Source organism: Ensifer adhaerens (assembly GCF_020035535.1).
Classification (GTDB): Bacteria; Pseudomonadota; Alphaproteobacteria; order Rhizobiales; family Rhizobiaceae; genus Ensifer.
On record NZ_CP083349.1, the window covers coordinates 2,932,501 to 3,044,918 of the forward strand.

The following is a 112,418-nucleotide window of genomic DNA, read 5'->3' on the forward strand; positions in this document are numbered from 1 at the left end:
ATGGCGGCGTAGCCTTTGACAGCTCGATGTCGCTCGAAGAGGTCGAGGAAAACGTTCGCACCAACGGCTCGGTCCTGACCGAGGGCAGCACGCAGGTCGCCTCGCTCTATTACGTCGACCCGCAGCGCTTTGCATCCGAGAGTGATGGCCTCGACCTGCTTCAGGGCCTGACCGCCCGCATCGTCGAACAGAACAAGAGTGATGCCGCCTACGAGACCATCGACGAAGAAAGCACCGAATACGCCGACGACATCATACCGGTGCGGCGCCAAACCGACATTGCCACCGTCATGGTCAATGCCGGCTACGCCAAGGCGCAGGCCGAAGACGCAGCCGGCTACATCGGCGACGCGCTCGGTGCGAACGAACTGAGCGAGGGCGATGTTCTGCGCATCGGCATCATTCAGAACGGCGAAGCGCAGAAGGGCGACGAAGCCCGCATCGTGCGCGCCACCATCTATTCGCGCAATCGCCATGTGCTGACGATGGCCGTCGACGACAAGGGCCGCTTCGTTCCAGGTGCCGAACCGCCGAAGCTCGACGCGGTTGCCACCGCGTTCGACGACAACGGCACGCCTGTCATGACCAGCAGCCACGATCTGCCGCGTGTCTATGACGGCATCTACCGCGCCGCCCTTTCCTATGGCATGAGCGCCGACATGGTCGGCCTCGTCGTCAAGCTGCTCGCCAGCAACGTCGATTTCCAGGCACAATTGAAGCCGACGGATTCGCTTGAGGCCTTCTTCTCCGTAACCGACGAACGCGGCATGGCGACGGAAGAATCCGAACTGCTCTATGTGCGCGCCAAGTTCGGCGATGCGGTCACCGCCTTCTACCGGTTCCAGGATCCGGAAGACAATTCGATCGACTACTTCGATACCGAAGGCAAGAGCATCCGCCAGTTCCTGCTGCGCAACCCCGTGCCGAACGGACACTTCCGGTCCGGCTTCGGCATGCGTCGCCATCCGATCCTCGGCTTCTCGCGCATGCATACCGGCGTCGACTGGGCAGCGCCGCGCGGGACGCCGATCATCGCGGCCGGCGGCGGCGTCGTGGAAAAGGCCGGCTGGGATTCCGGTGGCTACGGTAACCAGACGCTGATCCGCCATGCCAATGGCTACGTGTCGTCCTACAACCACCAGAGTGCGATCGCCAAGAACGTCAAGGTGGGTAACAAGGTCGTCCAGGGCCAGGTGATCGGCTGGGTCGGCACGACGGGTCTTTCGACCGGTCCGCATCTGCATTACGAGCTGATCGTCAACGGCAACAAGGTCGATCCGCTGCGCATCCGCCTTCCCGGCGGCAAGTCGCTTTCGGGCGACGCGCTGGCGAAGTTCGAGAAGGAACGCGACCGTATCGACGAGTTGCTGAACAAGGATGGCGCCGGCGCCGAAGTCGCAAGCAACTGAAGCATAGAGCGCAACGCCGCGCAGCTGCTTCCGATCGAGTTTTGGGAAAGCAAAGCTGAAAGCGCGTGACGCGCTTTAGGCCCCTCCCCTACTCCAAAGTCGGCACAAACACAAAGGCCGCCCCGAAGGGCGGCCTCTTTTCTTTGATGCCTTGTCAGGCGGCTTCCTTGTCCGCCGTCGCTCCGCGCTTGAAGTTGAGGCGGTCGGAGCCGGCGAGCACCTTGACGGACGAACCATCCGGGAACTCGCCCTGCAGGATCTTCTCGGCGAGCGGATCCTGCACGTATTTCTGGATCGTGCGCTTCAGCGGACGCGCGCCATAGGCGGGGTCGTAACCCTTGTCGGCGAGGAAGGCGCGGGCGTCGTCCTCAAGCTCCAGCGTGATCTTGCGCTCGGCAAGCAGCGACCGCAGCCTTTCGAGCTGGATATCGACGATCGCGCCCATTTCCGAGCGGCGCAGCCGGTGGAACAGGATGATCTCGTCCACGCGGTTCAAGAACTCCGGCCGGAAGGCAGCCTTCACCACATCCATCACCTGGTCGCGAACCGCATCGCTGTCCTCGTTCTCGCCGAGACCGGTCAGATACTCGGCACCGAGGTTCGAGGTCATGATGATCATCGTGTGCTTGAAGTCGACCGTGCGGCCCTGACCATCGGTCAGGCGGCCGTCATCGAGCACCTGCAGAAGCACGTTGAAGACATCCGGATGCGCCTTCTCGATCTCGTCGAACAGCACGACCTGGTAGGGCCGGCGGCGGACGGACTCGGTCAAAGCGCCACCTTCCTCATAGCCGACATAGCCCGGAGGCGCACCGATCAGCCGGGCCACGGAGTGCTTCTCCATGTATTCCGACATGTCGACGCGCATCAACGCGGTCTCGTCGTCGAACAGGAACCGGGCCAGCGCCTTGGTAAGCTCCGTCTTGCCGACACCGGTCGGGCCGAGGAAGATGAACGAGCCGATCGGCCGGTTCGGATCCTGGAGCCCGGCCCGCGAACGCCGGACGGCACGGGAGACAGCCTGCACGGCGTCACCCTGGCCGACCACCCACTTCGCCAACTCGTCTTCCATCCGCAGCAGCTTGTCGCGTTCGCCTTCCAGCATCTTGTCGACCGGAATACCGGTCCAGCGAGAAACCACATGCGCGATGTTGTCCGGGGTGACGACCTCCTGCACCATCGGGTTGGCATTGGCGTTTTCCTGGCTTTCGGCGTCCGCAAGCTCCTTTTCGAGCTTCGGAATGACACCGTAGGTCAGTTCGCCGGCGCGCTGGAACTCACCCTTGCGCTGGACGATCGCCAGTTCGTTCCGGGCTTCGTCCAACTGCTTCTTGAGATCGGCAGCACGCCCCAGTTTCTGCTTCTCCGCCTGCCAGCGAGCCGTCAGCGCCGACGCCTGCTCTTCGAGCGAGACGAGATCGAGCTCGAGCTTCTCCAGCCGATCCTTCGACGAGACATCGGTTTCCTTCTTCAGGGCCTCGCGCTCGATCTTCAGCTGAATGATGCGACGATCGAGCTCGTCAAGCTCTTCGGGCTTGGAGTCCACCTGCATGCGCAGGCGTGACGCAGCTTCGTCCATCAGGTCGATCGCCTTGTCCGGCAGGAACCGGTCGGTGATGTAGCGGTTCGAAAGCGTCGCGGCAGCAACCAGCGCCGAGTCCGAGATGCGGACCTTGTGGTGCTGTTCATACTTCTCCTTCAGACCGCGCAGGATCGAGATCGTGTCTTCGACCGTCGGCTCCTCGACCATGACCGGCTGGAAGCGGCGGGCAAGGGCTGCGTCCTTTTCGACGTGCTTGCGATATTCGTCCAGCGTGGTGGCACCAACGCAATGCAACTCGCCGCGCGCGAGCGCCGGCTTCAGGAGGTTGGAGGCATCCATCGCCCCTTCCGCCTTACCGGCACCAACAAGCGTGTGCATCTCGTCGATGAACAGAATGATCTCGCCGTTTTCAGCCTGCACTTCGTTGAGAACGGCCTTCAGCCGCTCCTCGAACTCGCCGCGGAACTTTGCACCGGCAATCAGCGCGCCCATGTCGAGCGCCATCAGCCGCTTGTCCTTGAGGCTTTCCGGCACGTCGCCATTGACGATGCGCAGGGCAAGGCCCTCGGCGATGGCGGTCTTGCCGACGCCGGGCTCGCCGATCAGCACAGGGTTGTTCTTGGTGCGGCGCGACAGCACCTGGATGGTGCGACGGATCTCGTCGTCGCGGCCGATGACCGGGTCGAGCTTGCCGTCACGCGCGTCGGCCGTCAGGTCGCGTGCGTATTTCTTCAGGCTGTCGAAGCCCTGCTCGGCATTGGCGCTGTCGGCGGTCCGGCCCTTGCGAATGTCGTTGATCACCTGATTGAGCTTAGTCGGGGTCACGCCCGCCTTGGCGAGAATGCCAGAGGTCGCAGCAGAGCTTTCGATCGCGAGCGCCAACAGAAGCCGTTCGACGGTGACGAAGCTGTCGCCGGCTTTCTTCGCGGCCTCTTCGGCGCTCGAAAACACGCGCGCGAGCGGCTGCGACAGATAGACGGAACCATTGCCGCCGGAAACCTTGGGGAGCTTGGCAAGTGCCGCATCATTGCCGACGCGCGCCTCACGGGCGTCGCCTCCGGCGCGCTCGATCAGCGAAGCGGCCATGCCTTGATCGTCGTCGAGCAGCACTTTGAGCACATGCTCGGGCGTGAATTGCTGGTGTCCTTGCGCCAGCGCATAGGTCTGCGCCGACTGCAGAAAACCGCGCACGCGCTCGGAATATTTTTCAATGTTCATATTCTACCTCCATAGCCCGGCAGGCCCATCTTTCGGCACCCGTCGGTGTTTCAGGATCAGGCTCCCGCATTCGGCAAGCCTGTCAGTGTGGAGCGATCCCCGCCTTGCGCCGGATCAACGCATCCGTAGCGAATATGGGGCACCGATTTTGGAAATTAAAGAGCCGTCCATGGTCTCCAGACCGAAATCTGCAACCGAAAAATGCGGCCGCCGGACGGTTTGCCCCGCGGTCGCGTCTTCCGCTCAGGGAGGCGCGAAGCCCCATTGGTTCACTCAGCCGCCATCAGCGACCGTTCGGCGAATGACGCACCGAACTCCTTCATTCGCCGCACGTAGTAGGCCGGGTCGATCAGAACTTCGGGGAGGTAGAGGCCGGGCGCAGACGCTTCGCCGCCTGCAAGGCCGAGCATGCGTTCCACCGCCAGCGCGACACCAAGGGCGGTCAGCGGCGCCTGGCCCTCCGGGTGCACGATCTCGTGACAGTGATTGAAACGCTGGCCATCCTTGGCCCGCCCTGCGATCTCGATGACGATCTCGGTCGAAAACGTCTCGCCACGACGCCTGCTCGCGGATTCGCTAAAGGCGAGGTCCAGCCGGATGTTGCCGGCATTCGTCCGAGCCCATAGCGCCATGACGTCGAAGGGCGAATAGGCAACCGCATCGAGTTCGACACCGTCGACGCTTCGATAACGCGCCTTCGATTCCTCGCCGCCGGCCCAGTGGAGCTTGCCGTCCTTCACGGTCAATGCCGCCGGCGCGAGGCCGGTGATGCGATTGTAATCGGCGAGTGCCGCCGGGCCGCCCATGTCCTGTTCGTCGAGCAGGACCCCGATGCGGATCGTGTTGACCGCCTCGTAGGCTTTGGCAAATTCGAGGATCGGGAAGATCGCGGCGCCGGCGAGCCAGTGGCTGGCGAGCAGGATCGGCGCCTTGTCCGGCGCGTGGATATATTGCGCCATTTCCGGCCCCACTTCGAAGGTGCCGCTCGAAAGGCTGATATAGGGGATGCCGTGGCGCTGGGCATAACGCATCGAGCTCAGCTTCTCGTCCTTCAGGAAGATGACGACGGCACTGAAGCGCGGCTCATCGCCAAGCCCGAGATCCGGCCGCGCCAGATCGACACTGACGACGATGGCGTTTCCCACCTCACGCGCCGCGGCCTCGGCTTTGCCGACATCGCGGCCGCCGATGGCGATCGGCAGCGTGGGGTGTAGCCGGCGTATGATTTTCGCCGCCTGCGATCCGACGACCCCGGAGCCGCCAACAATCAAAACAGGCTGAAACTTGCTCGACATCTTCCTATCTCCTAAACGAAAGGGGTCCGGCTCATTGCCGAACCTACCAATAGTAAGTTACTATGAGTAAATAAGTTGCCGAACGCCGCTTTCAAGAGCCACGAACCGGCGCGAAAAAGGATTGCGATCGATGGCACCGACGAAAGGCCGAAAGCTCGCCAAACCCGAACGGCGCGCCCAGTTGATCGAGACCGCCAAGGAGATCCTGCGCGAGTGCGGAGCCGATGCCTTGACGCTCGGCCACCTCGCCGAACGTGCGGGCGTCAGCAAGCCGATCGCCTATGAGCATTTCGGTACGCGTGAGGGATTGCTGATCGCGCTCTCCCAGGAAATCGAAGACCGGCACATAAGCAAGCTGCAGCTGGCACTTGCCCGGGCACCGAAAGAGCTCGATGCGGTCGCCGACATCATCAGTTCGGTTTACATCAACTGCGCCGTCGACAGCGGTGAGGAATGGCAAGCCATTTCCGGAGCGCTGCGTGGCAACGCCGATATGATCGCGACACAGCAACAGCAGACCGACGACTATGTTGGGATGATCCAGGCGGCACTCGGGCCGTTTGCGAAAATTCCCGCTGACGATTTGCGCCTGCGCTGCACCGGCATAGCAGGGGCAGCCGAGGCGATCGGCCGCGAACTGATCCGCGGCCGCACCAGCGAGACGGCCGCCAGCACCAATCTCGCGGCACTGATCGTCGACAGCGTCGACGCCTGATCGCAAGTATCAGGCAAAGAAAAACCCGGCCGCGATAGGCCGGGTTTTTGTCGTGCCCAGATCGGGCAACTCGCTGTCAGCTCGCCACTTACTCGGAAGCGGCCAGTGCCGGTGCTTCCGGAGCGGCATCGCCCGAAGGCTGAGCCTCGTCGGCAGCGCCTTCCTGGGCACTACGGCGCGGACGACGCGGACGCGGCGCGCTGCGGCGGCGGGATGCGGCGCGGCCGGAGGCAGCCGGAGCTTCCTCTTCCATCGCGACTTCAGCCGGCGTGCCTTCAATCACCGGCTGCGGACCCGTGCCGTCGATGACAACAGGCTGTGGCTCGGCAGCAGGCGCTGCGGCCACGGCAACCGGAGCCGGCATGTCGTCGGCATAGACCTGATCGAGATCATCCTGGTCCTGATCGGACGCATCATGGCCGCGGAAATCCTGGCGATCTTCACGCTGGAACCGATCCTGCATCTGCGCCTGTGCGGCGGCAATGATACGGTTGTAGTGCTCGGCGTGCTGCAAGTAGTTTTCTGCGATAACCCGGTCGCCCGAGCTCTGAGCATCGCGCGCAAGCGCTGAGTACTTCTCGGCGATGTGCTGGGCAGTACCGCGAATCTTCACGTCCGGGCCGGAACTGTCGTAGGTCCGCGTCAGCGGGTTCGAGCCTTTGCGGTTGTGATTGTTGTTGTTTCCGTTGTTATTGCTGTTGTTGTTATTGTTATTCCGCCCGCGGCCGCGCTTGTTTTGCTGTCCTGGCCTCATAGTACATTCACCCGAATTCTCTTGATAATGATGATCATGTGGTTTCGTCTTCCGGCCGGATTCGTTCACGCCCGACAGAGCACGCACCGCTGCGCTCGCACAATGGCGGCTTCGGCGCCGACTGACGTCAAATTAACAGGTACCTGCACAAGGCACTTGTTGAACCCTAGCAACTCTTTCTTGAGAGCAATCCCCGTGGCCAGGTCATACCGGAACGAATCTTAGGTCCATGACCTTCTGCCCAGTGCGCGGGCAAACTAGCCCGCTTCCTTTGGGATTCCAAGCCCTTTCTTTGCCTGAGCAAGAAAGAAGATGCGTCAGTGCAGCATTTTTTCAACGGTTGAAGTCGCGTTCGAAGATCAGGACGCGGTCATTACCGCCGAGATCCTTCGCCGCTTCACGCAGACGGAATTTTTCGGCGTTAAACAACGCCGTCACCGCCTCTTTCTGGTCGAAACCGATTTCCAAGCCTATCACGCCGTTTGTCTCAAGATGATGACCAGCATGAGAAGCGATGGCGCGATAGGCATCAAGCCCGTCTTCTCCGCCATCTAGCGCTGCGGCCGGGTCGTGAAGTCTCACCTCCGGCTCAAGCTCATGGACGACACTGGACCGGATATACGGCGGATTTGAGACGATCACATCGTAGCGACCGTCCACCTTCTCGTACCAATTGCTGAGAAGCGGCAGGAATCGATCTGCAAGGCCGAGCCCGGCAGCATTCGCCGTCGCCGTTGCCAGTGCGTCCTGCGATATATCGGTGGCCGTACCCCTGGCTTCAAGAACCTGCGACAGGAGCGCGATACAAATCGCCCCGGTACCGGTTCCAAGATCGATAAGCTCGCAGCCACCCTTTCGCGCAACCGCCTCACGCAGATAGGGGATCATCCGATCTACGAGCGTCTCGGTATCCGGGCGAGGCTCCAGCGTTTCCTTCGAAAGCTTTAGCGGCAGGCCAAAAAATTCGCGTTCGCCGAGAATACGGTAGACCGGTTCGCGTGCCAGCCGCCGCGCAACTGCCGCCCGGATGCGCGCGGCATCCTCCTCCGACACGGGTTCCCTGCCCCGTGAAACGACAGCACTCAGCGAGATGTCGAGCAGGCCAGAGATCAGATGCCGGACGTCGAGAGCCGCATGCTCGATGTCGCCTGCCAGCAGGCGATCGCGACTTTCGGCAACAAGGCTCGCCAGCGTTTCGGCCATGGCTCAGCCCCGCTGCTCGCCGAGTTGCGCCAGCTGGCTCGCCTGATAGTCGGCAAGCAATGCGTCAACAACTTCGTCGATTTCACCCATCATCATCCGATCGAGCTTGTAGAGCGTCAGGTTGATGCGGTGGTCGGTCAGGCGTCCCTGCGGGAAGTTGTAAGTACGGATACGCTCGGAGCGGTCGCCCGAGCCCACCTGACTTTTGCGGTCGGCCGAGCGTTCGCTGTCGGCGCGCTGGCGCTCCATGTCGTAGAGGCGCGAGCGCAGAACCTGCATCGCCTTCGCACGGTTCTGGTGCTGCGACTTTTCCGAGCTGGTGACGACGAGCCCGGTCGGAAGGTGGGTGATGCGCACCGCCGAATCCGTCGTGTTGACGTGCTGACCGCCGGCACCCGACGAGCGCATCGTGTCGATGCGGATGTCTTCGGGGCGGATCTCGATGTCGATGTCCTCAGCCTCGGGCAGCACTGCGACGGTTGCGGCTGACGTATGAATGCGCCCGCTCGCTTCGGTCTCCGGCACGCGCTGCACCCGGTGTACCCCGGATTCGAATTTCAACCGCGAGAACACGCCGCGTCCGGAAACCGTCGCGATGATTTCCTTGAACCCGCCAGCTTCCCCGTCGCTTGCTGAAAGCACTTCGACGCGCCAGCCCTTGCCGGCCGCATATCGCTCGTACATGCGGAAAAGATCGCCGGCAAAGAGAGCTGCTTCCGATCCGCCGGTACCGGCGCGAATTTCGAGGATCGCACTCTTCTCGTCGGCCGCATCTTTCGGCAGAAGCAGGATCTGGATTTCCTGTTCCAGTGCCTCGATGGCTGCTTCGACCTCGGGCTTTTCCATTTCGGCGAGGTCGCGCATCTCCCGATCGGTCGATTTGTCGGCCAGCATCGAAGTAATATCGGCGAGTTCGGCGGTCGCCTTCTCGTAGGCACGGATCTTCGTCACGACCGGCTGCAGTTCGGAGTATTCCGAGGCGAGCTTGACATAGACGTCCGCGGCCGGGCCGGCCGACATGCGGGCCTCGATCTCACCGAACCGACGTTCCAGTTCGCGCATCTTTTCAACGGGAAGCTTTGCCAAGTCTCACTCCAAATGCGTCTCCGCTCGCCCGGATCAAGTCCGGACGAGGATCACGACGCGTCAATTCAATCTAAACCGGAATGCCGTTTTCCGCGGCGAAATCCACCAGCATCTGGCGAACGGGTCGCTGGTCGCGTGTGTCGTCCAGCGCCGCGTTGAGCGCGCCACCAAGCTTGCCCGCATCGAGCGCCAGGAGCATCGCCTTGATGGGGCCCACCGCCGTCGGCGACATCGACACCGAACGGAACCCAAGCCCCAGCAGTGCCATCGCAGAAAGCGGCTTGCTTGCCATCTCGCCACAGAGCGTCACCGGCGTATCGTGCCGGTCGCCGGCACGCACGATGTCGCGCAGGATCCTGAGGAACGGCCGGCCGAGCACGTCGAAGCGATCGGAGACACGAGCATTGCCGCGGTCGACAGCCATCGCGAACTGGAACAGGTCGTTCGAGCCGACGGAGACGAAATCCACTTCGGTCATCAGTTCGTCGAGCTGCCAAAGCAGCGCCGGCACTTCGAGCATGGCGCCGAACTGCAGCTTACGCGGCAATTGTTCACCAAGCTTCGACTGCCGCTCGATTTCCTTCTGCAGCAGATCGCGCGCGATCCTGAGCTCGGAGACCTCGGTGACCATCGGCAGCATCAGCTTGAGTTCGGCGCCGGCCGCCGCACGCAGCATCGCGCGAAGCTGAGTGCGCAAGAGACCCGGGCGATCGAGCGAAAGCCGGATTGCGCGCCAGCCAAGCGCCGGGTTTTCCTCTTCCGCCGCACGGAAATAGGGAACCACCTTGTCGCCGCCAATGTCGAGCGTGCGGAAAGTCACGGGCTTGCCGCCGGTCTGCTTCAGCACACTGCGATAGAAGGCTTCCTGTTCTTCCGCCTTCGGCATCGTCGAGGCGATCATGAACTGGAGTTCGGTGCGGAACAGGCCGATGCCTTCGGCACCCGCTTCATTGAGATGTGGCAGATCGACGAGCAGGCCGGCATTCATCTGCAGCGTAATGCGCTTGCCGTCCCTGGTCAGTGGCTCGACGTCCTTCAGCGCCCGGAACTGCGCCTGGCGCCGTGCCCGGAAGCGAACCTTTTCCTCGTAGGCGCGCTGCAGGTCTGCGAGTGGCCGCAAATGGACCTTGGCATCGTCGCCGTCGATGATGATCGCATCGCGGTTTTCCGCAAGCGCGACCGCACCGGTCGCTTGTCCGATCACCGGAATGCCCATCGCGCGCGCGACGATCACCACGTGGCTGGTGACCGCACCCTCTTCGAGCACCAGGCCGCGCACGTTTTCGCGCGGATAATCGAGCAGTTCGGCAGCGCCCATGGCGCGCGCGACAATCACTGCGTCGTTCGGGAAGTCGCTGGCCGAAAGCTTGGCGCCGTAGCCCGAGAGCTGGCGCAGCAGGCGGTTGGCCAGGTCGTCGAAATCATGCATGCGCTCGCGCAGATACGGGTCCGTCAGACGGATCATCCGCGCCTTGGTTTCGCTCTGCACCCGCTCGACCGCGGCTTCCGCCGTCAGGCCGTTTCGGATCGCCTCTTCGAGCTTGCGCACCCAGCCGCGATCATGGGCGAACATGCGGTAGGTTTCGAGCACTGCGCGGTGCTCACCCTCCATCGACACCTCGCGGCGCGACAGCATGTCGTCGATCGAGATGCGCAGTGATCCCAGCGCTTCGGCAAGACGCTGCAATTCCTGGTCGGTATCTTCGTTGAGGAGGTTGGTGACGACGATCCTCGGTTCGTGCAGGACGACATAACCGAGGCCGATGCCTTCGCCGTAGCTGTTGCCTTCGATCGAGACCGGGCGCGAGAGATCGAGTTCGAGACCCGGCTTGGTGATCTTCTTGAGCTCGCCGGTTGCCACCATCTCGGCGAGAACCATGGCAGTCGTCTCAAGCGCCTCGACCTCGTCCTCGCGATAGTTGCGCATCGCCTTGTTCTGGACGACGAGAACGCCAAGCGCGCGGCCGGTGCGCAGGATCGGTACGCCGAGGAAGGAGTGGTAGATCTCTTCGCCGGTTTCCGGCAGGTAGGTAAAGGCCGGGTGTGACTGGGCGTCTGACAGATTGAGCGGGCGCGCCGAGGCGGCGATGGTGCCGACGAGGCCCTGCCCCATCTTCAATTGCGCCAGGTGGACGGCCGCCTTGTTCAGACCTTCCGTCGCGTAGAGTTCGAGCACGCCGTCGGAACGCAGGACGTAGACCGAACACACTTCCGCAACCATGTTCTGCGCGATCTGGCGCACAATACGGTCAAGGCGCTCCTGCGGCTCCAGCGGTTCCGCCATAAGCTCGCGCAACCGCTTGAGGAGAACGCGCGGACCTGCGGAAAGGTCTCTCATCGCGTGGGGTCTCCCGAAATAGAGTAGGCGGCGGCAAACGGATGCGCGGCGGAACCGCCGCGAATCCCAAATCAGTCGCCTGTCGATTAACTCTTATCGAGACCGTAAGCGGAATGCAAAGTGCGAACCGCCAATTCGGCATAGGGACCATCGATCAGGATCGAAATCTTGATCTCGGAGGTGGTGATCGCCTTGATGTTGATGCCCTTGTCGGCGAGCGCACGGAAGGCCGAGGCTGCAACACCGGCGTGGCTGCGCATGCCGATGCCGATGACCGACACCTTGACGAGGCCGGCTTCGGACTGAACGACGTCGTAGCCAATCTTTTCCTTGTTGTCGCCGAGCACCTTCAGCGCCTTGTCGACGTCGCCCGACGGAACCGTGAAGGTCATGTCGGTCTTCGAGCCGTCTTCGGAAATGTTCTGGACGATCATGTCGACGTTGATATGGGCTTCGGCAAGCGGCCCGAAGATCGCGGCGGATACGCCCGGCCGGTCGGCGAGACGGCGCAGCGAAATCTGGGCTTCATCCTTGGCATAGGCAATGCCGGTTACGACTTCCTGTTCCACGATCTCATCCTCATCACAAATCAGCGTACCGGGCGGATTGAGAAGGTCACCCATGCCCGGCGCATCGGGATCTTCGAAAGACGAACGCACGAAGGTGCGGACCTTGTGCACCATGGCGAGCTCGACCGAGCGCACCTGCAGCACCTTGGCGCCGAGCGATGCCATTTCCAGCATTTCCTCGAACGCGATCTTCTTCAGCCGCCGCGCCTTCGGCTCGATGCGCGGGTCGGTCGTATAGACGCCGTCGACGTCGGTGTAGATGTCGCAGCGATCGGCCTTGACGCCGGCGGCAATCGCAACGGCCGAGGTGTCGGAGCCGCCGCGACCGAGGGTGGCGACGCGGTTGTCGGGCCCAAGCCCCTGGAAGCCGGCGATGACGGCGACCTGGCCCTCACCCATGCGGCGGACGAGCTCGGCGCCGTCGATATCGAGGATACGCGCTGCGCCATGGGCGTTGTCGGTGCGGATCGGGATCTGCCAGCCCTGCCAGGAACGGGCATTGATGCCCATCGACTGCAGCGCGATCGCCAGAAGGCCGGAGGTCACCTGCTCGCCGGAAGCGACGATCGCATCATACTCGCGCGCGTCGTAGAAAGGCGAGTTGGCGCCGGTTGCCTTCGGCATGTTCTGTACCCAGCCGACCAACTCATTGGTCTTGCCGGACATGGCGGAAACGACGACGGCAACCTCGTGGCCGGCATCGACTTCGCGTTTCACATGGCGGGCGACATTGTGGATGCGGTCCAAATCAGCGACGGAAGTTCCGCCGAATTTCATCACGATGCGTGCCATTTGCCTCTACCGGTACCCAAATTGCGCGCGTAAGGCGCGCGTGACAGGAAAGCCCCCGCCGGCGCCCGACGGTCAAAAAGCTTGGGAGACTTCTCGGACATCGGCAGTCACCGCTTCGGGGAGCGGAAAGTCGCGGCGTCTCTTAGCGGATCAGGGGGCCGCACGCAATGGCAAGGCGGCAGGAATAAGGCACGAACCCGAGGACTGGAAACGTGCACCGGCTCTGCGCGTGCCACTTGAAATTGCGATTGCGCCAGCTACGCTGCCAATGGGTGATTTGGGGTTCGACATGCTGACAAGACGCTTAGCTGCAACCGGACGCGTCGCTGGCTATCTCGCCGGCATACTCTCGACTATGCTCGTATATTCGACACCGGCGCGCGCCGCCGACTTCGACCAGGCGCGCATGGCCCCGCAGAGCGACTGGGCGGTGATCGTCAGCCCCTATGTCTGGGCGGCCAGCCTTAAAGGCGACGCATCTCTCGCCGGCTTCGATACAGATGTCGACGTGCCCTTCAGAGATACGCTCGACCATCTCGATCTGGCGCTGATGGGCAATATCGAGCTGACCAACGGTCAATGGGGCGTCTATTTCGACGGCCAATACGTCCGCACCAGCCAGGACGAAGCGCTGCTGTCACACCAGATCGGCCTCGACATCAAGATGACGACGCTGGCCTTCGGCGCATTCTACCAGATCTACGAGCAGGAACTCGGCGGCAATACCGCCTTCGGCAAGCCCCGAACCCTGTCGATCGAGCCGACGATCGGCCTGCGCTGGACCAAGCTCGAAGCGGACGTGTCCGTGCTCGGCTTCGACACCAGCAAGAGCGCCGACTGGACCGATCCCTTCGTGGGCTTGCGCGTCAATGCCGATCTCAGCGAACGCTGGAACCTCGTTGCCGAGGCCGATGTCGGCGGTTTTGAAGTCGGCTCGAAACTCAGCGTCAACGCCCAAGCCTATCTCGGATACCGCACCGAAATGTTCGGCCAGCCGACGATTCTGCGTGCCGGCTACCGGATGCTCTATCAGGACTATGAAAGCGACGACTTTACCGGAGTGAACAAGTTCCGCTGGGACGTGAACCAGCATGGCCCCGTCATCGGCTTTTCCATGCTGTTCTAGTGCGCGGCGCGTTCGTCTCGACGCGCAAACCGGATGCTCTGAACACGCTCAACCCGCAAAGGAGAATGGCATGATGTTTATCGGAAAGTCCGCCGCCCGATCGACGACTTCCGCGATTGCCGCCCTTCTCATGCTTGGTCAGACAATGGCCGAAGCCTGCACCCGGCTCGTCTATCTCGGCCCTGATGACAACGTCATCACCGCCCGATCGATGGACTGGAAAAACGATGTCGCCACCAATCTCTGGGTGCTGCCGCGCGGCATCGAACGCAATGGCCAGGCCGGCCCCAACTCGTTCAAGTGGACGGCGAAGTATGGCAGCGTCGTTGCCACTGGCTATGACGTCTCCACCACCGATGGCGTCAACGAGGCCGGGCTGAATGCCAACCTCTTGTGGCTGGTCGAATCCGAGTACCCTGACTTCAATGACAAATCAAAGCCGGGCCTGACGATTGCCGCATGGGCGCAATATGTGCTCGACAGCTTCGCAACGGTCGAAGAGGCGGTCGCAGCGCTCGAGAAAGAGCCTTTCACGATCGTCACCGACAATGTGCCGGGCGAAAACCGGCTGACGACGCTGCATCTTTCACTCTCGGACAAGACCGGCGACAGCGCCATTTTCGAATATATCGGCGGCAAGCAGGTGATCCATCACGGTCGCCAATACCAGGTGATGACCAATTCTCCGACCTTCGATCAGCAGCTGGCCCTGAACGCCTACTGGAAGCAGATCGGCGGCACCGTGATGCTTCCCGGCACCAACCGCGCGTCGGACCGGTTCGCCCGCGCCTCCTTCTACGTCAATGCCATCCCAAAGGACGAGAATGTGGATCGGGCGCTCGCGAGCGTCTTCAGCGTCATTCGCAACGCGTCGGTACCCTACGGCATCAACACGCCGGAGGAGCCGAACATCTCCTCGACCCGCTGGCGTACGGTCGTCGACCACAAGCGCCTGCTGTATTTCTTTGAATCGGCGCTGACGCCGAACACCTTCTGGGTCGATCTGAAGAAGATCGACTTTGCCAAGGCAACCGGCAAGGTGATGAAGCTCGACCTCGGTGACAACCAGGATCACACCTATTCGGGCGATGCCACCGGCGACTTCAAGCCGGCCGAAGCGTTCAAGTTTCTCGGCCTGCAGATGTGAGCACACCGGCTCGAGGTTCGGCGCGAAGGCATTGAAAATTGCGCGCGACGGTGTTATTCACGCTGCCGCAACTCAATTCGAGAAAGGGGGGCTGCGCGTGATTACATTCTTCCGGCACCACCGCCAGCGTGGCCCCGTCCAAGCCCTGCAGATGCGTTTGCAGGGCTGACCGGACATACTTCGCAATCTCGCGAACCTATCCCTGGTCTGCCCAGAGTGATGCAGTGCGGAACCGCCCTGGTTCAAACGCCTGCATCGTCTTCCAATATCGAGCCGACGTGACCCACGCGCAGCAAGCATGCCGTTGTGGGTTCAAGCATCCGAAAACCCCGGCGTCAAATGCGCCGCCCATGGATGTCTCACCGTCGCTCGCGCAGTCCAGAGAACGACCATGGCCTTGATCAATATCCGCAACCTCGGCGTCAGCCTGAGCGCACCGCTTTTTTCCAACCTCAACCTCTCGGTCGCCCCCGGTGACCGGATCGGCATCGTCGCTGCGAACGGGCGCGGCAAGTCGACCCTGCTGAAATCGATCGCCGGTAGCTTCGACCCGACCGCCGGCGAGATTACGCGCTCGCGTGGCCTGACCATCGGCCACGTCGAACAGAACGTGCCCCCCTCCGTTCTGCCTCTCTCCTTCCACGACGCCGTTCTCTCGGCGCTTCCGGCCGACCAGGCGGAAAATGAAAGTTGGCGCGTCGACATCGTTCTCGATTCCCTCGACGTGCCGGAGGTTCTGCGCCGCCGCGCGGTCTCGGAATTGAGCGGCGGCTGGCAACGTCTGGCGCTTCTCGCACGGGTCTGGGTTACTGATCCGGATGCGCTGCTGCTCGATGAACCAACCAACCATCTCGACCTTGCCAAGATCGCCCGGCTCGAGGCCTGGCTCAATGCCCTGCCGCGCGATGTGCCGGTACTGGTCGCCAGCCACGACCGCGCCTTCCTGGATGCGACCACCAACCGCACGCTGTTCCTCAGGCCCGAGCAGTCGCCGATCTTCGCGCTTGCCTACTCACGCTCGCGCGCAGCACTCGATGAGGTGGATGCGTCGGAAGAGCGGCGCTACCAGCGCGACATGAAGGTGGCGCAGCAGCTTCGCCGCCAGGCCGCCAAGCTCAACAATATCGGCATCAATTCCGGCAGCGACCTTTTGACGGTGAAGACCAAGCAGTTGAAGCAACGGGCGGAACGGCTGGAGGACGCGGCAAAACCGGCGCATCAGGAACGTTCGGCCGGCGCGATCCGCCTCGCCAACCGCGGCACGCATGCAAAGATCCTGGTGACACTCGACGACGTCCAGGTGGAAACGCCCGACGGCATACCGCTCTTCCGCACGGGGAAACGCTGGATCTGCCAAGGCGATCGCATCGTCCTGCTCGGCGAAAACGGCGCCGGCAAAACACGGCTCGTCAACCTCATCCGGTCTGCGATCGAAGAACCCTCCCGTGCGCCCGAAGCGCTGAAGGCGACGCCCTCGCTGGTGCTTGGCTACAGCGACCAGACGCTTGCAGGATTGTCGGATGACGAGACGCCGCTTGCCGCGCTGTCGCGTCGGTTTTCGCTCGGCGATCAGCGCGCCCGCACCCTGCTTGTCGGCGCCGGCGTCGGCGTCGACATGCAGGAAAAGCCGATCGGCCGACTGTCCGGCGGCCAGAAGGCACGCCTTGCCATGCTAGTGCTGCGGCTGAAGGAGCCCAATTTCTACCTGCTCGACGAGCCGACCAACCATCTGGACATCGAGGGTCAGGAGGCGCTCGAGGCGGAGTTGCTGAAACATGAAACGAGTTGCCTTCTCGTCTCCCACGATCGCAGCTTCGTGCGCAATGTCGGCAACCGCTTCTGGCTGATCGAAAAGCGCCGTCTCGTCGAAGTCGAGGATCCCGAAGATTTCTTCGCCTCGGCAGCTGCGAGCGAGCTGGGGTAGCAGCCGCTCAGGCGAATTCGTGGCCGACAGCAGTGACGCCCGCGACGAGCGGGCGCCACCTTTCTGAAATTCAGTCAGGAAGGCGGCCGAACGATTACGCAGGCGGCTTCGCCGCCGTCAAAGACGTGCGTCAATCGAGCCTCGACGCTCCATCGGTAGTTGTGCAAGCCGCTTCTGATGCGAAAAATAAACCACTTGTAAATCGATATCAGTTTTGCCACTCTCTTCCGTGACAGGATATTCCGCAACGGGAGTGAGACAATGCGCAAGGTCATCATGTGGGACATGGTCAGCGTCGACGGCTTTTTCGAAGCGCCAGGACACAACATCGACTGGTTCGTCTTCGAAGACGAACTCGCCGCCTATATCGGAGAATCGCAACTTGAAGCGGACACTTTGCTTTTCGGCCGCGTGACCTATGAAATGATGGCCGCTTACTGGCCGTCAGCCGAGGGCGACATCGCTACCTTCATGAACGGCGTCGAGAAATTCGTCTTTTCGCGAACTCTGACATCCGCCAACTGGCACAGGACGACGCTCGTAAACGGCGACGCCACCAAGGAAGTCGAGCGCTTGAAGCACCTCGATGGCGGCACGATCTTCGTTTTCGGCAGCGCGGATTTCGCAGCAGGGCTGATCGAGAAGGGCCTCGTCGACGAGTATCGCCTGGGCATCAATCCGGTGCTTCTCGGCAACGGCGTACCCCTGTTCAAGCCGGGGACGAGGCAGACGAAACTCAGACTGACCCATACCCGCCCGCTGAAATCGGGCGTCGTCATTCTGCACTACCAGCCGGAGACGGACGCAAGCTAGGAGAAGCAGAGCATCGCTCCCGACAGTCCTGCGCCCATCTGGCTCATCGCCGGCTCTTGACTTCCCTGCCTGATCGTCCGACTTCACTACTGCATAGCTAGCTCCTTAAGTCGGGATCGATTTAAGGTTAAAATTATGCAGCAGCTTTAAAGCGTTACAGCGTCCTTTGCGCGCGCGGCGCTGTAGGGAAGATGCAAGGAGACGGCGACATGAGCGAGACCGCACGCACGACGATCGACCAGAGCGAGGTGGACCGCTTTTCCGCCATGGCTGCGGAGTGGTGGGATCCGACCGGCAAGTTCCGGCCGCTGCATAAGTTCAATCCCGTTCGCCTCGCCTATATCCGTGACAAGGTGGCCGAGCATTTCGGGCGCGATCCGAGGAGCCCGCAACCGCTCAAAGGTCTGCGCGTGCTCGATATCGGCTGCGGCGGAGGTCTCCTGTCCGAACCGATGGCGCGCATGGGCGCCGACGTGCTCGGAGCCGATGCATCGGAAAAGAATATCGGCATCGCCAAGACCCATGCTGCCGGAAGCGGTGTGACGGTGGACTACCGTGCCGTAACCGCGGAAGCCCTCACCGAAGCCGGCGAAAGCTTCGATATCGTGCTCAACATGGAAGTGGTCGAACATGTCGCCGATGTCGATTTCTTCATGGCCACCTGCGCCCACATGGTTCGTCCTGGCGGCCTGATGTTCGTCGCCACCATCAACCGCACCATGAAGGCGGCGGCGCTGGCTATCTTCGCCGCCGAGAATGTCTTGCGCTGGCTGCCGCGCGGCACGCACCAGTATGAAAAGCTGGTGCGCCCGGAAGAGCTGGAAAAGCCGCTTGTGGCCAACGGTCTCGAAGTCACCGAGCGGACCGGCGTGTTCTTCAATCCGCTTTCCAATCAGTGGAACCTGTCCAGGGATATGGACGTCAACTACATGATCGTCGCCAAGCGCCCGCTATAAAGGCTGTCGGCGGGCTCAACCGGCCTGCCGTCGCTCCTGCCACTCGCGCTTCAACAGCGCATAGACGTATTCGTCGCCCCAGACATCGTTGAACCGGTCGTTCTCGATCAGATGCGCTTCGCGGCGCATGCCGAGACGCTCTACGACGCCGACCGACCCTGTGTTGAGGGCGTCGAGCCGGGCAAAGATCCGGTGGAACTTGAGCGTCGAAAAGCCGAAATCGAGAACGGCGCCCATCGCCTCGGTCGCATAGCCCTTGCCGGCAAAAGCGGGATTGAAAATATAGCCGGTTTCCGCCTGCTCAGCCGCCCGGCTTGTGAGCTTCAGCAACGCCTCGCCGATCAGCGCACCATCCTCCTGCCGCTCGACCGCAAACACCGCGACATCCCCATCCTCGTCGAGCCGCGGCGCTGAAGCCTTGGCGAACTTCGCCCGCGCCGCCGTTTCGTCCAGCGGGTCCTGATAAAGATAGCGGTAAACCTCCGGCAGCCGGTGGTAGGCGAAGAAGGCCGGAAAATCGCCGGACACGAAGCGCCTGATGACGAGACGATCGGTGGAAATGCGAAGCTCGGACAATGTCATTGGCTAAAAAACTCCCATGCAAAGCTGCGAGATGGGAAGCAAGACATTGTTTTTAAAGAGTTGCCGGCAAAGTTTGCGGCATCTCGCAGGCGCTAACCTGCTTAGTTGACCTCGTCTGGCAAGATCGGCAGCGGTGCGACTGCAATTCCTTCCTCAAGCAGGGCCACGGCCTCTTCCGCTGTCGCCTTGCCGATCAGACCGCGCTCTTCCGCTTCGCCATAGTGGATCTTGCGCGCCTCCTCGGGGAAGCGTTCGCCGACATCCTCGGCGTTCTCGCGCACAGTTTTCACCAATTCGCGGATCTTGGCGACCGTTTCCTTCTGCGCCTGATCCATGATCACAGCGCGGGTCGCCTCCTTCTTGCGCGCGGTCGCAACCGACGGCGCCATCAGTTGCTTGGCAACGGCGGTCGAATTGCAGGTGGGGCAGGACACCAGCTTGCGGTCGACCTGGCGGTCGAAATCGTCACTCGACGAGAACCAGCCCTCGAAAGCGTGGCCGTTGTCGCAGGAAAGCGTATAGCGGATCAAGCGGCGACGCCTCCCTTCCCGGTTAGCGCCACTTCATCGAGCACGAAACTGCGGGCGTTCTTCAAGTTCGGTATCTTGGCGCGCGCCGCATGCACCGCGGCAACGTCGATGTCTGCAAGCACGATTGCCTCGCCGGTCGGACCGGCCGATGCAAGCACCCGCCCCCAGGGATCGACGATCATCGAGTGGCCAAAGGTCTCGCGTCCGTCCTCATGCGTGCCGCCTTGCGCTGCGGCGATGACGAAGAGACCGTTCTCGATGGCGCGGGCACGAAGCAGGATTTCCCAATGCGCCTCGCCGGTTTGGCGCGTGAAGGCAGCGGGCACCGACATGATCTCCGCGCCGGCGACCGCCTGCTGGCGGAACAGTTCCGGGAAGCGCACGTCGTAGCAGATGGTGAAACCGAGCTTGCCGAAGCCGAGATCGGCAACGTGCGCCGTGCCGCCGGGCTGATAGGCAGCGCTTTCCCGCCAGCTTTCGCCGTTATCCAGGTCGACGTCGAACATGTGGATCTTGTCGTAGTGGCAGATCTTGCGGCCATCCGGAGCGAACAAGAGGCCGCGATTGGCGATCTTGCCGTCGGGAAGCGCGATCGGCGTCGAGCCGACATGGAGGTAGACGCCGAGTTCGCCGGCAAGCTTTGCCGCCTCACCTGCAATGATGTCGTTCGCCTCGTCTTTCAGGATCGCACGCAGGGCCGCGCGGTCCCGCTGGAGCGCGCCAGTCATTTCCGGCGTCTGGATGTAGGTCGCGCCTCGTGCCGCGGCGTCCCGTGCCAGCCGAACCATCGTCTCCGCATTCCTGTACGGATCGACGCCGGAACACATCTGAATGGCTGCGGCCTTGAAGATCATCCTGGTTCAACTCCTGATGCACGCCACTGAGAAACGAAAACCCTCTCCCTCACCAGCGGCTCGCAAAATATCGCGTCTTCGGTCGCCGCTTCAGGCGGCAAGCATGCCGTCGAGCTTGCCGGCGCGTTCCAGCGCGTGCAGGTCGTCACAGCCGCCGACATGGATGTCGTTGATGAAGATTTGCGGGAACGTCGTGCCGCCATGCGACTTCTCGATCATCACCTGCCGAACCTTCGGATCATAGGTTGCATCATGCTCGAGGAAGGGCACGCCCTTGGTTTCCAGTAGTTTCTTGGCGGCCGAACAATAGCCGCAGAACTGACGCGTATAAATGACCACTGAAGCCATGATCCTGAATCGCTCCTTCACCGGCCACCGTGCCGGACAACTGATTGTCATATAAGACCGGATATGGCTCTTGCAAAGGTCAAAACCGTGACCGGCCCCGCTCCCGCCCGCTTCAGCGCGCGGGTCGCTGCGGAAACGGTTGCACCGGTCGTATATACATCGTCGACGAGCACCACGCTTTTCCCACGGAGACCCGCCTTGCCGCTTTCCGAGACCGCGAAGGCGCCGCGAACATTGTCTTCACGCGCCTGCTTCGCAAGGCCCACCTGCCGGCTCGTGCGTCGGATACGCTTCAGCACATCGGGTTGATAGGGTCTGCCGGAGAGCCGCGCGATGGCCCGCGCCAGTTCCGCCGATTGGTTGAACCTGCGCCTCCACAGCCGAAAGGCATGCAACGGCACCGGGATGATCGCATCGGCCGAGGCCACCGCACCATCGCTCGCCCGGATCATCCACTCCGCCATCATCGGCGCGAGATCGGTACGGTCGCGGTATTTCAGCCCGTGCACCAGGTCGCGAGCGATGCCTTCATGGATAGCCACCGACCTCAGACGGTCGAAAGCCGGCGGATGCGCGATGGCTTCGGGCGAAACCGAGCCGGTCCCGTGGTCGACCGAAAATGGCGTCCCGAGAAATTCGCAAAAGGGGCGTTCGATCAGCGGCAGCGTCGACCAGCAAAGCGCGCAAACCGCGCGATGACTGCCGACCAGCCGGCCACAGCCACAGCAGACCGGCGGATAGACGAGATCGACCGCCCCGGAGACGAGCCTCCCCAGCGCGCGTCCCCACCCCTCCTCCGGAAACAGCGGTCTCTCCCATGCCATGCTGTTGACTTTGAACCTCCGAAGGTCTTTTTGCTGGCCAGCGTGCGGAGACAGTATCGTGGAAAAAATCTTTGACCAGAGCCTCGTCGAGGCACACCGGGCAAGGGCGCTCAGAAACGCCGATCCGAAAGCCGGTTTCCTTCTCGATATCGTTGCGCAGGAACTTGCCGAGCGCGTCAGCGTCGTCGAACGGCACTTCGATCGCGCTCTGGAGCTGCACGGTTACACCGGGCAGACGGCCCGGGACCTCATGGCGACCGGCAAGATCGGCACCGTGGAGCGCGCGGAAACGGATGCGCGCTTCGGGTCTGGGCAAGCACCAGTCACGATCGCCTCGCTCGAAGAGGTTCCAGGCGAGCCGGAGAGCTTCAACCTGGTGGTCTCGCCGCTATCGCTGCACCTGACCAATGATACGCCCGGGGCCTTCATCCAGGTTCGCCGCGCGCTGAAGCCCGACGGGCTTTTCCTCGCCGCCATTCCCGGCAGCGGTACGCTCCAGGAACTGCGCGAGGCGCTTCTGGCCGCAGAGGCCGAGTTGACGGGTGGCGCAAGTCCGCGGGTCATCCCGTTCGCCGATGTGCGCGATGTCGGCGCTCTCCTCCAGCGCGCCGGCTTCGCGCTGCCGGTTACCGACACCGAGACCTACACGGTGCGCTATGATTCGCTGTTTGCCCTGATGCGGGATCTGCGCGCCATGGGCATGACGAGCCCACTCTCGGCGCGAAGCCGCGCGCCCGTTTCCCGGCGCTTCTTCCTGCGGGCAGCCGAAATCTATGCCGAACGCTTTTCCGACCCGGACGGCCGCATTCGTGCGACGTTCTCGGTCATCTACCTGTCCGGCTGGGCGCCGCACGAAAGCCAGCAAAAACCATTGAAACCGGGGTCAGCAAAGCAACGGCTGTCGGCAGCGCTCGGCACAAAGGAGCAGCCGCTCTAACCGGCGACGATCGCGCTCGAACCGAACTCAAGCCCCCTCGAAGGCTGTCGCGACGGAATTGTAGACCGCTGAGAGGGCGCTACCGATCTGCTCGGCCCCAAGGATCAGGCTGAGGGAGACGATGGCGGCAATGAGTGCATACTCGATGGCGATGCCAGCATGCGTATCGCGAAAGAAGCGTCTCAGCCTTTCCATGCGTCCCCACCCTGGTTCGTATTCAATCCGAAACACAAGGCGGCATCGGAAGACCCGATGGCGCTGGCTTCAGCATCCGCTCTTGCGGCCGTCGGCATCGATGATGCAAACCGCGCCCGGCATTTCCTGAAGGACACTGCGCCGAACCGTGTAGCGCTTGGAGGTCCCGCTCGAAGGGATGGAGCCGGTGGAAATGTTGTCGTAGTCGACGGGCGTATTCGCCATGATGCGCCTGTCGTTCTTCGAAGACAGCATCGGCGTCAGGATCAATGTCAGCGCGATCACTGCCGTTCCAAACAGCAGCGACAGATTGAGCACACCCGTCCGGCGGGACTGATTAGTCACCAGATCCTTTTCCTGAACCGTGCTCCAGAAATCGTCGTCCACCATCCCAGCCTCACAAACGCACAAAGCACAGCGAACGCAAGCGCCCTTCCCAAGCTTGGTTCCACCGTACTGCCTGAAATCAGTACGCCGTTCACCAACAATGCGTACCGAAAATGAATTGAGCTATCTTTGCGCGAGGGAGATAAACGATCGATTAATAATCAATCAGATTTCGGGTAGGTTCAGAGCAAATCCATAAGAAAGGGTATCAACGGCTCGTCGGCCGGCGGCATCGGATAGTCGCGCAGGGCCTTTGGCCGCACCCACTTGATCGCCTGCCCTTCCCGTCCCGTCGCCACGCCCTCGTAGCGCCGGCAGACATAGAGCGGCATCAGCAGGTGGAAGTCCTCATAGGTGTGGCTGGCGAAGGTCAGCGGCGCGAGGCACGCGACCTTGGTGCGAATGCCGAGTTCTTCTTCCAGTTCACGGATCAGGGTTTCCTCAGGCGTCTCACCGGCTTCGACCTTGCCCCCCGGAAATTCCCAGAGACCGGCAAGCGACTTTCCTTCCGGCCGCTGCGCAAGCAAGATCCGGCCGTCGGAATCGACCAGAGCACAGGCCGCAACGAGGACGATCTTCTTTCGGTTGGCGTCCATGGTCTCAAGCCCCAGGCGTTCTGTAGATATAGCTGTAAACTTCGGAGAAGCCGGCACCGCGGTACAGCGCCAGAGCTGCACGGTTCTCCGCCTCGACCTGCAGCCAGGCCTTCTTGGCGCCGCGCAGGCGCGCCCACCGCAAGCAAACATCAAGCATCGCCTTGCCGACACCGCGTCCGCGGGCCCGCTCGTCGACGGCAAACTGCATGATACCGGCGAGGTCGTTGTCCTGCACGACGAGCGCCACGGCGATCGGACCAGTCTCGGCATCTTCAAACAGAAACAGGCCGCTTTCCGGCTTGATCGCATTGATGATCTCGGCGAGTGCGGCCTTCCTCTTGGTATCGCCCTTGGCGATGCCGATGCAGGCATCGACGAAGCGTCCAACGTCCTTGATCGGCAGGTGATCGATGCCGTCGCCGAATTCGCGCTCGGCAAGATCGGTCGTCATCACCAGGCTGCGGCTGAAGGCCGTCCAGCCTTCCGCATCCATATGGGCAACGAGTTGCGGCGGCGTCAACGGCGTCTGGCGCACGGTCAGCGGTCGGCCGTAATCCGCAAAGCGCCTGGCGGCCTTTTCCAGGCGAACCGGAATATCGCGATAGTCGGACGGATCGAGCGGATTGACGGAGTTGAGACGCTTGGAATCGTGACCTGCATTGAGCCGGATAAGCCAGCTGCCGTCATATTGCACCGACGCTGCCGGCCAGGCGCGGAAGCCCACGGCCTCGAGACGGCGCACGCTCGGGAGATCCACCATTATCACTTCCCCACCTTCGGCCGCGGCCTTGCCCGCCGGCCGAGTATCAATCGATGTCATCTTGCTACCTCCGGCCGGCCTGGGATGCCAGACTGCTTGCGATTGCCCGACCGGAGCCTCAGCTGCGGTAGTCGCCGTTGATTTCGACATATTCCTTCGTCAGGTCGCAGGTATAGACCGTGGCGCGACCGGAACCGAGGCCGATTTCGACGCGGATCGTGATGTCCTCGGCCTTCATGACGGCAGTGGCTGCCGCTTCCGAATAGGTCGCGTCACGCTCGCCGTCGACGGCTACGCGCACGTCACCGAACCAGATCGCCAGTCGGTCGCGTTCGGCCATCTCGCCGGACTTGCCGACGGCCATGACGACACGGCCCCAGTTGGCGTCTTCGCCGGCAACCGCTGTCTTGACCAGCGGCGAATTGGCAATCGAGAGTGCGATGCGCTTGGCTGCCGCGTCGTTTTCGGCGCCTTCGACGGTGACTTCAACCATCTTGCGCGCACCTTCGCCATCGCGCACCACCTGGAGAGCCAGATCGCGCAGCAGATCGTTGAGGGCCAGGCGGAAGCCATCGAGGCGCGTATCGGCCGCATCGGAAATCGTCGCCTGTCCGTCGGCTGCCGCTGCACCCGTTGCAAAGAGCATCAGCGTGTCGGAGGTCGAGGTGTCGCTATCGACCGTGACCGAGTTGAACGTCGGCCCGACACCGGCCGAAAGCAGCGCCTGAAGTGCCGCCGGGGCGATGTCGGCGTCGGTCACCACGAAGGAGAGCATCGTCGCCATGTCGGGCGCGATCATGCCGGCGCCCTTAGCGATACCGTTGATCGTGACCTTGACGCCACCGATCTCGGCGGTGCGGGTGGCGACCTTCGGATAGGTATCCGTCGTCATGATCGCCTTGGCGGCTTCGAACCAGAAATCTTCCTTGCCGGCTGCGGCCAGATCGTCGAGCACGCCGGCAAACTTGGTCGCGTCGAGCGGCTCGCCGATGACGCCGGTCGAAGCGAGGAACACTTCGCCCTCGGCACAACCGGCCGCCTTTGCCGCCGACTTCGCCGTCAAAGCGGTCGCTTCGCGTCCCTTCTTGCCGGTGAAGGCATTGGCGTTGCCGGAGTTGACGACAACGGCGCGCGCGACACCGCCGGCGAGGTTTTGCCGGCAGAAATCAACCGGAGCCGAAGGGCACTTGGAGCGGGTGAAAACACCGGCAACGGCCGCTGGCTTGTCGAACACCATCATCAACACGTCGGTGCGGTTCTTATACTTGATGCCTGCGGCAGCGGTTGCCATGCGGACACCGCGTACGGAAGGCATTTCGGCGAAGGTTTTCGGAGCAAGCGGAGAAACGGAGCCGGACATGGGAAACCTGCTGTGACGGGTTGGAGCCAGAGCATTTCCAGGAAAAGTGCGTAGCGGTTTTCCGTCGGGAAATGCGTAACAACAAAGATCTGAGGCGGTTTACAACCGAAACTGCTCCAGATTCATCTTGCGACAAATGCCCGAACGGTTTTCACCGCCGGGCATCGACAAAAAGCGGTGACGGCAGGTACGGCCAGCGGCGGCACCTGCCAATCGAAATTACTTGGCCTGCTGAGCTTCCTGCGCCTTGTTGGCCTCGTCATAGGCCTTCTTCAGAGCGGGATCGGAAATCTCGACACCTGCGTCCTTCTTGGCGGCGGCAAGCAACTCGACGTACTTGTCACGCATGAGAAGCTGGCGAACCTGCGGCTCGACCTGCTCGAGCGGCGGCGGAGCCTGCGGGCGCTTGTCTTCGACCAGGATCACGTGGAAGCCGAACTGCGTCTTGACCGGGGTCTTGGTGTAGGTGCCTTTTTCGAGAGCGAAGGCAGCCGTCTCGAATTCCGGCACCATGCGGCCCTTGGTGAAGTAGCCGAGATCGCCGCCGTCGTCCTTGTTCGGATCGGAAGACTTCGCCTTGGCCAGCTCGACGAAGCTCTTGCCGGCGTCGAGTTCCTTGATGATCTCCTTGGCTTCGTCTTCGGTCTTCACCAGAATATGGCGAGCCTTCACTTCTTCCTGCGCCGGGATCGCTGCGATCTCCTTGTCGTAGCGCGCCTTCACCTCTTCCTTGGTGATTGCGTCGACCACGTGCTTCTTGAAGTAGGCGTTGTGCAGTTCGCGCTCGGTGAGGTAGGCGACACGCTGCTTGAAGGTCGCATCATCCTGCAGGCCTTCCTTTTCGGCCGTCTTCGACAGGAGCTTGACGTCGATAATCGCCGAGAGAGCCGCAGCGCGCTTCTGTTCGTCCGGCATCTGCTGCAGCTGCGGATCGAGACCACCCAGCGCCAACGTGAGTTCGGACTGGCGCACTTCCTCGCCGCCAACCTTGGCGATCACCGGATCGGCGTCTTCCGCCCGCGCGGCACCATGAACGGCCATGGCCGCAACCAGTGCCGCGGCGGCCAGGGTTTTCAACTTGGACATGCTCACTAACCTTTCACATTAGCCTTCGGCGCAATTGCCTGCAGCTTGTAGCGGCTGCACACCACCAGAATGTGGCGGTTCTGTAGCCGTCCGGCAGTGCAATTGCGTTGACATAATTCGACCCCCCTCTTATCTGTCACGCAACCTCGCGTCCAGAACAGTTTCCGGGCGTTTCACGGCATTGCGCGGTTTTCGCGGCGCGGCCATGAGACCTAGGGCAACAAAAAAGAAAGGACCATTCGTATGGTCAGTCTCGGCGGCCTAGCCCGCAAGTTGTTTGGTTCCGCCAACGATCGTCGCGTCCGCGGCTACAAGGCTCGGGTGGACGCCATCAACGCTCTTGAAGCCGAAATGAAGGCTTTGTCGGATGAGGCGCTCACTGCCAAGACGGTGGAATTCCGTAAGCAGTTGGACGAGGGCCAGACGCTCGACGACCTCCTGGTACCGGCCTTTGCCGTTGCCCGCGAGGCCGCGCGCCGTGTCCTCGGGCTGCGTCCGTTCGACGTTCAGCTCATCGGCGGCATGATCCTGCACGAGCGCGCGATCGCCGAAATGAAGACCGGTGAAGGTAAGACCCTCGTCGCAACGCTTCCGGTTTATCTGAACGCCCTTGCCAGCAAGGGCGTGCATGTCGTTACCGTCAACGATTACCTCGCCCAGCGCGACGCCGCCACCATGGGCCGCGTCTACAGCTTCCTTGGCATGAGAACCGGCGTCATCGTCCACGGACTGACCGACGAGCAGCGCCGCGACGCATACGCCTGCGACATCACCTATGCGACCAACAACGAGCTCGGCTTCGACTATCTGCGCGACAACATGAAGTACGAGCGCGGCCAGATGGTCCAGCGCGGTCACTTCTTCGCCATCGTCGACGAAGTGGACTCGATCCTCGTCGACGAAGCACGCACGCCGCTGATCATCTCCGGTCCGCTCGACGACCGTTCCGACCTCTACAACACGATCAACGAGTTCATCCCGCTGCTTTCGCCCGAGGACTACGAAATCGACGAGAAGCAGCGCTCGGCCAACTTCTCGGAAGAAGGCACGGAGAAGCTCGAAAACCTTCTGCGCCAGGCGGGCCTGTTGAAGGGTGAATCGCTCTACGACATCGAGAACGTCGCGATCGTCCACCACGTCAACAACGCGCTCAAGGCCCACAAGCTATTCACCCGCGACAAGGACTACATCGTCCGCAACGACGAAATCGTCATCATCGACGAGTTCACCGGCCGCATGATGCCGGGACGGCGTTACTCCGAAGGCCAGCACCAGGCGCTCGAAGCCAAGGAAAAGGTGCAGATCCAGCCCGAGAACCAGACGCTCGCTTCGATCACCTTCCAGAACTATTTCCGCATGTATTCCAAGCTTGGCGGCATGACCGGCACGGCGGCGACCGAAGCGGAAGAATTCGGCAACATCTACGGCCTTGAAGTGATCGAAGTGCCGACCAACCTGCCGATCAAGCGTATCGACGAGGACGACGAGGTCTACCGTACCCAGGGCGAAAAGCTCCAGGCCATCATCGACGAGATCAAGTCGGCGCACGAACGCGGTCAGCCGATGCTGGTCGGCACGACGTCGATCGAAAAGTCCGAACAGCTTGCTGATCTCCTGAAGAAGTCGGGCTTTGCCAACTTCCAGGTTCTGAACGCCCGCTACCACGAGCAGGAAGCCTTCATCGTCGCCCAGGCCGGCGTACCGGGCGCAGTGACGATCGCCACCAACATGGCCGGCCGCGGTACCGACATCCAGCTCGGCGGCAACATCGACATGCGCATCCAGCAGGAGCTTGCCGAAGTCGAGCCCGGCCCGGAGCGCGAACAGCGCATCGAGGCGATCCGCACCGAAGTGCAGAAACTGAAAGAGCAGGCACTTGCCGCCGGCGGCCTCTACGTTCTCGCGACCGAGCGTCACGAAAGCCGCCGCATCGACAACCAGCTTCGCGGCCGCTCCGGCCGTCAGGGCGACCCGGGCCGCTCCAAGTTCTACCTGTCGCTTCAGGATGACCTGATGCGCATCTTCGGCTCCGACCGCATGGACAGCATGCTGCAGAAGCTGGGTCTGAAGGAAGGCGAAGCGATCGTCCATCCCTGGATCAACAAGGCGCTTGAGCGCGCGCAGAAGAAGGTCGAAGCGCGCAACTTCGACATCCGCAAGAACCTCCTGAAGTATGACGACGTTCTCAACGATCAGCGCAAGGTGATCTTCGAGCAGCGCATCGAACTGATGGATGCCGAAAGCGTCACCGAGACCGTGACCGACATGCGCACCGAGGTCATCGAGGACATGGTCGGCAAGCGCATTCCCGAGCGCGCCTACGCCGAGCAGTGGGACGTCGAGGGTCTGAAGGCCGACGTGCAGCAGTACCTCAATCTCGACCTGCCGATCGTCGAATGGGCGGCCGAAGAAGGCATCGACGAGGCTGATATTCTCGAGCGCGTGACCGCCGCTGCCGAAAAGGAGGCCGCAGATCGCGCCGAGCGTTTCGGCCCCGAGATCATGCAATATGTCGAACGCTCGGTCGTGCTGCAGACGCTCGACCATCTCTGGCGCGAGCATATCGTCAACCTCGACCACCTGCGCTCGGTCATCGGCTTCCGCGGCTACGCGCAGCGTGACCCGCTGCAGGAATACAAGTCCGAGGCCTTCGAGCTCTTCCAGGCCCTGCTCGGCAACCTGCGCCAGGCTGTGACTGCACAACTCATGCGCGTCGAGCTGGTCCGCGAAGCGGCCGAAGCACCGCAGCCGGCACCGCCGGTCATGCACGGGCATCATATCGATCCGTTGACGGGCGAAGACGATTTCGGCGACAGCGCCGGAACGCTTCTGGCAGCCGCCCCCGTGCAGCGCGACGCGAACGATCCGGCAAGCTGGGGCAAGGTCTCGCGCAACGAACTCTGCCCGTGCGGTTCCGGCAAGAAGTATAAGCACTGCCACGGCATCTACGAAGCATAAGCCAGGCAAGGTAAAGCGGGTGCTTTTGGCGCCCGCGGCCCAGCTCCTCAGGAAATGCCGCCTTCGGGCGGCATTTTCGTTTCCCGCTTTTTGCTTCCTAGCAATCGAACGACTTGGCGTAGGCGATCAGATTTTCGAGCGCGTGAATGCCTGTGCGATTGATGTGGCGACGACCGAGGGTGGCGTTGATGCGAGAGGCGAGGTCTTCTGCCTCGGCCGTTTTCAGTTCATCCAGTCGCTCGATGCCGATCTCTTCGAGATAGCCGATCATGCGCGGGCCGATCGATTTTGCCCGCATCATTCGTTGCCGTTCGCTGTCCTCAATCGGCATGGCTGGCCCCATCAAATACAACCGCGCTGAACCGTTTGTTAACGCTGTTCTGGCAGTACTGAAACCCTGTATTGCGTAATCTCAGGGTGTTCTCGTGTTCATGGCGGTATGTCAAACGGCCGGACGAATGCTGCCGTTGGCGCTGAGACACCGCCTGTCCGCGGTGCTCGGCGCAATGGTCGCGATCCTGACCGGCGCCGACATGAAGAACACGGCGCGCCGGATGGCGCTCGTTGCCTTCACCGTTCGCATTTTCAGCGCAGCCATCGCCTTCGTCTCGCAGATTATCCTGGCGCGAATGATGGGCGAATTCGAATACGGCATCTTCGTCTTCGTCTGGGTGCTGGTGATCCTGTTTGGAAGCCTCTCCTGCGTCGGCTTCCATTCTGTCGTCATCCGCTTCCTGCCGGAGTATCAGGCAACGGCAGCACTCGACGAGATCCGCGGCGTAACGACGACGGCGCGCGTCTTTGCCCTCACCTCCGCCACCACGGTCGCCGTCGTGGGCCTGCTCGGCCTCTGGCTCTTCGGCGCCTATGTCGAAACCTACTACCTCTTCCCGCTCTATCTCGGCCTCTTCACCCTGCCGATGATCTCGCTTGGCGATGTCATGGACGGGACGTCGCGCGCCCATGGCTGGGCGCTTTCCGCAATGAGCCCCACCTTCATCATCCGCCCGCTGCTGGTGCTCGTCTTCATGGTGCTCGCGGTTTCGGCAGGTGCGGCGCATACGGCGCAAACCGCCATGGTTTCTGCCATGGCCGCTGCCTATGTCACCACCGTCTCGCAGTTCCTGGTGCTCACCTATCGCCTCCGCTCGCGCTACGTGGAAGGTCCCCGGCGCATCGAGCTTGGCCGCTGGCTCAAGGTCTCGATCCCCATCTTCCTGGTCGATGGTTTCGGCTTCCTGCTCACCAATTCCGACGTAGTGATCGTCGGCCTCTATCTCGATCCCGATGACGTCGCGATCTATTTCGCGGCCGCCAAGACCATGGCGCTCGTGCACTTCGTCATGTTCGCCGTCAAGGCAGCGGCCGGCCCGCGCGTCTCGAACGCCATGGCCCGGGATCGCCGCCAGCTCGCGGCGATCGCGATCGAAAGCGCCCGTTGGGCCTTCTGGCCGTCGCTTCTGGTTGGTGCGCTGGTCCTGCTTGCGGGTCCGTTCCTGCTCTCCCTCTTCGGCCCTGCCTTCGTCACCGGCATGCCCTTGATGATGATCCTCTTTGGCGGCATTCTCGCCAAGGCCTTCGTCGGCCCGGCGGAAACGCTGCTGACGATGGCAGGCCAGCAGACGCTCTGTGTGATCCTCTACGCCGGCGCGCTGGTGGCCAATATCGCACTCAACCTGAGCCTCATCCCTCTCCTCGGACTGACCGGCGCTGCGCTTGCAACCGCAGGTGCAATGTTTGTCGAGGCGATGTTGCTGCATATCGCCGTCCGGCGTACCTTCGGCTTCGCGCTCTTCGCCTTTGCGCGCGTGCGGGCTGGCAATGAAAACAACGGGGCTGTCCATCCATGATCGGCAATACCAATCTTCCGAGCGACGCTAACAGTCGCGCCGCCCGGGTCCTTGGCGGGCTCGCACAACCGGGTGATGCGGGCCCGACCGCGGAACATCTGATTGAGGTCGGCCGCCCTGGACGCCATCTCGCCATCTACCCGGCCAAAGCCGGCTACGAATTGCAGCGCGAGCTCGACTTCCTGTCGAACCGGGCATTGGAACCGAACGTCTTCTTCACCGGCCGCTTCCTTGCCCCGGCGATGCCGCGCCTCGAAGAACGGGTGATCCGGCTCGCGATCATGCGCGACAATGACGAGCGCCGCAGCCGACTGCGCTTCCTGATGCCGTTCTCGATCGAAAAGCCTGGGTTCTCGATCGGCGCGCCGATCATTCGCGCATGGTCGAACCCCTTCGGCCCGCTCGGCGTACCGCTGGTCGATGCCGAGGATGCCGCCGAGACCATCGACAATTTGTTTGAAGCCTTCACCGCGCCCTCGACCGGCCTGCCGTCCGTGCTCGTTCTTCCCGACATGCGCCTCAATGGCAAGGTGGCCCGCCTGACGCGTGCCGTCGCCATCGGCCGCAACCTGCCGCTGACAGTCACCGACACTTTCAGCCGCCCGATGCTCGAAAGCTTGCTCGACGGGCCGACCTATCTGCGCAACGCCATCAGCCCGTCGCATTTCCGCGAACTGCGGCGGCAGTGGAACAATCTCGAAAAGCACGGCGTGCTGAACTATTCGGTCGCCCGCCAACCGGGCGAAATCCGCCTGCGCATGGAGGAGTTCCTGGCGCTCGAAGCATCAGGCTGGAAGGGCAAGAGCCGCAGCGCCATGGTGCTCGACCGCTTCCGTGCGGCCTTTGCCCGCGAGGCGATCACCAACCTTGCCGACGGCGACAGCGTGCGCATCCACACACTCGACCTCGATGGCCGCGCGATCGCGTCCATGGTCGTGTTCCTGATGTCGGGCGAGGCCTACACCTGGAAGACCGCCTATGACGAGCGCTATGCCAAGTTCTCTCCGGGCAAGCTGCTGCTGGCTGAACTGACGGAATGGCATCTCGACGATGCCAACATCGCCCGCTCCGATTCCTGTGCCGTGCCGGATCATCCGATCATGAGCCGGTTCTGGCAGGAGCGTGAGGAAATGGGCACGCTGGTGATCGGCCTGCAGCAGACCCGTGACCGCGAAGTGCGCCAGGTTGCAGCCCAGCTGCACCTCTACCGCAACACCCGCAACATGGCGCGGATCCTGCGCGACAAGATCAAGGCGCTCGCCGGACGCTAGAGCGGGACAAGGAAAACTGTGCGCGGTTTTCCGCACGCATCCCGCTCTAGGTTGGAATCTGCCTCGCGGCGACCACGGTCCTACGACGCTTCGGAAACCTCGATCGCCCCGCGCGCCTCCGCTGCGGCGCGATCACGCAGGAACCGCCTGATAACCTTGCCGGAGGTTGTCAGAGGCAGGCTGTCGACGAAGGCGATCTCGCGCGGATATTCGTGCATCGAAAGTCGGGTCTTCACCCACTCGCGAATGGACGTCGCGACACGCTCGTCACCATCCACACCGGGTCTCAACACGACATAGGCCTTGACGATCTCGGTGCGAACCGGATCCGGCTTGCCGACGGCGGCGGCCAGTTGCACATCCGGGTGGCCGGCAAGGCAATCCTCGATCTCGCCTGGGCCGATGCGGTAGCCTGACGAGGTGATGACGTCGTCGTCGCGACCAAAGAAGGTGAAGTACCCCTCCTCGTCGATCACGCCCTGATCTCCGGTCGTCATCCAGTCGCCGATGAATTTTTTCTCTGTCGCCGCCTCGTTGCCCCAGTATCCCAGGAACATTACCGGATCCGGGCTCTTGACCGCGACCTGGCCGACGCTGCCCGCCGGAAGCTCACGGCCTTCTGCGTCGATGATCGCCACCCGGTGACCGGGGGCTGCCTTGCCCATCGACCCCGGCTTGACGACGCCAAGATCGGCGGCTGACGAGATGACGATGTTGCACTCGGTCTGGCCGTAGAATTCGCTGACCTTAAGACCGAGCGCTGCCTTTGCCCATTCATAGGTTTCGCGCCCCAGGGACTCACCGGCCGAACCGATTGTCCGAAGATTGAGGCGGTAGCGCTCGCGCGGCTTCTCGACCGCCTTCATCAGCCTAAGTGCTGTCGGCGGAATGAAGGCATTGCGCACATCCATCTCTTCCAGGATGCGAAACGCCGTATGCGGATCGAACTTCTGCGCCGGCGAAGACACGACAGGCACGCCATGCAACAGCGACGGCAGGAGCGCGTTGAGCAACCCTCCCGCCCAGGCCCAGTCCGCCGGCGTCCACATGCGATCGCCCGGTTGCGGCAGGAAGTGATGATGGAACTCGAAACCCGGCAGATGGCCGAGCAGCACCCGATGCCCGTGCAGCGCGCCCTTCGGCGGCCCGGTCGTGCCGGAAGTGTAGATCATCAATGCCGGATCGTCCGGGCCCGTATCCGCCGGCACGAAGCCTTCAGGATCCCCGGAAGCGAGCGACGAGAAGGCGATCGTCCCCGGCTGCGGCTGATCGTCCGCCAGCACGACGAGGCGCAGTTCCGGCAACCGGTCACGGATCGCGGCAATACGTTCGAAACCGAAACCATTGGTGACAATGGCCGAAACACCGGCGTCACGCAGCCGGTATTCGAGCGCCTCGACGCCGAAGAGCAACGCAAGCGGCAAGGCGATGGCGCCAAGCTTGTAGATCCCCGCATGGGCGATCGCCGCCGCAAAGCCCTGCGGCAAGAGGATTGCGACGCGCTCGCCGGGCGCAATGCCCTGCCTCGCAATCCCTTGCGCGAAGGCGGAGGACTGCCGGGCAAATTCGCCATAGGTCAACGCCAGATGCGCACCGTCCGGATTGAAATGCTGAAGGCAGACGCGCTCCGGCTCCCGCACAGCCCAGGCGTCGCTGACAGCGACGCCGATGTTGAACCGCTCCGGGATCTGCCAGCGGAAGGCACGGTAGAGGTCGTCGTAAGTCTCGATTCTCGGTAACATGACGCTGCCATGACAGTTTTCTGCTGCAGCGCACCTAACACTTTCGAGCGAGCCAATTCAATGACCGTCGCGGCAAGCGCTGGCCAAGTCGCGGCCAAGACGGAAACATCTGTCGGTATGGAGAATTCGGGTGATGTGGTGGCGCCCCAAGCCGGAACGCAGAAATCACAATCAATCAATCATTTAGCCTGCCTCTGGACGCAGATCTTTTGTGCGCAACCATTAGGCTTTTCGGAAAAGTGTCCAGCGCTACAGACCGATAGCGTTGACCCAATATCCCAGCTGATAGCGGGCGAAGTCGGCTTCTTCTTGTACGCCGCTCCAAGCAACGCGTGTGTACTCGCCCTCGGTTGCGATCCAATCCACAGCCAACAGGCACTGAGCAACAATAATGAAGAACAGCAAGCCACGCATACCCGCAGTTTATCAGTGTCGTATCTGGAAAGCTGTAATCATTTCAATAGCCTAATTGGGTGGCGTCACCCCGAAGGTCTCACCCTTTGATTTCCGATTTGATTAAATTTCAATCACGCCTATATTGGAGGCACACGATCCCTCTCGCCTGCTGACCACGGATGTACTGGCAGCGGCGGGAGGAGATCACGGAAGGGGGTCGGGTTCATCCCGGCCTTTTTTGTTGCCTGCGGCTCGCCATCCATTCGTGATGGAAGATCTCGAAGCTGCTCGACGGCGCTATCCGGATCGCCCGATCAACAGGGTCGGTGATACGCAGGAACCGTATATCTATTTGGTGCTGATGAGCGGCGCCTGGATGGATGGGAAGCTTCTAACGGCACAGGAGATCGCCATGATCGAGGCGTTCACGCCAGGCTGCTTCTCTTGATCCCGCACCACCGGTTAGTGTCGCGTTGGCGCTCCTCGACCGTTCGGCGCATGGCGTCCTCACGACCACATTCGTATTTTTCCATGTAGTAGCGGATCAGCGACTGTCGGCGGCCGTCGTCCATGATGGCGTCGACATTCCTGAATTGTCGCTCCATCGATGATGTGGCTTTCGCGGGCCGACGTCGCGATCGCTCGGACATTAAATGGAAAAAATACAGCAACAACAATGCTGCACGAAGCCAGTGGTGCCCCATGCCGGGGTCGAACCAGCACTCCTTTCGGAACTCGATTTTGAGTCGAGCGCGTCTACCAATTCCGCCAATGGGGCTCAGGGAAGTGCGATATCAGCGGCTCGGATTTACACGAAGGTTTTCGCCGCGGTCAACCATCATTTTCACGATGCCCCGATGACAATCACGAAAGCGTGCGGAGCTGTCGCGGTTGCCACGATTTACAGGGCGCGCGATCCTGCCTAAGAAGCGCCATCCAGTTTGCACTGCGGCAGGTGTCGGTTCCGATCTGCCGCCCGCGAGGTATAGATGATCGACGCCGCCACCCAATCCCGCCAGCATCTGCTGATTGCCATTGTCGTCACACTCGGCATGGCAGCGACCGTCGGCGGGGCGCTCGGTTTCGAGCACATCGGCGGTTACATCCCCTGCGCGCTCTGCCTGCTGCAGCGCGATCCCTACTACTATGGCATTCCGCTCGGCATTCTGGCTGTCATCACCAGCGCGCTGAAACTGCCGGCGTGGACAACGCGCATCCTGCTCCTGGCCGTCGGCATCCTCATGCTCGTCGGTGCGGGCATGGGCGTCTATCACTCGGGTGCGGAATGGCACTTCTGGGAAGGCCCCTCCACCTGTGCCACCACGGCGCAGGGTGTCTCCTCCAATGTCGGCGACCTGCTCGGCGATCTCGATTCCAAGCACGGTCCGTCCTGCACGGAAGCCGCCTTGCGGGTGCTCGGCCTGTCCTTTGCCGGATGGAACGTGATCGCCAGCCTCATCCTGGCAGCAATCGCCCTGCGTGGCGCTGCAAAGGCGCAGTGATACCGCGCCGGCCCAAACGGCCGGCGTCTCCAACAGAAAGACCACGGCATGCGGGCTGAGGCACGCACGCACCTGTCCTGATCCCGCTCTGGGGCTTGATCCGGCAGGAAGGCACGAACACAGGCTCAGGGCTGCAGTTCGACGTCCCAGTAGAGATAGTCCATCCAGCTTTCATGCAGATGGTTCGGCGGGAAGAGCCGGCCGTTGTTGTGCAAGTCCTGAACCGTCGGCTGGTAGGGCCGCTGGTGCGGGAACATGCCGGCTTGCTTCGGCAGTTTGCTGCCCTTGCGCAGATTGCAGGGGGAGCAGGCTGCGACGACATTGTCCCAGGTCGTCTGGCCGCCGTGAGCGCGGGGCACCACGTGATCGAAGGTGAGATCGTCGGGTGAACCGCAATACTGGCATTCGAATTTATCGCGCAGGAACACGTTGAACCGGGTGAAGGCCGGATGGCGCGAGGGCTGCACGTAGCTCTTGAGGCAAACAACGCTCGGCAGTCGCATCGAGAAACTCGGAGACGACACCGAATGTTCGTACTCGGCAAGGATGTTTACGCGGTCAAGGAAGACGGCCTTGATCGCGTCCTGCCAGGACCAAAGCGACAAGGGGTAGTAACTGAGCGGCCGATAGTCAGCGTTCAAGACGAGCGCTGGTAAGGCCTGAGGTGAGACTGCAATCGTCAAGCGTATTCTCCTGATCGATTCGGCATCTGCACCTTCTATATTAGGCCCGTTGCAACAGGATTGTGAAGCCGGAAACAAAAATGCATGCGCTGGATTCGCTTTTTCCTTCAAGGTGTCACAGGAACAGCATCTCGGCGCATTTCCTGCGCATAGTAGGCCCAGAACAGGCGCGCGGCGACGCTACGCCAGGGCGACCAGGAGGCGGCAAGCGAATCAATTTCGCGTGCGGTCGGGCGCAGTTCGAGGCCCAACCCGTGGCCGATTGCGTTCTGTAGCGCCACGTCGCCTGAGGGGAAGACATCCGGGTGGCCGGCGCAGAACAGCAGATAGACCTCGGCCGTCCAGCGCCCCACCCCCTTGATCGCCGTCAGATCCCGGATCGCTTCGGTCGCTTCGGCATCGCAGATCGCATCGAGATCGATCTCGCCGCCCACAACCACGTCGGCGACACGACGCAACGCATCCGCCTTGGCGCGCGAAAGGCCGATTGCCCGGCAGTCCTCGTCAGTGAGCGAAATCACGCCTGATGCCGTGACCTCGCCAAGCCTCTCCTCCATCCGCCGCCAGATTGCGGCAGCGCTTGCCTTCGAGACCATTTGCGAGACAATGATGCTGGCAAGGCCGCGATAGCCCGGATCGGTTCGGCGCAGCGGCACCGGCCCTGCCTTTGCGACAACATGCTCCAGGCGCGCATCCAGCATCACCAGTCCGGAAAGCCCGGCTTCTATATCCTCATGTGTCCGGATGATCCGCATGACGCCTCCACAAAGCGGATGATTTTTATACCCCTTCCATGGCAAAGGGAAAGGATGCCAGAAACGCCACCCGTTTTCCGTTTTGCCCCCAGCCCGAATGGTCTGCTTCACCTTGGCCACGCGCTCTCCGCGGTGCTCAACCACGACATGGCGAAGTCCGAAAGCGGCCGCTTCCTGCTGCGCATCGAGGATATCGACCAGACCCGCTGCCGCCCCGAATTCGAGGCTGCGATCTACGAGGATCTCGCCTGGCTGGGTCTTGACTGGGAGCGCCCCGTGCGCCGCCAGTCGGCACACCTCGACGCCTACGCCTCAGCGCTTGAACGACTGCACCGGCTCGGCGTGGTCTACCCTTCGGTCATGACTCGCGGCGAGATCAAGGCGGCCGTCGCGCAAGCCGAAGCCGACGGCCGAACCTGGCCGCGCGATCCGGATGGCAGCCCGCTCTATCCCGGCCGCGAGCGCGCCTATTCGATCAACGAGCGAACGGCCTTGCTCGAAGGCGGCAAAGCCTATGCCTGGCGGCTCGACATGCAGAAGGCGATTAGCCTTTACGGCGGCGCCGCTCTCACCTGGAACGAGAGCGGCGCCGGGCCAATGGGCGAAACCGGCACTATCGTGGCCGACCCGGCCGCCTGGGGCGACGTCATCCTTTCGCGCTCCGATGCGCCGTCGAGCTACCATCTGTCCGTTGTCGTCGATGATGCGCTGCAAGGCGTTACTCATGTCGTGCGCGGCCGCGATCTCTACCACGCAACTTCCGCCCACCGGCTGCTCCAGCGGCTTCTCGACCTGCCGGAGCCGCTCTACTATCACCACCGGCTGATCCTTGGGCCGGATGGCCGCAAGCTCTCCAAGAGCAACCAGGACACCGGCATTGCGGCATTCCGCGCCGCCGGTCGCACACCGCAAGAAGTCCGGGCTCTAATCGTCTAGATCCTGCTCGTCGCGAACAGCCTCGCTTCCGTTGCGAAACTGAAAGCTTCGCCGCACCATGCGCTTGACCCGGTATTTCAGGATCGCGGCGTTGATTTCGGCGCCGATGATGAAGATCGCTGCGATCATGTAGAGAAACACGAGCACAATCATGATCGACGCCAGGCCCGCATAGGTCGAGACATAGGTGGCGAAGGTCGCGAGGTAGGAGGCGAAAGCGTAGGCGCCGATCGTCCAGCAGACCAGCGTCAGCACGATCCCGGGCAGAACGTCGATTACCTTGCGGTGGCCATCGGGCAGCCAGAGATGAGACACCAGCAATCCGCTGGTCAGGACGACCAGGGCGAGCGGCAGGCTCCAGTTGTCGACGGTCGCAAGCACCCCGCCAAGCCAGGGAAGCCACTGTCCGGCATAGCGCACGGCCAGCGGTACCGCGACCAGCAGGATGCTGAGCGCCGCCAGGATCAGCACGCCGGCGAGCACGAAGCCAAGGCTCGCGAGCCGGGTCACATACCAGTAGCGGCTCTCGCTGACGCGGTAGGCGCGATTGAGCGAGACGCGCAGCGCCTCCACGCCGTTGGAGGCGAAATAGGCAGCCGCAAGCACCGAAACGGTCAAAAGCCCACCGCGCGGGATCGTCAGCACCCGCACGATCTCGTCGGCGACGGGCTTGGCAATCGATTCGGGCCAAGCGTCGAAAATCAGGTGTACCGCCGTTTCGGCGAACTGGTCTGCCCCGAGGAAGCTGCCGAGCGCCGTGCCGAAGATCAGGAAGGGAAAGACCGCGAGCAGCGACGACAGGGCCACATGGCTTGCCATCGCCCAACCGTCGTCGAGGCTGAAATGCCAGAGCGCATCGAAAATGACTTTCCAGGTGATGCGTATGAACGCTGGCATTCCATTCCAATCCTACAGGGCCCAAAGACCGCGCATTCCCGCGCCGCCGGTGCCGTTTCCTTGGCTACGCACGATCCCAACGGCGACAACGCTGGCGGGTTCCGGCTTGCGCAATTCAATTGTATCCCGCCGATGAATATGGGAAACGGAGGCAGGATTTCTACAGGAATCGATCGGATGACTGATCGCCCCACAATCATTGTCACAGGATGTTCGTCTGGAATCGGCGCCTATTGCGCGCGCGCACTCCATGCCGACGGCTGGCGGGTCTTTGCCACCGTGCGCCGGGAAGAGGACCGTCAACCCCTTGCGGCTGAAGGCATCGAGACCTTCCTGATGGACTATACCAAGCCGGAAACCATCGCCGCCCTGGCCGATACGGTGCTGGCGCTTTCCGGCGGACGCATCGACGCGCTGTTCAACAACGGCGCCTACGGTCAGGCGGGTGCGGTCGAAGACCTGCCAACCGAGGCGCTCAGGCTTCAGCTAGAGACCAACGTCATCGGCTGGCACGATCTGACGCGGCGGGTGATCCCGTCCATGCGGGCGCGCGGCAGCGGCCGCATCGTGCAGTGTTCCTCCATCCTCGGCATCGTTCCCTATCGCTGGCGCGGCGCCTACAACGCCTCCAAGTTTGCGATCGAGGGGCTGTCGCTCACCCTCAAGATGGAACTTGCCGGCAGTGGCATCGAGGTGAGCCTCATCGAACCGGGACCGATCGCCTCCAAGTTCACGACCAATGCAGTCGCCTATATCGAGCGCTTCATCGATCTCAAGAATTCGGTGCACCGCGTCGAATACGAGCGACAGATGCGGCGCCTCAAAGGCGAAAGCAAACCCGCCCCCGGCAAACTCGGCCCGGATGCGGTTTATGCGGTTTTGAAGCACGCGCTGACAGCAAAGAAACCGAAACCGCACTATATTGTAACAAGGCCCGCCAGGCAGGGCGCACTTCTGAAGAAGCTCCTGCCGGCTGCATTGTTTTATCGCATCATCGGCCGACTTGGCTGAAGTAGAATTGCAAGGAAGAGTACGATGTCCAGCTTCTTTACCGGCCTGACCCTGTTCGTCATGGGCTTGGTCGTGATCGTCCTGATCCGCGGCCTCGTGAATATGGCGAAGGGCGGCAGCGGCAATACCTCCAACAAGCTGATGCAGGCGCGCGTGCTGCTGCAGGCGATCGCGATCGTCCTCATCATGGTGACGCTGTGGCTCACCGGCGGCGGTCGCCCGACCTAGTTGGCGCAATTCCGGACGGAAAGCCGTTCTACACCTTTCCTGGAATTGCTCCAGAGGACCGTGACGACAGATGGTGAAGCTCAACAAGATCTACACCCGGACGGGTGACAACGGCACCACCGGGCTTGTTGCCGGTCCGCGCCGCCTCAAGAGCGACCTCCGGGTCGATGCCTATGGCGCGGTGGACGAAACCAACGCCTTCGTCGGCCTGGCACGGCAGCATACGGCCGACATCCCGGGACTCGACGACGCGCTGATGCGGATCCAGAACGATCTCTTCGATCTCGGCGCGGATCTCGCGACACCTGACACGGGCGAACCGCCGCAATACGAACCGCTTCGCATCGTGGCGGCGCAGGTGACCTGGCTCGAAAACGAAATCGACCGGCTGAACGCCGAGCTTGAACCCTTGCGTTCCTTCGTGCTGCCGGCCGGCAGCGCCGCTTCTGCCGCGTTGCATGTTGCGCGCACCGTGGCGCGGCGGGCCGAGCGGCAGATGGTGGCGCTCGCCAATGTCGAAGGCGAGATCGTCAGCACCGAAGCGATCGCCTACATCAACCGCCTCTCCGATCTCCTGTTTGTCGCGGCGCGCTGGGCAAATGACAAAGGTCAAGCCGACGTCCTTTGGATTCCCGGAAAAAACAGATAACGTCGGCTTCAGCGTCGTTGCCCGATCCAGATTCGGGGGGAAGAACGTGCCGCAATTTGCGCTTCGGGAGACCGCATGTTCATACCGCTTCACGATACGAACACCCTGAAGCACATAAAGGTTCAGTATGTCACGATCAGCCTGATCGCCATCAATATCGTCGTCTGGCTGATCACCGGACCGATCGCCTCGGAAGAATTCGCCAACGCCACGATCCTCGGCTTCGGCTACATCCCGGCACTCATCTTCGACTATGCCCAGCTTGATCCGTCTTTGATCATCGTCCCCGACGGCTTCACCTTCGTCACCTATTCTTTCCTGCATGGCGACTTCATGCATCTGGCGATGAACATGCTGTTTCTGTGGGTGTTCGGCGACAACGTCGAAGACGCGCTCGGGCATTTCCGCTACCTCGTCTTCTATCTGCTTTGCGCCGCCGCAGGAGCGCTTGCGCACGGGCTTCTCGACCCGGCCTCCGAAGCGCCGCTGATCGGCGCTTCCGGGGCGATCTCCGGCGTCGTTGCAGCCTACTTCCTCCTGCATCCGAAGGTACGCGTCTGGGTTCTGGTGTTCTTCCGCATCCCCTTGCCCCTGCCCGCTGCCATTCCACTGGCCTTCTGGATCGGCCAGCAATTCTTCATGCTGGTCGTCGATCCCGGCAGCGGCGTTTCCTGGAGCGCCCATGTCGGCGGCATCGTGGCCGGTCTCGTGCTGGTGGTCATTTTGCGACGCCGCGACGTGCCGCTTTTCGACCGGACCATCGTCTCGCCGCGCGCCGTCCGGCACAAGGCGGAACCGGTCACGGCGGGCCATCAACCGCTTGCGGATGCGACAAAACCGCCGATGCCCTGGGGCCGCCAGACCTGAGCGAGCCCCTCAATTTCGCGCGACATCGACGCGGATCAAGCTATTTTTCAAGGACTTGCCTGTCACCAGCTGGGCCTTGACGAACTGAAGCAGAATGACCTCTCGCGCTGCTTGTCATTCCCTAATCTTACGTGTACGTAAACGTAATTCCAATTCTCGGGATTATATCGATTTAGCGCCATGTACAGCGATTGTAATTGGAGAAAAAACGCGTATCGATGTCGCCAACCGACAATCAGGCGGCTCCGTTAAGGCGCATTTTCCTGCGAAAGCTCTTGGAGGAAAGAATCCATGAAAATACTTGTGACGGTGAAGCGGGTCGTTGACTACAACGTCAAGATCCGCGTGAAGGCAGACGGTTCGGGCGTCGAGCTTGCCAACGTGAAGATGTCGATGAACCCGTTCGACGAGATCTCGGTCGAAGAGGCGCTGCGGCTGAAGGAAGCCGGCAAGGCCGAGGAAGTCGTCGTCGTTTCCGTCGGCCCGGCCAAGGCCGAAGAGACGCTGAGAACTGCGCTTGCCATGGGTGCCGACCGCGCCATCCTGGTCGAGACCGAAGACCAGGTCGAGCCGCTCGCCGTTGCCAAGATCGTCAAGGGTGTGGCCGAGGCCGAACAGCCGGGCCTGATCATCGTCGGCAAGCAGGCGATCGACGACGATTCGAACCAGACCGGCCAGATGCTGTCGGCGCTGCTCGGCTGGGCGCAGGGCACCTTTGCCTCCAAGGTCGAGATCGGCGATGGCAAGGCGACCGTGACCCGCGAAGTCGACGGCGGTCTGCAGACGATCGACATCAAGCTGCCGGCAGTCGTCACCACCGACCTGCGCCTGAACGAGCCGCGCTACGCGTCGCTGCCGAACATCATGAAGGCGAAGAAGAAGCCGCTCGACAAGAAGTCGCCGGCCGACTTCGGCGTCGACACGTCAGCCCGCCTCAAGGTGCTGAAGACCGAGGAACCGTCGGGCCGCAAGGCCGGCATCAAGGTCAAGTCGGTCGCCGAGCTCGTCGAAAAGCTCAAGACCGAAGCCGGCGTGCTCTAAGTTCAGCAAAGGGAGATATCATCATGGCCATTCTTCTTCTGGCTGACCACGACAGCAACCACCTTTCCGACCAGACCGCCAAGGCGCTGACCGCTGCCTCCAAGATTGCCAGTGGGACTGGAGCCGACGTGCACATCCTCGTTGCCGGTGCCGGCGCCAAGCAGGCGGCCGAACAGGCCTCCAAGCTTGCGGGCGTCGCCAAGGTTCTCGTTGCCGACGACGCCTCGCTTGCCAACAATCTCGCCGAGCCGCTGGCAGCCCTCATCGTCTCGCTCGCCGGCAACTACGACACGATCGTCGCTGCCGCGACCTCGGTCGGCAAGAACGTGCTGCCGCGCGTCGCAGCCCTGCTCGACGTTGCCCAGGTCTCGGAAATCATCGAGGTCGTCTCTTCCGACACATTCAAACGTCCGATCTATGCCGGCAATGCCATCCAGACGGTGCAGACGACGGAAGCCAAGCGCGTCATCACCGTGCGCACCGCCTCCTTCGCCTCTGCCGCCGAAGGCGGTTCGGCGGCAATCGAAAGCGTTTCGGCCGCGGCCAACCCGGGTGTTTCCTCCTTCGTTGCCGATGCCCTGTCGTCGTCCGATCGTCCGGAACTGACCTCGGCCAAGATCATCATCTCCGGTGGCCGTGCGCTCGGCTCGTCGGAAAAGTTCCAGGAAGTGATCCTGCCGGTGGCCGACAAGCTCGGTGCGGCCGTCGGTGCCTCGCGCGCTGCAGTCGATGCCGGCTACGCCCCGAACGACTGGCAGGTTGGCCAGACCGGCAAGGTGGTCGCCCCCGATCTCTACATCGCCTGCGGCATCTCCGGTGCCATCCAGCACCTGGCTGGCATGAAGGACTCGAAGGTCATCGTCGCGATCAACAAGGACGAAGAGGCACCGATCTTCCAGGTCGCCGACTACGGCCTCGTTGCCGATCTCTTCGAAGCGCTGCCCGAGTTGCAGAAGGCCCTGTAAGCCTTCGCCAATGGCCCTACGCCATGCCCCTGAAAAGGGCTGGCAAAAGGGCGGACTTGGCATTAACAATCTACCGGGCCGGCCAAACCGGCCCGGTTTGCATGTCTGACGGCGGCCTCACCGCCAACCCTTGAAGATGGATGTTCGCTGCGATGATCAAGACTGTCGGAATTATTGGTGCCGGGCAAATGGGCTGTGGCATCGCGCATGTTTCGGCAATCGCCGGATACAAGGTGCAGATCTACGATCTTGCCGCTGACCGGATCGAAGCAGGGCTTGCCACCGTCAACGGCAACCTCGCCCGCCAGGTATCGTCCGGCAAGATGACCGACGAGGCCCGCAAGGCGGCGCTCGCGCTGATCAAGGGCTCATCCGACATCAACGACCTGTCGCAGGCCGACCTGGTGATCGAAGCCGTCACCGAAGACGAGACGATCAAGCGTAAGATCTACGGCCAGGTTTGTCCGATCCTGAAGCCGGAAGCGATCCTCGCAACCAACACCTCTTCCCTGTCGATCACGCGCCTCGCCTCGGCCACTGATCGTCCCGAGCATTTCATGGGCATCCACTTCATGAACCCGGTTCCGGTCATGAAGCTCGTCGAGCTCGTGCGCGGCATCGCCACGGACGAGTCAACCTTCAAGACCGCCAAGGAATTCGTCGCGACGCTCGACAAGACCGTAACGGTCGCAGAAGATTTCCCGGCCTTCATCGTCAACCGCATCCTGCTGCCAATGATCAACGAGGCGATCTATACCCTTTACGAGGGTGTTGGCAGCGTCGAGGCGATCGACACGGCCATGAAGCTGGGCGCCAACCATCCGATGGGCCCGCTGCAGCTTGCCGACTTCATCGGCCTCGACACCTGCCTGTCGATCATGCAGGTGCTCTATGATGGCTTGGCGGACTCCAAGTACCGCCCCTGCCCGCTTCTGGTGAAGTATGTCGAGGCAGGCTGGCTCGGCCGCAAGTCCGGCCGCGGCTTCTACGACTACCGCGGCGAAGTACCAGTTCCGACCCGATAAGTTTGTCCCCGAAAGGCAATTCTATCGCGACGAACTCGTCTCTGAATACACATTCGGACGAAAATGCGCGCGACGATGGTAGTATAATTTAAAGACGATGCCGCTAGGCTCTCCCAACCAGGTGGGGAGAGAGAATGGGTTCGCAAGCCATAGCCGCAAGAGCAGCGCGGTCGATCCCTTCATTGCTGAATGCGAGGGCGTGGCGCTTTGCTCTGATCCTCGGTGTGGCGCCCAATCTGGCGATGCTTCTGGTCTTGCCGTTCTACGTGGCAGCACGACCGCTTTCGCCATTGCTCTACGTGTTTGCGGGTGCACTCGCGCTACGCACGCGGCCTGCGCTGGCTTATTTTCTGTTCCCGCTCGTTGCCGTCGTTGATCTGAGCTTCGTGGCTATGGCGGTATTCCATCTGCCGTTCGGTACTGCGATCCAGTCGATGCGCTACATGGCGTCCCTCGATCTCACCTCATCGGCTTTTTACGTGGTGGTGCTCGGCTTCTTTGTCGCTAACGGCCTTGCAATCGCCGCCGTTGTGAACCGCAATCGGCAGGCTTTGCAAGGTGCAATGGTGCTGCCAGCGATCCTGGTTGCAATCGGCGTGGCGTCATTTGAGCGCCAAATCAATCGCCCTTTCCTCAAGCAGCCTGCTCAATCATTCGAAAGCGCCCTTACAATCAACGGCGTCACCTCCGCAGCCGTTGCGGACGGGGGGCGAAACATGCTGTTCGTCATGGTGGAGGGTCTTGGTGCACTGTCCGACCCTGCGCATGCCGCAATTCTCTCACAGCGCCTCCAACCGGCCCTCGATACCGGGCGCTACGCGCTTTCAAGCGGCCTCAGCAATTTCGAGGGCTCGACGACCGGGGCGGAATCTCGCGAACTCTGCGGGAAATGGGGCGACCACAGGGATTATCTGGACCAGGTCGCCTACGACTGCTTCCCCGCGGCGATGGCCGATCGTGGCTACCGCACCATTTCCTATCACGGCTTTTCGCAACAGATGTTCGAGCGGGAGACGTGGTATCCACGAATTGGCTTTCAGGAAACGCACTTCCTCGAAAGTCTGGTAGCCGCCGATGATCGGTTTCGCCGGCGCTGCGGTAGCGTTTTTGCCGGTCTGTGCGACAAAGACGTCGCCGACGCCGTCCACGACCGGCTGTTGAAACAACCGACCGAACGGAAATTTCTGTACTGGCTGACACTGAATTCCCACATCCCCTACGTGCGCAAGCAGGGAGGCGATCTGAAGTGTGGCAGTGACGCAGCGACGATAAAGAACACGCAAGTGTGCGAGTTGACCGAGTTGTGGGCCGACGTCTTTGACAGCGTTGCGACGATTGCCAAAGACCCGACCTTGCCGCCGACTGACATTTTCATCGTCGGCGACCATACGACACCGCTATGGAGCCGCGCCGCGGCAGGGCATTTCACGCCCCACAAGGTTCAGTGGTATCTGTTGCGCGACAATCGCGACGTACCCGTCAGAGGGTGAACCCTACCCTCTGACGGCAGCCGTGATCAGCGCCTTGGCATCGTCGCTGTCCCAGGCGGCCGGGCCGTTCATCGAGCCGATGAGGCAGCCCTTGTCGTCGAGCAGCAGCGTTGCCGGCAGGCCGAAGGCAAGGCCTTCCTTCTTCATGTTGTTGAACACGCCCATGGAGGCGTCACGGTAGTAGCCAAGGTCGTGAACGGCGGTCTCGTCGAGAAACGCCTTCGGCTTCTCATCGTCGCCGACATCGATATTGATTGCTACGACCTCGAACTTGTCGCTGCCGAGCGACTTCTGCAGCGCGTTCAGCGCCGGCATTTCCTCGCGGCAGGGCACGCACCAGGTGGCCCAGAGATTGACGAGCAGGGTCTTGCCGGCAAAGGCGGAGACATTGGTCGGCTTGCCGTCGGGACCGTTGAAGTCGAGCGCGATCGGCCGCGGCGTTGACGCCGGCGACATTGCGGCGACATGTCCCTTCATGAACGGCGTCAGGGACGCGACCTTGGCCGATGTCAGCGGGCAGCTGGCATTCGCCGTTTCGGTTCCCTCGCCATTGCCAGACCCGGTCTCCTTCACGTATACCGCTGCCGCACCGACGATCACGCCAAACAGGGCGGCGAGCGCGAACAGTTTCACGGCCGGGGGGGATTTCTTCTGGTCGGGCATTTCATTCTCCAAGGCGGGCATTCTTCATGGCTGACGGCAATTCCGAGACGAAATCCTCCAACCAAATGTGGGGCGGTCGCTTTGCCTCGGGTCCGGACGCGATCATGGAGGAGATAAATGCCTCGATCGGCTTCGACAAGAAGCTCTATGCCCAGGACATCCGCGGCTCAATAGCGCATGCGACCATGCTGGCGCATCAAGGCATCATTTCTTCTGAAGACAAAGACAAGATCGTTCACGGCCTCAACACGATCCTGTCAGAGATCGAAAGCGGCCAGTTCGAATTCTCGCGCCGCCTCGAAGACATCCACATGAACATCGAGGCGCGGCTTGCAACGCTGATCGGCCCCGCCGCCGGACGCCTGCATACCGCCCGCTCGCGCAACGACCAGGTGGCGCTCGATTTCCGCCTCTGGGTCAAGGAAGAGCTGCAGCGGACCGAGAAGGCGCTGACGGCGCTCATCGCCGCCTTCCTCGACCGCGCCGAGGAGCATGCCGATACCGTCATGCCGGGCTTTACGCACCTGCAGACGGCACAGCCCGTCACCTTCGGCCATCACTGCATGGCCTATGTCGAGATGTTTGGCCGCGACCGCTCGCGCGTACGCCACGCCATCGAGCACATGGACGAAAGCCCGATCGGTGCTGCGGCACTTGCCGGCACCGGTTTCCCCATCGACCGGCACATGACGGCCAAGGCGCTCGGCTTTGCCGGCCCGACCCGCAACTCGATCGACACCGTGTCGGACCGCGATTTCGCGCTTGAATTCCTGTCGATGGCATCGATCACGGCCACGCACCTGTCGCGCCTCGCGGAAGAGATCGTCATCTGGTCGACGCCGCAATTCGGCTTCATCCGATTGTCGGATGCGTTCTCGACCGGCTCCTCGATCATGCCGCAGAAGAAGAACCCCGATGCCGCCGAACTGGTGCGCGCCAAGACCGGCCGCATCAACGGTTCGTTGATCGCGCTGCTCACGGTCATGAAGGGCCTGCCGCTCGCCTATTCCAAGGACATGCAGGAAGACAAGGAACAGGTCTTCGACGCTGCGGAGAGCCTTGAGCTGGCGATTGCCGCCATGACCGGCATGGTGCGGGACATGACTGTTCGCACCGACCGCATGAAGGCGGCTGCCGGCTCCGGCTATTCGACTGCGACCGATCTTGCCGACTGGCTGGTGCGTGAGGCAGGCCTGCCGTTCCGCGACGCCCACCACGTCACCGGCCGCGCCGTCGCGCTTGCCGAACAGAAGACCTGCGACCTCGCGGATCTCTCGCTTGCCGATCTGCAGTCGATCCATGCCGACATCACCGACAAGGTCTTCGACGTCCTGACGGTCGAGGCATCGGTTGCCAGCCGCACCTCCTTCGGCGGCACGGCCCCCAACGAGGTCCGCAAGCAGATCGCCTGGTGGCGCGCCCGCAACTAAGGGACGGGTGAAGGTGTGGGCGGCCTCCGCCCGCAAATTCAGGGTGCACAAGCGCCTGAAAAATCGATAAGACATCGCACCAGCATCAGTCCCGCGAAGGAAAATAACGATGACATTCACGAAGGCGGCCCGGCTTGCGCTCCTGCTGGCGATCCCCGGGCTGGTTCTTGTCGGTTGCGGACGCAAGGGCGATCTCGACCGTCCCGGTTCGACGGCGCCGATCAACACCAAGGCGCCCGCCGGAACCGTGGAGCAAAAGGAAAAACCGGACGACCGTCCCTTCCTGCTCGATCCCCTCCTTTAGATCCCTTCATCGTTTCCCGCGAAGCACTGACTTGATCTAACTCTTTGAAAATTTGCAGTTCCGAACGGAAAATTGCTATAAACTTTCCTGGAATTGCGCAAAGCCGAGCTGCAGCCCGTGAACCATTTCCAGTACCGCGACGGAATCCTCTACGCTGAAGACGTGCCGGTCACCGACATCGCGCGCGCCGTCGGCACACCTTTCTATTGCTACTCGACCGCCACGCTCGAGCGCCATTACACGGTCTTTTCCAAGGCCTTCGCCGATGTCGACGCGATGGTTTGCTATGCGATGAAGGCCAATTCCAACCAGGCGGTGCTGAAGACGCTCGGCCGCCTCGGCGCGGGCGTCGACGTCGTCTCGGGCGGCGAACTCCGCCGTGCGCTTGCAGCCGGCATTCCCGCAAGCCGGATCATGTTTTCCGGCGTCGGCAAGACACCGCACGAAATGGACCTGGCGCTGGACGCCGGCATCTATTGCTTCAACGTCGAATCCGAGCCGGAACTCGAGGTGCTGAACCAGCGGGCCGTGCGCGCCGGCAAGCGCGCCCATGTGTCCTTCCGCATCAACCCTGACGTCGATGCGAAGACCCATTCCAAGATCTCGACGGGCAAGAAGGAAAACAAGTTCGGCATTTCCTGGGAGCGCGCTCGCGCCGTCTATGCTCATGCGGCCAGCCTGCCGGGTATCCAGGTGACCGGTATCGACATGCATATCGGCAGCCAGATCACCGAACTGCAGCCCTTCGACGACGCCTTCAAGCTGCTGCGCGAACTGGTCGACACGCTGCGCTCCGACGGCCACTCGATCGACCATGTCGATATCGGCGGGGGCCTGGGAATTCCCTACAAGGACGACAACAACCCGCCGCCCCTGCCGGATGCCTACGCGGAAATCGTCAAGAGCCAGCTGCAGTCGCTTGGCTGCAAGATCGTCACCGAGCCGGGCCGGCTGATCGTCGGCAATGCCGGCATCCTCGTGACCGAAGTGCTCTACGTGAAGGATGGCGGCGACAAGACCTTCGTCATCGTCGACGGTGCGATGAACGACCTGATCCGTCCGACGCTGTACGAGGCCTATCACGAGATCCGCCCCGTTCGCATCTCCGCCGCCAACGCTCCGCGCATCCGCGCCGACGTCGTCGGCCCGGTCTGCGAAACCGGCGACTACCTCGCGCTCGACCGCGAGATGGCCATGCCGAAGCCGGGCGATCTCTTCGCCGTCAGCTCGGCCGGCGCCTACGGCGCCGTACAGGCCAGCACCTACAATTCCCGCCTGCTGATCCCCGAAGTTCTGGTCAAGGGCGACCGCTTCCACGTGATCCGCCCGCGCCAGGACCATGACGCGCTGATCGGCCTCGATTCGGTGCCGGACTGGCTCGCCTGAGCCAGCCGGCATGAACGACGACAATCTGTGGATCGGCCATCCGGGCGATCACGATTCTGTTTGCGCCCTCGTCTTCGCCACAAACGATGGTATCCTGAAAGCTCAAGCAGCGACCTATGCGCGTCCGACAAGATGCGCAGCGCTGGAGGTGACAAGAGAAAGTGTGCGCCGCTTTCGGGGGACATCTCGCTTTACTATATTGAGGTCAGCCACGTGCGTGATGGGCGACCGAAAGGAAACTTGGGCGGATGACGCAATTCCGGCAGGATGAAACGCCACAACCGAAGCCGTTTTCGAGAACCCTGGCACTGAAGAGATGGCTGGCGCGCTCGGTGCTGGTCGCCGAGCAGCTTCTGCCACGCATCCTGCTTCCCGGCTCCATCGTCCTCCTGTTTCTGGCCTTCGCTTGGCTCGGCTTCTTCCGTGTGGCGCCGTTCTGGCTGCATGCTGCGGCCCTCTTTGCCTTCGCCATCGGCTTCCTCGCATCCCTCGTGCCGCTCGCGCAGATTCGTTTGCCCGGCACCGTGGACGCAGACCGCATGCTGGAGGAGCGCAACGCCCTGCCCCACCAGGCGATCCGCGTCCAGGACGATCGTCCGGCCACAGACAGCCCCTTGAGCGAAGCGCTGTGGCGCGAACACCAGACCCGCATGGCGCGGATGATCGGCGCCCTCGATACCGGGCTTCCGCGTCCCGATATCGCCCGGCACGATCCTTATGCCCTGCGCGCCGTGCCTGTGCTTCTCGCCTGTGTCGCCTTCGCCTATTCCTATTCCAACCGTGCCGGCCTCCTCAGCGACGCGTTACGCCTGCCACAGGCTTCTGTCGAAACGGCTGACATACGCATCGATGCCTGGGTGACGCCGCCGGCCTATACCGGCCGCGCGCCGATCTTCCTCACCGGCAAGCCCGAGACGGCATCGGCGACAGAAGACACCGGAGCCATCACCATCCCGCAATTCAGCGACCTGACGGTCCGGGTCACCGGCGCTGGGCCGGACCAGATCGTTCGCTTCGCGGAAAACGGCGCGGCCGAGGCAGTCGCCATTCCAGCGACCGGCCAGAAGCCTGAGGAAACGCAGACCAGGCCGAAGGTGGGCGACGCCGGTCCGAAGGTTGCCGAAATGGTTGCAACGGAGCCGGCGCACAATCCGAATGCCGTGCGCAACCACGTCTACAAGATCGTCAAGGACGGCGAACTCGTCGTCGGCGATCGGCGCTGGGCGTTCAAGATCATTCCGGACGGCGTGCCGCAGATCTCCTTCGACGGCATTCCTCGTCCCACCGTCAACGCGGCGCTGGAGATCACCTTCGCCGCGACAGACGATTATGGCATCGCCCAGGCCTGGGCCGAGATCAAACCGATCGAGGAAGCCCCTGAGGGCGCTCGTCCACTTTATCCGCTGCCGGAATATCGGCTCGACCTGCCGCGACGCAACGCGCGCGAGGCCAAGGGCACGACCAGCCGGAACCTCAGCGAGCATCCGCTATCCGGCAAGCGCGTGCAGATTACCCTGGTTGCCCGCGACGCCGCGGGCCAGGAGGGCCGCAGCCCGCCGCACGAGATGATCCTGCCTGCCCGGCAGTTCATACAGCCGCTCGCCGGTGCGGTGGCGGAACAGCGCCAGGTCTTCGCGCTCAATGCCAACGACCTGCGGCGCGCCATCGACCTCAACGATGCCGTGACCTCCCTTGCCGAGGACTGGATCCCAAACCTTACGCATTTCCTGCTGTTGAAGTCGGCGCGTACGCGCATGGCGCTTGCCTACAACGACGACATGCTGCGTGACGCCGCCGGATACCTCTGGGAGATCGCACTCGGTATCGAGGATGGCGACCTCTCACTCGCCGAACGGCGCCTGCGCGACGCGCAGCAAGCGCTCTCGGACGCCCTGGAGCGCAACGCATCCGATCAGGAAATCGCCAAGCTGATGCAGGAACTGCGCCAGGCAATGCAGGAATACATGCAGGCTCTCGCCCAGCAGGCGGCAAAAGACCCGCGCATGGCCGGAAAGATGAACCCGAACAACATGCTGCGCCAGCAGGACCTCGAGAGGATGATGAACCAGATCGAGAACCTGGCGCGTTCCGGCGCGCGCGATCAGGCGCGCCAGATGCTTTCGGAACTGCAGCGCATGATGAACAATCTGCAGGCCGGTCGCGGCCAACAGCAGATGGGCCAGCAGAACGATGCCGCGAGCCAGCAGATCGAAAAGCTCGGAAAATTGCTGCAGGATCAACAGAAGCTCATGGACGAGACCTTCAAGCTCGACCAGGCGCAGCGCGACCGAATGCAGCGCGGCGACCCGCTGCAGGGCGAGGACAACGAGCTCTTCGGTCAGGAGATGCCGCAGGATCCGGGGCAGCAAGGCGATCCGAATGGCCAGCCCAACCCGCTCGACGACATGACCGCCGAACAGCTCAAGGATGCGCTCAAGCAGCTGAAGCAGCAGCAGGACGCACTTGGCAAGCAGCTCGGTGAACTCAACAAGAGCCTGGAAAACATGGGCATCAAGCCGGGCAAGGGCTTCGGCGAGGCCCAGCGCGAAATGGATGGCGCCTCCGGCGCGCTTGGCAAGGGCCAGGGCGAACAGGCGGTCGGCAACCAGGGCCGCGCGCTACAGGCGCTGCGCCAGGGCGCCCAGGACATGATGAACCAGATGCAGAGCCAGGGTCAGGGCCCCGGCATGGGCGTCCCGCAATTCGGCCAGAACGACCGCGACCCGCTCGGCCGGCCCCAGAACAACCGCGGTCCGGAATTTGGCGATCACGTCAAGGTGCCTGAGGAGTTCGACACGCAACGCGCCCGTCAGATCCTCGAAGAAATCCGCCGCCGGCTCGGAGACAATCTGTCGCCTGAGGTTGAGCGCCAATATCTCGAGCGCCTGCTCGACATGCAATGAGCCCCGACGCAGCTTCGCGCCAGTCGATCTGATACGTCAGTGCCAAAGGGCCACGGCGTCGCGGCGTGTGGCCTGACGCACGCGACCTTGGCAACAATCAGTCTTCGGATTGGGGGGCGTCAGGCGGCGAGCGCCAGCGCAACGGCCTTGCGGATATCGGGAAGGGAAAAGGGCTTGGAGATGACGTCGACGATCTTGTCGGCCAGATCGTCGGCGCGTTCGCGCTGTTCGGCATAGCCGGTCATCAGCAGAATCTTCATTGCCGGAAAAGCGGCCGACGCCTGGTGCGTCAGTTCGATCCCGTCCATCACCGGCATGCGAATATCGGAAAGCAGAAGATCGAAAGCCTCGCTCTGCAGGCAGGCAAGGCCGTCGGCACCGTCGCCCGCCTCGACCGTCTCATGGCCGTCGAGCTTCAGTGCCCGCGCGACGAAGGAACGCAACGCGTCCTCGTCCTCGGTAATCAGGATCTTCGCCATCATGGCCTCCGCGTTTCCGAGGCGCGGCTTTACGCCGGCGCCCGCACCTGATCCAAAAGGTTACAGCGGGCGTCGGTCATCGACCGGACACGACGGCGCTGCAGCACCACGAATCCGATAGGGAATCACCACGCGGTGCATCCCCAACCAACCAGTTTTTCGTTTGTGTTCGGTAAACGCGGAGCGACCGGATTTCAGGGTCGACGTCCCGTTTTGGCACACTTACTCGGCGTCACCCGTGACGACACCCACGAAAGGCAGCTCGCGGAAGGCGTAGGCCACGTCCATGCCGTAGCCGACGACGAAATGATCGGGGCACTCAAAACCGACATAATCGGCCTCGAGTTCGACCCGGCGCTTGACCCGCTTGTCGAGCAGCACGGCGATCGTCACGTTACGGGCGCCACGCTCGTACATCAACTCCTTGGCGAAACGCAGCGTCCGGCCGGATTCGAGAATGTCGTCGATCAGAAGCACGTCGCGTCCATGCACGTCGCTGTCAATATCCTTGGTGATCTTGACGCCCTGCGAGACGGTGCCGGTGCCGTAGCTCGACAGAGTGATGAACTCGACTTCCGGCGCAAGGCCGGCCGAATGCATGGCGCGGATCAGGTCGGCGGCGAAGATGAACGACCCCTTGAGCACCGCGATTACCAGCAGATCCTTGTGCGGACCGTTGACGATCATCCCGGCCAGCTCGCTGTTGCGCGCGGCAATCGTTTCGGCCGTGTAGAGAGGTTCGATATTCTTACCGCGAACGACGGGCATCAAGGCTTCTCCAGCGTTTCATCCGGAAGACCGAAGCCTTCCCATCCGCGCCGCTTAGCACAATCAGCGTGCCGAAACACCGTTTTCAGCGAAGGAAACCGTCACATCGGGCATTTTTCCACCTGCATAGGGCAGTCGCGTCATGAAATGGCGGCTCTCGCCGGGGGCAATCGCCGCACCTTCCGGCATCACGCGCGTGGTCGTCACCTGCCGCCCGTTGGCCGCCACCCCCACCAGGACAAGAGGCAAACGCTGTTCGACGTCCGAGCGGTTGTCGATCGAGCCATACACCGAAAGCACCCGCATGCCGCCGGAATAATCGAGAGTGGTCGTCACCCCAGTGATCAAAAGCGGCTGCACATCTGCCTGCCCGTCACCGGCAAAACCGACAATCCCCAGGAAGGATGCGAGCGCAAAACCCGCGACCAGGCCGGCGAAGCGGCGCGCCGGCATGTCGCGCAGCCGCCCTTCGGCAAGGCTCAGCGCCCGGGCGGCAAGCGACGTCTTTTCGGCCACGACCGTCAAGGTCGGCCGTTTCCGATTTCGGCTCTTCGCATTGTCGTTGAACACCGCATAGGGCGCACGGCGCGACGGGCCGGCAATCACCTCGAACTCGGCATCGACGTAGTCGACACGTCTCGGCATCGCGGCTGCCTCCCGCCCACCCCTTTCGGGCGGCAAGAAGTCCGCGGAGGCGCCTGCGGCTTTGGTCCGGAATGCGTGCATGACCAGTTCCTCCTGTCTCACGCGGAGACGGGCGGCCGTTCGACCTGCCACCTCGGCTGCGAAACCATCGGGCAATGCGCGAACCCTTGGGTGTGCAAGAATCTAGGCATTGCATCAAATCTTTCCGACACGTAAACCGGAATGGTTAATGTTTCGGAAAGACGTCGCGAAAGCGGCACCTTTTCATGAAAAATTAACCGCTGCTTAACCATGATTCCGCTGGCGGTTTTGCCTTTCGAGGCTGGTCGTCCTATGCGCGGAGGACCGGAACCGGCCGTCGGTTGCAGGGCCGTGAGAGAGACTGGGCTGCCGCTTGATTCATTTTGAGAACGTCGGACTGCGATATGGCATGGGACCGGAAATCCTCCGGGACCTGACCTTCGATATTCCGCGCCGCTCGTTCCAGTTCCTGACCGGCCCGTCGGGCGCCGGCAAGACCACCCTTTTGCGACTGCTGTTCCTGTCGCTGCAGCCGACGCGCGGCCTGATCCGGATGTTCGACCGCAACATCTCGTCGATCCCGCGCGAAGAGTTCCCGATGCTGCGCCGGCGCGTCGGCATCGTCTTTCAGGATTTCCGCCTGCTCGACCACCTGACCACCTATGAGAACGTCGCCCTGCCGCTGCGTGTCCGCGGCAAGGAAGAATCGAGCTATCGCGCCGACGTTCTGGAGCTGCTGAAGTGGGTGGGCCTCGGCGAGCGTATCAACGTCCTGCCGCCGGTCCTTTCAGGCGGCGAGAAGCAGCGCGCAGCGATTGCCCGGGCGCTGATCGACCGGCCCGAGATCCTGCTTGCCGACGAGCCGACCGGCAACGTCGATCCGCCGATGGCCCGGCGCCTGCTCAATCTCTTCCTCGAGCTGAACCGGCTCGGCACGGCGGTTGTGATCGCCACGCACGATCTTTCGCTGATGGACCAGGTTGAAGCCCGGCGCATGATCCTTTCCCAGGGGCGGCTCGACATCTATGAGTGACAGCCGCACGAAAAGCCAGAACAAGGGCCTAGCCGAGCAGGCCCCGGAACAGCAGCCGCGCCGAACGGAGATGCGCGTGCGGCCGACCGGCCCGATCGTGCCTTCGACCAATGTCTCCGGCCATGCGCTGATGTGCGTCATCGCCATCATGTCGTTCCTTGCCTGCCTGACACTTGGCGGCGTCAGCATGGTTCGTGCAACGGCCCAGAGCTGGCAGTCGCAGATTTCGCGCGAGATCACCATCCAGATCAAGCCGGACGACAGCCTCGATATGGAAAAGGCGCTTGCCGACGCGCGCGATCTGGCGCTGACCTTCAGCGGTACGACGGATGGCAAGATCGTCGATCGCGCCGCTACCGCACGCCTGCTGGAACCCTGGCTCGGCGAAGGCCTCGATCTTGACGAACTGCCGGTACCACGGCTGATCATCATCACCATCGACGAGAGCAATCCACCCGACTTCGCCGCCATGCGCAAGGCGCTGACCGAAACGATCCCGCAGGCCTTTCTTGACGATCACCGCACCTGGGTCGACCGGCTCGTCGCCATGGCCAACACTACCGCCATGATCGGCACCGGCGTGCTGGCGCTGGTCTTCTCGGCCATGGTGCTGACGGTGATCTTCGCCACCCGCGGCGCCCTTTCCGGAAACCGTCACATCGTCGAGGTGCTGCATTTCGTCGGCGCAGAAGCCGGCTTCGTCGCCTCCGAATTCCAGAAGCATTTCTTGAGGATCAGCCTCAAGGGTGCCGGTACCGGCGGTCTGCTCGCTGCCCTGTCCTTCGCGCTTGCCGGCTTCTGGCAGTCTCGGACACTGGCGACACCGCAGACCGATCAGGCAACTGCGCTCTTCGGCACCTTCACGATCGGTTATGGCGGCTATCTAGGTATCGCCGCCATCATCGTCGTCATCGCCATCCTGACAACCGTGACGGCGCGCCTCACCGTCATGCGCACGATCTACGAGATCGATCTTATCCGTTCGGACCCTGGCCGTACGGACCTCTATCAGAGCTGACCCCCCAATGTTTCGCCGTGCCTCGATCCATTCCTTGCCGTAATCTGCGATTATGTGAAGAGATTCATGATGGCGCGAGAATTACGCGGGAACGGGATGGCCGAAGGAGGCAAATGGCAGGGGAGAGCCGACGATCGCCGGCGGCCCCGCAGCCTCTTGCGCAAAATTCTCCGACGGACGTTCTTCGTCCTGCTGTTGCCGCTCGCGCTCCTGATCGCTGCTTTCCTCAATTTCGCTGACACCGTCGCGTCGCTGCAGCCGCCGGTGCATCCCAAGGCGGACGCCATAGTCGTTCTGACCGGCGGCTTCCAGCGCATCGACCAGGCAGTCGACCTCCTGAAGGGTGGCGCCGGCAAGCGCCTGCTCATCTCCGGCGTCCACCCGACCACGACAGGCAGCCAGATCCGCCGCAATACTCAAAGCTCGGCCGATCTCTTCAAATGCTGCGTCGATATTGGCCATGAGGCGATCGATACGATCGGCAACGCCACGGAGACCGCGCAATGGATCCGTGATCGCGGCTATGCGAGCGTCCTCGTCGTCACCAACAATTACCACATGCCGCGCAGCCTGCTGGAGCTTCGGCGCACCCGTCCGGAAACCGAGTTCATCCCCTACCCGGTGGTCAACTCTGATCTGAAGACGACCAACTGGCTACGCAACCCGATGGTGCTGAAATCGATCCTCCTGGAATTCGGGAAGTACACGATCGCATCGGTTCGCGATTTCGCCGGCGCCCGTCCGACGAGCGGCCTGCGCACCGATCCCTCACGCGCCACGCCTGCGGAAGAGTAGGGCGAGCTAATACTTCGCTGCTGCAAAGTGAATGAGGACAGTTTTCCTTCGGCACGGTTTCGTGTAGGCAGCGATCAACCGGCCCGACGCCGGTCCCCGAGAACTCGCCTACGAGAGCGTGCCTGATGATCGTCTTGCGTTCGATCCTTTTCAACATGGTGTTCTACGCCAATCTGATCGTGCAGATGATCGTGCTGACGCCGATCTATTTCCTGCTGCCGCGCAAGAAGGCCTGGTTCGTTCCCAAGAACTGGGTGCGCAGCAACCACTGGCTGCTCGAAAAAATGGTCGGAACGACCTTCGAGATCGAGGGCCTGGAGAACATCCCTGATGTCCCCTACATCTTCGCCCCCAAGCACCAGTCCTTCTGGGACGCCTACGCGCTTTTGCCCTGGCTCAGCGATCCCTTTTATATCCTGAAGCGCGAACTCACCTGGATTCCGCTCTTCGGCTGGTATGTGCTCAAGCAACGCATGGTTCCGGTAAATCGCGCGGCGCGCGGCAAGGCCATGACCGGCGTCATGGATCGCACCAAGCAGGAAATGGCGACTGGCCGCGAGCTCATCATCTATCCGGAAGGCACGCGCCGGCCGCCAGGCGCGCCGGCCCAATACAAGTACGGCATCGCACGCCTCTACCGTGACCTCAACGTGCCGGTGGTGCCGGTAGCCATGCATCCCGGGCTCTTCTGGCCGCGCCGCAAGTTCCTGCGCTTTCCCGGCCACTTCAAGGTCCGCATTCTGCCGCCGATCGAGGCCGGCATGGACCCGGACGCCTTCCTTGCCAGACTGGTGGAAGTCACGGAGAAAGCCAGCGACGAGTTGCTCGTCGAAACGGTGAAGAACAATCCGCACCTGCCGCTGCCGCCGACCGCCGAGCAACGGCTGAAGGAATTGAAGGCCGCTGGGCGCGCCTGAGAAGTCAGGCCCGCGCGCGCTGGCGCGTCTGCTCGAGCAGGCCTACCACCTCTTCCAGCCAATGATCGCGAATGCCCATTTCCTTGAGATGGGCAAGCGTGTTGAACACATACTCGCTGTTCGGCCCGGACTTCCCGGTCGATACCGCGACGATGTCGGCTGCCTCGCCGGTGCTTAGCGTTCCGGCATATTGGACATGGGCGCGGTCGATGACATAGCCGAGCGCCGGAACCCGCCGCCCGTCGGCAAGCAGCACCGGCATCGTGCGCTCCTTGTAGACATGGGTCACCAGTTCCCGCTCGCGCAGATAGTCGACGACATCAGTCGCCTGCCTGCGCTCGACGCGAAATGCCGTGCCGATGCAGGAGCCGCCACGGTCGAGCCCAAGCACCAGTCCCGGCCGCTGTTCGGTGCCGCGGTGAACCCAGGAGTGCACGCATAGCGACCGGCGATAGCCGAATGCGCGTGCCGTCAGCTTCTCCTCGAAGGCAAAGCCCGGGTTCCACATCAGCGACCCGTAGCCAAAGACCCAAAATTCGTCCATATCCACTGTCATTCAACCCGTGCTGTCTGCTCTCGCCGCCGAATCATCATCGGCCTTCAGGAATGGTCAGCCATGTCGGTTTCTACGGCACAGCATCTCGGCACGAAAGAGACAAGCTCGCCCTCGTGCACCCGAAGACAAGAATAGTTTTGCGGATCGACGGCGCCACCCGAAAGGCAGCCGTGACCTAGTTTAGAGTGAGGACCCGCGCCCATGTCGGCAACCGCAGTTTCCAACCCCTCACCGGTCAGCCGGAAATTCCGCTGGCTGACGGCAGGCATCGTGCTCGTCGCCGGCATCTATTCGGCCGGCTGGTTCCTCGCCGCCGATCAGATCGAGAAGCGTCTTGCGGCCCGTCTTGCCGATGGACAGGCAACCGGCCTCGGCGGCGAGTGCACGAACATGGACGTGCGCGGCTTTCCGTTCCGCATCGGCCTCTTCTGCGACAAGGTCCATCTCGACGACACGCGCCACGGCACATCCGCCTCCTTCGGCGCGCTGCGGACGGCCGCCCAGGTCTACCAGCCCGGCCATGCCGTGATAGAGCTCGACGGCCCGGCCGAAATCCGGGCTTCGCCCGGCCTCAACGTCTTTGCCGATTGGACGCTGCTGCACGCGAGCGTGCGTGCGACCTTGTCCGGTGTCGACCGCACCTCGCTTACCTATGACAATCTCAACGGCCGGCTGCGCCTGCCGCTCTCGGGCGACGGTCTCGGCTTCGGCGCCAGCCATGGCGAGCTGCACCTGCGCCAGAACGGCGCGGATCTTGATGCCGCCTTGAGCGTCGACAAGCTCGATCTCCGCCCGGAGGAAGGCCCAAGCTACGCGCCGCCGGCCACCGTGGCTGCGGACGTGACCTTCACCGAGAAGGCCGGATGGATGGCGACCACGCCGACACCGGAGATGTTTCGCGGCAGCAAGGGCGAACTCAGGCAACTCACCCTCGATCTCGGCTCCGGGATGAACGCCAAGCTTTCGGGCCCCTTCTCGGTCAACGACCAGGGGCTGATCTCCGGCGAATTCTCGCTGACCTTGACGAATATCGAGGCGTGGCGGGCCAATCTGGTCAAGCTGATCCCCGACGACGCCAACCTGGTCGACAACACCGCCAACATGCTGAAGGCGCTCGCCAACGGCAAGGATGAGGCCAGCGTGAAGCTCAACGTGCGCGACGGCACGGCGTTTCTCGCCTTCATCCCGATCGGCGTGTTGCCGACCCTCTAAAGCGCGTCGCGATCTTTCGAAAAGGAAGACCGGCCCACGGTCTTCCTCGACCTGCTCTGGCTATTTCTGGTCCATGGCATGCCGGCCGAAGTCCGGCATTGCCGTATCCTGGCCTGCCTGAATGATCGAGCGGCGGATGGCGCGGGTGCGGGTGAAGAGGTCGAAGAGCTTGTCGCCGTCGCCCCAGCGGATCGCCCGCTGCAGATAGGCGAGATCTTCGGAAAACCGCGCCAGCATCTCCAGGATCGCGTCCTTGTTGTGCAGGCAGACGTCGCGCCACATCGTCGGATCAGATGCGGCCAGACGGGTGAAATCGCGGAAGCCCGAAGCGGAATATTTGATGACTTCGGATTCGGTGACCGTCTCCAAATCATCGGCCGTGCCGACGATATTGTAGGCGATGATGTGCGGCAGGTGCGAAACGATCGCCAACACCTTGTCGTGGTGCTCGGCGTCCATTTCCTCGACCATCGAGCCGAGCGTTTCCCAGAAACGCCGCAGCCGCGCGACCGCTTCGCCGTCAGCCCCTTCCGGCGGCGTGAGGATGCACCAGCGGCCGCGGAAGAGGCCGACGAAGCCTGCATCCGGACCGGAATGTTCGGTACCGGCGATCGGATGCCCCGGCACGAAATGAACGGTCTCCGGCAGATGCGGCGCCATTTGCGCGATCACCGAACCCTTGGTCGAGCCGACGTCGGTGACGATGGCGCCGGGCTTCAGATGCGCGGCAATCTCGGCGGCGACGGCGCCGGACGCGCCGACCGGGACCGAGACGATGACGAGGTCTGCATCGCGAACGGCCTCGGCGGCCGAAAGCGTATAGCGATCGCCGAGCCCGAGTTCCTGCGTGCGCGTCAACGTCGCCTCGCTGCGCGTGGAAACGACAAGAGTACCGGCAAGCTGCTTCTCGCGGATTTCGCGCGCGAGCGACGAGCCGATGAGACCAATCCCGATGAGGGCGATCGTTTCAAATTGCTGAGCCATTATTTCCGTCCCATGAATTCGGTCAGCGCCGCGATGACGCCTTCGTTGGCCTCTTCGCAGCCGATGGTCATGCGCAACGCATTGGGGAAGCCGTAGCTGCGGACCGCCCTGAGGATATAGCCGCGGCTGGTCAGGAAATCATCGGCTTCCTCGGCCCGCTTGCCGGCTTCTTCCGGAAAGTGGATCAGCACGAAATTCGTGACCGAGGGCGTGATGCGGAGCCCGATCGCCTCGAGCGCTTCGGTGACGCGCGCAAGCCAGGTGAGGTTATGATCGACGGCCGTTGCCACGAAGGCCTGGTCACGGATCGCGGCAGCACCCGCCGCAATGGAAGGCGCACTGAGGTTGAAGGGGCCGCGGACACGATCGACCGCGTCGATCACCTCCGGGGGCGCATACATCCAGCCGATGCGCAGGCCCGCAAGGCCATAGATCTTCGAGAAGGTGCGGGTCATCACCACGTTGCGGCTGGCCGAGACGAGCTCAAGACCGGCGGCATAGTCGTTGCGGCGCACATATTCGGCATAGGCCGCATCGAGCACCAGCAGCACGCCTTCGGGCAACCCCGCATGCAACCGGCGAACTTCGTCGACCGGGATGTAGGTGCCGGTCGGGTTGGCGGGATTGGCGAGGAACACGACCTTCGTCCGCTCGGTCACGGCCGAGAGGATCGCATCGACATCGACGCGCGCATCCTTTTCCTTGACGGTAACGGGCACCGCGCCCGCCGCCAGGATCTGGATCTTGTAGACGAGGAAACCGTGCTCGGTGATGATGCCTTCGTCGCCGGGGCCGAGATAAGTGTGGCAAAGCAGCCCGAGAAGTTCATCCGAGCCGTTGCCGCACATGATGTTTGCCGGGTTGAGCCCGTGCACGGCACCGATCGCCTCGCGAAGCGCCCGCGCCTGGCCATCCGGGTAGCGTTCCAGCCCGAAGGCCATCGACTGGAATGCCTCGATCGCCTTCGGGCTGGCGCCGAGCGGCGTCTCGTTCGACGAGAGTTTATGCACCTTGGCGACACCCGGCGCGTGCTCCTTGCCCGGCACATAAGCGGCAATGTCCAGGATGCCGGAACGCGGCTCAGGGCTCTTCGAAGCAAGGCTCATCGGGTCAGCTTTCTATGGCCATCAAAGCGCCACAGCGACCGATGCGTGCCTTGGGAGGTGCGCGGCGCTGCAGGCAGGAAAAGAGGTCAAGCCATTAGCGGCGCAAGCGGCTTTTGTCGAGGGTCCGCCGCGGTTCCCGTGCAGCTTAGCGTGTGGGATGTGGCCGCTCGCGTGTGCTCGGCACACCATGCGGCGCCAGCACCGGCACGAAGACGCGGCGGGACGCGCGCGCGGCAACGGGCAGCCCCTGGTAAAGCCGCTTCTGCGCCTCGACGACGATGACACCGGAAAAGACCGGCCAGAGCCAGCGGCCAAGCCGCTCGAAGCCGCGACGCAGCCGCAGGATCGCCCTGAGCTTCGACGGCGGGAAGAACAGCGCATCCGCCGTGGCGCCGGGGGTAAAGTTGGTCTCGCGCAAGAGCGCCGTCAGCTGCCCGCGCGAATAGGGCCGGCCGGAGCCGAAGGGCGTGTGCTCCATGCGCGCCCAGACGCCGCGGCGATTGGGCACGACGATGATTAGGCGCCCCCCCGGCGCCAGCACCCGCCAGATCTCCTTCATGGTTTCTCGCGGGCTTTCGGCGAACTCCAGCGAATGCACCATCAGCACGCGGTCGATCGAGGCGTCAGGTAGCGGCAATTCCTCGTCGAACACCAGCGCCGTCGAGGACAGCTCGGCGACTGGCCAGTTCACGGCCCCCTGCCCCGCCGGCATGAAGGCGAAGGTGCGCTCCGTGTCCTTGCGGAACCGTTCGAGATAGGGAACGGCATAGCCGAGCCCGACCAACCGCTCGTCCGGCAGGCGCGCCCAGACGGACGAAAGCGCCATGGTGACGGATTGCTCCGCCATCCGGCCGAGCTCGGAGTGATAGAATTCGCGAAGGTCGACAATATCGGTATGCATTCGCAACATGTTAGCTTCGAAGCGGTAGACTTCAAGGTAAGGCTCGCTACATTCGGCAGCATTCCCTCTCTCCTGACCGGAGGACGTGCCATGGCCGCGCTCGAACTCGACCTTTTCCTCTGCCGCACCGACAATTTCGGCGTGCTGATCCACGACCCCGAAACCGGCCTGACCGCCTCGATCGACGCGCCGGAAGAGGCGCCTATCCTGGAAGCGCTGGAGCGGCGCGGCTGGAAGCTCACCCATATCCTGACAACCCATCACCATGGCGACCACGTCGCGGCCAATGACGCCCTGAAGGAACGCTTCGGCGTCACGATCGTCGGTCCCTTCGGCGAAGCCTCGAAAATCCCTGGCCTCGACAAGACCGTGCGCCATGGCGAGCGCTTCGATTTTGCCGGCCGCTCCGTCGAGGTAGTCGAGACCCCGGGCCACACGGCCGGTCATATCTGTTTCCACTTCCCGCAGGATAAGCTGCTCTTTGCCGCCGATACCCTGTTCGCGCTCGGATGTGGCCGCCTGTTCGAGGGGACACCGGCGACCATGTGGCAGTCTCTCAGCCGGCTGATGGCGTTGCCGGACGACACGGTGGTCTACTTCGGCCACGAATACACGCTCTCCAATGCCCGCTTCGCCGTCACGGTCGACCCTGAGAATGCCGAACTCAAGGCGCGCGCTGCTGAAATCGAGGAGACGCGTTGCGATGGCGGTTTCACTGCGCCAACGACGATCGGCCTCGAAAAGCGCACGAACCCGTTCCTGCGCGCCGACGACCCCGGCATCCGCGCCCATCTCGGCATGCAGAACGCCGACGATGCCGCGGTCTTTGCCGAAATCCGCAAGCGCAAGGATAACTTCTAGTGGCTGAAGTGCACACGGCGGCAGAGATCATCGCAGCGCTCGGCCTGGCGCGCCACCCGGAGGGCGGGTGGTACATCGAGACCTTCCGCGATACGGCTGGTGCCCCACGCGGACATTCGACTGCGATCTACTACCTGCTGGAGCGCGGCGAGCGCTCGCACTGGCACCGAGTCCGCGACGCCGTGGAGATCTGGCATTACCACGCCGGCGCGCCGCTGGAACTCAGCATCGCTGAAGATGGAAAGCCGGCTGAGACGCTGCGGCTCGGGTCCGACATTCTGAATGGAGAACGACCGCAGGGCGTGGTCCCCGCCGATTGGTGGCAGTCCGCCACCTCGCGCGGTGATTGGACCCTGGTCGGCTGCACGGTCGCCCCGGCATTCGATTTTTCCGCCTTCGAAATGGCGGCCCCCGACTGGAACCCGCCATCCCGTTAGTAATTTTCGGAACTATTCCGCCGGCTGTGCGACCGCCCGATTCTTGCGAAGGATCAGATCCTTCGCCGCGAGTGCCGCACCTCCGGTGACGAACAGGCAGGCAAGCGCGATGCGCCACGACGGCTCGGCAAAGCCGAAGAGGAGCAGGTTTAGTGTCGACAATACGGGCGCGGCATAGCTCGAAACGCCGAGAAGCTGGATGTTGCCGTTCTTCACGCCGTAATCCCAGGCATAGAAGGCCGCGCCTACCGGCAACAGGCCGAGGCCGGCGACCGCCAGCCACTGAAAATGCGTCTGGGGCCAGACGGTCGTCTCCAATGCCAGGTGGCAGACAAAAGACAGGAGAGATGTGGCAAGGCAGAAGCCGGTGACGACATCAGTCGAGACCGCCTCGAAACGTCGGGTGATGAGTGAGTAGCCGGACCAGGTGAAGGCACAGAGGAAGGCGGCGCCATAGCCGACGAGATAGGCATCGTCAAAAGTGACGCCGTTTCGCGACACGATCAGGATCATGCCGACGAGACCCGACAGGGCGCCGGCGATGTGGTACCAGCGCAGGCGCTCGCCCGGCAGCAACGCCGAGCCGACGACGATCAGCAGCGGCCAAAGATAGGCGATCAACCCCGCCTCCACCGGCGGCGCGTTGCGAAGCGCTGTAAAATAGAGAAAGTGGTAGCCAAACAGGCCGGCAATGCCGGTGATCCAGACTTTGGCGGGCTGCTTCAGCAGCGCCAGCCGTTCCGGCCTCATAGCCAGGACCGCCAGCCCCGGCAGGCTGCCGATCAGGAAACAGATCGCGGTCAGCTGGAACGGTGGCATCTTGCCGGAGGCGGCCGTGAACAGGGCCAGCAGCGACCACATCAGGATAGCGGAAAAACCGATCAGAGTTGCCTTCAAATTCATAGTCGTCCCCTGGCGCGATTTCTCTGAACGGAAACCTGCGCCGATAAAAATCACCGTGCTTCGCGGTATTTAACCTTTTAGTTGAGCGCGGCCGCGCGTCAACCACCAAATCGTGTCGCCGAGACCGTGACCGGCCCAAGCTTGGTGGGGATGCGGACATAGACGGGGGCATAGACGTTTACGGCTGGCGCCTTGGCAAACCAGATCTCCATCGTCTGCAGACGGCGCAGATACTCGACATCCTCGCGGCCCTTCTTGTAGCCGGCCTTCGGAACGAAGCGGATGCCGCAGACAATCACCTCCCCCTCAAAGCCCTTCGTCTTGAAAGGCTTGGTCCCCTTCGGCGAAAGCTTGATATCGAGCCGCGACTCGCCGTCGAAGATTGGCAACGTGTTGGGGCAGACCCGCGCATCGGCGGGGATGATGAGACCGGAGAGCGGATCGAGCACATTGCGCATGTCGCGCGAGGTGACGGGCACCCAGTTCTTCGGCAAGGGCGTACGCTTTGGCGTCATGCTTGCATGCACAACGTTGCCGTTGCGATAGGTGACGCTGATCGTCCGCCCCTTGGAGCCGCTGCGATAGGACATCGAATACTGCGACGCCCGAAGGTGATCCTTGTCGACAATGCCGGAAACCTGAGTCTGGCCCGAGGTGCGGCTGAGGATATCGAGCAGCCCTGCGGACTTCAGCGTTCCCGAGATCGTGTAGCGATTCTTCTGAAGCTCGGTATGGAAGGAGGCGCGCGCAACCGGCAGACCGGCGAGCGAGATACTGTAATCCGTCTGATGTTCTACATCCGCGGCCGACGATGCTGTGGAAAACGAGACCGCGGACAGCAGGGCCGCCACGCGAAAGCCATTTCGCAACTTCATGCCTTCAAAAATCCATCGCTTGAATTTCGCCGCAATACCCTGAAATGCAGGCTCTTTGCGGCTTTTCTACGCCCAGTTCGCTGCAGCCGGTCGCCGGCTGGCGTCTCCACCGCCGCACGTCCTCGCGCAAGAAATAGCGCATAGCAAAAGCGCTTGGAATGGGCCTCGCGAGGCATTATTCTTGCGCCAACTCCGCCTCACATCTGAAGAACGGCCGGGAAAAACCGCGGTTTTCCGAGAATGCAAGAGGTTTGGCTTGACGGGCGGGCCGTCTCTGACTATAGAACCGCGACTTTCCAATAATGGCCTAGGAACGCGGCCTGGGCTCTGGGCCCGCTACCGCATTGTCCGGCGGCGATAAAGAGAATAGGTGTACCATGTCCCGTAGTTGCGAATTGACCGGCAAGGGCGTCCAGTCGGGCAACAATGTAAGCCACGCCAACAACAAGACCAAGCGCCGGTTCCTGCCGAACCTGTGCAACGTCACGCTGATTTCCGATGCTCTCGGCCAGCGCTACCGCCTGCGCGTTTCCGCAGCTGCTCTCCGTTCGGTTGAACACCGTGGCGGCCTCGACGCCTTCCTTCTGAAGTCGGACGAGAACGAGCTCAGCATGCGCGCTCGCCTGCTGCGTCGCCAGATCGTCAAGAAGGTTGCTGAAGCCGCCTGATCGGCGCCAGCGCACCGTCTTTGACACGCGTTTAAAAGGCTTGCGGGTTCATCCGGCAAGCCTTTTTCTCGTTCGCGCATTTCTTAACCGACACGCGTTTTTGCCCTCATCGGCCGGGTGTACTACCCTGCTTTCATCCCTCTAGCTGGTGGCATACCCCAGGATAAAAAAATGCTGATCAACCGTACGTTCTTCGTCTATGTCGCGCTGATGACCCTTGTGGTCGTCGCCTCGAATATCCTCGTTCAGTTTCCGCTGCCGGGCTCGCTTGCTGGCATGCAACTTGGCGATCTTCTCACCTGGGGCGCCTTCAGCTATCCCTTCGCTTTCCTGGTGACCGACCTCACCAACCGCCAGTTCGGACCGCGCATCGCGCGCCGTGTGGTGGTCGCAGGCTTCATCGTCGCCATCCTGCTCTCCTTCGTCGCCGCCACGCCGCGCATCGCGATTGCCTCGGGCTCCGCCTTCCTGTTCGGCCAGCTTCTGGACATCTCCGTGTTCAACCGCCTGCGCCGTCAGAGCTGGTGGCATGCGCCGCTGGCCGGCTCACTGATCGGATCGGCGCTCGATACCGCGATGTTCTTCTCTTTCGCCTTCGCGCCGTTCTTCGTGTTCTTCGGGCCGAACGACAGCTTCGCGCTGGAAACCGCACCGCTCCTCGGCGTACTCTCGGCCGAAGCGCCGCGCTGGATTTCCTGGGCGATTGGTGACTTGAGCGTCAAGATCCTCTGCGGCCTCGTCATGCTCCTACCCTATGGCGCGCTGATGAGCGTGGTCAAGCCGATGCCGGCAGCAGAGGCCAAGGCACCCGCCTAAGCAAGGCCTGAAAAGATCGAGCCGATGATCGCGGTCGAACGACAGCGATCATCGGCTCTTTTCGTTTCACGGGTTTGGGTCGCTCGCCCTTAGGCGAAACAGGGATTGCTTACTGCGTCAGCGCGGTCGTGAGCCGGAACTCGAGGATCAGGTTGCGCTCCAGGATCGAATGGTTGTCGTCCGAAACGACGATGATCCGGACTTCGCCGTCCGGCTGCACGACGACGTCGAGCCCTTCCATATTGTCGATCTGATGGCGCATGTCGGCCTCGACGATGACTTCGCCATCGACCACGGCGCCGGGCTTGATCGTGTCGCCGGCGATGCGCCGGATCTGCATGCCGAGACCAGAACCGAACGAGAAGCGCCGCTCCAGGAGCAGCAGGTCGCCGTTCGGCAGGAAGGCACCGTCGGTCACCGCATAGGGGTCCCTGCGCACGACGGCAAAGGCGCCACGCTGCGGCCCGTCGAGAATGCCCGCCAGCAGATTGTCAGCCTTGTCGACGCTGCGTTCCGCGACCGCAATCGTAGCGCCGGCCAAGGGGCTGTCCTTTGGTGCGACCGCGATGGTTTCGATGCCGCCGTTGTTGCGCAATTCCTTGATCGGGAACGGCAACGGCAGGCTCCCGATCGGCGTCGACGCCGCAAAGCCCGGGTCCGGGTAAATATCGATGCGGTGGGCCTGCTCGTAGCTGACGACCACCTGGCCTGCCCGCAGCGCCAGTCCTTCCGAATCCACCTTCCACTTCGCCAGACCGACGTCGCCGCTGCGGTCCGCCATCGGCGTGGCAACAAGATCCGTCAGACCGGAAAGCCGGCCGTTCGCATCGCGGATCACGGCGCCCTCAAGCCAATGGCCGGTGTCCATGATCGCGATGAACGATGCTCCATCCGGTCGAAAACGGATCGCCGACATGGCGCCGAACAGCGCATTTGGCGAGGTCATTTCCAGTCCGCCGACAAACTCCAGCGCGCCGAACCGGGTGGCGCTCGATCCGACTGCGAAACTGCTGATCTGGCGGCTGCGGATCGGCAGGGTCTCACTGTTCGAGGCGGCCCATGCCGAGCCGGTCGACGCCAGAAGCAGGAGGGCTAGAAGTCCGCGGCCAAGCATAGGGAGAGGTACCTTCAGGGAAAAGCATGGGAATGAAACGAAACACGAGCACGAAAGGCACCCGCCACGGCGCACCGAGATCATCGCTGCAGCTTGGTAGACTGTAAAACTTTGTCCGTAAATTGACTTCGGCCCAAGGCAGGAATGTGCTGACGCCGACTGGCGTTCGGAAGCGGCAAATGCCACCTCCGAACGAAATGGATTATCCAGCGCGACGCAGACGCGAGGAACCGCGGCGCTGGCTTTCATCTTCGAAGAGTGCGGCCAGCTGTTCGGTCATGGCGCCGGCAAGTTCGTCGGCATCGACGATGGTCACGGCACGGCGATAGTAGCGCGTCACGTCGTGGCCGATACCGATCGCCAGGAGCTCCACCGGCGAGCGGGTTTCGATCTGTTCGATCACTGCGCGCAGATGCCGCTCCAGATAGTTTCCGGGGTTGACCGAAAGCGTCGAGTCGTCGACCGGCGCACCGTCTGAGATCATCATCAGGATGCGGCGCTGCTCGCGGCGGGCCATCAGCCGCTCATGCGCCCACATCAGCGCCTCGCCGTCGATGTTTTCCTTGAGCAGGCCCTCGCGCATCATCAGGCCGAGGTTCCGGCGCGCCCGGCGCCACGGCGCGTCGGCGGACTTGTAGATGATATGACGCAGATCGTTCAGCCGGCCCGGCGCCTGCGGCTTGCCGCCGGCGAGCCATTTCTCGCGCGACTGTCCGCCCTTCCACGCCTTGGTGGTGAAGCCGAGAATCTCGACCTTGACGCCGCAACGCTCGAGCGTGCGCGCCAGGATGTCGGCACAGGTGGCGGCAACCGTGATCGGACGACCGCGCATCGAGCCGGAATTGTCGATCAGCAGCGTTACCACCGTGTCGCGGAAGTTGGTGTCCTTCTCGCGCTTGAAGGAAAGCGGCTGCATCGGGTCAATGATGATGCGCTGCAGGCGCGCCGTATCGAGATAGCCCTCTTCGAGATCGAACTCCCACGAACGGTTCTGCTGCGCCATCAGCCGGCGCTGCAAGCGGTTGGCGAGGCGCCCGACCGCGCCCTGGAGATGGGCAAGCTGCTTGTCGAGGAAGGCGCGCAGCCGATCGAGCTCGGCCTCGTCGCAAAGCTCTTCCGAAGCGGTGGTCTCATCGAACTCACGGGTGAAGACGGCGTAGTCGACCTTCTCGTTGAAGTCGGCAAAAGGCTGGTTCGGGCGCTTGACCTCACCCGGAGTCTCGCTGTCCTCGTCGCCTTCGTCCTGGAGATCGTCATCGGAGATCTCCGCGCCGTCCATCTCGCCTTCTTCCATCTGCTCTTCGGCAGCCTGGTTTTCATCGGCGGGGGCGGCATCGTCGCCGGCTTCCTCGTCGCTGGCGTTCTCGTCCTGTTCCTGGCTGCGCGGCTGGTCTTCGTCAGTCTCGCTTTCCTGCTCGTCCGGCTCGATGTCGTCGTCGCCATATTTCTCGGCGACATCCATCGACGTCAGCATGTCGCGCACGACACGGGCAAAGGCCTGTTGGTCGTTGATCGTCGACGACAGGTTCTTGATGTCGCCGGCGGCCTTGTCCTCGATGAACTCGCGCCAGAGGTCGAGCACCTTGCCGGCAGAAGCGGGCGGCTTCTCGCCGGTGAGCTTCTCACGCACCAGAAGCGCCACGGCTTCGCCGAGCGGTGCGTCCGCCTGTCGTTCGATCGTTGCGAAATTCGCCTTGGCGTATTTCTCCTCGAGCATGACGTTCAGGTTCTTGGCGACACCCGCCATGCGCAGCGAACCGATCGCTTCGACACGCGCCTGTTCCACCGCGTCGAAGATCGCGCGGGCATCCGCCCCTTGCGGCGACATGGTCGCGTGGATGCGCGCGTCGTGGCAGGCCTTGCGCAGCGCCATGCTGTCGCCGAGGCCGCGCGTGACGGCAAGTTCCTGCAGCGTCGGCCGCTTCGAAATCTCCGGCAGGCGGATGCGCTCGCCGGTCATGCCCGGCCGCTCATTGGCGAAGGCGACTTCCACTTCGGCATCGCCCGCGATCGATCGGATGCAGCCGGAAAGCGCCCGCTTGAACGGTTCCGCAGCATTCTCGCGCGTGGTTGGCTTTGCCTTCGAGTTCGAGCTCACGACAGTTCCTTCTTCAGCCAGAGGCGATGACGCCCAGGCAGAGCGTCATCGAGTTTGCCACAGCGTCATGGCCCGCCCTCCCCTTAAGAGGAAGACGGACAATGGGATCAGGCGGTAGCTTCGAGCACGATGTTGGCAGCGCTTTCCTTCAGCTCGATGCCGAAGGCGCGCTGGTAATGCTCGGCGACCAGCGCCCGTTCCAGCTCGTCGCACTTGTTGAGGAAGGTCACGCGGAAGGCGAAGGCGATATCGCCGAAGATATGGGCGTTCTCGGCCCAGGTGATGACCGTACGCGGGCTCATGACGGTCGACAGATCGCCATTGATGAAGGCGGCGCGCGTGAGATCGGCGACACGCACCATCTTGGAAACCGTTTCGCGGCCCTTGTCGGCGGTGAAGCCCTTGACCTTGGCGGCGACGATGTCGACTTCCTTGTCATGCGGCAGGTAGTTGAGCGTCGTGACGATCGACCAGCGGTCCATCTGTGCCTGGTTGATCTGCTGCGTGCCGTGATAGAGGCCGGTCGTGTCACCGAGGCCGACGGTGTTGGCGGTCGCAAACAGGCGGAAGGCCGGGTGCGGACGGATGACGCGGCTCTGGTCGAGCAGCGTCAGGCGGCCGGAGGACTCCAGAACGCGCTGAATGACGAACATCACGTCCGGACGACCGGCGTCGTATTCGTCGAAGACGAGCGCGACATTGTGCTGGTAGGCCCAAGGCAGGATGCCGTCCTTGAATTCGGTGATCTGCAGGCCGTCCTTGACGACGATCGCGTCCTTGCCGACGAGGTCGATACGGCTGACGTGGCTATCGAGGTTGACGCGCACGCACGGCCAGTTGAGGCGGGCTGCGACCTGCTCGATATGGGTGGATTTGCCGGTGCCGTGATAGCCCGACACCATCACGCGTCGGTTGTGGGCAAAGCCTGCGAGAATGGCGAGCGTCGTTTCGCGGTCGAAGAGGTAGTCCGGATCGAGGTCCGGCACATAGGCGTCGCCCTTCGAATAGGCAGGAACGCGCAAATCCGTATCAATGCCGAAAACCTCCCGGACCGAAACAGTCGTATCGGGGAGGTTGGAAATGTCGAGGTCAATCTTGCTCATCATGTCTCCAGAGCGGCCGCCGGACGGCACCCGCGCATTCGCCTGCAAAAGTGCTTCTGTAATAATCCGCGTTGTTAGCAGAAGCCAGCCTGTTTTAACAATTGGTAGGCTTGAATAACGGCGCGAAAACGCTCTTCCGATCCTCTGTCTCCGCCATTGGCATCCGGGTGATGCTTTTTGACGAGATCCTTGTAGGCGGCCTTGATATCCGCAGCCGTCGCCGAAGCGCCGAGGCCGAGGGTTTCGAAGGCTTTCGCCTCGAGCGTCTTCAACTTGCGCTGGCGTGGCTCCGGTCGGCCGGCGCGCGAGCGCGCTTCGCTGACAAAGCCAAAGGGATCACGCATACGCGCCTGGGCTCCCGCAGTACCGGATCGGGTCTGCGATTGGGTCGGGCCGTTCTTGGCGTTCTTGTTGACGCCGACGGTCCAGGTCGGCCGGTGCCCGGTCACCGCTTCCTTCTGGTAGCGGGCGACCTCGCTGTCGGACAGTCCGGAGAAATAATTGTAGCCCTTGTTGTATTCCTTCACGTGCTCGAAGCAGAACATGAAGTACTGCCCTTCGGCGTTGCGGCCGACGGGCGCCCGATGCACGCCCTTCTGATCGCAACCGTCCCATTGACAGACGGGTGCGGCAGGCTCCACCCGGGGCTCCACCTTGCGCCGGGTGCGAATGCGATCGAAGTATTTTGAATCGAGTCTCATGGCGCTCATTATGGGGTTTGGCCGAGGCCACAACAAGAATTGACAAAGCGGAATGTTGCTGGCTTTGTGCGGGCATTTTGCGCCGCCAGACCAGCGATTGCCGGGTACTGCGATCTGCGAGGGGGCGTCAAGCAAACAGCAAATTGGGACGGAAGAATGTCGCTCACGGAAACGATCGAAAAGAAGCTGATCGAAGCCTTTCATCCGGAGAGACTGGCGGTCATCAACGAGAGCCACATGCATGCCGGTCACCAGCCGGGTTTCGATGGCGGCGGCGAAACGCACATGCGGGTCCGCATTGTTTCGAGTGCCTTCACCGGCATGAGCCGCGTCGCCCGTCACCGCGCCATCAACGACCTCCTGAAGCCGGAACTCGATGCCGGCCTGCACGCCCTTGCCGTCGAGCCGGCCGCCCCTGGCGAAGCGACCCGCTGGTAGCGGTAAGACCGCCGATCAGCCGGAAGGAGCGGCACCGTCTTCCGCCGGGCGGATGCGCAGCTTGGTGATCCGGTTCTTCACCCGCTTCATCACGATGAAGCGCTTGCCGTGGAAGGTGAAGGCCTGGCGCTCCTCCGGAATGCTCTTCGACTCATGGATCACCAGCCCGGCGACCGTCGTTGCCTCCTCATCCGGCAATGACCAGTCGAGCGCTCGGTTGAGGTCGCGGATCGGCACCGAGCCGTCGACGACGATCGAACCGTCGGCCTCCTGCCGCACGCCCTGGATATCGAGGTCGTGCTCGTCGGCGATATCGCCGACGATCTCCTCCAGAATGTCCTCCAGCGTCACCAAACCCTGAACCTGACCATACTCGTCGACGACGATCGCCAGATGCAGCTTGCGGCGCAGGAACGCGTTGAGCTGATCCTTGAGATTGGTCGTGTCGGGCACGAACCACGGCTTCTGGGCGATCTTGACGATATCAAGGTTCTCAGGCTCGACGTTCGGTTCCGCAAGCGCTCGCAGCAAATCCTTGGAATGCACGACGCCGATGATGTTGTCGGTCGAGCCACGCCAGAGCGGCAGTCGCGTAAACGGGCTTTCGAGAATGTCGCGAACGCAGATTTCTGGCGGCTCATCGGCGTTGATCGCCCGCATGCTGGTGCGATGGATCATGATGTCGGAAATCTCGAGCTCGCCGAGATCGAGCACGCCACCCAACCGGTCGCGGTCGGCCTTGATCACCGAACCCTCGCGGTGCAGCAGGTCGACTGCGCCACGCAGTTCCTCCTGCGCCGAGAGCATCGACATATTGGCCGCGTGGTTGATGCCGAAAATGTTGAGCAGGCGCCGAACGAACCCGTTGACGAGGCTTGAAACCGGCCCAACGATCACGACGAAAAGACGAACGAGCGGCGCCACCGCAATCGCGAAGCGGTCAGGCGAGGCGATCGCCCAGCTCTTCGGCAGCACTTCCGAGAAGATGACGAGCAGCACGGTCATGACGAGCGTCGCGATCGCCACGCCGGAGTTGCCGAAAAGGCCGATCAACAGGCTGGTCGTCAGCGACGAGGCGAGGATGTTGACGAGATTGTTGCCGATCAACAGCGCGCCGATGAGCCGGTCGCGCCGTTCGATCAGCCGGTTGACGATGCCGGCGCGCGCCTCGCCGTTATTCTCCAGCGTGTGCATCCGCGAGCGCGACGCGGCCGTAAGCGCCGTTTCCGACCCGGAGAAGAAGGCAGAAAGCAGAAGCAGGCAGAAGACCGAAAGGATCGACAGCCAGTGCTCAGCCAGAAAGGCAATGAAGGCTTCGCCGGTCATTGCGGATGTTTTTCCCTCAGGAAGCTCAGAACCTCGGACGCCGGAACGTCATCGGCAACGAAGGACTGTCCGATGCCCTTGGTCAGGATGAAGGTGAGCTTGCCGCCCTTGACCTTCTTGTCCTGGGCGATCGCATCCATCAGCCTTTCGGCCGGCGGCAATGCGCCCGGGATTTCCGACATGCGCGTTGGCAGACCCACGGTCTTGAGATGCGCCTCGACACGCGCAGCGTCGTCGGGGCTTGCAAGGTTCATGCGCGCCGAGAACTGATGCGCCAGCACCATGCCGATCGAAACGCCCTCGCCATGCACCAGGCGAGCGCTGTCGTATTCGGTCGCCGCCTCCAGCGCGTGGCCGAAGGTGTGGCCGAGATTGAGCAGCGCGCGCAAACCGTTCTCGCGCTCGTCCGCCGCCACCACGTCTGCCTTTGCCTGGCAGCTGATCGCGATCGCCTCGATGCGGGCAGCACCGCCGGCAAAGACCGCCTGCCAGTTCTTTTCGAGCCAGGAGAAGAAGTCCGGCTTATCGATCAGACCGTATTTCGCGACTTCCGCATAGCCAGCGCGGAACTCGCGCGGACTCAGCGTGTCGAGCACGTCCGTATCGGCAAGGACGAGATCCGGCTGGTGGAAGACACCGATCAGGTTCTTGCCGTGCGGGGAATTGATACCGGTCTTGCCACCGACGGAGGAATCGACCTGCGCCAGCAACGATGTCGGGATCTGGATGAAGCGCGAGCCGCGCCGCACGATGCCGGCGGCAAAGCCGGTGAGATCGCCGATGACACCGCCGCCAAGAGCGATCACCGCATCGTTGCGCTCGATCCGGGCGCCGAGCACGGTCTCGCAGACCGGGATCAGGTGCTCGAAGCTCTTGGTCTTCTCGCCGGCCGGCAGCACGAGCGAAACGGCATCGATGTCACGCTCCTTCAGGCTCGCCATCAGCGGCTCGAGGTAGCGTGGCGCCACGTTCTCGTCGGTGATCACCGCCATCTTGCGCCCCTTGAGGCGGGCGGCGATCTCCTGGCCGGCGGCGGCAATCAGCCCGGGGCCGATCAGGATGTCATAGGAACGATCGCCGAGATCGACGCGGACCTTGCGTTCGGCAGCGGGCAGCGCATGGCTATTCATGGTTCTTCTTGTCCTGGTATTCGATGACGGCGGCGAGAACTTCTTCCACCATCGTCTCTTTCTTCACATCACGCGACAGCACGGTCAGATCCGCTTCCGAATAGATCGGGTAGCGCGCATTCATCAGGTTTTCGAGCGTCTGCTTGGGATTTTCCGTCTTCAGGAGCGGCCGGGTATCGCGCTTGTTGACCCGCTCCCAAAGCACGTCGAGCTCGGCGTTGAGCCAGACCGTCAGACCGCCCTTCTTGATCTGTCGGCGCGAACGCTCGTTGATATAGGCACCGCCGCCGGTCGAGACCACGCGCGGCCCGCTGCGCAGCAGGCGCTTCAAGACCCGTGTTTCGAGTGCCCGGAACTCCTCCTCGCCGTAGCGGGCGAAGAGATCCGTGATCGTCATGCGCGAGACGCGCTCGATCTCATGGTCGGAATCGACGAAGGGAATGCCGAGCGCCTGGGCCGTCAATCTTCCGATCGCCGACTTTCCGGCACCCATGAGGCCGATGAACACGAGATTGCGTTTACCGAGTACAAGCTTCGCCCGCTCGGCAAGCGTTGCGGAAACCGGTTCGATCACGTCGTTCATTGGACTTCTTATTCCCCATTCCCTTTCGGTATCGACAAATCGGGGTGTAGCGTCAAGTCGTCGCGCGCGTCCGCTCACGGTTCTTGAACTCGGCCGAAGTGGCGTTCATATAGGTCTGGCACCCGCCGTGCGCTGCGCGTTCACTCGAACCCGTGAAACGCACTGGCCGTTTGAACACCTGCATGCGTATCTTGCGTCCGCGTCGCACGAAGGGCACATGCAGAGGAGATTGAGATGCCGACCCTATTCCGGTTCCTGTTCTTCTGCGCCGTTATCGCCGGAATAGTGTATGGCACGATGGTCTCTCTCGTCACCTTCGTCGATCCGGTAGAGCGCGACGTGACCGTGAAGATCCCGTCCGAGCGGGTGAACAAGACCCAATGAGCGATCTTTCCGTAGCCCATGTCGAGGCCTTTCTCGAAATGATGAGTGCCGAACGCGGCGCTGCGGTCAACACGTTGCAATCCTATGAGCGCGACCTGGAGGATGCTTCTTCGCACCTGCGCACGCTCGGAGCCGGTCTGACGGGGGCGACGCCAGACGATCTTCGCAGCTACCTCGCTCATCTCGCCAGCCAGGGCTTCAAGCCTTCGTCGCAGGCGCGACGGCTGTCGGCGCTCCGGCAATTCTACAAGTTCCTCTACGCCGAAGGTATGCGCAGCGACGATCCTACTGGCATTCTCGACGCGCCCAAAAAAGGACGCAGCCTGCCGAAGACGTTAAGCGTCGACGATGTCTCGCGGCTGATCGGCCAAGCGGAAACCGAAGCTTCAGCCGGAGGGCCTGACCGGCTCGCCAGGCTGCGCATGCATGCGCTGATCGAACTGCTCTATGCAACCGGCATGCGCGTCAGCGAACTCGTGTCCCTGCCGGCAAGTGTGCTGGCGCAGAACGGCCGCTTCCTGGTCATTCGCGGCAAAGGCAACAAGGAGCGGCTCGTTCCACTCTCCCACGCCGCGATCCGCGCGATGCGGGCCTATGGCGAAACGCTCGCCGAGGAAGTGGCCAAGGAGGACGTGGGCAACCGCGAAAGCCCGTGGCTCTTCCCCTCCTCCGGCAAGCACGGCTTCCTGCCGCGCCAGGTCTTTGCGCGGGATCTGAAATCACTCGCCGCTCGGGCCGGCGTAAGGGTCGCCACGATCTCTCCACACGTGCTGCGGCATGCCTTCGCCAGCCACCTGCTCGCCAATGGCGCAGACCTTCGCGCGGTGCAGGAACTGCTGGGACATTCGGACATTTCAACGACACAAATCTATACGCATGTGCTGGAAGAACGGCTGCACAACCTCGTGCAAAACCATCACCCTCTTGCCAAACAGGCGAAAAAACAGGATTAGGACCGCCGGGCAGGCTGGTTTCGGCCCGCAGACCCTTGTCGCAAAATGATCGGAAACGCATCTCATGCACAACTATCTCGATTTCGAAAAGCCCATCTCCGACCTCGAAGGCAAGATTCTCGAATTGAAGAAGCTCGCCGGCGAAGACGAGAGCGTGAACACTTCGGATGAGATCGAACGCCTGGAGACGCGCGTCCGCGACGCGATGGTCGAGATCTACGCCAAGCTGACGCCCTGGCAGAAGACCCAGGTCGCCCGTCACCCCCAGCGCCCGCACTTCCTGGATTATGCCGCCGAGCTCTTCACCGAGTTCACGCCGCTTGCCGGCGATCGCAACTTCGCCAACGACGACGCCATTCAGGCCGGCCTTGCGCGGTTCCGCGGCATGCCGGTCGCCGTTCTTGGCCAGGAGAAGGGCAACGACACGAAGTCGCGCATCAAGCACAATTTCGGCAGCCCTCGCCCCGAAGGCTACCGCAAGGCAATCCGCGTCATGGAAATGGCCGATCGCTTCGGCCTGCCGCTGATCACGCTGGTTGATACTGCAGGCGCCTATCCGGGTGTTAACGCCGAGGAACGCGGCCAGGCGGAAGCCATCGCCCGCTCGACCGAGATGTGCCTGAACGTCCGCGTGCCGATCGTCACCGTCGTCATCGGCGAAGGCGGCTCCGGCGGCGCGATTGCGATTGCCACCGGCAACCGCGTCTACATGCTGGAACATGCGATCTACAGCGTCATCTCGCCGGAAGGTGCAGCCTCGATCCTCTGGCGCGATTCGACCCGCGCCAAGGAGGCCGCCAGCAACATGAAGATCACGTCGGAAGACCTGAAGGCGCTCGGCGTCATCGACGGCATCATTCAGGAGCCGGTCGGCGGCGCGCACCGCGACCCGGAAGCAGTCATCGGCCGTACCGGAACCGTGATCGCCGACGCGCTGAAGGAACTTTCCGGACGCAATGGCGACCAGTTGCGCACGGATCGCCGACAAAAGTACCTCAATATCGGCCGCAACCTCTAAGTCGGAGCGGGATGCGGGCGGAAATCCCGCGCCCTCTATCTCTATCCGCCCGGATCGGGCGCGATTGCGGGAGCAAATTTCGCAACTGCAAAGCGGAGTGTGGCCAAATCTTGGCCATATTCATGAGGTCATGAACAGCGCGTCGGCAGGCGTCCCCTGCAGGGTTAAGAATTCGTGAAGTATAATCGCTTAGTGATTCTCTGAAGAGCCCACCCCTCGCGGACTTGGGCTTTCCTAGTCGAGTTGGGTTTGAACGGGCCTCTGCTGATGCGTTTCAGGAACCTTGTAGCCTCCGCCGCCATTGTCGCCGCACTTGCCGGTTGCACCAATGAAACGCTGGATACGACGACGTCAGTCGACATCAAGTCCGTCAAGAACAAGACCGACTACCAGCTTTCTGCCCCGATGATCAGAAAGATGAGCGAACTCGGGATGCAGAAGCAGGCCCCGATCGCGCTGCGCATCTTCAAGGAGGAAGGCACGCTCGAAGTCTGGAAGGCCAACACCGCCAACCGCTTCCAACTCCTGAAGACCTATAAGATCTGCGCCTGGTCCGGCAAGCTCGGGCCGAAGGTGAAAGAAGGCGACCGCCAGGCGCCGGAAGGCTTCTACCCGCTCTTCCCGCACCAGATGAACCCCAATTCGAACTATTACCTGGCGATCAACACCGGCTACCCCAACGCCTTCGACAAGGCGAACGGCCGACAGGGTACGCACCTGATGATCCACGGCGCCTGCTCGTCGTCGGGTTGCTACTCGATGACCGACGAGCAGATGATCGAGATTTTCGCGCTTGCGAGGGATAGCTTCAAGGGTGGCCAGGAAAGCGTTCAGCTCCAGGCCTTCCCCTTCCGCATGACCGCGGAAAACATGGCACGCCATCGCAACAATCCGAATATCGATTTCTGGAAGATGCTGAAGGTCGGCTACGACCAGTTCGAGGTCACCAAGCGCCCGCCTGAAGTCAACGTCTGCGAGAAGAAATACGTCTTCAATCAGCAGGCCTCCGGCGCGTTCAATCCGAGCGGCCAGTGCCCAGCCATGTCGACCCCGCCGGCGCTGCAGGTCGCCATGTCGACCTTCGAAAAGAGCTACCAGACCGACTACGACAAGGCGATGAAGAAGTATGATGGCATGGTCTGGTACGAGCCGAGCGAAGCCGAGCGCAAGGCGATCGTCGCCAAGCAGCGCGTCGGCCGCGAACTCGCCTATGCGCCGACCGGCAACTCGCTTGACGCCGGCAAGATGATGAAGGCCAGCGATCTCGAGAAGAAGCTCGCCGATCAAAAGGAAGCGGAAGAAACGAAGCTGGCCGTCGAGATCCAGAAGAAGGAACTCGAAAAGGCAACCGACGGCGGCAAGCACGTGCCCGTCCCGGCTGCCAATCCCGTTCCGCAGCCAGTGATGCAGGCAGCCATCGAGCAGCCCAAGAAGTCCTTCTGGAGCCTGTTCTCCAAGAGCGAGCCTGAGCTTCAGATGCCTGCTCCGGTCGTCATCACACCGGATCAGGCAACAAATGCACAGCAGGCCGCCGTGCCGCCACAGGCTCAGGAGCCAGCAAAGGCCGAGAAGCAGGCGCGAGCCGCAGCGACCGCCGCTCCGCAGCAGACCGCGGCCGTTGCAACGGCACCCGCGCCCGATGCGGCTGCGGAAACGCCTTTGCTCACCGAAGAGCCGCCGAAGAAGCGCCCGTTCTGGAAGATCTGGGGCAATTGATGCCGGACGAACAAAAGATCGTCTACGACCTGAGGGGGCTTAAATGCCCCCTTCCCGTTTTGAAGACGCGCAAGCGCATGAGCACGCTGGCGCCTGGCGCACTGCTGGAGATCGAAACGACAGATCCTTTGGCGGTGATCGATATTCCACACTTCTGCAACGAGGACGGCCACAAGCTCGTGGAAGCGGCTCCCGCCGACGGCGGCCATCGGTTTCTCATCCGCAAGGGTGCCTGAGACGTACCAAGCCCGCAACGCGGCTTGGCTTGTGTTATGTGAGCGCGACTCCGGGCGGAAAACGCTTCGCACTTTTCCTGGAGCTTGCTTCAAACCTAAATCGCAACTCCGGACGGAAAACCGCTTCGCGCTTTTCCTGGAGCTTGCTTGAAACCTAAATCGCAACTCCGGACAGAAAACCGCTTCGCGCTTTTCCTGGAGCTTGCTTGAAACCTAAATCGCAACTCCGGTCGGAAAACCGCTTCGCGCTTTTCCTGGAGCTTGCTTGAAACCTAAATCGCAACTCCGGTCGGAAAACCGCTTCGCGCTTTTCCTGGAGCTTGCTTTAAAACCGCATGCCGGGCACGGCGAGTGGGTTGTCCGAAAGCGCCTGGGCGTCCGGCCGGTCGATGCGTGGCTTGCCGGTGAAGGCGTCGAAGAGGTCGCGGACGAAGGCCTCTTCCAACCCTTTGGTGATCAGCACCATGCGCGTGCGCCGATCATTCGGGTCCGGCCAGGCGGCGAGCCGCTCCGGCGTATGGAAGACGTTCTGCACCCCATGCAGCACCAGCGGCCGGTCCGGCCTGTCGGCAACCGCGACGATCGCCTTCATCCGAAGCAGCTTCTCGCCATGCGCCGAGCGCAGGAGATCGATGAACATGTCGAGCGCCATCGGCTCGATCGGACGGTCGTGCACGATGCTGAAGGAACGGATGTCGCCGCCATGTCGCGTCACATCATGGTGGAGATGATGATCGTGACCATGGTGATGTTCGTGGCCGTGGTGATGGTCCCCGTGATCGTGGTCACCGTGGTCGTGATGATGATGGTGGTCGTGGTGCGCCTCGTCCTGCAGCCAGCGCCCCACATCGGCGATCTTTGACGACGGGTCGTAGAGTCCGCAATCGAAAAGCTCGGCGCGTCCCGCCTCGGCGCTGTCGCCATCGATCAGTGGCGCACGCGGATTGAGCGCGCGAATCCGCGCCGTCAACTCGTCGCGTTGGGCAGCATCGGCGAGGCCGGTCTTGCTGATGACGATGCGGTCGGCGACGGCAACCTGCTTCAAAGCTTCTTCGTGGTTTGCAATCGTCTGCAGGCCGTTGACGGCATCGACGACGGTGACGACGCCATCGAGGCGAAAATTCTGCGCGATGATGGGATTGCCGATCACCGACTGCAGCACCGGCGCCGGATCGGCAAGCCCCGTTGTCTCGATGACGACGCGCTTCAGCGGCTTGATCTTGCCGGTCTGCATGCGATCCATGAGGTCGGCGAGCGTATCGACCAACTCGCCACGCACGGTGCAGCAGAGGCAACCGTCGGAAAGCTCGATGACGCCATCGCTGGAGGCTTCCACCAGCAGATGGTCGATCGAGACATCGCCGAACTCGTTGATGATGACGGCCGTGTCCGAGAGATCGGGGTCCTTCAGCAGCCGGTTGAGCAATGTCGTCTTGCCCGCACCGAGAAAGCCGGTGAGGATCGAGACCGGCACCGCCGGCAAGGGGCTAACCATCATGAACTCCGATCAGAATGTCGGCCGCGGCACGGGGATCGGCACATTGACGGCGTCACCTTGCGCGGTCTCTTCGGCGACGACCTTCGGCGCCTTCTCCCCGCTGCCGGCAATGAGGCCGGCAAAGGCGAGCTTCAGCGGCCGGTTGATTTCGTGGATATAGGGCGACAGCAGTTTCTGCCGTCCAGCCTCGTCGCGGCCTTCGCTGCGCACCTTGGCGGCCGCCTTCGAGCAGATCTGCTTGCTGACATCGGCCACCATGTCGCGCGTTTCGCCATAGGCCGGAATCTGTACCAGCGATGGCTTGCCGTTGCCGCTCGTCGTCAGCGCCATCTGCAACAGACGCGCGGATTCGTCGGTACGCGCGCCGAGGCTATCTTCGCCGAGCACGACCGATACGACGCTGCGGCCGTCACGGGTGGCTGACGATACCTGGTTGAAGCCAGAGGCGCAGATGAAGCCGGTCTTCATGCCGTCAGCGCCTTCGAAGCGGCCGATCAGCTTGTTGTAGTTCGGATAGTCCTTCTTGCCGGTAGTAATGCCCTCCAGCGAGAAATAGGAGGCGTATTGTGGGAATTCACGTTTCAGCGTGATTGCCAGCACCGCGAGATCGCGGGCCGTCGTGTACTGGCCGGCACCGGGCAATCCGTTGGGATTGATGAAGTTGGACGAGGTCATGCCGATGCGGCGCGCCTCGGCGTTCATGCGCTCGATGAAGGCGGGCTCGGAACCACCGACCGTCTCGGCAATCGCGACGGCGACGTCGTTTGCCGATTTGACCAGCATCATCTTCAACGCACTGTCGAGGGTCATTGCCTGGCCGGGCTTGTAGAACATCTTGCTCGGCGGCTCGGCCGCCGCATTCTTGGTCATGATGACGGGGCTCTCGAGCGTCAGCTGCCCGGACTTGATGGCGCGGAACGTCGTATAGGCCGTCATCAGCTTGGTCAGCGATGCCGGATACCATTTCTGGAAGATATCCTGGTGCTCGTAGACCTTCAGCGAATTGACGTCGACGACCAGCCTCGGATTGGCCGCGGCCGGCAGCGCCGCAAGAAGCGTTGCGCAGGCAAGCGCCGTCACTCCCAGTGCCTTCATCTTGCCACGCGTGAAAAATCCTGCTGTCACCACGATAGAACCTCGAAAATCCGCTGTTGCCTCGTCTCGTCCGGCTATTTAGCCTATATGGCGAGGAGATGGCAAAGCCCATTCACAGGGCCCACTGCCAATCCACCGCAGAGACGCAGATACAATTAGTAATCGAACAGACCGACAGGACGAACCGATGCCGATACTCAACCGTGCCGCCGAGCTACAGAACGAAGTCACCGAATGGCGGCGCCACCTGCACAAGAACCCCGAGCTCTTGTTCGCGGTGGAGAATACGGCAGCCTTCGTCGAAAAGAAACTGAAGGAATTCGGCGTTGACGAAGTCGTGACGGGCCTCGGCCGCACCGGCGTCGTCGGCCTGATCCGCGGCAATCTCGGCGCGGGCCGCACCATCGGCCTGCGCGCCGACATGGATGCGCTGCCGATCACCGAGACAAGCGGCAAGCCCTGGGCGTCGCAAACGTCTGGCAAGATGCATGCCTGCGGCCATGACGGCCACACGGCCATGCTCCTTGGAGCAGCGAAGTATCTCGCCGAGACCCGCAATTTCGCCGGCAGCGTCGCGGTCATCTTCCAGCCCGCCGAAGAAGGCGGTGGCGGCGGCAACGAGATGGTCAAGGACGGCATGATGGAGCGCTTCGCCATCGAAGAAGTCTACGGCATGCACAACATGCCGGGCATGGCCATCGGCCAGTTCGGCAGCCGCGTCGGTCCGATCATGGCCTCGACCGACGAATTCACCATCACCATCAAGGGCCGCGGCGGCCATGCGGCGCAGCCGCACAGGACGATCGACCCGATCATCGTCGGCACCCAGATCGTGACAGCCTTGCAGACGATCGCGTCCCGCACCGTCGATCCGCTCGCCTCGGTCGTCGTCTCCGTCACCAAGTTCAACGCCGGCTTCGCCCATAACGTCATTCCGGAAGACGCTGTTCTCGGCGGCACCGTGCGCACCCTCGTGCCCGAGGTGCGCGACATCGGCGAGAGCCGCATCCGCACGATCGCCGAGGGCGTTGCCCAGATCTACGGCGCGACCGTTACCGTCCAATACAACCGCAACTATCCGGTGACCGTGAACCATGCCGAAGAAACCGGCTATGCGCTCAAGGCCGCAGCCGAGATTGCCGGGACAAGCAACGTCAAGCCGTCGCTCGATCCGATGATGGGCGGCGAGGACTTCTCCTACATGCTGCTCGCGCGTCCCGGCGCCTTCGTCTTCATGGGCAACGGCGATACCGCCGGGCTGCACCACCCCGCCTACGACTTCAATGACGAGGCGATCCCGCACGGCATCTCCTACTGGGTGAAGCTCGCGGAAACGCGACTTGCCGCCTGAGGCATCGGTGGGAGGAACCATGCATCAGATCGACAAGATTGACCGTAGAATTCTCAACATCCTCCAGGCGGATGGACGTATCACCAACCTGGAGCTCGCCGATCGCATCGGTCTATCGCCGACGGCGACCAGCGAGCGGCTGCGCCGACTGTTGAAGGAGGGATACGTCTCGGGTTTCGGCGCGCGGCTCGATCCGCAGAAGCTCGGCTTCGGCCTGCTCGTATTCATCGAGGTCATGCTCGACAAGACGACGCCCGACGTCTTCGACCAGTTTGCCGCCGCCGTCAAACAGGCGCCGGCCGTGCTCGAATGTCACATGGTGGCAGGCGGCTTCGACTATCTGGTCAAGACCCGCTTCGAGGACATGGCGGCCTACCGCAATTTCCTCGGCCAGGTGCTCTGGACGCTTCCGGGCGTCAAGGAGACCCGCACCTATGCGGTGATGGAGGAGATCAAGAACGACGGACCGCTGCCACTGGTGTGAGCTTCCGTCGCAGGAAGATGGGAAACGGCCCGGGGATCTGCTCAGACCCCGGGCCGTCTGCTTTCAGCTTAGGCGGCGTCGTGCAGCGACGCCATGTCGATCACGAAGCGGTAGCGCACATCGCTCTTCACGACGCGTTCATAGGCTTCGTTGATCTCCTGGATGCGGATCGTTTCGATTTCCGAGACGATGTCGTGCTCGCCGCAGAAGTCGAGCATCTCCTGGGTTTCCTTGATCGAGCCGATCATGGAGCCGGAAATGCTGCGGCGGGCCGGCACCAGCGAAAACGCATGCACCGGCACGGCGTTTTCCGGAATGCCGACGAGCACGAAGTCGCCATCGACCTTCAGAAGGTTGAGGTAGGCATTCCAGTCGATCTCGGCGGCAACCGTGCAGATGATGAGATCGAACGTGCCTGCCAGCGCCTTGAAGGTCTCGGGATCGTTGGTGGCATAGTAGTGGTCGGCACCGAGCTTCAGCCCGTCTTCCTTCTTGGAAAGCGTCTGGCTGAGAACGGTGACATCCGCGCCCATGGCATGCGCCAGCTTGACGCCCATGTGGCCGAGGCCACCCATGCCGACGATCGCGACCTTCTTGCCGGGACCGGCCTTCCAGTGGCGCAGCGGCGAATAGAGCGTGATGCCGGCGCACAGCAGCGGCGCGGCAGCGTCGAGCGGCAGGTTTTCCGGGATCGACAGAACGTAGCCTTCCTTGACGACGATGCTGTCGGAATAGCCACCCTGGGTCGGCGTCTTGCCGTCGGCTTCGACGCCGTTATAGGTCGCGATCAGCCCGGGCATGTAGTGTTCCAGGTCCAGGTCGCGGGTGGCGCAGGTGGTACAGGAATCGACGAAGCAGCCGACGCCGGCACGATCGCCGACCTTGAACGTGGTGACCTTAGGGCCGACCGCCGTCACGATGCCGACGATCTCGTGGCCGGGGACCATCGGGAAGGCCGAATTGCCCCATTCATTGCGGGCCTGGTGAATATCCGAATGGCAGACGCCGCAATACTTGATCTCGATCACCACATCGTCGTCGCGCGGTTCGCGACGCTCGAAGGTGAAAGGCGTAAGCGGCTTGGATGCATCGGTCGCCGCATATCCTCTTGCAATGGCCATCAGTCTGTCCTCATTTTGGGAAAGGGTGCAGGTCCGGAGGGAGCCCGGCCTGACGCAGCCGGACTATGGCGGTACGGACGCCGCAAGCGTTAGAGCGATCCTGCAAAGTTTTTGCACGATCCTGCGAGAATGAGATAAGGCCACTGGAGATAGGACACGAAAGGCTTATCTGGTCATCACGTCAGACAATGCTAAGCCGCTGGAAAGACCGTAGATTATGACAATCACGCGACAAACCGCCCGCCACGAGATGATCGATATCATTGCCCGGTTCGCCGAAAAGGACGGCGATCGCATGACCGGTATTTCCGGCCTGAGCGTCCATCGCCATGGCGGCGAGGCGCCGGTCAATTGCTCTGCCTACCGGCCGAGCCTGGCGATTATCGTGCAGGGTGCGAAGCGCGTGGTTCTCGGCGAGGAGACATTGATCTACGGCGCGTCCGACTATCTCCTGACCTCGATCGACCTGCCGGTTCTCTCGCAGGTTTGCCAATCCTCGGCGGAGGAGCCCTATCTCAGCATGGCCTTCACGCTCGATCCCGGCAAGATCCAGGCGCTGCTGGCCTCGCTCAGCCAGTGGCCGGCACCCACGGCCTCACCCCGCGGCATGACGGTCAGCAAGATCACCACCGAACTCGAAGATGTGGCCCTTCGGCTCCTGCGCCTGCTTGAGCGGCCGGATGACGTCCCGGCGCTGCTGCCGCTGATCGAGCAGGAAATCCTCTACCGCCTGCTGACCGGACCGCACGGCCACCGCCTCGGGCAGATGGCGACCACCGACAGCCAGCCGCATCAGGTGGGGCGCGCCGTCGCCTGGCTGAAGGAACACTACTCTCGGCCGCTCCGGATCGACGACCTCGCCAACCGCGTGTCAATGAGCGTCTCGTCGCTGCACCATCACTTCAAGGCGATCACCGCCATGAGCCCGCTGCAATACCAGAAGCAGCTTCGGTTGCAGGAGGCGCGCCGGCTGATGCTGGAGGAGAGCCTCGACGCCGGCGACGCCGGCCATCAGGTCGGCTACGAAAGCCAGTCGCAGTTCAGCCGCGAATATTCCAGGCATTTTGGAGAGCCGCCGATGCGCGACATCGGCCGCGTGCGCCGCTCGCTGCTCGATCGCTTCGCTGGTGAAACGGAAATGCTCAGCGAAGGCTGAAGCGATTCCGTTCAATATCGCCTTGGTATCGGGCAACCAGTATCCCGAGGCTATCAACTCCGCTCGATATCCCGTCGGAGCACGATCGAGGTCGTCAGGTCCTCGACATTCTCCATCGTCGCCACTTCGTTGCGAAGCTCGTTGAGTGCATTGATCGATCCGACTTCGACCTCGACGACAAGATCCAGTTGGCCACTGACGGACGACACCTTGCGGACGGCGGAGACGCCGGCGAGCCGGTCGAGCACACCGATCGATGGCGTGCGCTTCAGGGTCACCAGCAGGAAAGCGTGGATGGTGCCTTCGTCCAGCTGACCGATATCGGCGCGATAGCCCCTGATGATACCGGCCTTCTCCAGCCTGCTCACCCGCTCCGTCGTTGCGCTTCGGGAAAGTCCGATCCTGCCCGCCAGCGACTTCATCGGGATGCGCGCCTCGCGCGTCAGGATGCTGAGGATGGTGCGGTCAATCGCGTCTATGTCGTTCAAGTTTCGTCCTCCGGCCGCACCGACAAGATGACGGTTATTATAAACAAAGTGCCGGTGCAACCGGCATATTGCCGGATGCATCGTGGCGCAGCCCGTGTAAATCTCCTGGTCGAGATGAGGATCCCCATGAACGATATGCTGACGACCACGCCTGACTTTTCGACCGAAGCGGCGGCCGCGCTGCTGAAGGAGCACTACGGCCTCTCGGGCGCGCTCGCGCTTCTTGCCAGCGAACGCGACCAGAACTTCAAGGTCGAGGCTGAAGACGGCAGCACCTCTATCCTGAAGATCATCAATGCCGCCGAACCTGAAGTCGAAAGCGATTTCCAGACGGCGTTGCTGAAGCATGTCGGCACCCATGCCGCCGATCTGCCTGTGCCACATATTCGTCCGACATTGACCGGAGCGAGCCTCGCTTCGACGACAAGCGTGCGTGGCGTCAGCCATCGTCTGCGGCTTGTGAGCTGGGTCGAGGGCCTGCCGCTTGCCGAAACCGGGCGTAGCGACGCAGCGCTACGGTCGCTTGGGCAGATGCTCGGCCGCTTCGATGCCTCGCTCAAGGGTTTCATGCATCCGGGCGCGCTGCGCGACCTCGACTGGGATATCCGCCATGCCGGCCGCTCGGCCGATCGGCTGCACCATGTCGCTTCCGCCGACGATCGCGCTCTGCTGGAACGCTTCCTTGCCCGCTTCGAAATGACCGTGGCGCCGCGACTTGCCACGCTTCGCGCCGCCGTCATCCACAACGATGCCAACGACTGGAACGTGCTGGTTGCCAAGGCCGATCATGACCACATCTCCGGCCTGATCGATTTCGGCGACGCGCTGCATGCGCCCGTGATTGCCGAGGTGGCGATTGCGGCTGCCTATGCCGGCCTCGACCATCCCGATCCAATCGGCGCCGCCGCCGCGATCGCCCGTGGTTTCCACGCGGAGTATCCGCTGACCGAGGATGAGGTCGACCTCCTCTTCGATCTCATCGCCATGCGCCTCGTCACGTCCGTGACCATTTCGGCGTCCCGCCGCGCCCATACTGACGACAATCCCTATCTCGCAATCAGCGAACGGCCGGCCTGGACGCTGTTGCGCAAGCTCGACCGGATGAACCCGCGTTTTGCCACCGCCATCCTGCGCAAGGCCTGCGGCTTCGAGGCAACCCCGGGCGCACACGCGATTGCCGCCTGGATCCGCGAGAACCGCAAGTCGCTGAAGCCGCTCCTTAAGCGTCCGGCGGCCACCTACCCGGCAGCGCTCGTTCCCTATGGCGACCCGCAGCATCCGATGACGGTGAAATCCGCAGGCGAACGGCCGGATGAGGCCCAGGCGATCTGGGAAGACTATTGCCGCGAGCATGGCGTCGAGCTCGGCATCGGCCCCTTTGGCGAAGAACGTACCGTCTATGCCGGCGAAATGTTCGTCTCGCGCTTCATCGACCACACCCGCCGCACCCGCCATCTCGGGCTCGACCTGTTCATGGCCGCCGGCACCAAGCTCTACACCCCGCTTGCCGCGACCGTCGTCAGCGTCGAGATCGAGAAAGACCCGCTCGGCTATGGCTGCCTGATAGCACTTCGCCACGAGCCCGAGGGCTGCCCGCCCTTCGTCACGCTCTGGGGTCATATGGCGCACGAAGCCATGGGACGCATCAAGGCCGGTGACAGGCTTGTGGCTGGCGCGCTCGTCGGCGAAATGGGGGCTCCAAAGGAGAACGGCGGCTGGGCGCCGCATCTGCATCTGCAGCTTTCCGCCGATACCAGCCTGACGGCGACCGAAATCCTCGGCGTCGGCGAGCCGCAGTTTCTCGACGTCTGGGCCGAACTCTTCCCCGATGCCCACACCTTTGCCGGCATTGCCGAGGAGTTCTACGAGAAGAAGGGTCGCTCGCACGAGGAGATCGTCAGAAGGCGCAAGGAACTGCTCTTGCCGAACCTTTCGATCTCCTACGACAAGCCGATCAAGTTCGTGCGCGGCGAAGGCGTCTGGCTGATCGACGACAGCGGCCGCGCCTATCTCGATTGCTTCAACAATGTCTGCCACATCGGCCACGCCCATCCGGCGGTGGTCGAGGCAATGGCCAAGCAGGCGGCGATCCTCAACACCAACACCCGCTACCTTCACGACAACATCGTCGCCTATGCCGAGCGGCTGACGGCGACGCTGCCGAAAGAGTTGACGGTTGCCGGTTTCGTCAACAGCGGCTCGGAGGCCAATAGCCTGGCGCTCCGGCTGATGCGCGCCCATACCGGCCGCGAGAACGCGATCACGCTCGACTGGTCCTATCACGGCACGACACAGGAGCTGATCGATATCAGCCCCTACAAGTTCCGTCGCAAGGGCGGCAAGGGTCCGAAGCCGCATGTCCATGTGGCGACCATTCCCGACAGCTATCATGCGCCGGCGGACTGGCCGGCCGAGGAACACGGCAAGCGCTTCGCCGAAACCGTCGCCGAACTGATCGCAGCGATGAAGGCCAAGGGCGAAGGTCCGGGCTTCTTCATTGCGGAATCGATCCCGAGCGTCGCGGGCCAAGTGTTCCTGCCGGAGGGCTACCTGAAGGAAGTCTATCGCCTCGTGCGCGAAGCCGGCGGCGTCTGCATCGCCGACGAAGTGCAGGTCGGTTTCGGCCGCGTCGGCAGCCATTGGTGGGCCTTCGAGACACAAGGCGTCGTGCCTGACATCGTCACCATGGGCAAGCCGATCGGCGACGGCCATCCGCTCGCCGCCGTCGTCACGACCCGCGAAGTCACCGACAGCTTCAACAACGGCATGGAATACTTCAACACCTTCGGCGGCAACCCGGTCTCCTGCGCCGTCGGCCTCGCCGTGCTCGATGTGATCGAGGGACAGGATCTGCGCGGCAACGCGCTTTCGGTCGGCAACTATCTGATGGATGCCTTCCGCGCCATGCAGGCCCGCTACGAGGTGATCGGCGACGTGCGCGGCATGGGTCTGTTCCTCGGCATCGAGCTTGTCACCGACCGCAAGACCAAGGCGCCCGCGACCGAATTCGCCCGCGCCGTCTCGAACGGTGCCCGCCGTCGCGGCGTGCTGATGGGCACCGAAGGTCCGCATGACAACATCTTGAAAATGCGTCCGCCGATGATCTTCTCGAAACGCGATGCGGACCATCTCATCGCCGTCCTCGAAGAGACCTTCGCCGACGTGGCAAGCAGACTCGGCTAACGCCGGAGCGAATACAGCAAAACGACAGTCGATTGGCCGGGATGTGGACACATCCCGGCGGCGAAGACGCATGCCCTAAAAACATCAATGAGGAGAACAGGACAATGAAACTTGGAGTTCTAGCACTGGCGAGCGCAGCGTTCCTCGCCGGCACCGCCGCCAACGCCGGCATGCTCGACGTGATCAAGGAACGCGGCGAACTTCGCTGCGGCGTCAGCCAGGGCGTGCTCGGCTTTTCCGCGCCCAACGACAAGGGCGAATGGAGCGGCTTCGACATCGATTTCTGCCGCGCAGTGGCCGCTGCAGCGCTCGGCAATCCCGACAAGGTGAAGTACATACCGCTCTCCACCAAGGAGCGCTTCACTGCGTTGCAGTCCGGCGAGGCCGACCTGCTTTCGCGCCAGACCACCTGGACGCTGTCGCGCGACACCGATCTCGGCATGAGCTTCGTCGGCGTCAACTATTATGACGGCCAGGCCTTCATGGTGCGCAACGACCTTGGCGTGAAGAGCGTCAAGGAACTTTCGGGCGCCTCCGTTTGCACCGAGACCGGCACGACGACCGAGCAGAACATGGCCGACTATTTCGGCGCCAACAACATCCAGTACCAGGTGGTGGCTTTCGACAAAGCCGACCAGACGATCCAGGCCTTCAACACGGCACGCTGCGACGTCTATTCGACCGACGCTTCGGCGCTCTACGCCCAGCGCCTGACGCTGAACGATCCCGATCGTTTCGTCGTGCTGCCTGAAGTGATCTCCAAGGAGCCGCTCGGTCCGGCCGTCCGCCAGGGCGACGACCAGTGGTTCAAGGTCGTGCGCTGGACGCTGTTTGCGCTGACCGAAGCGGAAGAGCTCGGCATCACCAAGGACAACGCCGCCAAGCTTCTCGAGAACGGGACGACCGCCCAGAAGCGTTTCCTCGGCATCGAAAACGAAGCGGGTAAGTCGCTCGGTCTCGATCCGAAATGGGCCTACCAGGCGGTTTCCGCCGTCGGCAACTATGGCGAGATCTTCGAGCGCCACCTCGGCAAGGATAGCCCGCTCAAAATCGAGCGCGGCCTCAACAAACTCTGGAGCCAGGGCGGCCTGATGTACGCCCCACCGGCACGCTGATCCCGAGCAATTTCCGTCAGGAATTGCGCGAGAGATAAGCGCCAACGAGACGCCGCGGCCCTCCCCGCGACGTCTTTTCGTTTTTGGTCACCTTGGGAGCAGGCAGGTGCATCGCGCGATTTTTGGTGACTGAAATACTCACACGATCGGCTCCTCTATCCGCGTCACAATGACAAACGCCGCGACGGGCTTCCATCGCGGCGTTTCTGTCGGCATGAAGGCGGCCGATCTCCCGGCCGCTGTGTGCTTAGAGCTTGACGATCGTCTTGCGGGCAAGCAGGCCCTGGGGTGCAAAGAGCAACACGCCGATGACAAGCAGGATGGTGAAGGCATCGCGGTAGCTGAGCAGCCCTTCCGGCAGGTAGGCCTGCAGGAACACCTCGATAAAGCCAAGCAGAAATCCGCCGGCAACGGCACCCGACAGGCTGCCGAGTCCCCCGATGATCGCGGCGATGAAGGCTTTGAGCACCGGCAGGAAGCCCATCAGCGGATCGACGCTGCCGCGCTGCGCCACCCAGAGGATGCCGGCAACACCAGCGAGCAGGCCGGAGATCGCAAAGGCGGTGGCGACCACCGCATTGGCGCGGATGCCCATCAGCCGCACGATGGCGAAATCTTCCGAAGCGGCGCGCATGGCGCGACCGAGCACGGTCGTGCGCAGGAAGAGGTTGAGGCCGACGAGCATGATGATCGTGACGAGGATCGACGTGCCCTGGATGAGGCCGAGATGCAGGCCGCCGATCTCGATCGTGCCGGAAAAACTCTCGGGCATCGGCACTGGCTTCGGCCGAGCGGAGATGAAGTTCTGGAAGAGAACGCGCAGGATGGCGCTGACGGCGAAGCTCGTCAGGAGCAGCGTCGTGCCGCTGGCACCGCGCACCGGCCGAAAAGCGATCCGCTCCATCAGCATGGCAAGCATGATTGCAATCATCAGCGCGGCGCAGACCGCAAGCGGAAATGGTAGCCCCAACAACAGCGCGAAGCAGAGGCCGTAGCCGGCAGCCGTCATCAACTCGCCGTGAGCGAAGTTGATGAGCCCCATGATCGAGAAGACGACCGCAAGACCGAGCGCCAGAAGCGCATAGGTGCCACCGAGGCTGAGCGCATTGACGAGCTGCTGCAGGAACATGTCCATGAATTGACCCTCCACGCACTCGGCTCAGGCGCCGAGATAGGCGCCCTGGATTTCGGTTGAATTGCGAAGCTCGGCAGCCGTGCCCGAAAGCACGATCCGGCCGTTGGCCATGACGTAGCCGGTATCTGCGATCTCGAGCGAGAGCGACACGTTCTGCTCGACGAGCAGGATCGTCAGGCCCTTCTGCCGGAGACCGGCGATCAGGTCGAAGATCAGGTCCACCACCTGCGGCGCAAGGCCGAGCGAGGGTTCGTCGAGCAGCAGGAGGTCCGGAGACGACATCATCGAACGCGCGATCGCCAGCATCTGCTGTTCGCCGCCAGAGAGCGATCCGGCCTTCTGGGTGAGCCGCTCCTTCAGGATCGGAAAGCGCGACAGCATGTCTTCGCGCACCTCAGCGATCGCCCCGCGCGCCTTGTGCATGGCGCCACCGAGGAGCAGGTGTTCGTCGACCGTCAGGCTCGGAAAGATGCGCCGCCCCTCGGGCGTCAGCGTCATGCCGAGCCGGACGATCTGTTCCGGCGCAAGGCCCGAAATATCCTGGCCGTTGAACGACACGCGTCCCGCCTTCTTGCCCGCCAGGCCGACGAGCGAATTCAGCGTCGAACTCTTGCCGGCGCCGTTGGCGCCGAGCAGCGTGACGATCTGCCCCTTGCCGACGGTGAGGTCGACACCCTTCAGTGCCTCGACCGCGCCATAGGCGACCTTGAGACCGCTGACTTCCAGCAGCGGCTTCGAAACGGGAATTTCACTCATCATCATCGGGGCAAAGTCCTTGCCATGGATTGCGAAGCGCCTGTGGCGGCGACAGCAGAGGCAATCCCCGGCAAGACCGGGGATTGCCCTCTCCGTTCGATCACGGTGCCGGAATGTCGGCGGCAGCCGGAACGCCCTGGCTGATCAGTTCGCGGTTGCCGCCTTCGATGCGTACCAGTGACACGGAGCGAAGCGGCATCCCTTGCGTGCCGGCATAGGTGATTGGGCCGGTCACGCCCTGGACGTTTTCGAGCGAAGCGATGGCATTGCGGATCGCGACCGGATCGATGCTGTTGGCTTCCGTCACCGCCGCGTCGATTACCTTGCCGAGGTCATAGCCATTGGCGATGTAGACCGTGTCCGGCACCTGGCCGAATTTCTCCTTGTACTTCACGTTGAAGTCGGCGAGCGGGCTGCCTTCGCTGGCAAAGCCGGCGGTGGTGAAGACGACGCCGTCGACGGTCGCGCCGAGGCCGAACGTCGTCGGCGAGTCGATGCCGTCGCTGCCCAGAATCGGGATCGTCACGCCGGCGCCGCGCAACTGGCGGATGAAGGCCGGGAAGTCCGGCTCGTAGGCCGCCGTCATGATGACGTCCGGCGCCGGGTTCATCGCCTTGATCTTGGTGACCTCGGCGCCGAAGTCCTGCTGGCCCATGCTGAATGTGCCCTCGCCGAGCAACTCGCCGCCCTTGGCGGTGAAGGCTGCAGCGAAATACTCAGGCAGCTTCAGCGTGTAGGCGCTGTCGGGCGACTTCAGGATGTAGGCTTTCTTGTAGCCCTTCTCGGTGGCGTAGGTTGCAAGCACCGAGGCCTGGACGTTGTCGGCCGGATAGTTGCCGAACATGTAATCGCCGACGGCGAGCGGCATGGTGGGCGTTGTCGCGCAGAAGGAGAAGGCCGGGATCTGGGCGGCTTGGGTCACCTGGCCGGCGGCGATCGACGGATCGGCGTCGCAGGGTGTGATCATGATCTTGACGCCCTGGTCGACCAGCTCCTGCGCCACCAGCGCTGTCTGCGCCGCATCCGAGCGCGTATCCTTGGCAACGAGCTTGATCGGGAACTTGCCGGCAGCACCGCCGGCCGCGTTGATTTCCTCGACAGCCATTTCCAGGCCCTTCAGCGACGGCTGGTCATAGGGGGCAAGGCCACCGGTCTGCGCGGTCGCAAGACCGATCACCAGGTCTTCCGCAAACGCCGGCAGAGCCGACAGCGTGAGGCCACCGAGCATGGTGGTGAGGCACAGGGCCGTTACGTTGTTCTTCATCTGAAAAGTTCCCTCTCTTGATTATGCAGGATTGTGCAGGCCCGGCGCGCCGGACGGCAGACCGGGAACTTCCTCCTCGCCGCTTCGCGCCTGTGCCGATGAGCGGCGGCGGCCGATATAGGCCTCGATGACGGCCTGGTTGGCCTGGATTTCCGCCGGCGTGCCGATGGCTATCTGCTGACCCTTGTTGAGCACGACGACGACGTCGCAGAGCCGCATGATCAGCTTCAGGTCGTGCTCGACGACGAGCAGGCCGAGGCGATACTTCGTGCGGATGCGATCGAGGACATGCATCAGCTCCTCGGTCTCGGCTGGGTTCATGCCGGCGGCCGGCTCGTCGAGCAGCAGATAACGCGGCTTCAGTGCCAGCGCGCGGGCGATCTCCAGCCGTCGCTGCGCCCCATAGGAAAGCGTGCCGGCCAGCCTGTCGGCAAATTCCCCGAGGCCCACTTCCGCGAGCACCGTCAGGGCGCGGGCGGCCGGGTCTTCGCCATCGGCCTTCAAGGCGCTTGCCGCAACCGTGACGTTTTCAAGGACGGTCAGGTTCTTGAAAAGACGAATGTTCTGGAAGGTGCGAGCGAGACCCGCGACGGGAACGGCATGAACCGCAAGCGACGCAACATCCTGACCGTCGATCAACACGCGACCGCTCGACGGAGGAACAACGCCGGAAACGCTGTTGATCAGCGTCGACTTGCCGGCGCCGTTCGGACCGATCAGACCGGTGACGAGACCAGGCTTGATCTCGAAGTTGGCGTTCTCGAGCGCGACGAGACCCGCAAACCGCTTGCCGAGATTTTCGACTCGGAGCGTGCCTTGACCGGTTGCTGCACTGGCATCTGCCGGTACTGGGGTTCCGGCTTCGCCTTTCGAAGCGGCGCGCTTGAACCAGCCGAAGCGCTCGTCGAGTTCGCGCACGCCGAAAAGGCCGTCCTGCAGGCGGTACATGACGACGAGGATCGCGACGCCGATGCCGATATCGGTGAGGCCGAAGACGGTCGGCAGTTTCAGGAAGCCGAGATCGACGCCGCCTTCGAGCTTCCGCAGGAGTTCGACGATCAGCATGATCACGGCGGCGCCGCCGACGGCACCCGAGACCGTGGTGATGCCGCCGAGGATCAACATCGCCAGCAGCATGAAGGTCAGATTGAAGTAGAAGTCCTTGGGCGAAAAGGCGCCGAGGAAATGCGCCAGCAAGGCGCCGGCGGCACCAGCGAGTATTGCGCCCAGAACCCAGGCGAAGAAGCGGTGCAGCTTGACGTTGACGCCAACGGCGGTCGAGGCGATCTCGTCTTCACGCGACGCCCGAAGCTTCAGGCCGGCGCTCGAATCCCGATAGAGGCGCGCGACCGCGATGGCCGCAATGGCAAAGGGCAGCGCCACCCAGAGATTGACCGCGCGCGGGATCCCGAAAAACGTCTGGCTGCCGCGGGTGAAATCCGTCGAGGCGACAAGCACGACATGCACGATGACGAGGAAGCCGAGCGTCGCGATCGAGGCTGACGAGCCGCCAAGGCGCGCAACCGGAATGCCGATCAGCACCGCGACCAGAGCAACGACGACGAGGGCGATGGCAAGCGCCGGCAGGAAAGGCATGCCGATGCCCGCCAGCCATTCAGGCAGATGCGGCAGCGCCGTCTTCTGGATGATCGGGTTGAGTGTCAACAGGCCAGACGCATAGGCGCCGATCGCCATGAAGCCGACGTGACCGAAGGAAACGATGCCGGAATTGCCGGCGTAGATGCCGATGCCGAGCACGGCGATGACGTTGATCATGAACAGCGTCACCAGGCGCTCGCCGCTGCCCGGAAAGAACAGCGAGGCGATGACGGCGGCGGCCAAGAGCGGCAGCGACGTTACAAGGATACCAAAGACGGTTTCTCGCCTGACGCGCACCATCCGCACTCCCCCAAATTTTCGGCCCGCCTCGTGTTTTTGGCTCGGGCCCGTTCCCGAAATGAACGTTATCGCAGATCGATCAAATGTCAATCTTGTTTCAAAAAACATTCTCTGCTAGCAATTCTGTAACAAAAAGTAGAAATTGGGGTTCACGCCATCATTTTTGGGAGGCAGAAATCGTGGCAATCCGGGACCGACTGACAGACGGCGCGATCACCTTCACGCGCTCGGAACTGAAGATCGTGCGGCAGCTGTTGTCGAACTATCCGGCAGCCGGGCTGAACACGGTCGCGCATCTCGCCGCCGCCGCCGGCGTCAGCAATCCAACCGTCGTGCGCTTCGCCAACACGCTGGGCTTCGAGGGCTATCCGGAGTTCCAGAAGGCGCTTCTCAGCGAAGTGCAGGAGCGCATGAGTTCACCGCTCTCCATGCTCGACGAGCGGCGCCCGTCGCTGGAGCAGGAGAATTTTTACCAGTACTTCCTGCGCGCCAGCATCCATGCGCTGGAATCCTCGATGCAGATGCTGCCTTCGGAAGATTTCGAGGCCGCGGTCGACGCCGCCGCCGACATGAGCGCCCGCATCCACTGCCTCGGCGGCCGCTTCAGCGGCTTTCTTGCCGGCCTGCTCTGGTCGCACATGAAGCAACTGCGCGGCGATACGCGCTGGATCAACGGCAGCCAGGCCGACCAGGTCGACCAGCTCGTCGATCTCGGCAAGCGCGACGTGCTCTTCGTCTACGACTACCGTCGCTACCAGAACGACACGATCCGCTTTGCCCGCCAGGCAGCGACGCAGGGCGCGCGCATCGTGCTTTTCACCGACCGCTGGCTCTCGCCGATCGCCGATTTCGCCACCGTGACGCTGACGGCACCGGTCGACACGGTCTCGCCCTACGACACGATGGTGCCGGCGATTGCCCAGACGGAGGCGGTGATTGCGGCACTGACTGCCCGCCTTGCCACGCAATCGCGTGGTCGCATCGAGCGCATGGAGGAACTGCGCCGCGGCTATGCCATCACCGAGGACGCCTTCAATCCAGCCGTTGAAAACGACCGCTGACCCTTTCCGCCGCCGCCCTGGCGAACCAGACAACCCGAGGAGAATTCGAATGAGTGCAGTCACTGTAAAGGTTGGGGACGATCTCTTGAGGCGCGACAGCGCCTATGAGGCAGGCCGCACCTCATTGTTGTTCGTCGACATGCAGCGCATCTGGTGCGAGCCGAACCTCGACCCGACCCACCCGCAGGACGCCGACAGCTATTACCACAGGCGTCTGCGCCAGACCGTCATCCCCAACCAGGTGCGCATTCTGGAAGCGGCGCGAAAGGCCGGTTGCGAGGTGCTGCACACGATCATCGAAAGCCTGACGCTCGACGGCCGCGACCGCTCGCTCGACCACAAGCTCTCCGACATGCACGTGCCGAAGGGCTCGCCCGAGGGCCAGGTCATCCAGGAACTTGCCCCCATCGACAACGAGATCGTGCTGCCGAAGACGTCGTCGGGCGTCTTCAACTCGACCAACATCGACTACATCCTGCGCAATCTCAACACGCGCTATCTGATCATCGCCGGCGTCATCACCGACCAGTGCGTCGACATGGCCGTGCGTGACGCCGCCGACCGTGGCTACCTCGTCACCGTCGTCAACGACGCCTGCGCCACCTACAGCGAGCAGCGCCATGACGCGGCCCTTCGTGCCTACTCGGGCTACTGCTGGACGACCGACACGGACACCGTGGTCAGCCGCCTGAACGGCCTGCGCCAGGCCTAGACCGCCGCAAAGAACAAGTTGGAGGGGAATCCATGACCGAAACGAACAACGGCAAGGCGGCCGCCGAACTGACGGAACTCGCCACCTTCGTCACGACAGACATCGCCGGCATCACCCGCGGCCGCAGCTTCGCCGCGACCGAAATCGACAGCTACCTGCGCAAGGGCGTCGGCTGGGTGCCGGCCAACCTGGCGCTGACGCCCTTCGACCAGATTGCCGAAAACAATCCCTGGGGCTCGGCCGGCGACCTGCGACTGATGGCGGATCCAAGCAGCAAGGCGCGCGTCACCTGCCTGCCCGACGAGACGCCGCTGCATTTCTACCACTCCGACATCACCGACCTTCAGGGCAATGCCTGGGATTGCTGCGTGCGCAGCTTCCTGAAACAGACACTGAAGGAATATGAAGAGATCGGTCTCAAGGTCATATCGGCCGTCGAGCAGGAGTTCCAGCTTCTCGGCGTCGACTGGCCGGACGCCCCCTCCTTCGGCCTGCGCGCCCAGCGCCGCGCCGAACCCTTCGGCTCGCTGCTGATGACCGCCTTGCAGGAAGCTGGTGCCGAGCCGGAAATGTTCCTGCCGGAATACGGCAAGGACCAGTTCGAAATCACCTGCCGCCCTGCTGACGCGCTGACCGCCGCCGACCGCGGCGCCACCATCCGCGCGATCACCAAGGAAGTCGCCGCCCTCTTCGGCTGGAATGCGAGCTTCGCCCCGAAGACGGCGTCGAATGGCGTCGGCAACGGCGTGCATCTGCATGTGAGCTTCACCGATCTCGACGGCAATCCGGTGACATTCGACGCCTCGCGTCCCGGCAGGCTTTCCAAGGTCGCCGGCTCCTTTGCCGCCGGCGTCATCAAGCATCTGCCAGCGCTGACCGCGTTTACCGCTCCGTCGGTGCTTTCCTACATGCGGCTCGTGCCACACCATTGGAGCGCCGCCTACACCTGCCTCGGTGAAAAGAACCGCGAAGCGACGCTGCGCATTTGCCCGACGCTGGACCTGCCCGGCAGCAATCCGGCCAAACAGTTCAACATGGAGTATCGCGCCGCAGACGCCTGCGCCAGCCCGCACCTGTCTCTGGCCGTGCTTCTGAAGGCCGGCCTCGAAGGCATCAGGGCCGGGCTCGAACAGCCGCCCCTCATCAATTCCGACCCGTCCGATTTCTCGGCGGCAGAGCAGGAGAAGCTCGGCATCCGTCGCCTGCCCGCAAGCCTGCCGGAAGCGCTGGACACGCTTGCCGCCGATCCGGTCGTCACCGGCTGGTTCTCACGAGATTTTCTTGCCTGCTACGAGGCGATGAAGCGCAAGGAGATCGAGATCGTCGATGGGCTCTCGCCAGACGAACTCTGCGCCCGCTATGCAGCGGTCTACTGATTGACGGATGGGCAGCCCATGACCTCGACAACGGCCATCAAGAGCCTAGAGCCCGGCGCGCGACACGACCCGAGCGCACCGCTGCTGGCGATCGACGAACTGCCGCCCTATGCGGTCTTCAACCCGGACGGCACCTCGCCGATCCTGCTTCTGTGCGAACACGCATCGAACCGGATGCCACGCGCGCTCGGCGATATGGGGCTGCCGCTGCACGAGCGCCAGCGCCACATCGCCTGGGATATCGGCGCCATGGCGCTGGCTCAGCGCTTAAGCCTCAGCCTCGATGCACCATTGTTCTTCACCAACTACTCAAGGCTGGTGATCGACTGCAACCGGCCGCTTTCCGCCCCTTCGATGATCCCCGAGATCAGCGAGACGACGGAGATCCCCGCCAACCGAAGCCTGAGCGACGAGGAGCGGCAGCAGCGGATCGATACGCTGTTCACGCCGTTTGCTGAAGCGGTCAGCCGCCGTCTCGACCGGCTCGAGGGCGAAGGCAAGCGGCCCTTCGTCGTCGGCATCCACAGCTTCACGCCGGTCTATTTCGGCAAGCCGCGCCCCTGGCAGGCCGGCATCCTCTATCGTGACGCGGTCGATTTTGCCGGTTCACTGATCGGCGAGTTGGCCAGCGAAAGCCAGCTGACGATCGGCGACAACGAGCCCTACAACATCCATCCCGACGAGGATTATACCGTGCCGGTTCATGCCGACGCGCGCGGGTTGCCCGGCGTTTTGGTGGAAGTACGCCACGATCTGATCGATACGGATGCGGGCGTCGCCGCCTGGGGCGAGCGTCTCACCCGATGTCTGAAAGCCAGCATAGGGGGAGCCCGGTGACCGCACTCTACGAGAGAGACCAAGCGGCAATCGCCAACCTGCAGAAGCTGCGCTTCTTCCCGCTTGCCGTGACCGGCGGCCGAGGCGCGAAGCTCATGGAGGAAAACGGGCATGAACTGATCGACCTCTCCGGCGCTTGGGGTGCGGCCAGCCTCGGCTATGGCCACCCGGCGCTGGTCGAGGCGATCTCCCGTGCGGCTACAAATCCCGCCGGCGCCAGCGTTCTTTCTGCCGCCAACGGTCCGGCAACGGCGCTCGCCGAAAAACTGCTCGCGGCCTTTCCCGGGCCGGGCGGCGACAAGGTCTGGTTCGGTCATTCCGGATCTGACGCCAACGAGGCCATCTTCCGCGCTGTCACCAAGGCGACGGGCCGCAGCGGTGTCATCGCATTCGTCGGCGCCTATCACGGTTGCACCACCGGTTCGATGGCCTTTTCCGGCCATAGTGTCCAGGCAGGTGCTGCGAAGGCCGACGGTCTGCTCTTGCTCCCCTACCCCGATCCGTACCGGCCCTACCGTGAGGACCCGACGGGTGGCGCGATCCTCTCCGAACTGCGCCAACACCTGGAAGCGGCGCCCGAACAGTTCGCGGCCGCCTTCATCGAGCCGATCCAGTCCGACGGCGGCCTGATCGTACCGCCAGCCGGCTTCTTCAGGGCCTTTGCCGAAATCTGCCGTGAATACGGCGTGCTCGTCGTCTGCGACGAAGTGAAGGTCGGGCTTGGCCGCAGCGGCCGGCTGCATTGCTTCGAGCATGAGGATTTCGTTCCCGACATCCTGACCGTTGGCAAGGGGCTCGGCGGCGGCCTGCCGCTCTCCGCCGCCATCGGTCCGGCCAAGGTGCTCGATTGCGCCACCGCCTTTGCCATGCAGACGCTGCACGGCAACCCGATCTCGGCTGCCGCCGGCCTCGCGGTTCTCGAAACCATCGAGCGCGAGGGACTTGCGCAGGAAGCGGAGCGGAAGGGGCAACGGCTACGTCAGGGCCTGCGGCGTCTTGCCGAGCACCACGCTGTGATCGGCGACGTTCGCGGACGCGGGCTTGCCTGCGGGGTAGAGTTGATCACCGATCGGCAGAGCCGGACACCGGCTTCGCGGGAGACGGCCAAGCTCGTCTACCGGGCCTATGAACTCGGCCTCGTCGTCTACTACGTTGGCATGAACTCCAACGTCTTGGAGATGACGCCGCCGCTGACGATCACCGATCAGGACATCGACGCGGCGCTGGAGATCCTGGAGCAAGCCTTCGACGACGTCACCGCCGGTCGTGTTTCGGACACGGTGCTTGTGGACTTCGCCGGCTGGTAAGCCCTCGTCGGTTGCAGCAATGCCGCCGACGATGCCTTTTACCAGCCCTCCTCCAGCACCCGCGCCAGCATGTCGGCGAAGAAGTCGGCGCTCTCCAGGCTGAGGCAGAGCGGCGGCTTGATCTTCAACACATTCAGGTGGTCACCGGTCGGCTGCATGATGACGCCGAGATCGAGCAGGCGATCGCAGATTGCCGCCGTCTCCTCCGCCGCCGGCAACAGCGTTTCCCGGTCGCGCACGAATTCGACGCCGAGATAAAGCCCCATGCCGTGTACGGCGCCAATCAGCGGGAAGCGCTGCCCCAGCGCTTCGAGCCGGGCCTTGAGGTGACCGCCGACGACACGGGCATTCTCCGGAAGCCGCTCCTCCGTCAGGATATCGAGCACGGCCTGGCCGACGACGGAGCTGACGGGACTGCCGCCCGAGGACGAGAAGAAGTACCCCTCCTTCTCCAGCGCGTCGGCGATCTCGCGGCGGGTGATGACGGCGCCGAGCGGATGGCCGTTGCCCATGCCCTTGGCGACCGTGATGATATCGGGCACGACGCCCTGCTCTTCGAAGCCCCAGAAATAATCGCCGAGACGGCCGTAGCCGACCTGCACCTCGTCGGCGATGCAAACGCCGCCACGTGCCCGCACCATGGCATAGACCGCGTCGAGATACCCTTTCGGCAGGGGGATGCCGCCGGCATTGCCGTAAACCGGTTCGCAGATGAAGCCGGCGAGCTTCTCATCCGAAGCGTCCAGTTCGGTCAGCTTGGTGACGACGGAGCGGACATAGCTGTGCGTCGTATCGGCACCGCGGAACTCGCCGCGATAGGTGTTGGGTGCGGTCACCGGATGCACCCAGGCCGGACGCGTCTCCAACGCCTGCGGATTGTCGGCGATCGAGGTCGACACCGCATCGCTGGCAACCGTCCAGCCGTGATAGGCCTCGAGCAGGCTCACGACATTGCGGGCGCCGGAATAGGCCCAGGCAAGCCGGAGTGCCAGGTCGTTTGCCTCCGAGCCGCTGTTGACCAGGAACACGGTATCGAGCCCCTCGGGCGCGAGCGCCGCGAGCCGCGTCGAGAACTCGGCGACGGACGCGTAATGGAAGCGCGAATTGGTGTTGAGCAGCGACCACTGCCGACCCACGGCAGAGGTCAGGCGCGGATGTCCATGGCCGAGGATCGTCACGTTGTTGACCATGTCGAGATAGCTGCGGCCCTCGACGTCGAAGAGATATTCCTTCCAGCCGCGTTCGATCTGCGGTGGTTTCAGGTAGTAGTTCTTCTGCGGCTTGGCGAAGTGCTGCTGCCGACGGGTCAGCAGCGCTTCGCTGTGCAGTTCCGGCGCTTCGCATTCGAAGCCGAGGATGCCGGCCGGCGACGGGCACAGGGCCTTCCAGGCCTCCGCCTGGTGCGGCATCGCAAAAAGCGGCGGGACGAGACCATGCTCGCGGCAGAGCTGGACACGGATCAGGCCGTAGGTCTGCTGCTCGCCCGATACGACGCCGAGCACTGCACCAGCTGCGGCGGTGTCCTCGACATCGCCGCTGGCTTCGACGCCTTCGAGGAACAGGCTCGCCTCGGCCCCTTCCAGAACCAGCAGTCCGTCCTGCCGGATGACGCGTCCCGCAAACGGGGCAACGATCTCGCGGCCCGCCTCCAGGCAGATGTCGACATGCAGCGCCAGCGTCGCGTCGGGCTTCGGCGACCGCAGTTGCGTTTCGGTCATCCGATATTCGCCGTAGCGGGTGGTCGCGACACCGATCGCATGGGCGGCGTGCTGCAGCAGCGAGATCGGCAGTCCCTGATGCTGCCAGCGTTCCTCCGGCAACAGCGGGCTGAGGATCGACAGGTCGATCTGGCGCACATCGGTCGGCCCAAGCCCCTGGATCAGGCTCTCTCCCGTGACAGGCGCCGATGCCGGAGCGAGCCCCGCCGTGGCCAGGATGGCGTGCTCCATCAGTGCCGACGGAACCGAAGTCGCAACGTCGAAGATCTCCCGCTCATGCGCGGCGTTACCCTCGACGTAAGCGTTGTCAGGCTCGCGGGAGAGCAGATGTTCGGAGCTCGCGACCAATACGGCGGCGCGGGCGACGATCAGCGGCCAGAGCGCCCTCAGCTCCACCTCGGTCAGCGGGCACGCGGCATGAAACGCCTTGACCGCCGGCAGGATGAACCACGGGTCACCGTCAGCGTGATGCAGCAGCGAGGCGCAGGTCACGGCAAGTTCGGCAACCAGCCACCCCTTGAGGATATCACCGAAATCGATCACCCCGTCCGGGATCGGCCGGCCGGATGCGTCGGGCTGGCTCACCACATTGTCGTCGGTCACATCGTGATGGATCGCCTGTATGCGCAGTTCCGCGGTGAGCGGCTGCAGACGCCGCATCGCGCCGACCATGATTTCGGCGATGCGCTTCTTGCGCTGCTGGTCCGGCATGTCGGCCAGGAGGTGAAGGACGACGGGACCGGCTCGGCGCAGGTCCCATTGCAGTTCGCGGTCAAGCCCGGGATGCTCGAAGTCCCGCAGCGCGGCGGCCAGCCGCCCGGCGAGCGCACCGAGCGCGGAAACGGCCTCACGTGAGAGATGCTTGCGCCGAGTCAGCGGTTCACCATCGAGAAAACTCAGCAAGCGGATCCGGTAGTCCTGGTCGCGGACGGTCACGCTCTCGATCGCCTCGCCCTTGAGCGAAGACACGACTTCCGCAACGCGCGCCGACGTCAGGCGATCGGAAAGATGCTGCAAGGCCGCATTCTGCGCCTCCAGTTCGAGCGGTCCGTATTCCGCGCGGCAGATTTTCAGCACATAGCGCCGCTCGCCGGTATCGATGCGATAGTTGCGGTCCTGCTGGCTGCCGAGCTCGCTGATCGTGCCTGACAGACCGTAGTGCTCGGCCAGCAACGCCCGCGCCTCTTCGGCACTGACATCGGGCCTGGGCAGCTCGGTGCGAAGCTTCAGCGCGTCCTCTACCATGATCTCGTCATCCTCCCATTCGGCGGTCGATCCCCCGAATCGACCGGAATAATGTCGAGATTAGAGCGGGATGAGGAAAAGATGTGCGGTTTTTCTGCCGAAGCCCGATCCCGATCTACTGCGACATGCCCTCAAGGCGATAGCGGGTGCCGGGATAGAGCAGACGCGCCGTCGTCACATTGGCCGCCTCCGACCAGGTGCGGCGCCGGATCATCAGACAGGGTTCATTGCGGTCGATGCCGAGCAGCTTGCATTCCCACAGCTGCGGCGACACCGCCTCGACGATCTGTTCGGTGCGCGTGATCGGCGCGACCGCGGTGAGATAGGCGTTCGGCGTCATCGTTCGGAAATCCTGCTCCAGATAGCGCGGGCAGGCCGCCGGATTGACGAAACGATCCTCGATCTGGATCGGCAGGCCGTTCTCCGAATGCACCATGATCGAATGGAAGACGCGCGCGCCGGTGGCAAGGCCAAGCGCATAACCGATCTCCGGCGTCACCACCTCTTCCTGAAGAAGCGTCATCAGCGACGTGTGGGTATGGCCGCGCTCATGAATTTCGTCGGCGATGTTGCGGACTTCCAGAAGCGCGGTGCTGCCCTTGTGGGCCGCGACGAAGGAACCAACGCCCTGCACCCGCGTGATCGCGCCCTCGGTTGCAAGCTCCCTGAGCGCCCGATTGGCGGTCATGCGGCTGACGCCGAGGTCGGCGACGATCTCGTTTTCCGAGGGGATGCGGTGATGGGCGGGCCACTCGCCGCTCTCGATACGGCTGCGGATGAACTGTTTGACCGCCTCGTAGCGCGGCACCGGACCATCCTCGAAGGCGGCCATATCGTTCCGTTTTCCCAGTGCCGCCATCGGTTCAAGCCCCGCCTTTCCAGAATGCCGAACAAATCATGCGCATTCGCCCAAGAATCTTTTCGTTCATTTCACGCTTGCGCGCCAGCGTAAAATATCTATAGTTCCATATACAACTACGTACAGGAAAATGCACATGGCTAGTTTTCCCGTCAACCGGATCTTTGCAGAACGGGCGCTCCTGCCCGGCGGCTGGGCCCAAAACGTCGCGATCTCGCTCGACCCATCGGGCCGGATTGCGATCGTCGAGACCGGCAGCACCGCCGCCGATGGCGACGAGCATGCGGCCGGGCCGCTGATCCCGGCAATCGCCAACCTTCATTCCCACGCCTTCCAGCGCGCGATGGCCGGCCTTGCCGAAGTGGCGGGCAGCGGCGACGACAGCTTCTGGACCTGGCGTGAGGAAATGTACCGCACCGTCGGGCTGGTAAACCCTGATGATGTCGAGGCGATCGCCGCCAAGCTCTACATGGAGATGCTGAAGGGCGGTTACGGCCACGTTGCCGAATTCCACTACCTGCACCACCAGGCCGACGGCACCCCCTATGCCGACCCGGCCGAGATGTCGCTGCGCATTCTCGCTGCTGCCAGCACGACCGGCATCGGCCTCACCCATCTGCCTGTTTTCTACGCCCACGCCAATTTCGGCGGCGTGGCGCCGAACGCGGGCCAGCGGCCGTTCCTGCATGATCCCGATCGCTTCCTGGCGCTGCTTGAGCGCCTCGAGCCGCTCTGCCGCGAAGCCGGCAACACGCTCGGCTACGCCATCCATTCGCTGCGCGCGGCGACGCCAGAGGAAATGCGCATCATCCTCGATGCCGCACCCGTTGCCGGCCCGATCCATATCCATGTGGCCGAACAGACCAAGGAAGTCGACGACAGCCTCGCCTGGAGCGGCCGCCGCCCGGTCGAGTGGCTGCTTGATGAAATGCCCGTCGACGAACGCTGGTGCGCGATCCACGCAACGCATCTGACGGAAACCGAACGGCAGCGCCTGGCCCGTTCCGGCGCGGTTGCCGGCCTCTGCCCCGCAACCGAAGCCAATCTCGGTGACGGCATTTTCCCGGCGGTCGATTTCATGGCCGAAGGCGGGGTTATCGGCGTCGGCACCGACAGCCATGTGGCGACCAGCGTTGCCGAGGAGTTGCGCCTGCTCGAATACGGCCAGCGCCTGCGCGACCGCCGCCGCAATCGGCTTGCCGCCGGGCCGGGCGCCTCGATCGGCCGAACCGTGTTCGACGCGGCGCTCAAGGGCGGCGCCCAGGCGGCCGGTCAGAAGGCTGCCGGCATCACCGTCGGCGCGCGCGCCGATTTCGTCGTGCTTGACGGCAGCAATCCCTACATCGCCGCCGCCACCGACAACCAGATCCTCGACCGCTGGCTCTTTGCGCTCGGCGGCGAGACTGTCCGCGACGTCATGGTCGCGGGCACGTGGAAGATCCGGAACGGACGCCACGACCGGGAGGACGATATCGACCGCGCCTTTGCGCGGGTGCTGATGAAACTGAAGTAATCGTCAAAGCCAAAAATCAAATCAGGGAACAGCTTAATGTCGATCAACAAACTGAAACTCACGCTAGCCGCAACCGGCCTCGTGCTCGCGGCCTCCACCGGCAACGCCAGCGCGTCCTATTGCGGCGACGGCAAAACCGTTATGTTCGCCGGCATCGACTGGGAAAGCGGTGCATTCATCACCGAAGTGATGAAGACCATTCTTTCCAAGGGCTACGATTGCCAGGTGGATTCGATCCCCGGCAACTCGGTGACGCTGGAACAGGCAACCGCCAACAACGACGTGCAGATCTTCGCCGAAGAATGGCTTGGCCGCTCGGACGTCTGGAACAAGGCGGTGGAAGAAAAGAAGGTCGTCGCGGTCGGCAAGACCTTCGTCGGCGCCAGCGAAGGCTGGTTCGTGCCGGAATACGTCATCAAGGGAGACGCCGCCCGCAATATCGAGGCCAAGGCGCCGGACCTGAAGAACGTCTCGCAGCTTTCCGATCCGAAGATCGTCGAGCTCTTCGCCGATCCGGAAGAGCCGAGCAAGGGCCGCTTCCTCAACTGCCCGTCGGGCTGGACCTGCGAGGGCGTCAGCTCCGCCAAGCTCGAAGCCTACAAACTCGGCGAAACCTATGTGAACTTCCGTCCGGGCACCGGCACGGCGCTCGATTCCGCCATCACGTCGGCCTACCTCCAGGGCGAGCCGATCCTCTTCTATTACTGGTCGCCGACCGCGATCATGGGCAAGTTCAAGCTCGTGCAGCTCGAGGAGCCGGCCTATAGCGAGGAATGCTGGAAGGAGCTTTCGAGCGCCAACGGCAAGCGCGAACAGGGCTGCGCCTTCCCGTCGGTCGACGTTTCCTACGGCGTCAACAGCACCTTCGCGCAGGAAGCCCCTGAAATCATCGCCATCCTCGAAAAGGCGACCTTCCCGCTCGAAGCCGTCAACGGCAGCCTCGCCTACATGGCCGACAACAAGGTCGATGCGACGGCAGCCGCCGCCGAATTCCTGAAGACCAAGGCCGACGTCTGGGGCAAGTGGGTTTCGGACGAAGCCCGCGGCAAGATCGAAGCCAGCCTGAAGTAATCGCGACATATCCCCGGCTCAGGCCTCGTCATCGCGTCCAACGCGACGCGTGAGCCTGAGCTGGCGAATGGCCACAATACCCGAGGCAAGCGCCGTCGGCGGCTCACCATGTCTGCTGGCAGCCCGAGCAAGGAACGCGTCCGATGTTTCCGGATTCTCTCAATCTCTCCATTCGCGGGCCGGTGAACGATTTCATCCAGGCGCTGGTCAGCGGTTATGGCTGGGTCTTCAAGGCGATCAGCGCCGTCATTCTGAAAGCCGTTCTGTTCATCGAATGGATCCTGCGCGGCCTGCCCTGGTGGGTCGTCATCCTCATCTTCATGGCACTTGCCTGGCAGAGCTCCAAGCGCTGGGGCCTGACGGTTGCCGTCGGCGTGCTTCTGTTCTTCGTCGGCGTGCTCGGCCTCTGGGATCTGACGATGCAGACGCTGGCCCTGATGCTGATGGCAACGATCGTCTCGGTCGTCATCGGCGTGCCGATGGGCATCTTCGTCGCCAAGAGCCGGACCGTGCGCAGCATCACCCTGCCGGTGCTCGACGTCATGCAGACGATGCCGAGCTTCGTCTACCTGATCCCGGCGCTGATGCTCTTTGGCCTCGGCAAGGTGCCGGCGATCCTCGCCACCATCATCTACGCCGTGCCACCGCTCATCCGCCTCACCGATCTCGGCATCCGCCAGGTCGATCATGAGGTTGTGGAAGCGGCGACCGCCTTTGGCGGCAGCCCCAACCAGATCCTCTTCGGCGTCGAGCTGCCACTCGCCACGCCGACAATCATGGCCGGCCTCAACCAGACGATCATGATGGCACTCTCGATGGTGGTCGTCGCGTCGATGATCGGCGCCCGCGGCCTCGGCGAGCAGGTGCTGAACGGCATCCAGACGCTCGACGTCGGCAAGGGGCTGGAAGCCGGCATCGGCATCGTCATTCTCGCGATCGTACTCGACCGCATCACGCAAGGCTTCGGCAAGAGCCGGACGGAGGATCCCCGCAATGGCTGATATCGAGATCCGCAACGTCTACAAGATCTTCGGGCAGGACGCGAAAGCCGCACTCGCCATGGCAAAAGAAGGGCTGAACAAGTCCGAGATTCTCGCCCGCTCCGGCTGCAGCATTGGCCTCAACAATGTCAGTCTCACCATCGGCGCCGGCAAGATCTTCGTGATCATGGGCCTTTCCGGCTCCGGCAAGTCGACCCTGGTGCGCCACATCAACCGGCTGATCGAGCCGACCAGCGGCGAGGTCATGTTCGACGGCAGCAACATCCTGACGCTGGATGCCAAGGCACTGCGCACTTTCCGCATGCACCGCGTCAGCATGGTGTTCCAGAGCTTCGCGCTGATGCCGCATCGCACCGTGCTGCAGAACGTCGTCTACGGCCAGCGCGTACGCGGCCTGCCCAAGACTGAGGCTCGCGACATCGGCATGAAATGGATCGAGACCGTGGGGCTCGCCGGCTACGACGCCAAATTTCCGCACCAGCTATCGGGCGGCATGAAGCAGCGCGTCGGCCTTGCCCGGGCGCTTGCAGCCGACACCGACGTGATCCTGATGGACGAGGCTTTCTCTGCGCTCGACCCGCTTATCCGCGCCGACATGCAGGACCAGTTGCTGCAACTGCAGCAGAACCTTTCAAAGACCATCGTCTTCATCACCCACGATCTCGACGAGGCGCTGCGCATCGGTTCGGAAATAGCCATCCTCAAGGACGGCCAGGTGGTGCAGGTCGGCACGCCGGACGATATTCTGGAACGGCCGGCCAACGATTATGTTGCCCGCTTCGTGCAACGCCGACAGGGACGACCGGAAGCCCATGAATGATAATGTAACCCTCGATGCGCCGCTGACCTGGAGGCAAATCGCGGCGGTGGCCAATGGCGCACCGCTCGCACTTTCCGACGCCGCACGGCAGCGCATCGTCCATGCCCGCAAGGTCGTCGATGCGCTCGTCGAGCGCGGTATCCGCGGTTACGGCATCAATACAGGCGTCGGCGCACTCTGCGACGTCGTCATCGACCGCGAAAACCAGCAGGCGCTGTCGCGCAACATCATCTTGAGCCACGCCTGCGGCGTCGGCTCG

The 112,418-nt window shown here is 62.8% G+C and carries 107 protein-coding genes and 1 tRNA gene (2 of these 108 only partly in view); 57 read left to right on the forward strand and 51 right to left on the reverse strand.

Going from position 1 to position 112,418, the window contains the following annotated elements; all coding sequences use genetic code 11:
* On the forward strand, nt 1–1,409 hold the 3' portion of the coding sequence (locus LAC81_RS14415) for a M23 family metallopeptidase (protein WP_223725349.1). 559 nt of this gene lie to the left of the window's left edge; only the last 1,409 of its 1,968 coding nucleotides appear in the window; its start codon lies off the left edge, out of view; its stop codon occupies nt 1,407–1,409.
* A 154-nt stretch (nt 1,410–1,563) separates the two neighbouring features.
* On the opposite strand, the gene clpB is transcribed toward LAC81_RS14415, so the two are convergent.
* Both clpB and LAC81_RS14425 read right to left on the reverse strand, forming a co-directional pair.
* Complete coding sequence (gene clpB, locus LAC81_RS14420; RefSeq protein WP_223725350.1) at nt 1,564–4,170, reverse strand: ATP-dependent chaperone ClpB; 2,607 nt, start codon at nt 4,168–4,170, stop codon at nt 1,564–1,566.
* A 269-nt stretch (nt 4,171–4,439) separates the two neighbouring features.
* Nucleotides 4,440–5,465 (reverse strand): NAD(P)-dependent oxidoreductase, encoded by a 1,026-nt coding sequence (locus tag LAC81_RS14425; protein ID WP_223725351.1) that lies wholly within the window; start codon nt 5,463–5,465, stop codon nt 4,440–4,442.
* Between the two features lie 130 nt (nt 5,466–5,595).
* Between LAC81_RS14425 and LAC81_RS14430 the strand changes: the two genes are divergently transcribed.
* Complete coding sequence (locus LAC81_RS14430) at nt 5,596–6,180, forward strand: TetR/AcrR family transcriptional regulator (RefSeq protein ID WP_223725352.1); 585 nt, start codon at nt 5,596–5,598, stop codon at nt 6,178–6,180.
* A gap of 88 nt (nt 6,181–6,268) precedes the next feature.
* Here the strand turns inward: LAC81_RS14430 and LAC81_RS14435 are convergent, their stop codons facing one another.
* The 5 genes from LAC81_RS14435 to LAC81_RS14455 form a co-directional block, all read right to left on the reverse strand.
* A complete protein-coding gene (locus LAC81_RS14435) occupies nt 6,269–6,934 on the reverse strand; it encodes a DUF4167 domain-containing protein (RefSeq protein ID WP_223727828.1) in 666 nt (221 codons plus the stop codon).
* 333 nt (nt 6,935–7,267) lie between these two features.
* Nucleotides 7,268–8,137, reverse strand: coding sequence for a peptide chain release factor N(5)-glutamine methyltransferase (prmC, locus tag LAC81_RS14440; RefSeq protein WP_223725353.1), 870 nt, complete (start codon nt 8,135–8,137; stop codon nt 7,268–7,270).
* A 3-nt stretch (nt 8,138–8,140) separates the two neighbouring features.
* Complete coding sequence (gene prfA / locus LAC81_RS14445; RefSeq protein ID WP_223725354.1) at nt 8,141–9,223, reverse strand: peptide chain release factor 1; 1,083 nt, start codon at nt 9,221–9,223, stop codon at nt 8,141–8,143.
* 70 nt (nt 9,224–9,293) lie between these two features.
* Nucleotides 9,294–11,561 (reverse strand): phosphoenolpyruvate--protein phosphotransferase, encoded by a 2,268-nt coding sequence (ptsP, locus tag LAC81_RS14450; RefSeq protein ID WP_113541361.1) that lies wholly within the window; start codon nt 11,559–11,561, stop codon nt 9,294–9,296.
* Nucleotides 11,562–11,647: 86 nt separating this feature from the next.
* Nucleotides 11,648–12,922 (reverse strand): aspartate kinase, encoded by a 1,275-nt coding sequence (locus LAC81_RS14455; RefSeq protein ID WP_113541360.1) that lies wholly within the window; start codon nt 12,920–12,922, stop codon nt 11,648–11,650.
* A 289-nt stretch (nt 12,923–13,211) separates the two neighbouring features.
* Between LAC81_RS14455 and LAC81_RS14460 the strand changes: the two genes are divergently transcribed.
* From LAC81_RS14460 to ubiG, 5 genes are all read left to right on the forward strand, one after another.
* Nucleotides 13,212–14,048 carry a hypothetical protein gene (locus LAC81_RS14460; RefSeq protein ID WP_223725355.1) on the forward strand — a complete coding sequence of 279 codons (837 nt, stop codon included), beginning with the start codon at nt 13,212–13,214 and terminating at the stop codon, nt 14,046–14,048.
* Nucleotides 14,049–14,178: 130 nt separating this feature from the next.
* Complete coding sequence (locus LAC81_RS14465) at nt 14,179–15,195, forward strand: linear amide C-N hydrolase (RefSeq protein WP_419195829.1); 1,017 nt, start codon at nt 14,179–14,181, stop codon at nt 15,193–15,195.
* A gap of 391 nt (nt 15,196–15,586) precedes the next feature.
* Nucleotides 15,587–17,119, forward strand: a complete 1,533-nt coding sequence (locus tag LAC81_RS14470; protein ID WP_223725357.1) for an ABC-F family ATP-binding cassette domain-containing protein — start codon at nt 15,587–15,589, stop codon at nt 17,117–17,119.
* A gap of 261 nt (nt 17,120–17,380) precedes the next feature.
* Nucleotides 17,381–17,932, forward strand: a complete 552-nt coding sequence (locus LAC81_RS14475; RefSeq protein ID WP_223725358.1) for a dihydrofolate reductase family protein — start codon at nt 17,381–17,383, stop codon at nt 17,930–17,932.
* A gap of 209 nt (nt 17,933–18,141) precedes the next feature.
* Nucleotides 18,142–18,888, forward strand: a complete 747-nt coding sequence (ubiG, locus tag LAC81_RS14480) for a bifunctional 2-polyprenyl-6-hydroxyphenol methylase/3-demethylubiquinol 3-O-methyltransferase UbiG (RefSeq protein ID WP_223725359.1) — start codon at nt 18,142–18,144, stop codon at nt 18,886–18,888.
* Between the two features lie 15 nt (nt 18,889–18,903).
* Here the strand turns inward: ubiG and LAC81_RS14485 are convergent, their stop codons facing one another.
* The 5 genes from LAC81_RS14485 to LAC81_RS14505 all read right to left on the reverse strand — a co-directional run bounded on the left by LAC81_RS14485 (nt 18,904) and on the right by LAC81_RS14505 (nt 22,026).
* Entirely contained in the window at nt 18,904–19,470 is a 567-nt protein-coding gene (locus tag LAC81_RS14485; protein ID WP_223725360.1) for a GNAT family N-acetyltransferase, read from the reverse strand.
* A 101-nt stretch (nt 19,471–19,571) separates the two neighbouring features.
* Nucleotides 19,572–20,000: a DUF1178 family protein gene (locus LAC81_RS14490; RefSeq protein WP_113541355.1), complete on the reverse strand. Its 429-nt coding sequence runs from the start codon at nt 19,998–20,000 to the stop codon at nt 19,572–19,574.
* Nucleotides 19,997–20,854 (reverse strand): carbon-nitrogen hydrolase family protein, encoded by an 858-nt coding sequence (locus LAC81_RS14495; RefSeq protein ID WP_223725361.1) that lies wholly within the window; start codon nt 20,852–20,854, stop codon nt 19,997–19,999. Before LAC81_RS14495 ends, LAC81_RS14490 begins: the two co-directional genes overlap by 4 nt.
* Nucleotides 20,855–20,944: 90 nt before the next feature.
* Nucleotides 20,945–21,202 carry a glutaredoxin 3 gene (gene grxC / locus LAC81_RS14500; RefSeq protein WP_113541353.1) on the reverse strand — a complete coding sequence of 86 codons (258 nt, stop codon included), beginning with the start codon at nt 21,200–21,202 and terminating at the stop codon, nt 20,945–20,947.
* A gap of 47 nt (nt 21,203–21,249) precedes the next feature.
* Nucleotides 21,250–22,026 carry a ComF family protein gene (locus LAC81_RS14505; protein ID WP_223725362.1) on the reverse strand — a complete coding sequence of 259 codons (777 nt, stop codon included), beginning with the start codon at nt 22,024–22,026 and terminating at the stop codon, nt 21,250–21,252.
* 58 nt (nt 22,027–22,084) lie between these two features.
* Between LAC81_RS14505 and LAC81_RS14510 the strand changes: the two genes are divergently transcribed.
* Nucleotides 22,085–22,963 (forward strand): methyltransferase domain-containing protein, encoded by an 879-nt coding sequence (locus LAC81_RS14510; protein ID WP_223725363.1) that lies wholly within the window; start codon nt 22,085–22,087, stop codon nt 22,961–22,963.
* 27 nt (nt 22,964–22,990) lie between these two features.
* Here the strand turns inward: LAC81_RS14510 and LAC81_RS14515 are convergent, their stop codons facing one another.
* The 6 genes from LAC81_RS14515 to LAC81_RS14540 all read right to left on the reverse strand — a co-directional run bounded on the left by LAC81_RS14515 (nt 22,991) and on the right by LAC81_RS14540 (nt 27,347).
* Nucleotides 22,991–23,158, reverse strand: coding sequence for a Flp family type IVb pilin (locus tag LAC81_RS14515; RefSeq protein ID WP_113541350.1), 168 nt, complete (start codon nt 23,156–23,158; stop codon nt 22,991–22,993).
* A 69-nt stretch (nt 23,159–23,227) separates the two neighbouring features.
* Complete coding sequence (locus LAC81_RS14520) at nt 23,228–23,548, reverse strand: hypothetical protein (RefSeq protein WP_113541349.1); 321 nt, start codon at nt 23,546–23,548, stop codon at nt 23,228–23,230.
* A gap of 179 nt (nt 23,549–23,727) precedes the next feature.
* Nucleotides 23,728–24,141 (reverse strand): 8-oxo-dGTP diphosphatase MutT, encoded by a 414-nt coding sequence (mutT, locus tag LAC81_RS14525; RefSeq protein WP_223725364.1) that lies wholly within the window; start codon nt 24,139–24,141, stop codon nt 23,728–23,730.
* A 4-nt stretch (nt 24,142–24,145) separates the two neighbouring features.
* Complete coding sequence (locus LAC81_RS14530) at nt 24,146–24,961, reverse strand: GNAT family N-acetyltransferase (RefSeq protein WP_419195778.1); 816 nt, start codon at nt 24,959–24,961, stop codon at nt 24,146–24,148.
* A 58-nt stretch (nt 24,962–25,019) separates the two neighbouring features.
* Nucleotides 25,020–26,261, reverse strand: coding sequence for a bifunctional glutamate N-acetyltransferase/amino-acid acetyltransferase ArgJ (gene argJ, locus LAC81_RS14535; RefSeq protein WP_113541346.1), 1,242 nt, complete (start codon nt 26,259–26,261; stop codon nt 25,020–25,022).
* Nucleotides 26,262–26,480: 219 nt separating this feature from the next.
* Nucleotides 26,481–27,347, reverse strand: a complete 867-nt coding sequence (locus tag LAC81_RS14540; RefSeq protein ID WP_223725365.1) for a peptidylprolyl isomerase — start codon at nt 27,345–27,347, stop codon at nt 26,481–26,483.
* 243 nt (nt 27,348–27,590) lie between these two features.
* Between LAC81_RS14540 and secA the strand changes: the two genes are divergently transcribed.
* Complete coding sequence (secA, locus tag LAC81_RS14545) at nt 27,591–30,305, forward strand: preprotein translocase subunit SecA (protein ID WP_223725366.1); 2,715 nt, start codon at nt 27,591–27,593, stop codon at nt 30,303–30,305.
* 97 nt (nt 30,306–30,402) lie between these two features.
* Here the strand turns inward: secA and LAC81_RS14550 are convergent, their stop codons facing one another.
* The gene (locus tag LAC81_RS14550; protein WP_223725367.1) at nt 30,403–30,636 is read right to left on the reverse strand and encodes a hypothetical protein; all 234 of its coding nucleotides are present in this window, start codon (nt 30,634–30,636) and stop codon (nt 30,403–30,405) included.
* A gap of 127 nt (nt 30,637–30,763) precedes the next feature.
* Here LAC81_RS14550 and LAC81_RS14555 point away from each other — a divergent pair, with 127 nt between their 5' ends.
* Together LAC81_RS14555 and LAC81_RS14560 are read left to right on the forward strand one after the other, a co-directional pair.
* On the forward strand, nt 30,764–32,155 hold the full coding sequence (locus LAC81_RS14555; RefSeq protein ID WP_223727830.1) for an oligosaccharide flippase family protein: 1,392 nt from the start codon (nt 30,764–30,766) through the stop codon (nt 32,153–32,155).
* Nucleotides 32,152–33,426: a GNAT family N-acetyltransferase gene (locus tag LAC81_RS14560; RefSeq protein ID WP_223725368.1), complete on the forward strand. Its 1,275-nt coding sequence runs from the start codon at nt 32,152–32,154 to the stop codon at nt 33,424–33,426. The genes LAC81_RS14555 and LAC81_RS14560 overlap by 4 nt, the downstream gene beginning before the upstream one ends.
* An 80-nt stretch (nt 33,427–33,506) precedes the next feature.
* Here LAC81_RS14560 and LAC81_RS14565 read toward each other — a convergent pair whose 3' ends face one another.
* The gene (locus tag LAC81_RS14565; RefSeq protein WP_223725369.1) at nt 33,507–35,168 is read right to left on the reverse strand and encodes an AMP-binding protein; all 1,662 of its coding nucleotides are present in this window, start codon (nt 35,166–35,168) and stop codon (nt 33,507–33,509) included.
* A gap of 60 nt (nt 35,169–35,228) precedes the next feature.
* Between LAC81_RS14565 and LAC81_RS14570 the strand changes: the two genes are divergently transcribed.
* Together LAC81_RS14570 and LAC81_RS14575 are read left to right on the forward strand one after the other, a co-directional pair.
* Complete coding sequence (locus tag LAC81_RS14570) at nt 35,229–35,672, forward strand: hypothetical protein (RefSeq protein WP_223725370.1); 444 nt, start codon at nt 35,229–35,231, stop codon at nt 35,670–35,672.
* Between the two features lie 160 nt (nt 35,673–35,832).
* Nucleotides 35,833–36,012 carry a hypothetical protein gene (locus LAC81_RS14575; protein WP_223725371.1) on the forward strand — a complete coding sequence of 60 codons (180 nt, stop codon included), beginning with the start codon at nt 35,833–35,835 and terminating at the stop codon, nt 36,010–36,012.
* Nucleotides 36,013–36,257: 245 nt separating this feature from the next.
* Here LAC81_RS14575 and LAC81_RS14580 read toward each other — a convergent pair.
* Nucleotides 36,258–36,342 (reverse strand) — tRNA-Leu (locus LAC81_RS14580).
* Between the two features lie 211 nt (nt 36,343–36,553).
* Here LAC81_RS14580 and LAC81_RS14585 point away from each other — a divergent pair.
* Nucleotides 36,554–37,066: a disulfide bond formation protein B gene (locus LAC81_RS14585; protein ID WP_223725372.1), complete on the forward strand. Its 513-nt coding sequence runs from the start codon at nt 36,554–36,556 to the stop codon at nt 37,064–37,066.
* Between the two features lie 125 nt (nt 37,067–37,191).
* Here the strand turns inward: LAC81_RS14585 and LAC81_RS14590 are convergent, their stop codons facing one another.
* Both LAC81_RS14590 and LAC81_RS14595 read right to left on the reverse strand, forming a co-directional pair.
* Complete coding sequence (locus LAC81_RS14590; RefSeq protein WP_043623031.1) at nt 37,192–37,749, reverse strand: HNH endonuclease; 558 nt, start codon at nt 37,747–37,749, stop codon at nt 37,192–37,194.
* Between the two features lie 107 nt (nt 37,750–37,856).
* Nucleotides 37,857–38,504 carry a DNA-3-methyladenine glycosylase family protein gene (locus LAC81_RS14595; protein WP_223725373.1) on the reverse strand — a complete coding sequence of 216 codons (648 nt, stop codon included), beginning with the start codon at nt 38,502–38,504 and terminating at the stop codon, nt 37,857–37,859.
* A 54-nt stretch (nt 38,505–38,558) separates the two neighbouring features.
* Here LAC81_RS14595 and gluQRS point away from each other — a divergent pair, with 54 nt between their 5' ends.
* The gene (gene gluQRS, locus LAC81_RS14600; protein ID WP_223725374.1) at nt 38,559–39,440 is read left to right on the forward strand and encodes a tRNA glutamyl-Q(34) synthetase GluQRS; all 882 of its coding nucleotides are present in this window, start codon (nt 38,559–38,561) and stop codon (nt 39,438–39,440) included.
* Here the strand turns inward: gluQRS and LAC81_RS14605 are convergent.
* Nucleotides 39,429–40,337, reverse strand: a complete 909-nt coding sequence (locus LAC81_RS14605) for a YihY/virulence factor BrkB family protein (RefSeq protein WP_223725375.1) — start codon at nt 40,335–40,337, stop codon at nt 39,429–39,431. The genes gluQRS and LAC81_RS14605 overlap by 12 nt on opposite strands.
* Before the next feature lie 177 nt (nt 40,338–40,514).
* Between LAC81_RS14605 and LAC81_RS14610 the strand changes: the two genes are divergently transcribed.
* From LAC81_RS14610 to LAC81_RS14645, 8 genes are all read left to right on the forward strand, one after another.
* Nucleotides 40,515–41,348 carry an SDR family oxidoreductase gene (locus tag LAC81_RS14610; protein WP_223725376.1) on the forward strand — a complete coding sequence of 278 codons (834 nt, stop codon included), beginning with the start codon at nt 40,515–40,517 and terminating at the stop codon, nt 41,346–41,348.
* 24 nt (nt 41,349–41,372) lie between these two features.
* Nucleotides 41,373–41,576, forward strand: a complete 204-nt coding sequence (locus LAC81_RS14615; RefSeq protein WP_113541334.1) for a twin transmembrane helix small protein — start codon at nt 41,373–41,375, stop codon at nt 41,574–41,576.
* Nucleotides 41,577–41,646: 70 nt separating this feature from the next.
* Complete coding sequence (locus LAC81_RS14620; RefSeq protein WP_223725377.1) at nt 41,647–42,225, forward strand: cob(I)yrinic acid a,c-diamide adenosyltransferase; 579 nt, start codon at nt 41,647–41,649, stop codon at nt 42,223–42,225.
* A 75-nt stretch (nt 42,226–42,300) separates the two neighbouring features.
* Complete coding sequence (locus LAC81_RS14625) at nt 42,301–43,092, forward strand: rhomboid family intramembrane serine protease (protein WP_223725378.1); 792 nt, start codon at nt 42,301–42,303, stop codon at nt 43,090–43,092.
* Between the two features lie 291 nt (nt 43,093–43,383).
* On the forward strand, nt 43,384–44,133 hold the full coding sequence (locus tag LAC81_RS14630) for an electron transfer flavoprotein subunit beta/FixA family protein (protein WP_223725379.1): 750 nt from the start codon (nt 43,384–43,386) through the stop codon (nt 44,131–44,133).
* A 23-nt stretch (nt 44,134–44,156) separates the two neighbouring features.
* Nucleotides 44,157–45,098, forward strand: a complete 942-nt coding sequence (locus LAC81_RS14635; protein WP_223725380.1) for an electron transfer flavoprotein subunit alpha/FixB family protein — start codon at nt 44,157–44,159, stop codon at nt 45,096–45,098.
* 152 nt (nt 45,099–45,250) lie between these two features.
* Entirely contained in the window at nt 45,251–46,123 is an 873-nt protein-coding gene (locus LAC81_RS14640; protein WP_113538733.1) for a 3-hydroxybutyryl-CoA dehydrogenase, read from the forward strand.
* A gap of 134 nt (nt 46,124–46,257) precedes the next feature.
* Nucleotides 46,258–47,613 (forward strand): sulfatase-like hydrolase/transferase, encoded by a 1,356-nt coding sequence (locus tag LAC81_RS14645; RefSeq protein WP_223725381.1) that lies wholly within the window; start codon nt 46,258–46,260, stop codon nt 47,611–47,613.
* A 3-nt stretch (nt 47,614–47,616) separates the two neighbouring features.
* On the opposite strand, the gene tlpA is transcribed toward LAC81_RS14645, so the two are convergent.
* Entirely contained in the window at nt 47,617–48,276 is a 660-nt protein-coding gene (gene tlpA / locus LAC81_RS14650; protein ID WP_223725382.1) for a thiol:disulfide interchange protein TlpA, read from the reverse strand.
* A 26-nt stretch (nt 48,277–48,302) separates the two neighbouring features.
* Here tlpA and argH point away from each other — a divergent pair, with 26 nt between their 5' ends.
* The 4 genes from argH to LAC81_RS14670 all read left to right on the forward strand — a co-directional run bounded on the left by argH (nt 48,303) and on the right by LAC81_RS14670 (nt 54,299).
* Nucleotides 48,303–49,706 (forward strand): argininosuccinate lyase, encoded by a 1,404-nt coding sequence (gene argH, locus LAC81_RS14655; RefSeq protein ID WP_223725383.1) that lies wholly within the window; start codon nt 48,303–48,305, stop codon nt 49,704–49,706.
* A gap of 109 nt (nt 49,707–49,815) precedes the next feature.
* Nucleotides 49,816–50,010: an LPS translocon maturation chaperone LptM gene (gene lptM, locus LAC81_RS14660; RefSeq protein ID WP_057254769.1), complete on the forward strand. Its 195-nt coding sequence runs from the start codon at nt 49,816–49,818 to the stop codon at nt 50,008–50,010.
* 117 nt (nt 50,011–50,127) lie between these two features.
* Nucleotides 50,128–51,396 (forward strand): diaminopimelate decarboxylase, encoded by a 1,269-nt coding sequence (gene lysA / locus LAC81_RS14665; protein ID WP_223725384.1) that lies wholly within the window; start codon nt 50,128–50,130, stop codon nt 51,394–51,396.
* A 248-nt stretch (nt 51,397–51,644) separates the two neighbouring features.
* Nucleotides 51,645–54,299, forward strand: coding sequence for a TIGR02302 family protein (locus LAC81_RS14670; protein ID WP_223725385.1), 2,655 nt, complete (start codon nt 51,645–51,647; stop codon nt 54,297–54,299).
* A gap of 119 nt (nt 54,300–54,418) precedes the next feature.
* On the opposite strand, the gene LAC81_RS14675 is transcribed toward LAC81_RS14670, so the two are convergent.
* From LAC81_RS14675 to LAC81_RS14685, 3 genes are all read right to left on the reverse strand, one after another.
* Nucleotides 54,419–54,778: a response regulator gene (locus LAC81_RS14675; RefSeq protein WP_057254840.1), complete on the reverse strand. Its 360-nt coding sequence runs from the start codon at nt 54,776–54,778 to the stop codon at nt 54,419–54,421.
* Between the two features lie 222 nt (nt 54,779–55,000).
* Entirely contained in the window at nt 55,001–55,546 is a 546-nt protein-coding gene (hpt, locus tag LAC81_RS14680) for a hypoxanthine phosphoribosyltransferase (RefSeq protein ID WP_223725386.1), read from the reverse strand.
* Between the two features lie 63 nt (nt 55,547–55,609).
* Nucleotides 55,610–56,191: a hypothetical protein gene (locus tag LAC81_RS14685; protein ID WP_223725387.1), complete on the reverse strand. Its 582-nt coding sequence runs from the start codon at nt 56,189–56,191 to the stop codon at nt 55,610–55,612.
* Between the two features lie 430 nt (nt 56,192–56,621).
* On the opposite strand from LAC81_RS14685, the gene ftsE reads away from it, so the two are divergent.
* The 4 genes from ftsE to LAC81_RS14705 all read left to right on the forward strand — a co-directional run bounded on the left by ftsE (nt 56,622) and on the right by LAC81_RS14705 (nt 59,975).
* Nucleotides 56,622–57,245, forward strand: coding sequence for a cell division ATP-binding protein FtsE (gene ftsE / locus LAC81_RS14690; RefSeq protein WP_235693165.1), 624 nt, complete (start codon nt 56,622–56,624; stop codon nt 57,243–57,245).
* Nucleotides 57,238–58,263: a cell division protein FtsX gene (locus LAC81_RS14695; protein ID WP_223725388.1), complete on the forward strand. Its 1,026-nt coding sequence runs from the start codon at nt 57,238–57,240 to the stop codon at nt 58,261–58,263. Before ftsE ends, LAC81_RS14695 begins: the two co-directional genes overlap by 8 nt.
* 96 nt (nt 58,264–58,359) lie before the next feature.
* A complete protein-coding gene (locus LAC81_RS14700) occupies nt 58,360–59,058 on the forward strand; it encodes a YdcF family protein (RefSeq protein WP_223727831.1) in 699 nt (232 codons plus the stop codon).
* Between the two features lie 125 nt (nt 59,059–59,183).
* A complete protein-coding gene (locus LAC81_RS14705; RefSeq protein ID WP_223725389.1) occupies nt 59,184–59,975 on the forward strand; it encodes a lysophospholipid acyltransferase family protein in 792 nt (263 codons plus the stop codon).
* A 4-nt stretch (nt 59,976–59,979) separates the two neighbouring features.
* Here the strand turns inward: LAC81_RS14705 and LAC81_RS14710 are convergent, their stop codons facing one another.
* Entirely contained in the window at nt 59,980–60,531 is a 552-nt protein-coding gene (locus LAC81_RS14710) for a gamma-glutamylcyclotransferase (protein WP_223725390.1), read from the reverse strand.
* 201 nt (nt 60,532–60,732) lie between these two features.
* On the opposite strand from LAC81_RS14710, the gene LAC81_RS14715 reads away from it, so the two are divergent.
* A complete protein-coding gene (locus tag LAC81_RS14715; protein ID WP_223725391.1) occupies nt 60,733–61,743 on the forward strand; it encodes a DUF2125 domain-containing protein in 1,011 nt (336 codons plus the stop codon).
* A gap of 60 nt (nt 61,744–61,803) precedes the next feature.
* Here LAC81_RS14715 and LAC81_RS14720 read toward each other — a convergent pair whose 3' ends face one another.
* The 3 genes from LAC81_RS14720 to LAC81_RS14730 form a co-directional block, all read right to left on the reverse strand.
* Complete coding sequence (locus LAC81_RS14720; protein WP_223725392.1) at nt 61,804–62,727, reverse strand: prephenate/arogenate dehydrogenase family protein; 924 nt, start codon at nt 62,725–62,727, stop codon at nt 61,804–61,806.
* The gene (gene hisC / locus LAC81_RS14725; RefSeq protein WP_223725393.1) at nt 62,727–63,833 is read right to left on the reverse strand and encodes a histidinol-phosphate transaminase; all 1,107 of its coding nucleotides are present in this window, start codon (nt 63,831–63,833) and stop codon (nt 62,727–62,729) included. Before hisC ends, LAC81_RS14720 begins: the two co-directional genes overlap by 1 nt.
* Before the next feature lie 145 nt (nt 63,834–63,978).
* Nucleotides 63,979–64,743, reverse strand: a complete 765-nt coding sequence (locus LAC81_RS14730; RefSeq protein WP_223725394.1) for a class I SAM-dependent methyltransferase — start codon at nt 64,741–64,743, stop codon at nt 63,979–63,981.
* Nucleotides 64,744–64,824: 81 nt separating this feature from the next.
* Between LAC81_RS14730 and gloB the strand changes: the two genes are divergently transcribed.
* Nucleotides 64,825–65,595: a hydroxyacylglutathione hydrolase gene (gene gloB / locus LAC81_RS14735; protein ID WP_223725395.1), complete on the forward strand. Its 771-nt coding sequence runs from the start codon at nt 64,825–64,827 to the stop codon at nt 65,593–65,595.
* Nucleotides 65,595–66,032 (forward strand): cupin domain-containing protein, encoded by a 438-nt coding sequence (locus tag LAC81_RS14740; RefSeq protein ID WP_223725396.1) that lies wholly within the window; start codon nt 65,595–65,597, stop codon nt 66,030–66,032. The genes gloB and LAC81_RS14740 overlap by 1 nt, the downstream gene beginning before the upstream one ends.
* A 12-nt stretch (nt 66,033–66,044) precedes the next feature.
* On the opposite strand, the gene LAC81_RS14745 is transcribed toward LAC81_RS14740, so the two are convergent.
* Together LAC81_RS14745 and LAC81_RS14750 are read right to left on the reverse strand one after the other, a co-directional pair.
* Nucleotides 66,045–66,935, reverse strand: a complete 891-nt coding sequence (locus tag LAC81_RS14745) for a DMT family transporter (protein WP_223725397.1) — start codon at nt 66,933–66,935, stop codon at nt 66,045–66,047.
* Nucleotides 66,936–67,033: 98 nt separating this feature from the next.
* Nucleotides 67,034–67,810 (reverse strand): DUF3108 domain-containing protein, encoded by a 777-nt coding sequence (locus LAC81_RS14750; protein WP_223725398.1) that lies wholly within the window; start codon nt 67,808–67,810, stop codon nt 67,034–67,036.
* 377 nt (nt 67,811–68,187) lie between these two features.
* Here LAC81_RS14750 and rpmB point away from each other — a divergent pair, with 377 nt between their 5' ends.
* On the forward strand, nt 68,188–68,478 hold the full coding sequence (rpmB, locus tag LAC81_RS14755) for a 50S ribosomal protein L28 (protein WP_034806568.1): 291 nt from the start codon (nt 68,188–68,190) through the stop codon (nt 68,476–68,478).
* A 171-nt stretch (nt 68,479–68,649) separates the two neighbouring features.
* The gene (locus LAC81_RS14760; RefSeq protein ID WP_223725399.1) at nt 68,650–69,294 is read left to right on the forward strand and encodes a queuosine precursor transporter; all 645 of its coding nucleotides are present in this window, start codon (nt 68,650–68,652) and stop codon (nt 69,292–69,294) included.
* Between the two features lie 109 nt (nt 69,295–69,403).
* Here the strand turns inward: LAC81_RS14760 and LAC81_RS14765 are convergent, their stop codons facing one another.
* The 4 genes from LAC81_RS14765 to LAC81_RS14780 all read right to left on the reverse strand — a co-directional run bounded on the left by LAC81_RS14765 (nt 69,404) and on the right by LAC81_RS14780 (nt 74,319).
* Entirely contained in the window at nt 69,404–70,408 is a 1,005-nt protein-coding gene (locus LAC81_RS14765; RefSeq protein ID WP_223725400.1) for an esterase-like activity of phytase family protein, read from the reverse strand.
* Nucleotides 70,409–70,610: 202 nt separating this feature from the next.
* Nucleotides 70,611–72,506: a cobaltochelatase subunit CobT gene (gene cobT / locus LAC81_RS14770; RefSeq protein WP_223725401.1), complete on the reverse strand. Its 1,896-nt coding sequence runs from the start codon at nt 72,504–72,506 to the stop codon at nt 70,611–70,613.
* Between the two features lie 107 nt (nt 72,507–72,613).
* Nucleotides 72,614–73,609 (reverse strand): cobaltochelatase subunit CobS, encoded by a 996-nt coding sequence (gene cobS / locus LAC81_RS14775; RefSeq protein ID WP_113538703.1) that lies wholly within the window; start codon nt 73,607–73,609, stop codon nt 72,614–72,616.
* A gap of 74 nt (nt 73,610–73,683) precedes the next feature.
* Nucleotides 73,684–74,319, reverse strand: coding sequence for a J domain-containing protein (locus tag LAC81_RS14780; RefSeq protein WP_223725402.1), 636 nt, complete (start codon nt 74,317–74,319; stop codon nt 73,684–73,686).
* Nucleotides 74,320–74,466: 147 nt separating this feature from the next.
* Here LAC81_RS14780 and LAC81_RS14785 point away from each other — a divergent pair, with 147 nt between their 5' ends.
* Nucleotides 74,467–74,748 carry a BolA family protein gene (locus LAC81_RS14785; protein ID WP_223725403.1) on the forward strand — a complete coding sequence of 94 codons (282 nt, stop codon included), beginning with the start codon at nt 74,467–74,469 and terminating at the stop codon, nt 74,746–74,748.
* 15 nt (nt 74,749–74,763) lie between these two features.
* Here the strand turns inward: LAC81_RS14785 and LAC81_RS14790 are convergent, their stop codons facing one another.
* From LAC81_RS14790 to LAC81_RS14800, 3 genes are read right to left on the reverse strand one after another with little or no spacing between them, the layout of a single operon-like run.
* On the reverse strand, nt 74,764–76,074 hold the full coding sequence (locus tag LAC81_RS14790) for an HlyC/CorC family transporter (RefSeq protein WP_223725404.1): 1,311 nt from the start codon (nt 76,072–76,074) through the stop codon (nt 74,764–74,766).
* Nucleotides 76,071–77,204, reverse strand: coding sequence for a 3-dehydroquinate synthase (gene aroB / locus LAC81_RS14795; RefSeq protein WP_223725405.1), 1,134 nt, complete (start codon nt 77,202–77,204; stop codon nt 76,071–76,073). Before aroB ends, LAC81_RS14790 begins: the two co-directional genes overlap by 4 nt.
* The gene (locus tag LAC81_RS14800) at nt 77,197–77,787 is read right to left on the reverse strand and encodes a shikimate kinase (protein ID WP_113538698.1); all 591 of its coding nucleotides are present in this window, start codon (nt 77,785–77,787) and stop codon (nt 77,197–77,199) included. Before LAC81_RS14800 ends, aroB begins: the two co-directional genes overlap by 8 nt.
* A 234-nt stretch (nt 77,788–78,021) precedes the next feature.
* On the opposite strand from LAC81_RS14800, the gene LAC81_RS14805 reads away from it, so the two are divergent.
* The 5 genes from LAC81_RS14805 (at nt 78,022) to LAC81_RS14825 (ending at nt 82,094) form a co-directional block, all read left to right on the forward strand.
* Entirely contained in the window at nt 78,022–78,171 is a 150-nt protein-coding gene (locus tag LAC81_RS14805) for a hypothetical protein (protein WP_113538697.1), read from the forward strand.
* Nucleotides 78,168–79,124, forward strand: a complete 957-nt coding sequence (xerD, locus tag LAC81_RS14810) for a site-specific tyrosine recombinase XerD (protein WP_223725406.1) — start codon at nt 78,168–78,170, stop codon at nt 79,122–79,124. The genes LAC81_RS14805 and xerD overlap by 4 nt, the downstream gene beginning before the upstream one ends.
* Nucleotides 79,125–79,188: 64 nt before the next feature.
* Nucleotides 79,189–80,142 carry an acetyl-CoA carboxylase carboxyltransferase subunit alpha gene (locus tag LAC81_RS14815; RefSeq protein ID WP_223725407.1) on the forward strand — a complete coding sequence of 318 codons (954 nt, stop codon included), beginning with the start codon at nt 79,189–79,191 and terminating at the stop codon, nt 80,140–80,142.
* Between the two features lie 267 nt (nt 80,143–80,409).
* Nucleotides 80,410–81,858 carry a L,D-transpeptidase family protein gene (locus LAC81_RS14820; protein ID WP_223725408.1) on the forward strand — a complete coding sequence of 483 codons (1,449 nt, stop codon included), beginning with the start codon at nt 80,410–80,412 and terminating at the stop codon, nt 81,856–81,858.
* A complete protein-coding gene (locus tag LAC81_RS14825; RefSeq protein ID WP_223725409.1) occupies nt 81,858–82,094 on the forward strand; it encodes a sulfurtransferase TusA family protein in 237 nt (78 codons plus the stop codon). Before LAC81_RS14820 ends, LAC81_RS14825 begins: the two co-directional genes overlap by 1 nt.
* A gap of 325 nt (nt 82,095–82,419) precedes the next feature.
* Here LAC81_RS14825 and LAC81_RS14830 read toward each other — a convergent pair whose 3' ends face one another.
* Entirely contained in the window at nt 82,420–83,589 is a 1,170-nt protein-coding gene (locus LAC81_RS14830) for a CobW family GTP-binding protein (protein ID WP_223725410.1), read from the reverse strand.
* Nucleotides 83,590–83,601: 12 nt separating this feature from the next.
* Nucleotides 83,602–84,672 (reverse strand): D-alanyl-D-alanine carboxypeptidase family protein, encoded by a 1,071-nt coding sequence (locus LAC81_RS14835; protein WP_223727832.1) that lies wholly within the window; start codon nt 84,670–84,672, stop codon nt 83,602–83,604.
* Nucleotides 84,673–84,874: 202 nt separating this feature from the next.
* Here LAC81_RS14835 and LAC81_RS14840 point away from each other — a divergent pair, with 202 nt between their 5' ends.
* Nucleotides 84,875–86,038, forward strand: a complete 1,164-nt coding sequence (locus LAC81_RS14840) for a M20 aminoacylase family protein (protein WP_223725411.1) — start codon at nt 84,875–84,877, stop codon at nt 86,036–86,038.
* Between the two features lie 19 nt (nt 86,039–86,057).
* The gene (locus LAC81_RS14845) at nt 86,058–86,522 is read left to right on the forward strand and encodes an Lrp/AsnC ligand binding domain-containing protein (RefSeq protein ID WP_034806518.1); all 465 of its coding nucleotides are present in this window, start codon (nt 86,058–86,060) and stop codon (nt 86,520–86,522) included.
* Between the two features lie 68 nt (nt 86,523–86,590).
* Here LAC81_RS14845 and LAC81_RS14850 read toward each other — a convergent pair whose 3' ends face one another.
* Nucleotides 86,591–87,643: an NAD(P)-dependent alcohol dehydrogenase gene (locus tag LAC81_RS14850; RefSeq protein WP_223725412.1), complete on the reverse strand. Its 1,053-nt coding sequence runs from the start codon at nt 87,641–87,643 to the stop codon at nt 86,591–86,593.
* Between the two features lie 217 nt (nt 87,644–87,860).
* Between LAC81_RS14850 and LAC81_RS14855 the strand changes: the two genes are divergently transcribed.
* On the forward strand, nt 87,861–88,799 hold the full coding sequence (locus LAC81_RS14855; protein ID WP_223725413.1) for an AraC family transcriptional regulator: 939 nt from the start codon (nt 87,861–87,863) through the stop codon (nt 88,797–88,799).
* Between the two features lie 53 nt (nt 88,800–88,852).
* Here LAC81_RS14855 and LAC81_RS14860 read toward each other — a convergent pair whose 3' ends face one another.
* Nucleotides 88,853–89,287, reverse strand: coding sequence for an Lrp/AsnC family transcriptional regulator (locus tag LAC81_RS14860; protein WP_223725414.1), 435 nt, complete (start codon nt 89,285–89,287; stop codon nt 88,853–88,855).
* 126 nt (nt 89,288–89,413) lie between these two features.
* Between LAC81_RS14860 and LAC81_RS14865 the strand changes: the two genes are divergently transcribed.
* Nucleotides 89,414–92,470 carry an aminotransferase class III-fold pyridoxal phosphate-dependent enzyme gene (locus LAC81_RS14865; RefSeq protein WP_223725415.1) on the forward strand — a complete coding sequence of 1,019 codons (3,057 nt, stop codon included), beginning with the start codon at nt 89,414–89,416 and terminating at the stop codon, nt 92,468–92,470.
* Between the two features lie 104 nt (nt 92,471–92,574).
* A complete protein-coding gene (locus LAC81_RS14870; protein ID WP_223725416.1) occupies nt 92,575–93,585 on the forward strand; it encodes an amino acid ABC transporter substrate-binding protein in 1,011 nt (336 codons plus the stop codon).
* 247 nt (nt 93,586–93,832) lie between these two features.
* Here LAC81_RS14870 and LAC81_RS14875 read toward each other — a convergent pair whose 3' ends face one another.
* From LAC81_RS14875 to LAC81_RS14890, 4 genes are all read right to left on the reverse strand, one after another.
* Entirely contained in the window at nt 93,833–94,720 is an 888-nt protein-coding gene (locus LAC81_RS14875) for a branched-chain amino acid ABC transporter permease (RefSeq protein ID WP_223725417.1), read from the reverse strand.
* A gap of 24 nt (nt 94,721–94,744) precedes the next feature.
* Nucleotides 94,745–95,482 carry an ABC transporter ATP-binding protein gene (locus LAC81_RS14880; RefSeq protein ID WP_419195779.1) on the reverse strand — a complete coding sequence of 246 codons (738 nt, stop codon included), beginning with the start codon at nt 95,480–95,482 and terminating at the stop codon, nt 94,745–94,747.
* Between the two features lie 94 nt (nt 95,483–95,576).
* Nucleotides 95,577–96,740: an ABC transporter substrate-binding protein gene (locus LAC81_RS14885; protein WP_223725418.1), complete on the reverse strand. Its 1,164-nt coding sequence runs from the start codon at nt 96,738–96,740 to the stop codon at nt 95,577–95,579.
* Nucleotides 96,741–96,761: 21 nt separating this feature from the next.
* Nucleotides 96,762–98,639 (reverse strand): ABC transporter permease subunit, encoded by a 1,878-nt coding sequence (locus LAC81_RS14890; protein WP_223725419.1) that lies wholly within the window; start codon nt 98,637–98,639, stop codon nt 96,762–96,764.
* A 179-nt stretch (nt 98,640–98,818) separates the two neighbouring features.
* On the opposite strand from LAC81_RS14890, the gene LAC81_RS14895 reads away from it, so the two are divergent.
* From LAC81_RS14895 to LAC81_RS14915, 5 genes are read left to right on the forward strand one after another with little or no spacing between them, the layout of a single operon-like run.
* Complete coding sequence (locus LAC81_RS14895) at nt 98,819–99,700, forward strand: MurR/RpiR family transcriptional regulator (protein ID WP_223725420.1); 882 nt, start codon at nt 98,819–98,821, stop codon at nt 99,698–99,700.
* Nucleotides 99,701–99,749: 49 nt separating this feature from the next.
* Nucleotides 99,750–100,412, forward strand: a complete 663-nt coding sequence (locus LAC81_RS14900; RefSeq protein ID WP_223725421.1) for an isochorismatase family cysteine hydrolase — start codon at nt 99,750–99,752, stop codon at nt 100,410–100,412.
* 32 nt (nt 100,413–100,444) lie between these two features.
* On the forward strand, nt 100,445–101,788 hold the full coding sequence (locus tag LAC81_RS14905; RefSeq protein WP_223725422.1) for a glutamine synthetase family protein: 1,344 nt from the start codon (nt 100,445–100,447) through the stop codon (nt 101,786–101,788).
* 18 nt (nt 101,789–101,806) lie between these two features.
* Nucleotides 101,807–102,625 carry an N-formylglutamate amidohydrolase gene (locus LAC81_RS14910; RefSeq protein ID WP_223725423.1) on the forward strand — a complete coding sequence of 273 codons (819 nt, stop codon included), beginning with the start codon at nt 101,807–101,809 and terminating at the stop codon, nt 102,623–102,625.
* Nucleotides 102,622–103,932, forward strand: a complete 1,311-nt coding sequence (locus LAC81_RS14915) for an aspartate aminotransferase family protein (protein WP_223725424.1) — start codon at nt 102,622–102,624, stop codon at nt 103,930–103,932. The genes LAC81_RS14910 and LAC81_RS14915 overlap by 4 nt, the downstream gene beginning before the upstream one ends.
* 38 nt (nt 103,933–103,970) lie before the next feature.
* On the opposite strand, the gene LAC81_RS14920 is transcribed toward LAC81_RS14915, so the two are convergent.
* Together LAC81_RS14920 and hutC are read right to left on the reverse strand one after the other, a co-directional pair.
* Nucleotides 103,971–106,895, reverse strand: coding sequence for an aminotransferase (locus tag LAC81_RS14920; protein WP_223725425.1), 2,925 nt, complete (start codon nt 106,893–106,895; stop codon nt 103,971–103,973).
* A gap of 115 nt (nt 106,896–107,010) precedes the next feature.
* Nucleotides 107,011–107,754 (reverse strand): histidine utilization repressor, encoded by a 744-nt coding sequence (gene hutC, locus LAC81_RS14925; RefSeq protein ID WP_223725426.1) that lies wholly within the window; start codon nt 107,752–107,754, stop codon nt 107,011–107,013.
* Between the two features lie 136 nt (nt 107,755–107,890).
* Between hutC and hutF the strand changes: the two genes are divergently transcribed.
* From hutF to LAC81_RS14950, 5 genes are all read left to right on the forward strand, one after another.
* Entirely contained in the window at nt 107,891–109,267 is a 1,377-nt protein-coding gene (hutF, locus tag LAC81_RS14930; protein ID WP_223725427.1) for a formimidoylglutamate deiminase, read from the forward strand.
* A 36-nt stretch (nt 109,268–109,303) separates the two neighbouring features.
* On the forward strand, nt 109,304–110,338 hold the full coding sequence (locus LAC81_RS14935; protein ID WP_223725428.1) for an ABC transporter substrate-binding protein: 1,035 nt from the start codon (nt 109,304–109,306) through the stop codon (nt 110,336–110,338).
* Nucleotides 110,339–110,481: 143 nt separating this feature from the next.
* Nucleotides 110,482–111,339 carry an ABC transporter permease gene (locus LAC81_RS14940; protein ID WP_113538675.1) on the forward strand — a complete coding sequence of 286 codons (858 nt, stop codon included), beginning with the start codon at nt 110,482–110,484 and terminating at the stop codon, nt 111,337–111,339.
* Nucleotides 111,332–112,159, forward strand: a complete 828-nt coding sequence (locus LAC81_RS14945) for a quaternary amine ABC transporter ATP-binding protein (RefSeq protein ID WP_223725429.1) — start codon at nt 111,332–111,334, stop codon at nt 112,157–112,159. The genes LAC81_RS14940 and LAC81_RS14945 overlap by 8 nt, the downstream gene beginning before the upstream one ends.
* Nucleotides 112,152–112,418 carry the 5' portion of an HAL/PAL/TAL family ammonia-lyase gene (locus LAC81_RS14950; RefSeq protein WP_223725430.1) on the forward strand. It continues 1,215 nt past the right edge of the window, so 267 of the gene's 1,482 nt are visible here — the first part of the coding sequence; its start codon is at nt 112,152–112,154; its stop codon lies off the right edge, out of view. The genes LAC81_RS14945 and LAC81_RS14950 overlap by 8 nt, the downstream gene beginning before the upstream one ends.

Excerpts from the sequence above, each read along its gene's own strand:
- LAC81_RS14625 (WP_223725378.1), top strand. The coding sequence starts at position 42,301 with ATGTTCATACCGCTTCACGATACGAACACCCTGAAGCACATAAAGGTT.
- ubiG (WP_223725359.1), top strand. The coding sequence starts at position 18,142 with ATGAGCGAGACCGCACGCACGACGATCGACCAGAGCGAGGTGGACCGC.
- LAC81_RS14710 (WP_223725390.1), bottom strand. The coding sequence starts at position 60,531 with ATGACAGTGGATATGGACGAATTTTGGGTCTTTGGCTACGGGTCGCTG.
- LAC81_RS14465 (WP_419195829.1), top strand. The coding sequence starts at position 14,179 with ATGCTTGGTCAGACAATGGCCGAAGCCTGCACCCGGCTCGTCTATCTC.
- LAC81_RS14620 (WP_223725377.1), top strand. The coding sequence starts at position 41,647 with ATGGTGAAGCTCAACAAGATCTACACCCGGACGGGTGACAACGGCACC.
- LAC81_RS14685 (WP_223725387.1), bottom strand. The coding sequence starts at position 56,191 with ATGCCGAGACGTGTCGACTACGTCGATGCCGAGTTCGAGGTGATTGCC.
- LAC81_RS14900 (WP_223725421.1), top strand. The coding sequence starts at position 99,750 with ATGAGTGCAGTCACTGTAAAGGTTGGGGACGATCTCTTGAGGCGCGAC.
- LAC81_RS14630 (WP_223725379.1), top strand. The coding sequence starts at position 43,384 with ATGAAAATACTTGTGACGGTGAAGCGGGTCGTTGACTACAACGTCAAG.
- LAC81_RS14805 (WP_113538697.1), top strand. The coding sequence starts at position 78,022 with ATGCCGACCCTATTCCGGTTCCTGTTCTTCTGCGCCGTTATCGCCGGA.
- LAC81_RS14565 (WP_223725369.1), bottom strand. The coding sequence starts at position 35,168 with ATGTTACCGAGAATCGAGACTTACGACGACCTCTACCGTGCCTTCCGC.
- LAC81_RS14495 (WP_223725361.1), bottom strand. The coding sequence starts at position 20,854 with ATGATCTTCAAGGCCGCAGCCATTCAGATGTGTTCCGGCGTCGATCCG.
- clpB (WP_223725350.1), bottom strand. The coding sequence starts at position 4,170 with ATGAACATTGAAAAATATTCCGAGCGCGTGCGCGGTTTTCTGCAGTCG.
- LAC81_RS14705 (WP_223725389.1), top strand. The coding sequence starts at position 59,184 with ATGATCGTCTTGCGTTCGATCCTTTTCAACATGGTGTTCTACGCCAAT.
- LAC81_RS14715 (WP_223725391.1), top strand. The coding sequence starts at position 60,733 with ATGTCGGCAACCGCAGTTTCCAACCCCTCACCGGTCAGCCGGAAATTC.
- LAC81_RS14855 (WP_223725413.1), top strand. The coding sequence starts at position 87,861 with ATGACAATCACGCGACAAACCGCCCGCCACGAGATGATCGATATCATT.
- LAC81_RS14635 (WP_223725380.1), top strand. The coding sequence starts at position 44,157 with ATGGCCATTCTTCTTCTGGCTGACCACGACAGCAACCACCTTTCCGAC.
- LAC81_RS14540 (WP_223725365.1), bottom strand. The coding sequence starts at position 27,347 with ATGTCCAAGTTGAAAACCCTGGCCGCCGCGGCACTGGTTGCGGCCATG.
- LAC81_RS14520 (WP_113541349.1), bottom strand. The coding sequence starts at position 23,548 with ATGGTGGACGACGATTTCTGGAGCACGGTTCAGGAAAAGGATCTGGTG.
- LAC81_RS14695 (WP_223725388.1), top strand. The coding sequence starts at position 57,238 with ATGAGTGACAGCCGCACGAAAAGCCAGAACAAGGGCCTAGCCGAGCAG.
- argJ (WP_113541346.1), bottom strand. The coding sequence starts at position 26,261 with ATGTCCGGCTCCGTTTCTCCGCTTGCTCCGAAAACCTTCGCCGAAATG.
- ftsE (WP_235693165.1), top strand. The coding sequence starts at position 56,622 with ATGGGACCGGAAATCCTCCGGGACCTGACCTTCGATATTCCGCGCCGC.
- LAC81_RS14570 (WP_223725370.1), top strand. The coding sequence starts at position 35,229 with ATGACCGTCGCGGCAAGCGCTGGCCAAGTCGCGGCCAAGACGGAAACA.
- LAC81_RS14435 (WP_223727828.1), bottom strand. The coding sequence starts at position 6,934 with ATGAGGCCAGGACAGCAAAACAAGCGCGGCCGCGGGCGGAATAACAAT.
- LAC81_RS14765 (WP_223725400.1), bottom strand. The coding sequence starts at position 70,408 with ATGCTTGGCCGCGGACTTCTAGCCCTCCTGCTTCTGGCGTCGACCGGC.
- aroB (WP_223725405.1), bottom strand. The coding sequence starts at position 77,204 with ATGAATAGCCATGCGCTGCCCGCTGCCGAACGCAAGGTCCGCGTCGAT.
- LAC81_RS14830 (WP_223725410.1), bottom strand. The coding sequence starts at position 83,589 with ATGGTTAGCCCCTTGCCGGCGGTGCCGGTCTCGATCCTCACCGGCTTT.
- LAC81_RS14475 (WP_223725358.1), top strand. The coding sequence starts at position 17,381 with ATGCGCAAGGTCATCATGTGGGACATGGTCAGCGTCGACGGCTTTTTC.
- LAC81_RS14910 (WP_223725423.1), top strand. The coding sequence starts at position 101,807 with ATGACCTCGACAACGGCCATCAAGAGCCTAGAGCCCGGCGCGCGACAC.
- LAC81_RS14815 (WP_223725407.1), top strand. The coding sequence starts at position 79,189 with ATGCACAACTATCTCGATTTCGAAAAGCCCATCTCCGACCTCGAAGGC.
- LAC81_RS14730 (WP_223725394.1), bottom strand. The coding sequence starts at position 64,743 with ATGTTGCGAATGCATACCGATATTGTCGACCTTCGCGAATTCTATCAC.
- hpt (WP_223725386.1), bottom strand. The coding sequence starts at position 55,546 with ATGCCCGTCGTTCGCGGTAAGAATATCGAACCTCTCTACACGGCCGAA.
- LAC81_RS14595 (WP_223725373.1), bottom strand. The coding sequence starts at position 38,504 with ATGCGGATCATCCGGACACATGAGGATATAGAAGCCGGGCTTTCCGGA.
- LAC81_RS14455 (WP_113541360.1), bottom strand. The coding sequence starts at position 12,922 with ATGGCACGCATCGTGATGAAATTCGGCGGAACTTCCGTCGCTGATTTG.
- LAC81_RS14605 (WP_223725375.1), bottom strand. The coding sequence starts at position 40,337 with ATGCCAGCGTTCATACGCATCACCTGGAAAGTCATTTTCGATGCGCTC.
- LAC81_RS14760 (WP_223725399.1), top strand. The coding sequence starts at position 68,650 with ATGCTGATCAACCGTACGTTCTTCGTCTATGTCGCGCTGATGACCCTT.
- gluQRS (WP_223725374.1), top strand. The coding sequence starts at position 38,559 with ATGCCAGAAACGCCACCCGTTTTCCGTTTTGCCCCCAGCCCGAATGGT.
- LAC81_RS14780 (WP_223725402.1), bottom strand. The coding sequence starts at position 74,319 with ATGAGCGCCATGAGACTCGATTCAAAATACTTCGATCGCATTCGCACC.
- LAC81_RS14640 (WP_113538733.1), top strand. The coding sequence starts at position 45,251 with ATGATCAAGACTGTCGGAATTATTGGTGCCGGGCAAATGGGCTGTGGC.
- LAC81_RS14880 (WP_419195779.1), bottom strand. The coding sequence starts at position 95,482 with ATGATGATGAGTGAAATTCCCGTTTCGAAGCCGCTGCTGGAAGTCAGC.
- LAC81_RS14870 (WP_223725416.1), top strand. The coding sequence starts at position 92,575 with ATGAAACTTGGAGTTCTAGCACTGGCGAGCGCAGCGTTCCTCGCCGGC.
- lptM (WP_057254769.1), top strand. The coding sequence starts at position 49,816 with ATGACATTCACGAAGGCGGCCCGGCTTGCGCTCCTGCTGGCGATCCCC.
- LAC81_RS14675 (WP_057254840.1), bottom strand. The coding sequence starts at position 54,778 with ATGGCGAAGATCCTGATTACCGAGGACGAGGACGCGTTGCGTTCCTTC.
- secA (WP_223725366.1), top strand. The coding sequence starts at position 27,591 with ATGGTCAGTCTCGGCGGCCTAGCCCGCAAGTTGTTTGGTTCCGCCAAC.
- LAC81_RS14585 (WP_223725372.1), top strand. The coding sequence starts at position 36,554 with ATGATCGACGCCGCCACCCAATCCCGCCAGCATCTGCTGATTGCCATT.
- LAC81_RS14430 (WP_223725352.1), top strand. The coding sequence starts at position 5,596 with ATGGCACCGACGAAAGGCCGAAAGCTCGCCAAACCCGAACGGCGCGCC.
- LAC81_RS14905 (WP_223725422.1), top strand. The coding sequence starts at position 100,445 with ATGACCGAAACGAACAACGGCAAGGCGGCCGCCGAACTGACGGAACTC.
- LAC81_RS14720 (WP_223725392.1), bottom strand. The coding sequence starts at position 62,727 with ATGGCTCAGCAATTTGAAACGATCGCCCTCATCGGGATTGGTCTCATC.
- ptsP (WP_113541361.1), bottom strand. The coding sequence starts at position 11,561 with ATGAGAGACCTTTCCGCAGGTCCGCGCGTTCTCCTCAAGCGGTTGCGC.
- LAC81_RS14850 (WP_223725412.1), bottom strand. The coding sequence starts at position 87,643 with ATGGCCATTGCAAGAGGATATGCGGCGACCGATGCATCCAAGCCGCTT.
- LAC81_RS14865 (WP_223725415.1), top strand. The coding sequence starts at position 89,414 with ATGAACGATATGCTGACGACCACGCCTGACTTTTCGACCGAAGCGGCG.
- LAC81_RS14745 (WP_223725397.1), bottom strand. The coding sequence starts at position 66,935 with ATGAATTTGAAGGCAACTCTGATCGGTTTTTCCGCTATCCTGATGTGG.
- LAC81_RS14935 (WP_223725428.1), top strand. The coding sequence starts at position 109,304 with ATGTCGATCAACAAACTGAAACTCACGCTAGCCGCAACCGGCCTCGTG.
- LAC81_RS14615 (WP_113541334.1), top strand. The coding sequence starts at position 41,373 with ATGTCCAGCTTCTTTACCGGCCTGACCCTGTTCGTCATGGGCTTGGTC.
- LAC81_RS14560 (WP_223725368.1), top strand. The coding sequence starts at position 32,152 with ATGATCGGCAATACCAATCTTCCGAGCGACGCTAACAGTCGCGCCGCC.
- LAC81_RS14555 (WP_223727830.1), top strand. The coding sequence starts at position 30,764 with ATGCTGCCGTTGGCGCTGAGACACCGCCTGTCCGCGGTGCTCGGCGCA.
- LAC81_RS14470 (WP_223725357.1), top strand. The coding sequence starts at position 15,587 with ATGGCCTTGATCAATATCCGCAACCTCGGCGTCAGCCTGAGCGCACCG.
- LAC81_RS14700 (WP_223727831.1), top strand. The coding sequence starts at position 58,360 with ATGGCCGAAGGAGGCAAATGGCAGGGGAGAGCCGACGATCGCCGGCGG.
- prmC (WP_223725353.1), bottom strand. The coding sequence starts at position 8,137 with ATGGCCGAAACGCTGGCGAGCCTTGTTGCCGAAAGTCGCGATCGCCTG.
- LAC81_RS14515 (WP_113541350.1), bottom strand. The coding sequence starts at position 23,158 with ATGGAAAGGCTGAGACGCTTCTTTCGCGATACGCATGCTGGCATCGCC.
- LAC81_RS14845 (WP_034806518.1), top strand. The coding sequence starts at position 86,058 with ATGCATCAGATCGACAAGATTGACCGTAGAATTCTCAACATCCTCCAG.
- LAC81_RS14885 (WP_223725418.1), bottom strand. The coding sequence starts at position 96,740 with ATGAAGAACAACGTAACGGCCCTGTGCCTCACCACCATGCTCGGTGGC.
- LAC81_RS14890 (WP_223725419.1), bottom strand. The coding sequence starts at position 98,639 with ATGGTGCGCGTCAGGCGAGAAACCGTCTTTGGTATCCTTGTAACGTCG.
- LAC81_RS14920 (WP_223725425.1), bottom strand. The coding sequence starts at position 106,895 with ATGGTAGAGGACGCGCTGAAGCTTCGCACCGAGCTGCCCAGGCCCGAT.
- LAC81_RS14820 (WP_223725408.1), top strand. The coding sequence starts at position 80,410 with ATGCGTTTCAGGAACCTTGTAGCCTCCGCCGCCATTGTCGCCGCACTT.
- LAC81_RS14610 (WP_223725376.1), top strand. The coding sequence starts at position 40,515 with ATGACTGATCGCCCCACAATCATTGTCACAGGATGTTCGTCTGGAATC.
- LAC81_RS14945 (WP_223725429.1), top strand. The coding sequence starts at position 111,332 with ATGGCTGATATCGAGATCCGCAACGTCTACAAGATCTTCGGGCAGGAC.
- xerD (WP_223725406.1), top strand. The coding sequence starts at position 78,168 with ATGAGCGATCTTTCCGTAGCCCATGTCGAGGCCTTTCTCGAAATGATG.
- LAC81_RS14550 (WP_223725367.1), bottom strand. The coding sequence starts at position 30,636 with ATGCCGATTGAGGACAGCGAACGGCAACGAATGATGCGGGCAAAATCG.
- LAC81_RS14425 (WP_223725351.1), bottom strand. The coding sequence starts at position 5,465 with ATGTCGAGCAAGTTTCAGCCTGTTTTGATTGTTGGCGGCTCCGGGGTC.
- grxC (WP_113541353.1), bottom strand. The coding sequence starts at position 21,202 with ATGGCTTCAGTGGTCATTTATACGCGTCAGTTCTGCGGCTATTGTTCG.
- LAC81_RS14530 (WP_419195778.1), bottom strand. The coding sequence starts at position 24,961 with ATGACATCGATTGATACTCGGCCGGCGGGCAAGGCCGCGGCCGAAGGT.
- LAC81_RS14485 (WP_223725360.1), bottom strand. The coding sequence starts at position 19,470 with ATGACATTGTCCGAGCTTCGCATTTCCACCGATCGTCTCGTCATCAGG.
- LAC81_RS14505 (WP_223725362.1), bottom strand. The coding sequence starts at position 22,026 with ATGGCATGGGAGAGACCGCTGTTTCCGGAGGAGGGGTGGGGACGCGCG.
- LAC81_RS14840 (WP_223725411.1), top strand. The coding sequence starts at position 84,875 with ATGCCGATACTCAACCGTGCCGCCGAGCTACAGAACGAAGTCACCGAA.
- gloB (WP_223725395.1), top strand. The coding sequence starts at position 64,825 with ATGGCCGCGCTCGAACTCGACCTTTTCCTCTGCCGCACCGACAATTTC.
- cobS (WP_113538703.1), bottom strand. The coding sequence starts at position 73,609 with ATGAGCAAGATTGACCTCGACATTTCCAACCTCCCCGATACGACTGTT.
- LAC81_RS14670 (WP_223725385.1), top strand. The coding sequence starts at position 51,645 with ATGACGCAATTCCGGCAGGATGAAACGCCACAACCGAAGCCGTTTTCG.
- hutF (WP_223725427.1), top strand. The coding sequence starts at position 107,891 with ATGGCTAGTTTTCCCGTCAACCGGATCTTTGCAGAACGGGCGCTCCTG.
- argH (WP_223725383.1), top strand. The coding sequence starts at position 48,303 with ATGGCTGACGGCAATTCCGAGACGAAATCCTCCAACCAAATGTGGGGC.
- LAC81_RS14940 (WP_113538675.1), top strand. The coding sequence starts at position 110,482 with ATGTTTCCGGATTCTCTCAATCTCTCCATTCGCGGGCCGGTGAACGAT.
- LAC81_RS14460 (WP_223725355.1), top strand. The coding sequence starts at position 13,212 with ATGCTGACAAGACGCTTAGCTGCAACCGGACGCGTCGCTGGCTATCTC.
- hisC (WP_223725393.1), bottom strand. The coding sequence starts at position 63,833 with ATGAGCCTTGCTTCGAAGAGCCCTGAGCCGCGTTCCGGCATCCTGGAC.
- mutT (WP_223725364.1), bottom strand. The coding sequence starts at position 24,141 with ATGGACGCCAACCGAAAGAAGATCGTCCTCGTTGCGGCCTGTGCTCTG.
- LAC81_RS14575 (WP_223725371.1), top strand. The coding sequence starts at position 35,833 with ATGGAAGATCTCGAAGCTGCTCGACGGCGCTATCCGGATCGCCCGATC.
- tlpA (WP_223725382.1), bottom strand. The coding sequence starts at position 48,276 with ATGCCCGACCAGAAGAAATCCCCCCCGGCCGTGAAACTGTTCGCGCTC.
- LAC81_RS14785 (WP_223725403.1), top strand. The coding sequence starts at position 74,467 with ATGTCGCTCACGGAAACGATCGAAAAGAAGCTGATCGAAGCCTTTCAT.
- LAC81_RS14825 (WP_223725409.1), top strand. The coding sequence starts at position 81,858 with ATGCCGGACGAACAAAAGATCGTCTACGACCTGAGGGGGCTTAAATGC.
- LAC81_RS14875 (WP_223725417.1), bottom strand. The coding sequence starts at position 94,720 with ATGGACATGTTCCTGCAGCAGCTCGTCAATGCGCTCAGCCTCGGTGGC.
- LAC81_RS14800 (WP_113538698.1), bottom strand. The coding sequence starts at position 77,787 with ATGAACGACGTGATCGAACCGGTTTCCGCAACGCTTGCCGAGCGGGCG.
- hutC (WP_223725426.1), bottom strand. The coding sequence starts at position 107,754 with ATGGCGGCACTGGGAAAACGGAACGATATGGCCGCCTTCGAGGATGGT.
- LAC81_RS14750 (WP_223725398.1), bottom strand. The coding sequence starts at position 67,810 with ATGAAGTTGCGAAATGGCTTTCGCGTGGCGGCCCTGCTGTCCGCGGTC.
- LAC81_RS14645 (WP_223725381.1), top strand. The coding sequence starts at position 46,258 with ATGGGTTCGCAAGCCATAGCCGCAAGAGCAGCGCGGTCGATCCCTTCA.
- rpmB (WP_034806568.1), top strand. The coding sequence starts at position 68,188 with ATGTCCCGTAGTTGCGAATTGACCGGCAAGGGCGTCCAGTCGGGCAAC.
- LAC81_RS14790 (WP_223725404.1), bottom strand. The coding sequence starts at position 76,074 with ATGACCGGCGAAGCCTTCATTGCCTTTCTGGCTGAGCACTGGCTGTCG.